Source organism: Paenibacillus faecalis (assembly GCF_900289175.1).
Taxonomy (GTDB): Bacteria; Bacillota; Bacilli; order Paenibacillales; family Paenibacillaceae; genus Paenibacillus_AQ; species Paenibacillus_AQ faecalis.
In genome coordinates this window covers 891,129-1,006,471 of record NZ_LT985747.1, presented here as the reverse complement: position 1 = coordinate 1,006,471, position 115,343 = coordinate 891,129, and the positions used below count along the sequence as shown (strand labels likewise).

The window sequence follows — 115,343 nt, the reverse complement described above, 5'->3', positions numbered from 1 at the left end:
ATCATCACACCGGACGTATCGCGGTCTAGTCGGTGAACGATAAAGATTCGCGCATTTGGATTGTCGCTGCGCACATGAGCTGTCAGCTGGCGATAAGCTGTCATTTCGTTTTCTTTGGGGGAGGCAATGGAAAGAAGACCGGCATCCTTTTCGATCACAATCACATCGTCATCTTCATGCAATATACTCAGTCCGATTAGCTCGGGTCTATCGGCGGCTTTATGCTTGCTTAGTGTGATGGTTTGTCCAGGTTTTAAGGCATGATTATACGCCGTGACAGTATGACCGTCTACTAGAACTTGTCCGCGGGCAAGAAGGGATTTGATCGAATTTCGGCTCATATTTGATATATTGTTTAGCAAAAAGGCGAGTAGTTCCGCAGGCTCTTTAACAGGATAGGTTTTCTCGGAACCCGGTTTGGAGATGTTTGCTGCATGGCCCGCTTTACGCTTACGCTCATGATGCTTACGATTGAGTTTTGATGAATCGTACGGCTTGTTGGCGCGGTACTCGCTTCTTTTTTCAGCAGAGGCTCCTGTATGTGTTCTTTCTGGTTTCAATGATCTTGGTCCCGTGGAGGGACGTTTTTTGTTAGTCATGGTTATTCTCCATCCTGAAGTAGATTTCCAGTCAACTATACCATGTTAGTGCAAGGCAATTCCATGGATCGCATTATAGAATGGTTATTGGTTGCCGATACAACCAAACCCCGGTAAACTTAAAGGTAGAGACTGTCCTGTCGCAAGAACCAAAAGGTTAGAGTTAGGAGTTTTAAAATGTTAAATAGGGAACGGAGTCATTCGGAATTGATGAATTTGAATACTGCCAGACAGTATTTGCAGAAGTATTACGGTTATCCTGACTTTCGGGAAGGACAGAAAAAAATCGTAGCGAGCCTTCTTGAGGGACAGGATACGCTTGGGATTATGCCGACTGGTGGAGGTAAATCAATCTGCTATCAGATTCCGGCATTGATGTTACCGGGAATGACCCTGGTCGTATCGCCTCTGATTTCGTTAATGAAGGATCAGGTGGATGCCCTTACAACAGCAGGCATTTCAGCTGCTTATATCAACAGTACGTTGAGCGGCAAGGAAGTGAATGAGCGGATTCGGCAGGCGAAGCGGGGAGAGCTGAAGCTGCTATATGTAGCTCCGGAGCGACTGGAGCTGGATTGGTTCAGGGATGAGATGGCACAGCTTCAAATTTCCTGTGTTGCCGTTGATGAAGCCCACTGCGTCTCCCAATGGGGACATGATTTCCGGACAAGCTATTTGTCGATTGCCCCCTTTGTAAGGGAGCTGCCCGTTCGTCCGATTTTGGCTGCTTTTACGGCTACAGCGACACCGGAAGTTATGGAAGATATGCAGCGACTTCTCAGCTTGAATGAGCCGCAGGTGTTTGTTACCGGGCTTGGCCGTGATAATTTGGAGATGTCTGTGCTCCGCGGCGAGAACAAGCGAGAGTATGTGCTGGATTATGCAGCATCACATACACATCAATCCGGTATTATCTATGCCGCAACCCGCAAGGAAGTCGATGACCTGTGCCAGCGTTTGCAGCAGCAAGGATTGGCCGCAGGACGTTATCATGCAGGGATGAACGATGCGGAGCGCGCTTCCAGCCAAGAGGCTTTTTTGTATGATGATATCCGTGTGATCGTGGCGACCAATGCGTTTGGCATGGGGATTGATAAATCCAATGTTCGCTATGTCATTCATTATAATATGCCCAAAAATATGGAGTCTTACGTTCAGGAAGCCGGTCGTGCAGGGCGTGACGGCGAGCCGAGCCAGTGCATACTGCTGTTTAGTGCGCAGGATATCATGACCCAGAAGTTTTTGATTGAACAGAACCCCCAGGACTCTGAACGAAAACACAACGAATACCGGAAGCTGCAGCAGATGATCGACTATTGTTATACAACACGCTGTCTGCGCAGCGCCATGCTGGATTATTTTGGCGAAGACCATGAGGATAAACCATGCGGGACCTGTAGCTCCTGTACGGATGATCGGGAACTGATCGATATTACGGTGGACGCCCAGAAGATTTTCTCTTGTATTCACCGGATGCGTGAACGATTTGGTGTTTCTATGGTAGCGTCCGTCCTTAAAGGCTCACGTGCCAAAAAGGTGCTGGAATACCGTTTTGACCGCCTGCCTACTTACGGTGTCATGTCCAATCGAACGGAGAAGGAAATATCAGAAATGATTCATGTCCTTATTTCCGAAGGATTTCTTGCGCTTACCGAAGGGCAGTATCCGGTTGTGAAACTTCAGAGCGGTGCAGCAGAGGTGCTTAAAGGCCAGCGAGAAGTGATGCAGCGGGTTCCGCGTCCTGCGAAGGCCGCGGCGGGACAGCGACGGAACACCAGTCGCGACTATTCACCGTCAGCTGTCAATGAGACCGTGTTCGAACAGCTGCGACTTATCCGCCGCGAGCTGGCCAGCCGTGAGCATGTGCCGTCCTATATTATTTTTAACGATGCGACCTTGCGTGAGATGAGTGTGGTTTGTCCGAAAAGCGAGGAAGAAATGCTGGGCATCAAGGGAGTTGGCGAAGTGAAGTTCCGCAAATACGGCAAGCCGTTTCTCGATTTTTTTCTAAATCAGTCCGGAGATTCGTATACAGAATATGATTATGATGAGTATGAATAAATCGAATCGATGCAATAACGATAAATAAGCGTTATCGATATGATGAAATACACGTATGGAATAAAAACCAAGCGAGGTCGTAAACCATGAAAGTCATCTTGTCTACGTTAAATGCAAAATACATTCACACGTCACTTGCCATTCGCTGCCTTAAGGCTTACAGCGAGAAGGATTTTGACATTGAGCTCACAGAGTACACCATCAAAGATCCAGTGATGAATATCGTTTCCGATCTGTTTCAACGAAAACCTGATGTTATCGGCTTTTCCTGTTATATTTGGAACATTGAAGAGACGATTAAAGTGATTGACATTATTAAAAAAGTGATGCCAGAGGTAACGATCATTTTGGGAGGACCGGAGGTTTCCTACGATACAGAGTATTGGATGCATCGGCTAAACAACGTTGATTTTATCATTATGGGCGAAGGTGAGGAGACGCTGCATCATCTCCTGAAGGAGATTGAGGGCGAGCATAAATATCATTTTGTGTACGGAGCCGCGTATCGTAAAAACGGTGAGGTCATTATTAATCCGCCGCGTCCAAAATGTGATTTGAACGAACTGCCCTCACCGCATCGTTTTGCCGAGGATATACCGCATCTGAGTAAACGTGTCGTCTATTTCGAGACAAGCCGGGGCTGTCCGTTCAGCTGCCAGTTTTGTCTCTCGAGTATTGAGGTAGGCGTTCGTTATTTCGATATCGAACGGACGAAGTCCGATCTGTTATATCTAATTGATCACGGTGCCAAGCTGATTAAATTCGTGGATCGCACGTTTAATATCAAACGTGATTATGCACTTGAAATGTTTCAGTTTTTGATTGAAAATCATCGAGGGTGTGTTTTTCAATTTGAAATTACGGCAGACATTATGCGGCCTGAGGTCCTTGAATTTTTGGCTGAAAACGCCCCGCCAGGCATCTTCCGTTTTGAGATTGGTGTTCAATCGACGAATGACCCGACGAATGTGCTTGTCAAGCGTCGCCAAAATTTTTCCAAGCTGTCTCGTACGGTCCGCATGATTAAGGAAAGCGGAAAGATCGATCAGCATTTGGATTTGATTGCAGGCCTGCCGCTCGAAGATTACGACACATTCCGGAAGACGTTTAACGATGTATTCGCACTCGAACCGGAGGAGCTCCAGCTCGGATTTTTGAAAATGCTGCGCGGTACCGGAATGCGAATCGATGCGCCTAAATACAATTACACGTATATGGATTATGCGCCTTATGAAATATTGGGCAATGATGTATTGTCGTTTTCGGATATTGTCAGGTTGAAGCGGTTGGAGGATGTGCTTGAGAAATACTGGAATGCACATCGTATGGATCATACACTGAAATATTTAATGACGCATGAATTCCCGTCTCCTTTCGACTTCTTTCAGGAGTTCGGGGATTACTGGGAAGCTCAGGGCTGGCAGAAAATTGGACATCAGCTGGAGGATCTGTTCACACGTTTGACAGCATTTCTCAAATATCGGCAAACGCCGCGTATGGAAATCATTACAGGGTTAATGAAGTTTGATTATTTCCTGGGACATAAATATAAACCTCGAAAAATCTGGTGGGATTTCGTTCAGGATAAAAATGAATGGACTGCTCAATTGAAGCAAGTTTTGAATGAGCAGGAACAATTCTCAGGCGGTTTGAACAAGCTTGAAGTCGGTGAGCGTGAGCTGCAAAAACATGCCATGATTGAAGTGCTTCCTTTCGATCTGGAAGAAGTTATACACCACGGTGGCTCCGGGATTTCAGCTAGTGGAGAGAGGGAAGATACTTCTTCCCGAACGATGCTGGTTGTGCTGTATCAGCAATCAGAGGATGGACGGCCGCTTTATTTTACAAAGGTTGTTTAAAAATCAGCTTCATCCGGCAACCTAACGGGTGAAGGGGTGATAAACATGATAGAGAGGCAAGATCCCAAGCATAATGATGAACCGACGGTTGCAGATGGGATGGAAGATCATGACGAAATGTTGCAGGAAGACGCAACGGAAGAGGAGATCGAAAAGGGTGATTTTACCGAGGTCACTCAGCTAGTTATCGATCGGACGCCGGAAGAGTAGATTTTATAGATTGAGCTAAATTACGCTAGGCTTCAACGGAGAAGGCGGAATTATTTTGGAGAAACGTTGTGGTCGGCCGAAAGAGGCTGTCCCAAGAGTAGCTCTACTCACTAGACGAGACACTCACTTGATGAGTAAATTATGCAAAAATAAAGAAATGGCGGTGCCAAGGAGGTTATCTCTGCAGCCGCCATTTCTGCTTTTTGGTCTATTGCTGCCTTCTTGAAGCAATTCTGAAAAAGCGGTAGCGGTCGCCTTTGTCCCCGATATATCTTCCTTGTAAAATGAATTCAGGATATTCGGGGGCAAGAGCGATTGGAGGACTGCTTCGTTCCGATAGCGTCATTAGAACAGACAAAGGAGCCGCCCCGGGTCAATGGGCCTTTCGGGACTGCCCTATTTTTTGTTAGATGTACATATAGAAAGGTAAAAAGCATTCATCTGTTAAAAGAGTCATGCAGAGCGATTGCTTTTTTTAATTTAAATCTATCAACGTTTATCTAGCAGAACATATGGTCATAGAAAAATTGATTCTTCAGTTCTATTGAGAATTATTTACAATTAATGTAGTTTATTCTTGTAGTGTGATATAGTTGTTTATCAAAATTTAAATCTACCAAAATGTTTAACACAATGCAAGAAAGCGCTACCAATATTTGTGGTATCATAGGTGAAAGAGTGTTTTGAAAGGAGGTGGTGTCGTTTTACGTGGGCAGGCAGAAGTCTGATTTACTATTTTTTTAGAGGAGGGATTTATAATGAAAAAGGGTTTATTTAGATTGCTAGGCAAATCGAAAATGGTTTTGCCGTTGTTGGTCGTCGCGGCGATGATCATGAGCTTTTTACCGCTTGAGGCTTCTGCAGCAGATCGGGGCCCGTGGGCACCTAATGTATCTTATACCGTAAACGACACGGTCACGTATGGTGGAAAAACGTATAAAGCTATTCAATCTCACACTTCTTTAAACGGATGGGAACCGCCTAATGTACCTGCGATGTGGCAGCTTGTTCAAGGCGGAGGAGATGGAGGCGGAGATGCTATAGCTCCTACAGCTCCAGCGAACGTGACAGTAAGCGGTGTCACCTCATCGAGTGTAACTCTATCCTGGCAGGCATCGACGGATAATGTAGGTGTGACAGGATACGATGTATACCAAGGCAACGCAGTGGCTGTATCTGTTACCGGTACGACAGCGACAATGACCGGACTTTCAGCTAACACCACATATACGTTTAAAGTCATTGCCAAGGACGCTGCTGGAAATCTTTCTCCGGCCAGCGCGACCGTAAATGCAAGAACACCGGATGGCAGCGGCGGGGGCGGTGGTGGCCAGCTGCCGAAACATATACTGACAGGATACTGGCAGAACTTTGTGAACGGCGCAACCAATTTAAAAGTAAGAGATATACCGGCTCAGTACGATATCATTGTATTGGCGTTTGCTGAGATGGACCCGGCGAATCCCGGAGCTGTCACTTTTACGGTAGATCCTGCTCTTTCCGCAGCTTTGGGCGGGTATACAGATACTGAGCTGAAATCAGACATTCAGGCTAAACGTGCTCAGGGCAAGAAGGTTATCATATCCATTGGAGGCGAATTGGGTAATATTGATCTCAATAACCCTTCACCGAATGTAACAAATTTTGTGAACAGTATGTATGGAATCATCACTGAGTTTGGCCTGGATGGGGTGGACATTGACCTGGAGCATGGTTTGCATGTCAATAATTTAACCAATGCAATCCGTCAGCTGAAGCAAAAAGTCGGCAATGACTTTGTTCTGACGATGGCTCCGCAAACGATAGACATGCAGAGTCCGAATACATCCTATATTCAGCTTTACAACAATTTGAGAGATATTACAACTGTAGTCAACGTACAGTATTATAATTCCGGATGTATGCTCGGTCTTGACGGAAAATGTTACACACAGGGCAGTGTTGATTTCCTGACGGCTCTTTCTGATTTAACGTTGCAGTGGATATCCCCATCTCAATTGGGACTAGGTGTACCGGCTACACCTTCAGCAGCAGGGGGCGGATATGTTTCCCCAACCGTCGTCAATAATGCGCTAAACTGTTTGGCTACCGGAAACAGCTGTGGAAGCTATAAACCGGTTGCTAAATACCCTGATATTCGGGGAGCCATGACATGGTCCATTAACTGGGATGGAACGACAAACTATAGTCTTGCCAATACGGTCAGACCATTTTTGAACACACTTCCTTAATATAGATGAGGTGCTATTGAAAAGAATATAAAAGAAACCTCCCTTTGGGTATATGGCGGCGGCACAAACTGCCACTTCCCCCTGGGGAGGTTTTTTTAACAATATTAACTATGAAATATGTTTACGATTCAATTTTCCTGTTTTGCTTAACTCTGCGCATTCATGAAATGCAAACTGTTTACATCCAAGGCATTTGTTATATTGAATATTTTCAAGAGCGAAGTTTATAGCTTCGCCTGTATGCTCAAAGAAACGATCTTTACCAATCATGGAGTAGCATCCGGTTTTCATCAGCAGTTTCTTAGGCTGTGATTTGATCCCGGAGACAACAACAACGACACCGCGATCCATAAGTTGCTGGATCAGCCTGGAAAAATTCGATTCTCCAGTCGCATCCATGAATGGAACTTTTCCCATTCGGAGCAAAACGACCTGAAGATTGGAGTCCTCCAAAAGTTTGCGTCCAAAGCTTTCAAAAATATGGGAGGCACCGAAGAATAAAGTGCCCTCGACCGTATAAATGCCAAGTTGCGGACAATCACGCTTTTCGGTTACCATATGCGGCTGCATTTTTTCTTTATCGGAGGTGTGATCCGGCAATACTTTATTAACTGCTAACATACCGCTCATTCGTTTGATAAATAAGATAACAGCCAAAGCCAATCCGACCTGAACGGCAATCGTTAATGTTGTGAATACCGTTAGCAGGAAAGTGACAAGCAGAATAAGCGAGTCCCCGGTGCGGGTTTTAAGCATATGTGTAAATGTTTTATATTCACTCATGTTCCAGGCTACAACCATAAGAATGGGCGCCATGCTGGCTAGAGGAATATTCGATGCATAAGGGGCGAACAGAACGACGATGAGCAAGACTACCACACCATGGATGACTCCGGATAGTGGAGATACTGCACCGCTTTTTATGTTCGTCGCTGTACGAGCAATAGCGCCTGTAGCGGGAATTCCCCCAAACAGCGGAGCGGCGATGTTGGCTACGCCCTGTCCGATAAGCTCACGATTGCTGTTATGCCGGCTGCTTGTCATTTCATCGGCTACTACAGCTGAGAGCAGGGATTCGATGCTCCCAAGCATTGCGATAATTAGAGCCGGCTGCAGCATCATCACGATGCGATCCCAGCTTAGTTCCAACGGAACGAACTCTGGGAGTCCGCTGGGAATGTTTCCGTAAGCGGTGCCGATGGTCGTTACCTTTCCAGGGAACAGCCAGACGGCGATCAAGGTGGAAACGATGATGCCGACGAGAGAAGCGGGAACTTTAGGGAAAAATTTAGGTGTAAAAATGAGTGCAGCCAGACAGATAATTGCGGTTAGCACACTGTACAGATTCAACGAGGAAATACGCAGAACGATTTCTTTCATATTGTAAAAGAAGTATTCGTGACGCTGCACGCCTTCCAGTCCGAGAAAATTAGCGATTTGTCCACTGAAAATAATAACAGCGATACCGGTCGTAAATCCAATGGTGACCGATTTCGGAATGAATCTGATCAAGGAACCCAGACGCAGAAGTCCCATAAGCACGAGGAATATTCCTGCCAGAAAGCCGGCAATCAGCAGGTTCTCATAACCGTACTGAATGACGATTCCAAGCAAAATAGGAATAAAAGCACCCGTTGGGCCGCCGATTTGAAACTTGGAGCCCCCAAACAAGGAAATCAATATACCAGCAATGATCGTAGTGTACAGCCCATACTCCGGCTTGACTCCGGAAGCTATCGCAAAAGCCATCCCCAATGGAATGGCAACGATCCCTACGATAAAACCAGAAATCAAATCCTTGCGAAAATCATTAGCCGAGTAACCATTAAAACGTTTCATCCATTTCATTTGCTTTACTCTTCTCCTCTTAATTTTTACATTACATTCTTCCTGTAACTTTAATAAGCCCCGCTGTCCGGCGGGGAATGACAATGAACTTCGTTTGTTATGTGGATGCGCCTTTGGTTAAACAGCCTTTCATTCCTACGTTTGCTTGTTAATATCCTCCAAAAGAGAAATCGACTCTACCAAATGGTTGTTAAATATTTGCCGGGCAACCCCGAGCAGATCGCTGATGAGCGGATCACGAAGGGAATAGATCACTGTTGTGCCTTCCTTTACGCTGTTAACTAGGTTCTTGGCGCGAAGCACTGCAAGCTGTTGGGATACGGCTGAGCCCTCTGACCCAAGCATCGACTGAAGTTCATTAACATTACGCTCCCCCTGGCTCAATATTTCCAGGATGCGAATTCTCATGGGATGAGCGAGCGCTTTGAAGAATTCGGCTTTAAAATGTTGAATATTTTTATCCATGGGATGTTATCTCCTTGATTTATGATATTCATATATCTGAAAATTTGAATATTTGAACCAAACGTCATGTTACCATGATAACCTGTTCTTGTAAAGGGATAAATGCCGGAGAAATGATGACATATAGCTATAAAATAAAGCCGAGAGTTATAAAAATAAGCGACCGCCATTCAAATGAATCGCGAGTCGCCTATTTACGGAAAAAATCTGCTTAAGTTTTGTTAATTACAGAACAGACCCTGCAGGAGATTCTTTATCTGCTCCAGATACATGCCGCTCAAGCCAATCCAGTATATGAGAAGCGACCTCGTCTCGGTTGATCTCGTGAAGCATTTCATGGCGACCGCCAGGATACAGACGGTATTCCAATTGCTGCACTCCGAGCTTCTGGTACAGGTTGATGAGATTACGTACACCTTTTCCATGCATCCCTACCGGGTCTTCATCGCCGGAAAAAATATATATCGGTTTGTCTTTCACCAGATTATTCAGCATGTCAGGTCTGTGGATTTGCTTCAGTAAACGGAAAAATTCCCGGAAGAATCGCGCAGAACATACCTTTCCGCAGTAGGGATCGTTTATGTAACGGTCAACTTCTTCCGGATCTCTCGACAACCAGTCGAAGGGAGTCCGGACAGGGCCAAAGCCTTTATTAAAAGGTCCAAATACGATTGCATTCATAAGTGCGCTTCGGTGAACAGGTCCTTTTATTTTGGCCTGGGCCGCAGCGAGAGCTTCACCTAGGCCGAGAAACCCTCGCGGGCCGTTGGAGCCGGAAAGGAGAAATCCGTCAAAATGCTCGCTATGTGTGCACATGATCTTTTGTGTTAGAAAAGACCCCATACTATGGCTAAGTAAAAAATGCGGCAGTTGAGGGTGTTTATCCTTAATTACGCTGGATAGAAGGATGATATCCTGTATCATTCCGTCAAATCCGTTTTCTCCTGTATCTCCGAGTGCTTCCAGACTATTGGCTGTTCTGCCATGTCCACGGTGATCATTGGCGTAAACGGCGTAACCATGTTTCGTAAGCAAGGCAGCCAGTTCCTCATACCTTGCCCCCGTTTCACACATACCATGAGCGATCTGAAGGACTGCCTTGATATTCGTATTCTCTTCAGGTAGCCATTGATACACAAAAATGTCCATTGCTTCAGTATTCAACATCGTAAATGTCTCTGATTTCATCGCTTTCCGGCACCTCCACAAAACGATTGATTTTTCAGATATACTTCAGAACAAGTCCCTTTAAGGCAAGTAAGAACGAAGGACGGTTGAATTGCCTTCTAATGTGTAAGACCCAAGGCTTGCAGGCAGCAGGAAGCATTGACCGGAAGAAAAAGTCTGAGACCCTTCATCCCATTTTATGGTTCCCTCTCCGTCACATATAACCAGAATGGTAAAGCTGTCATCGGTTGTTTTCAAACTCCATGGTCCTTCAACAATCCCTTTTTCTACGATAAAATATGGCGATCTGGCCAGTTCCAGCCATTGTCCAGGCACCGCATGGTCCGTGCTCATTGTTGTTGCACCTGATCCTTCATAAGCTGTTACATTCAAGGAGTCCTCAATGTGGAGCTCACGAGGTTTGCCGTCAAGCCCTGGACGGTTGTAATCGTATATCCGGTAAGTTGTGTCGGAATTTTGCTGGATTTCAGCTACGACAACACCAGCACAGAGGGCATGAACCGTTCCAGCCGGTATGTAGAATGAGTCACCAGCCTTAACGGGCACTGTTTGGAGAGTATCCATTACTGTGCCGTCTTCCAGCGCTTTTTTAAGAACCTCCCGGGTAACATCTTCTTTCAGCCCGTAAATGATTTTGGCATCCGGCTTAGCATCCAGCACGTACCACATTTCTGTTTTCCCCAGTTCACCTTCTGGCAAACCTTCATAATCATCTGTTGGATGCACTTGAACGGACAGGTCATCATTACAGTCCAGCAGTTTAATCAACAGCGGGAAGCGGCCGTTCACTTCAGAAAATCCTTTTTTGCCAAACCATTTGGCACCGAATTTCTCGCGGACCTGATCCAGACCGAGACCAGCCAGCTCTCCGTTAACTACAGAAGTGGTTCCGTTCGGATGGTCTGCAATCATCCAGCCTTCTCCAATATGGCCTTCTGGAATGTTTAAGCCAAATTGTTCAAGGGCACGTCCCCCCCATACTCTTTCTTTAAATTCAGGTTGAAATAAAAGTGGATACGGTTGTGTCATGTTGTTTCATCTACCTTTCATAAACGATAGTAAAGGATAGCGATTCACGCTTGGGGTGTCGGATAGAACCTTATAAAGCGTACTGCTAGGTTTCTATCATAACCGTTTCTTTCGTTCCAGTGCAATGAGATATGGCGCATCTGAACGCTGAATACCACGATACATTATAGCCTGTGCAGCGCGAGGGGGCAGAGCCGATGCCCATGCTTCCACTGCAGCGGCTTCTTGGCTACCGCCTTCATGTCCAGGATAAAGAACCACAGTTATAACACCGCCGGGCAGAAGTAAATCCAGAGCTGCTTCTAGGGCTGTCAGCGTGCTTTCGGTCTGAGTTATAACCTGTTTATCGGATTGTTCGGTCGGCAAATATCCAAGGTTGAACATAATAACAGATATTTTACCGTGATATTCGGCAGGAATGGTGCTCTTCATCAGGGAATGGCTTCCCAGGTGCAAAGATATTGGGGCCAGTGTCTCATCAGGTTCCTTTTCCAATCTTTGTCTGGTCAGGGCCAAAGCTTCTTTCTGAATATCAAAAGCGAAAACACGGCCGCGAGGGCCGGCGGTCTTGGCGAGAAACAGAGTGTCTGCACCGGTTCCAGCTGTGGCATCGATGGCGATACCTCCGGGCTGAAGCCGCTGGGCTGCCAGCTTGTGAGCAAAGCTCAAAACGGAGAGGAAGCCCATCAGGACTCCCTCCATAATTTACCCTGCCATGTATCACGCCGTTTTAACTCGGCATCAATGCCGTTCAGCACTTCCCACTTTTTCAAGCTCCACATCGGTCCGATCAACAGGTCGCGAGGAGCGTCTCCTGTTAAGCGGTGGACGACCATTTCTGGCGGCAAAAATTCAAGCGTATCTACAATCAGTTTAATATATTCATCCTTCTCCAGAAAACGTAAAAGTCCTGCTTCATACTGCTTCACCATCGGGGTTTTTCGCATAAGATGAAGCAGATGGATTTTAATGCCCTGAACGTCCATTCTGGATACAGCACGGCCGGTTTCTAGCATCATTTCATGGCTTTCTTGAGGAAGACCGTAAATAATATGGGTGCATACCCGAATATTATGTTTGCGGAGTTTTTCCACAGCCTGTAGATAGCATTCGGTATCATGAGCACGATTGATGAGCTCTGAAGTCGAATGATGGATCGTTTGCAGCCCCATTTCAATCCATAAATACGTCCGCTCATTCAGTTCGGCCAAATATTCAATAACATCGTCAGGAAGGCAGTCCGGCCGTGTGGCAATCGATAGACCGACGACACCGGGCTGCTGCAAAATCACTTCATAATATTCTCGAAGTACTTCTACAGGAGCATACGTATTAGTATAAGCTTGAAAATAACCAATATACTTCGCATTTGGCCATTTCTGATGCTGCTTGTCCCGAATTGTATTGAATTGGGTCACCAAGTCATCACGTCTGCGTCCTGCAAAATCTCCCGATCCTCTTGAACTGCAGAAGGTACAGCCTCCTGCGGCGATGGTACCGTCCCGGTTCGGACAAGTAAAGCCGGCATCCAGCATCACTTTGAATACTTTATCTTGAAACTGGCTGCGCATTTCGTAGTTCCATGTATGGAATCGTTTATCACCCCACATCAGTGGCGCGGATTCAACAGATGTCTTCATGTGTACTCCTTCTGTAATGAAATGGGATGTTTCTCATAGCAAGAATTAAATTCTTTATATATTGTAACAAAAACAAGGGGATGCCGTCATGTTCAGTAAACTTCTGCATCAACGTCTCTTGATCGTTATACATGAAATTGCTATATTTATATAAGTAATTGTTTCATTATGACAAACAACAGTTTATTAACAATGCTTGCGTGGAATTCATACTCATCTGATGGATTGTATATACTTTACTGTGAGGTGATTAGAATGAATTCAACACCAAGGAAGACATATGCTAAGGAACGTATTGCTGTGGAATTTACCCCGGATGAAGCTTTGGCCCTGACAGGAGTGGAATTTAATTTCAATCAGGAAATAAAGGCTTCAGCGCAGCGCAAGATTCGGGCTGCCTTTGAGAAGACATTTGACTTTGCAGTTGAAGAAAGGTAGACATCCACAGTTTGACTCCCGTGGAACCCCAATTCCAAATATACCGAAAAAGGAACACTTTCTTTTGTTTTTTATGCAGAAGAAAATGTTCCTTTTTCTATTCACTCTTTACTTTTGAAGGTAACTTCGTCACAATACATCAGTATAAGTTAATTATAATTAATTATAAGCATAAGTTTCGGAGGTATATCATGCGTCTACGTGGAAGAAAAGGGATCCGGGAAAGCCTCGAGCAACAGAGTGACTTGGTTATTCTGGAACCGGGACAATATAAAGGAAAATGGGCTTCCCTGTTTGGAAATGACAAGCCGATTCATGTGGAATTCGGTATGGGCAAAGGGCAGTTTATTAGCCAGATGAGCTATAGAAACCAGGACGTGAATTTTATCGGGGTCGATATGTACGATGAGTTGATCCGGCGGGCAAGTGAGAAGGGGAGAAACGCCTGGGCTGCTGACGGAGTAACGACACCGCCCAATTTAAAGCTTGCTCTCATGAATATTGAAAATGTGGAAGATGTGTTCGAATCCGGGGAGATTGAGCGAATCTATTTGAATTTTAGTGATCCTTGGCCCAAAAACAGGCACGCTCGCCGTAGGTTGACACATCCACGATTTCTGGAGAAATACAGCGCTATCCTGAATGAGCGCGGACAGATTCATTTCAAGACCGATTCTGTCACCTTGTTTGAATTTTCTCTAAATGCTTTTTCAGATTTCGGGCTTCAAATGACCAATATCTCGTTGGATCTTCATCGGGACGGATTGAATGAAGAGTTTGTCATGACGGAATATGAAACGAAGTTTGTCAATCAAGGCATAAATATTCATCGTTGTGAAGTGATTGTCGGACAAGAAGCACTGTCGGAGTACAAAAAAGAACGGCTAGAGAAGTACAGCAAGTAATAAATTCGTTTTAGGCAAACACATCGTTTTTTAATGGTTAATAAATGAACGAAGGCGCCTCCTAATCAGGAGTGCGCCTTTTCATTTTCCAGCATTTCAATGATGCTCATCGCGCTTTGCAGAGGATGGTAACGCTGTATATCTTCTAAATTGCGCGAACGCTGCAAAAGGATTTCATCATATTCATTAAGGAGCATATTCATCCATTTACCAAGCACCTCCAGGGATGAAATAGGTTCTCCCAAGCCCTGGGCCACGAAATAATGAAAATTCTCTTCTTCTTGTCCTGGCAGCGGATGGTGAAACAGCATCGGGATTCCTTTTGCCAGACCTTCTGTACAGGTCATGCCGCCTGGTTTGGTTATAAGCAAATCGGAAACTTCCATCAATTTATCGACTTCACGAGTGAAGCCGAATATCCGGATGTTCGGATGACGAAAGCGCGGGTTCTCTTCCATTTCCATTCGGGCTCTATCATTGTTCCCGAAGCAAAAGATAACCTGGATTTCTTCACGCCATCGGGTCAGGTATTCATGTACGACTTTATCATTCATAAGGCCCCAGCCGCCTCCCATAACGAGAACGGTGGGCATCTTGGCGAGATTAAATTTCTTTCGGATTTCATCCTTGCTTGGGTGCTTCCAGAAGTCCGGATGAATCGGAATACCGGTAACCTGGATTTTCGACTGGGAAACACCTCGATTCAACAGCTTGCGCTCAACTTCCGGGGTGGAGACGAAATAGCGGTCGACCTCAGGGCTGATCCATGTATCATGAGCATCGTAATCTGTTATAACCGTACATAAAGGGATGTTTGTTCCCAAGCGTTTTAAACGGGAAATAACAGCGTTTGGAATGAAATGGGTACATACGATGATGTCAGGTCGCAGCTGTTTTACAACATCTTTAACACTTGTATAAAAAATCCGGTGCAGTGCCAAGGCTGTGAAACGGCTAAAGGACTTTTTATGCCGATATACATAACCGAACAGACGCGGCCGGGACGTAAGGGTTTTGCGATAGGCCGAAATAATCAACGGAGCCATTTTAGGATTCAGAAAACTGCCGAGCTCCATGACCTTGGTCTGTATGTTCGGAGATAATTGACGCAAACTGCTGGAGAGCGCGTAAGCGGCCTGTGTATGGCCGGCGCCGAAGCCCTCAGATAACAGCAATACTCTTTTCTTAGCCACTTTTTTCACCCGTTCCTGCAGCGATTTTCAATACCCATAACATATCGGCTTTGAGAGGAGATTGCAACCGACCGGAGCAGGGTTTTCAGAAGTTAGGCTGTATTATTTAACTAATTTACAGAAACAAAAATCGCCAATACCATCCAAAATGTGCCAAACGATGCGCTTTTCTGAGAGGGAGGACTTTTGTCCCGTTATCCTTTTTTTCTGTGCAGTGAGCGGTCAAAACGGTTTTAACCGTTTCGGTTGGCTTTGAGAAAGATTAAGGATTTTGACGGAAATAAGGGTCTGAGGTCTTTTGACTTGAATAAAAGTTCTCGCTACAATGATTCAGACGAGGGGAAAAAGTTTAAAATAAACTGGACCCCTAACCAAAACTTTTTACTGTTTCATTGCGTCTAAGATTTAGTGGACAAAGTTTTTTTTAAAAAAAAGGCAGGTAGAGAAATAAAAAGCACTAAAACAGCTGAAAATAAGTCCTAATGCCGTTTGAATCGAAGCTTGCTGGTTTGGTGGGAGCATGCAAAGCTCTTTTTCGATCATCATTTGAAAATACGAGCTAATCACACTTTTGACAAATGAACTTAAAGTGTGGAAAATCGACTTTAGACGTGCGAATTGACTCTGTGACACCAGAGTCGCGATTCATTAGACAGCAGACAGTACAAAGTATGTAACAAAGTACAGTAACAAAGGGTCATGATGTAAAAAAAAGAAAAAAATAAAAGAGAGAAAAAACATCACTATTCTCGGGTTATAAAAGGGGGTTACAGAGAATTATGTTAGACGTCATCTTTGTCGCGCTCCAGGTATTTTTGGTCGCGATAGGTGTATATCAGTTTACATTCTCATTATTCGGACTGATCAAGAAAAAGAAGAAGAAGCAGTTCGAACCTACAAAGTCTTTCGCTGTAATCGTAGCGGCCCACAACGAAGAACAGGTTGTTGGGGCATTGATGGAAAACCTGAAGCAGCTTAACTATCCTAAAGATCTATACGAAGTGTTCGTTATTTGTGATAACTGTACAGACCGGACAGCTGATATTGTTCGGGAGCATGGAATGAACGCCTGTATCCGCACGAATCAAAACCTTCGCGGCAAAGGCTATGCGATTGAATGGATGCTAAAAGAACTGTGGGCAATGCCCCGTCAGTTCGACGCGGTTGTTATGTTCGATGCTGATAACCTGGCACATCCGGATTTTCTGATTGAAATGAACAATGATCTTTGCTCTGGAGCCAAGGTTATTCAGGGATATATTGATACCAAGAACCCCGAGGATTCCTGGATTACCGCTTCTTACGGTGTATCGTATTGGTACATTAACCGTCTATGGCAAATGTCACGTCATAATTTGAATATGGCGAACTTCTTGGGCGGAACCGGCATGTGTTTTGAGACGAATCTGCTGAAGGAAATGGGCTGGGGAGCAACCAGTCTCGTTGAGGATTTGGAGTTTACAATGCGCAGTGTCATGCGCGGTGTATATCCTAAGTTTAACTATGACGCCAAGGTTTTTGATGAGAAGCCGCTCACGTTTAAAGCTTCGGCTAGACAGCGTCTGCGCTGGATGCAGGGACACTTTACGGTCGCGCGTCGTTACTTTTTCCCGCTCATTTGGCGTGCTATTAAAGATCGCAGTATCGTAAAACTCGATCTGGCGCTGTATGGAATCAACGTATACATTGTTTTGCTAACGTTTGTTCTGACGGCTGTGATATGGATCGATAACTCATTCTTTAACGGTCCGAATATCGCCAACTTGTTCGGATACTTGCCATTTTGGCTGAGCTTTGCTGCAATTGCGGCGAATGTCTTTACTTTTATGATGGCTATGATTTTGGAGAAGGTAACGTTCAAGAAAGTGTATGCTTATCTTGTGCTTTTCCCGGTATATCTGCTGTCTTGGTACCCGATCACGGTCTATGCTTTCTTCACGCAAAACAACAAGGTGTGGAGCCATACAGAGCATACACGTGTCGTGCGTCTGGAAGAAGTACAGAGCAAGCAAGGCTAGGGTCTCGGGAAATTTCAAAGCTAATTTTGTTGACACATAATGAGTGACGTGTTACACTACTCTAGTGATGAACAGAATACTAATCGTTAAGCAGAAGCGCACCGCTTCTCACCTGTCCGACTGAAGTTGGCTGGTTTGATACGAAATCTACGGATGAATTAACTTCATTTATTGAGATGTGTGTCAAATAGGGATGCCGGTGATTGAAACGGTATCCCTTTATTTTTTATTTCAAGACAGGTCGCAATGATTATAATCGGAGGTGGAGGACTATCAGTAAGGAACATATGATCAATGAGGAAATTCGGGCGAAGGAAGTACGTTTGGTTGGTGCAGAAGGTGAACAAATCGGTATCAAACCGATTCGTGAAGCATTGCAAATGGCGTACGATCTCAATCTGGATCTGGTGAACGTGGCTCCTCAGGCGAAGCCGCCTGTATGTCGCATTATGGATTACGGTAAATTCCGTTACGAACAACAGAAGAAAGAGAAGGAAGCCCGCAAGAATCAGAAGATCGTTGATATTAAGGAAGTATGGTTCCGAGCTAACATTGAGGAGCATGATTACCAAACCAAGCTTCGCAATGTCGTAAAATTTCTTAAAGACGGCGACAAAGTGAAATGCTCTGTGCGTTTCCGTGGCCGTGAAATTACACATGCCAAAATTGGCCAGAAGATCTTGGAACGTGTAAAAGAAGAAGTTGCCGATCTGTGCATTGTGGAGCGCCAGCCTAAACTGGAAGGCCGCAGCATGATTATGATTTTGGCTCCTAAAGCCTAAGAGACATTTTGAGGAGGAAGTAGCATTATGCCTAAAATGAAAACACATAGCAGCCTGAAGGGCCGCTTTAAAATTACCGGTACCGGTAAAGTTAAACGTTACAAAGCTTACAAAAACCACTTGCTTTCCCACAAATCCAAGCGTGCGAAGCGCGTTCTCGGAACTAGCCCGGTTATGGCACCTGGAGATGTTAAACGTTTGAAGCAAGGTTTGTCTAACTTGAAATAGTAATCAACAATTATTGGGAGGTCTTTTAATATGGCACGAGTTAAGGGCGGATTTGTTGCTCGCCGTAGACATAAAAAAGTATTGAAACTTGCAAAAGGTTATTTCGGTTCCAAACACCGTATTTTCAGAACAGCAAATGAACAGGTTATGAAATCCCTGGTTTATGCATACCGCGATCGTCGTCAAACGAAACGTAATTTCCGCAAGCTGTGGATCGTACGTATCAATGCTGCTGCGCGCCTAAACGGCTTGTCTTACAGCAAAATGATGCACGGTTTGAAGCTGGCTGGCGTGGATATCAACCGTAAAATGCTGGCTGATCTGGCTGTAAACGACCTGAATGCATTCAATTCTTTGGCTAATGTAGCAAAAGAAAAAGTGAATGCTTAAGATATAAGACGAGAACTGTCTCAAAAGTGATTGTTTCGCTGGAGACATAATTTGTTTTGAACAAAATCATGCAATGAAACAATGGCGGTACAGAATTATAATTTCTGTATCGCCATTTTTTGTTTTAACATAGTGGAGATTATGCCGCGATGCGGCAGAAAGTATAAATTCATGGGGAACGAGCCATATTTGGTCAAGTCCCTTTTCGGGAAGTTTACCTGCAAAAATACATTTAAATCAGCCATATTTTCTCTTTTGAGTAGGTTAAGTGCAAAAACGGCTAGGCCCCCTAATTCCGGAGTCTACACCGTAAAAATAATGTTTGTCGTATGAACACTCATTTTTTCAAATTCTTACAACGTTCGATGGAACTTGGCCCGATCTTCTTCCTTCTGTTGCATCACCCAACTGCTGAATACAATGGGCGCCTTGCGTTTCAAACTGCCATGCATTCTACGGTTGTTGTAAAAATCCATGTAACGATCAACGGCGGCATACGCATCATCCATGGTCTCAAATGTTTCCTTGGTCAATAGGTCGCGCTCCATCAAACTATGGAACGACTCGATGTAGGCATTCATGTTTGGTGTCTTCGGCGGGATACGCTCATGGAGCATTCCCCAGCTTTCACAAGTATCGCCGAACAGCACACTCACAAACTGAGGACCGTTGTCGGTGCGGATCGCGGGCATCTCCTTCCCCGGTCGCCATCGACTCTCTATCGCCCGTCCTAAAGCCTGACACACATGCTTGGCCTCGCAAACGGCGCCTCTGTAGTAGGCGACAATGACGCGGTCGAACACATCGATCACGCTGAAAACGAAGAAGAAGCGGTCGCGGCCGGCAACATATCCATACTTAATGTCCGCTTGCCACAGCTGATTCGGACCGGTGACGAGTCGGTTTCGAGCCAGTCTCCTCGGGTGCTTGGACGTTGGCTTTCGCTGCTGCTGAAGGATGCCTAACTCCTTGCAGAGACGATATGCTTTTGACTTACCGAGTATCAAGTCATGCTCATTGCGCAAACACTGAGCCAGCAACTTGTAGCCGTAGATGTGCTCTTCGCCTTCCACAAGCTCCAGCAGCCACTCCTTGATCTGCTCGTCACTTACCTTGTGACCTTGCAGCGTAAGGGAGTACCCGGGACAAGGACGTCCTCTTCTGATGGTACCAGCAGTCTCTGCGGGCTGCTTCGAGCGTTTGAGGCGTTCATAGTAAGTGGATTCTGCCAGGCCTAAGATGCCCAGCACAAGGACTGCTGCATTTCCCTGCTTAATAAAGTGGTCGGCTATTTCGAATTTTTCGGATAAGCAGGGTTCTTCTTTTTTAGCAATTCACGCAGAATTTCAATTTCAAGTTCCTTTTCGCCAAGCATCTTCATCGCTTTTTCGTACTTCTCTTCCACGACCTGAAGCCGCTTCAGTTCTTGCAACTGATGATCCGCCGGTGGCAGTTCGTGAATATCTACTTGATCCCGATACGTTCGAATCCAGGTACGAATTGTTTCCGGGTGGAGGTTGTACTTTCGGGCGAGTACCCCCACTTTGATCCCGGACATGGCTTCGCGCACCACCTCGAGACGCACTTCCTCGTACAACTTGCTTGACCGTCTCATCCTGTTCATCCCCCCTAGAAATACAATAATATATTGTTGGGGTGGACTCCAATTTAATTATGGGGCCGTGGAGAAAATACATTTGATTTCGCCCTAAACAAGCTTTTTGGCGAAAAGTTTGAATTTTAACTGTATTTTTACAGTTGATTGCTCTAAAAATTGAAACACCCTCATTTTTGAATATACTTTTGCAGTTAAGCGTGACAGGCGACTTAGGTCAGTGCTGCGCCTTTGGTGATAACAACAACCTTTAACCGCGGCCGCTCATCCTCGAAAGACTTCGATAGAAGTTTTTTTGAAAAATCTAAGAAAGTATAGTTTGTCACTATCTTTTAATCTTAGATTCTTACGCGAAACGTAAGCTGTGCCCGCCAAAGATGGCAAAGACGGCAAAGCCGTTTACGGTTTGTTCAAAGCTGTAATTTTGAGCAAGCCTGTGGGTTGGTAAAGCACTGTAAAACCCCATTTTCATGCCTATATTGCTGACGCAGGGCATTAAAACAAGCAATAAGATTATTCCGGGAATAAACTGAACGGTATAAACCGAAGGAGGGATCTTATGCATAAGCCTGTCAGTAAAAATGTTGCCAAGCAATATGTGGGCAAGAACATTGTGGCGTACAAGAAGGACGGAAGTGTTGTGACGGGTAAGTTGGTTCGAATTTCCGGAAACCGTCTTATTATGCAAGAAGTAAAAGGGAAAAAGGTAAAAACAAAAGCTTTGGCACCGCTTGCGTTGTTTGATCTTCTGGCAATTGGGACATCTCCATTTGGTTTCGGTGGATTTGGATTCCCTGGTGCAGGATTTGGATTTCCGGGAGCAGGATTTGGCTTCGGCCCATTCGGCAGATTCGGGCCAGGATTTTTCTGGTAAACCACATCACAACGTCTTTTCCATTTCATAGCATTGGTTAGGAGTGACTATGCGGACGATGCGGTAGCCGAGCTTTTGGTAAAAAGAGAGGCCTTTTTGGTTTCCGATGTCGACCATGACTTTGGCTCGTTTGCACCCGCGTGACAATGCGATTTTTTCGGCATGCTTCATCAAGGAAGTGCCCAGATGCTTTCTTTGGATGGCGGGTGCGACGGCCAGCATATCAATATACAACCACTCATCATGAGGCATGAAATGGATAAAAGCGATGACGCTCCGCTTCCGATTCGGCGAAGCAACCAAAGTGATTCCACGGCTTAATCTTGCCGGGATATCTTTACGGATGGCGTCCAATTGATTATGACTTAAATGGGATAAAGGGACCAATTGCGATTCGATTAATTGCAGAATAGCCGCATCATCCCTTCCGGGTTTGCGATAGCGAATCATAAAAAAATCCTGCCTCCCTTCGCGCCGTTAGACAGATCTCGATTTATCATATGTAGCAAGGGATACATGGGTGTTTAGGGGAATGATTGGAAGAAGAATTATCAGGTAAAGAATAACAATTTTATGCAAGAAGTGAAATAAAGGTGTTGACTTCTCGAATCAATGAATCATATAATGTTTCTAAACATTTTAACGACATAGTTCAATCGGCAATGATGAGGACGAAGTTTAAAGGGCTCTTTTGCTCAGAGAGTGGATGGAATTGCTGCAACCTCCACCAAAATCCCTTTTATACGAGCTCACCTCGGAGCTGTTTTCCTGAAAAACACTTAGCCTTTCGCTTCAGCGCATTAACATAGCAGTGTCTATTAGGGGAAATCGTTTGGTTCTCGTTACGAACTGCAGATATGAAAGCTGTGGGTAAACTGGCGGCTGCTTTATATCTGCTTGAGGCTTTGCATTGGAAAATGTAAAGCAAACATGGGTGGTACCACGGAAGCTAAACCTTTCGTCCCTCACGCGGAGTAAAATCCGAATGTGAGGGGCGAAAGGTTTTTTTTAATCTAAGAAAGTGTATCTATCCAATATTTGAGAGGAGGATGACTGATGAGCGCGCAAAAAACTCCAGAAGTGCGATCTACAGAACAATTACGAGAGAAATGGATGAAACCTGATGTGATTACCGGATCGGAAATTTTGCTTCGAAGTCTTCTTTTGGAAGGTGTTGAATGTGTCTTCGGATATCCGGGAGGAGCCGTATTGTATATTTATGACGCCATGTATGGATTTGAGGATTTCAAGCATGTATTAACTCGCCATGAACAGGGAGCTATTCATGCGGCTGACGGATATGCCCGTGCAACCGGTAAAGTTGGTGTCTGCATTGCAACGTCTGGCCCGGGAGCAACGAACCTTGTGACTGGCATTGCCACAGCTTATATGGACTCGGTCCCGATGGTTGTTATAACGGGTAACGTGGCAACAAGCCTGATCGGAACAGATGCTTTCCAGGAAGCTGACATTACCGGCATCACGATGCCGATTACGAAGCACAGCTACTTGGTCCGGGATGTGGAGGACTTGCCTCGGATCATCCATGAAGCCTTTCATATCGCATCCACTGGACGCCAGGGACCTGTACTGATCGACATTCCGAAAGACGTTTCGGCGGCCAAGACATTGTTCCAACCCAATGTAGAGCTGAACCTTAGAGGGTATAATCCCCGAACAATTCCCAATCGCTTTCAACTGGATAAACTATGCCGGGCCATTGAGGAAGCGGAGCGTCCAATGATTATCGCTGGTGGTGGGGTTATTTACTCCGGGGCACATGAAGAGATTTATGAGTTTGTGAATCGGACTCAAGTTCCGATTACAACGACGCTGCTTGGGCTGGGTGCTTTCCCGAGCGGAAACGAGCTGTGGACAGGAATGCCGGGGATGCACGGTACGTACACTTCCAATCATGCTATTCAACAATGTGATCTATTGATCAACATTGGCGCCAGATTTGATGACCGGGTAACCGGCAAGCTTGACGGCTTTGCACCGAATGCAAAAGTTGTCCATATCGACATCGATCCTGCTGAAATCGGCAAGAATGTTCCAACGGATATACCTATTGTTGGCGATGTTAAGACGGTATTGAAGATGATTAATCCGGTTGTACCTACAGCAGTGAAAGCCCAAGCGTGGAGAGAACAGATCCGCAAGTGGAAAGCAGAATATCCGTTCAAGTATGCGGATTCCGATAAGGTTTTGAAGCCGCAATGGGTTATCGAAATGCTAAATGATACGACAAATGGTGAAGCGATCGTTACAACGGATGTGGGCCAACATCAAATGTGGGCAGCGCAGTACTACAAATTTAACCGGCCGCGCTCATGGATTACATCCGGCGGTCTTGGTACGATGGGCTTTGGTTTCCCTTCCGCGATCGGTGCTCAGATGGCGCATCCGGATCGCCTGGTTATCTCAATCAATGGCGACGGCGGTATGCAGATGTGTTCTCAGGAGCTTGCGATCTGTGCCATCAACAACATTCCGGTAAAAATTGTCGTGATCAACAATCAGGTGCTTGGCATGGTTCGTCAGTGGCAGGAACTGATATACGACAACCGATACAGCCACATCGACCTGTCGGGAAGTCCGGATTTCGTCAAGCTCGCTGAAGCATACGGAGTAAAAGGTCTTCGAGCTACAACGAAGGAAGAGGCGCAAAGCGCATGGGCGGAAGCGTTGGAGACGCCGGGGCCAGTACTGATCGAGTTCGTCGTAGATAAAGACGAGAATGTGTATCCGATGGTAACCCAAGGCTCAACAATCGATCAAATGCTGATGGGGGATGCGTAAGATGATGAGCATGAAACATACCATAGCCGTACTTGTAAATGATCAGCCCGGCGTTCTCCAGCGGGTCGCCGGACTGTTCGGCAGAAGAGGGTTCAACATTGAGAGCATAACGGTAGGTCAATCGGAAGAAGCAGGTTTGTCCCGGATGGTCATCGTTACGACAGGCAGTGATACGACATTGGAGCAGATTGAGAAGCAGCTGTACAAATTGATCGATGTCATTAAAGTGATTAATCTGAGTTCCAAACCGATGGTTGCCAGGGAACTGGCGCTTATAAAAGTGAAGGCCGAACCGGCAGTTCGGCCGGAAATACTCGGCGTTGTTGAAACATTCCGTGCATCGGTTGTTGACATAGGCGCGGTAAACATGATGGTGCAAGTGGTAGGCGATACAGGGAAGATCGATGCAATGATCGAATTGTTACAGCCATACGGAATCTGTGAACTTACCCGGACCGGAGCTACTGCAATGGTTAGGGGTAACGCGTAATCACTTTGGATTATTTTATACTTACTGTCAGGCAGGAGGGGCACCCGAGAAGATGAGCGGGTGTTTCAGAAGATCGGAGATAATCGGGTCGGTTGAAATACCCGCTCATTCATGAAGGGGCTTTAAATCAAAGGAGGACTAATAAAATGCCAGTAACTACTTACTATGAACAAGATGCAGATTTAAACGTACTTAAGGACAAGACGATTGCAGTAATCGGATACGGAAGCCAAGGTCATGCTCAAGCGCAAAACCTGCGCGACAGCGGAATCAAAGTTGTTATCGGCCTACGTGAAGGTAAGTCGTTCAAGAAAGCGAAAAATGACGGATTTGAAGTGCTGCCGGTAGGCGAAGCTGTAAGTCGTGCAGATGTCGTTCAAATTTTGATGCCGGACGAAACACAAGCTGCTGTATATAAAAATGAAATCGAACCAAATCTCAAAAAAGGTGCGGCCCTTATGTTTTCCCACGGGTTTAACGTACACTTCGGCCAAATCGTAGCTCCGAAGGAAAACGATGTGCTGCTTGTTGCGCCTAAATCCCCAGGTCACATGGTACGCCGTACTTATGTTGAAGGATTTGGCGTTCCGGGGCTGATCGCTGTGGAGAAAGATGCGACAGGGAAAGCGAAGGAAATCGGTCTTGCTTATGCGAAAGGGATTGGCTGTACCCGTGCAGGGGTTATCGAAACTTCATTCCGTGAAGAAACGGAAACCGATCTGTTCGGTGAACAGGCTGTATTGTGCGGCGGTGTTTCCGCTCTGATCAAAGCTGGTTTCGAAACATTGACGGAAGCAGGTTATGCCCCTGAAATGGCGTACTTCGAATGTTTGCATGAAATGAAGCTGATCGTTGACATGATTTATGAGGGTGGCCTTGCTTCCATGCGCGATTCCATCAGCAACACTGCGGAATATGGTGATTATGTAACAGGATCTCGCATTGTAACTGAAGAAACGAAGAAAGCAATGAAAGAAGTATTGTCCGACATTCAACAGGGTAAGTTCGCTCGCGACTTTATTTTGGAAAATCAATCGGGGCGTCCGTTCTTGACAGCAACGCGTCGTAATGAAGCAGAGCATCCGATCGAAGTGGTTGGGGCTGAGCTGCGTGAAATGATGCATTGGATTAGGAAATAAGGCTTATAAAGTACTAAATGAACAATCTGCCGGCGGTTAGGGATCTTTACATTCCTGCCGCCGGAGGTGTATGTATAGCTCTAAACTACAAAGGAGGTGCCAGCATGCGAAAAATTTATGTCTTTGATACAACGCTGCGGGATGGAGAGCAATCACCTGGTGTCAACTTGAATACCCGCGAGAAAGTAGAGATCGCTTACCAGCTTGAAAAACTGGGAGTCGATCGTATGGAAGCGGGTTTTCCTGCGGCTTCGCCCGGGGATCTGGCCGCTGTAAACGCTGTGGCGCGTGCTGTTAAAAATATGACGGTAATCGGTTTATCCCGTTCGCGGGAGCAGGATATCGATGCTGTTCGTGAAGCACTTCAGGGGGCACAGGAGCCATGTATTCACGTATTTCTCGCTACATCCCCGATTCACCGCAAATTCAAACTGCGGATGGAGAAAGAACAAGTATTGGAGACGGCACAAGCTGCTATACGTTATGCTAAAAAATATTTCTCCAAGGTAGAGTTTTCGCTAGAGGATGCGGGACGTACCGAACGTGACTTTATGGCTGAAATGGTAAGCATGGCTGTTCGTGAAGGCGCTAATGTGATCAATATTCCCGATACGGTCGGTTATTTGAATCCAGCGGAATACGGAGCTATCTTTAAGTATTTGAAAGAAACGGTTCCGGGTATTGAGAAGGTGCAGCTGAGCGCTCATTGTCATAACGACCTTGGCATGGCGACAGCCAATACGCTGGCAGCTATTCAAAACGGTGCGGATCAAATTGAGGGGACGATCAACGGGATCGGGGAGCGTGCAGGCAATACGGCAATTGAAGAAGTCGCGATGGCTCTTGAGACACGCCAGGATTTCTTTCAGGCTAAAACAGGGCTGAATTTGACAGAAATCGCTCGTACCAGCCGACTTGTCAGCAGACTAACGGGCATGGTTGTGCCTGGAAATAAAGCGATTGTTGGTGCGAATGCGTTTGCCCATGAATCTGGTATCCATCAGGACGGAATGCTGAAAGAAAAAACAACCTATGAAATCATGACACCGGAAACGATCGGTTTAAAAGAAAGCAAACTGGTGCTCGGAAAACATTCCGGCCGTCATGCATTCCGTGAAAAGCTGCTTGATATGGGTTATGAGCTAAGTGAAGAGCCATTGAACGAGGCCTTTGCCAAGTTTAAATTACTGGCTGATAAGAAAAAGGAGATATCCGATGAAGATCTCCTCGCGCTGCTCGAAGAGAAGCTGACCGATACGCCCGAAGTATTTAAACTGGAGACGATGTTTGTCGCTTATGGCAATGCTTCAATACCTACAGCTCGAGTTACGATTGAAACAGAGAACGGAACCATTGAAGAAGAGGCCGAAGGTAACGGTTCTGTTGACGCTATTTATAATGCGATTGATAAAGCGACCGGCGAAGAGGTTACGCTATCGGATTATTCAATCAAATCCGTATCCCGCGGTAAGGATGCACTCGGTGAGGTACATATCGTACTGTCCCAAAATGATATTGCCGCTCAAGGCCGCGGGCTCAGTACAGACATACTGGAAGCGAGTGCCCGCGCTTATGTTGATGCGGTGAACCGACTGATTGAGAAGCGTAAATCATTTGGAAAGCGTGACCGCGTCACCTTGTAACGCTGGGAGTTACTTCTTTTGTTCAATTTAATAAATCAACAGGCTTCCGGCTTTTGAGTCCGGAAGTTTTTTTGTGAAAGCCTGCATCGGCAAAAGTCCTTTATAGGAAAAACCTATAAAGTTGATAGATTCTATATCTTGGTCAAAGCCCCGCAAAGTATGTTACAACAGTAACTAAGGATAACTCGGGCGAACGTACATCATAACTAAGGAGTGACTTGCCATGACGCAAACGAAAAAAATTGCTGTAATCGCGGGGGATGGAATTGGACCAGAAGTTGTAGCCGAAGCAGAGAAGATTATGAAGCGAACGGAAGAAGTATTCGGCTATTCTTTTACGACGGAGCATGGTCTTTTCGGCGGCATAGCTATCGATCAGAAAGGGACACCTCTGCCTGAGGAGACGCTCAGCATGTGCAAAAGCGCCGATGCAGTATTGCTTGGTGCGGTCGGGGGGCCAAAGTGGGATAATAATCCGAAAGAGCTGCGCCCAGAGACTGGATTGCTCGGTATTCGTAAAGAATTGGGTCTGTTCTCAAACCTGCGGCCAGCTGTTGTTTTCGATTGCCTGAAGGATGCATCTACACTGAAACCGGAAGTTCTGAAAGGTACGGATCTTATGGTGGTGCGGGAGCTAACGGGTGGCATATATTTCGGTGAGAAATTCAGACGCGAAAGTGCAAGCGGGGAAGAAGCGGTAGATACTTGCACATACAGCACGGAGGAAGTAGAGCGCATTGTGCGGCAAGCGTTTGAAATCGCACAAAAACGGCGTAAAAAGCTTGCGTCAGTTGACAAGGCTAATGTACTTGAGACCTCTCGGCTGTGGCGCGAAACCGTAAATCGCATCGCTCCTGAATATCCCGATGTAGAGCTGGAGCATGTGCTTGTAGACAATTGTGCAATGCAGCTGCTTCGACGTCCGTCCAGCTTTGATGTTATTGTTACGGAAAATATGTTCGGCGATATATTAAGTGATGAAGCAGCCATGCTTACTGGTTCTATCGGTATGCTGGCATCAGCTTCACTGGGTGCAGGTGCGTATGGATTATATGAGCCGGTTCACGGCTCAGCTCCTGATATTGCAGGACAGGGCTTGGCCAATCCGATCGCTACGATCTTGTCTGTTGCCCTGATGTATCGTTTGACGTTTGGATATGAAGAAGGAGCAGTTGCAATTGAGCGTGCTGTAGCAGAGGTGCTGGATGCAGGACATCGCACGTCAGACATCGCTGCTGATAAGAGCAAGGCGTTAAGCACAGCTCAAATGGGAGATTTGATCGCGGCAGCTATTCGTAAATAATTGAATTCAAAACAGGACGAAGACCTTATTGCCTATGAACGGATAGGCAACAAGGTCTTTTTTAAAACTACAGATTTTTGCACAATATTCCACTGTGCGCCAGGAACTTTCACGTGATTCAAAAAATTGTTATCTATAGTAAGTTAAGGTCGAGGAATTCGTTTACGTTTGTGCAATAATGGTTGATATAATATATATATATGTAGGCCTTTTTACTTGCATCCGGGGTCAAATGACCTAATTTTTTAAGATGATGATCAATTTAAAGGAATTAGAGAGGATAAAAGAGAATAAACTATTTAAACAATTCAAACAATATCGAAAGCAGGGGAAGGTGAACGAAATGAGTTTTTGCTGCGGGGCTAGTATGTTGGGAACAAAAGGTACATTGAAGCATTATCGAACTCAGGTGCATAATGTTCCCCTGTTGTTTTGTCCGGTATGTAATCGAATAGAAGTCCATTATAAAGTGGAGAATGAATATGAGATTTTGGCTGAATATGCACATGGAGACGGTGCAGACCATGTTGATTTTCAGGACTATGTGATGGAGGATGAAGATTCCATTTTTGAAAACGTAGTCAATCGGGAATCCGAGGATGATCTTGAGATCGTTCAAAGTCAAATTGATATGTCACTTGACTTGTTGGTCGTCGCAAAGTGGATGCAGGATGAAAAGTGGCAAGGGGAGTTAAAGAGAAGGCTTGCCGCTATGAGTCAGCGTCGAATTCGGCTTCAGCAAAAAGCTTAACCCACATGTTAGCCCTCATTCCAGAGGGCTTTTCATGATGAGATAGATCCAATTTTCGCCGCATAAAGCTTCGGGAGTACCAGACAGCATCGTTGCTGATAACAAGTAACGCCTATCTCACCAAGATGTTATGCCAAGCACGAATGTGAGGAAATAAGTATACATTAAAACTTTTTCCTTGAGATCTGATTTTATTCGACAGTATCTCTGGTTGACGATTCTCTTCAAGCATGACTATCATGAAGAAAACGTCTAGAAACAGGCGACAGACAACCTTATTTTCCATAGAGATTGCATGTCTTGGTCTGTATGAAGCTTGTGTTTTGGCGATTCGTCTTTTGAGAAAAGGGGGGACCATCTTGTTAAGTGAAATCCGAGGAACAGAGTTGGAGGAGATGAATTCATTTCATCCTAATCGGCTTGTAAGAACAAAGTATGAGAATATTTTGGAAAACCTTGACAGTGGAATCATTCTTTTTGATAGCGATGGAGTTCTGGCCTTTGTGAATGTACAGATGGCCAAGTTGCTGGGGGTGTCCCGAAAATCATTGACGGGCTGCACACTTATGGAGCTTTTGCGTCATCCCCAGATCACAAGATTCAAGAGGAAGAAAATATTAAGGCTATTTCGCGAAACGATCTTTCACCGTAAAAGATTTCATGAGTTGTTGGATGAATATGGAAAGTCATGGTTGATTACGATGACATATGGTGATCAGATGGAAGGAGATTTTCTGATCAGCGTTAAGGATGTATCCGACTTCAAACAAATCGAGCAAACGGCCTATCAGAATGATAAACTGGCTATGCTGGGCAAAATTTCAGCATCCATCGCCCATGAAATCCGCAACCCGCTGACATCCATTCGAGGCTTTATCCAGCTGCTTCGACCGCACTTGATTAGCTTGGGAAAAGATGAATATGCTCGTATTATTTTGGCGGAGATCGATCGGGCTAACGACATTATATATGAATTTCTGAACTCCTCGAAGCCCTCAGCCCCGCAAACCAGGATCATTTCGGTCGCTTCCTTACTGAAGGAAGTTGTTCTGTTAACTGAAAGTGAGGCTTTGATGAAAGGCTCCCAGATTTTTTTGCATCTGGACGAGAGTGAATCTACATACGTATCGGTTGATGTAAAGCAGATAAAGCAGGTTATTTTGAACCTTATTAAAAATGCACTGGATGCCATTGAGAATGAACTGGAAGAGCATGGCAAGGGCATGATTCGAATCGGTATGCAACACAACGATAAGCAGATTAGTATAGTTATTACCGATAACGGTGGCGGAATGGATCAGAATACATTGAACCATCTGTTCAATCCGTTTTTCACTACAAAAGAGGGTGGAACAGGGTTAGGCCTATCTGTCAGTTACCGTATTATTAAAAATCACGGTGGTTCGATTGCTGTAAAAAGTGATATCGGAACGGGGACAGAATTTATATTAACGCTCCCTAAAGTTGAAAGGACAAGCTGATTTAATAACGAACACAACAGGGGTCGTCTTGTTCTTAGGAACAGACTATTCCTTTTTTAATAATATAAAGCGATAGAGAATATATATTTTATACAGATGAATGCCACAAAGTGAAAGTCCGCTTCAGCGGACTTTTTTCTTTACTTTTCGCTAGCCGTTCAAGTATGATGAAGAGAAAAACTTGGAAGAAGGGAGCTTATCTGGATGAAAAGTGTAAAGACCAAAATCGTAGATTGTACAATTCGCGATGGCGGACTCGTAAACAATTGGGATTTCAGCGTAGAATTTGTGCAAAACTTATATGCAGGCCTGAATGAGGCAGGCGTGGATTATATGGAAATCGGCTATAAAAATTCGCCCAAGCTGTTGAAGGGTGCAGATAAGTCGGGACCATGGCGCTTTCTCCGTGATGACTTCCTGCGTGAAGTGATTCCGCAAAAAGGCAGGACCAAGTTGTCGGCACTGGTTGACATCGGGCGTGTTGATGTGGATGACGTTCTTCCTCGTGAAGAGAGTATGCTGGATTTGATCCGTGTTGCCTGTTATATCAAGGACGTGGACAAGGCATTGGAGCTTATCCAGGTATTTCATGACCGGGGTTATGAAACTACGATCAATATTATGGCTTTATCCAACGTTATGGAAAATGAGCTTCTTGAAGCGTTTGAACTGATCAAGGACAGTGTAGTTGACGTTGTATACATCGTCGATTCTTACGGCAGTCTGGATCATAAAGATATAAAATATTTGGTGGATAAATTCAAGACTCATTTGCCTAACAAGCGACTTGGGGTACATACCCATAACAACATGCAGCTGGCGTTCTCGAACACTTTGATTGCAGCAGAGAACGGTGTTGAACTGCTTGATGCCTCTGTTTATGGTATGGGGCGTGCTGCCGGGAACTGTCCGACAGAGCTTCTGGTTACACATTTAAAGGGAACCAAGTATGAACTTCGTCCCGTACTGGATATCATCGAACGTTTTATGATCCCTCTTCGGGAAAAAGAAGAGTGGGGATATCTGATCCCTTACATGATTACAGGTACGCTTGATGAGCATCCCCGATCTGCGATGGCTCTGAGAGCTTCGGATGATAAAGATAAAGCGGTTGATTTCTATGATAAGCTGACAACGCCTGAAGTGACATTTGATAATTAACATGACAGAACAAGTTGTTAACACAGAATATGATCAGATATATAAATAATGAAATGGCGGTACAAGCGAGGCTTGTATTGCCATTTTTTATGTCCGCTTTTGAAGCGTACAAGCTCCTTTATCCTCAAAATTGTTCCAACAGGCAGAAGGGGAGTCGATCTTCATATGTTGCTGAACAATGTCATGGAATCGTGTTTCTGAACACATGCATACAGCAGGAGATTGATTTGTTCATGTGGAATCCATAATTTAGAAAACACATGGATATAACACAGAACGGATGGGAGGGCACGCAACATGCTGAATAATATAGAAGAACGAAGGACGATGATAACGGGTTTAGGCGCCTTTGCAACAATCCTCCTGGTTTTATTATTTCAAAATGAAGATTACAGACTTCAAGAATGGAATATGTACGCTTCTTTATATTTGACAGCTGGTATAGCCAACGCAGCTATTTGTTTTTCGATTTTTACACAAGGTTGGTTATATTTCTCCAGCCAGCTTTCCCTTCATCGACTTTATACGGGAGTATTGTTCTTGTTCGTGTTTATATTTGATTTGATCCATACCTTGGGGGCAGCTGGAATTCCTCTATTTCGCTGGACGGTATCTTTAAATGAATCTTTGTGGATGTTGGTGTTATCAAGGTATGTTGTTGCGATTGGGATTTTGGTTATATTCAGCTTCCGGGATCGTTCAGTGGGCATATGGCATAAACGCATTGTATTAATGATCAGTATGGTTATCAGTTTTGCAGCGATAGCTATATTTTATGGCTGGGCTTCACAGCCGATTTTGATGAATGAGCAAGGCTTGACAATGGTTAAAAAAGTAGCGGATACGGGTGTTCTGCTCCTTTTGCTGTTAGCTGTCGGGATTATATTGTATAAAGGGCGAAAGGAGAAACCTCCATCCCTTCTGATTATTGTCCGGGGACTCATCTTTTTTATTGCGGGCCAGATTTTGTTTGTGAAATCTTTCCACATTACTGATTTGGACCATATATTGGGGTTGTTTAGCGGTTGTATCGGCAGCTTTCTTGTTCTCCGCGGCGGTTATCGCCTTTCCATTCAAGACCCACTTGATGAGCAGCGAAAAGCAGAAGAGCATATTTGCTACCTTGCTTATCACGATGATTTAACAGGGCTGCCCAATTTGCGAAAGCTGATCCTGCGTTTAAAGACGTTGATCCAGCATGGACATGAAAATGAAGGGATGACGATCGCTGTATTGAATATAAAGCGCTTTAAGACGATAAACGAATCATTGGGGCGTGATGCAGGCGATTGTATTTTACAAATGGCATCCGAACGTATTGTACAAGAAGCGAAAGTGAAAGAAGAGGTCTACAGCATGGGGGGAGACGAATTTGCTATTATTTTCACCGAGGCCGCTTCCCCGGAACAAAAGATTAATCGAATGATGGACTTTCTGAAGCTGTTTAACGACCCCATTTTATACGAGTCAGGTGAATATCACCTGTCAATTACCGCTGGCTTTGCTATGTATCCAGAGGACGGGACTTCGGCAGATCAGCTTGTTCAGAATGCGGATACAGCTGTCCACGATACAAAAGGAGAGCACCGCATACGGCGTTATGCTCCGTCTATGAAATTGAAGGCTCAGGAACGGCTCAAAACAGAATCGGAATTACGGCGGGGATTGGAACGTGAGGAGTTTTTTCTCGAATACCAGCCGTTGGTACATTTGAAAACCGGTCAAGTTGTAGGAAGCGAAGCGCTCGTTCGCTGGAATCACCCGATGAGGGGAATTGTATATCCTGGTGAATTTATTACGATTGCTGAAGACAGCGGACTGATCGTACCGCTAGGTGAATGGGTTCTAAGGCAGGCTTGCCAACAAAATAAGCAGTGGCAGGCAGCAGGGTACAGGCCGATAAGTGTTTCGGTCAATCTTTCTTTAGGACAATTTACTCAGCCCAATCTCTCGGAACGAATTTTCACGATTTTAAGTGAAATTCAGCTTGATCCCCAATATGTAGAGCTAGAAATTACAGAATCGATGACGCTTGAAAAGGAAACAGCTCTGGACCAGCTTCATCGGTTGAAACATTTAGGAATCAAGATCAGTATCGATGATTTCGGGACAGGCTACAGCTCCTTGCATTATCTAAAAAATTTACCCATTGACCGTCTTAAAATTGATAGAAGCTTTATTAATGAAATCAAACAGGATAACAATAATGCAGCGATCGTATCGACCATTGCCACAATGGCTCATCATTTGAAATTGAAGGTTACCGCTGAAGGCGTGGAGACAGAGGAGCAGTTGATTTTTCTTAAAAATCAGCAGTGTCATGAAGCTCAGGGTTATTATTTCAGCCGCCCGGTCGGAGCATCGGATTTTGAGAAATCGTTTTTGACTCAATGAAGGTGCGGAAGGAGAGGTCTAGGGGAGGTTATACTCCCCTGAAATATTGCATTGTATGAAAGTACCAGTTGCAATTCGTTGCTGCACATGGTATATTTATTTTTGTCTTCAAGAGAGCAAGTTGTTAACGGGATGTAGCTCAGCTTGGTAGAGCACCTGGTTTGGGACCAGGGGGTCGCATGTTCAAATCGTGTCATCCCGATTGTTAATCTGCGGGTGTAGTTCAATGGTAGAACTCCAGCCTTCCAAGCTGGTAGCGTGGGTTCGATTCCCATCACCCGCTTTTTGCTTTTGTAGCACCTGAAACCCTTGTGCCGCAAGGGTTTTTTCTTTTTCCCTTTTTTCGACAAACGATTGACGACTTTCTCCCGCGGGGGCAAATTAGGGGGCAAATTTCGTCCTTTTTGGATTAAGCGCATCAAGCGGAGCAATCGCTACACGACTAATGACTTCTGTATCTATTTTCCTAACGATGCTTAATGATAGTATACTATAGAAAACATAGCCTCTGGCAGCTTGAATGCGCCAGAGGTCTTTTTCATATATCCTTCCTTTTTTCGTTTTATTACACATTCCGCTTTTAAGGTGCTCTCTTCGCTTTGCTGCATCTCGTTCTGTGCCGTCTTCCGTAAGCTTTACCGTATGCAACAATTTTGCGTAGAGCTCTGGAATCCGGCAGCAGAGAGAATGGACATGCATCGGGATACGTATTCACTTCAAATATCCACGGCTTAAGCCTCCGATCCAGGCCGATATCCACGCCAAGCTCGTTTAATTGCGGGTAGGTACGGCTTAGTCGTGTTGCAGTGACGTGAGCAAGTTTATTCATACGACGAAGTATTCTGGCTGACCGTTTTTTGTTTGCAAAGGGGGAAAGCAGCGCGGAAGGTTCGTAGATCGTGCCTCCCTGGCTTCCGTTCGTAACGGCTTTACGTGGATGGGCAAGACGGCCGAACGTGCCGGTGCATTCCCATTTTCGCTTAGGGTTGCGTTGAATCATGACACGAAAATCGAAAGGACGGCCTTTGTACTTGAGCAGACGAATTCCTTTTTGAAGCACATATTTCTTTTGTCCAAAATGTTTACGAATCGAAGAGAACATGGAGCAAAAGCTGTTAAATTTGAACACTTTCATTCCTTTTTGATAACGGTAGCCGTACTTTGTTTTCTCAACCCGGATGACGCCTTTTCCTTGGGATCCTTTATCCGGTTTTACATATATCATGCCATGCTTCTTCAGCATGCGGGATAAAAGCGATCGGTTTAAACGTTTGGTGACCGGAATATGCTTGGCTAACATTGAACTATGAAGTATCAGATTGGTTTTGTGTATTTTGCTTACGAGATTTCTTTTGGCCATGTTTGTATCCTTCCCTCCATAGATAGGCGATGGTACTTCCCAGTGTATGGTGAGGAAGGCTGGTGTGTATGGTTATATGCCTACATGTAGTGAAAATGTCTGTAACATTCAGCTTTAAGGCATTCTTATGACCGTCATGGTCCCATGGTCGAAAGAACATTGACAACTTACACTGCATACAGTGAATTGTAAAACAGGGTTATTTGCCTAATAAGAGAGGGGGTCTGGTATGATCTCGTCGGTACAACTGAATCAGATGATTGACCGGATTGGAGCGTATTGCCCCTGGTATGTTCGATGGGTAGAATCACTTGGGAAGGATCGGGTCGATGAATTGAAGCAATTGCCGCTGATGACCGCATCTGTTCTGGAGAAGTACTATTATTCTGCTGATCATCCGCCTAACCGTTTGAGTGGACTTAACGAATACCGTACCTCCGGTACGAGCTCCGGCAGGCGTAAAGTCATCTATTATTCAGAAGCGGATGAAGAAGCGTATATAAAAATCAAACTGGATGTGTTTCGTACCATTTTAGGATCGTCAAGTTATCAAACCGCTCTGGCCGATATGGGAACAGGCCATGCTGAGGCTACGGCTGTTCAGGTGTTTAGACGACTGGGCATGAAGGCTGATTCGATTCACTTCAGCTTGCCAATCGAGCAACATTTAGCTCGCTTGGAAAGCTTTCAACCGGAGGTGCTTTATACGATGCCTTCCATTTTGGATCGCATATTGCTATCGTCTGAGCATCCCGAATCGTATGGAATCCGTCATGTGATTCTAGTTGGGGAGATGGCTCCGGCCAGCTGGATCAGGCAAGCGGCAGATCGTCTTCAAATTTCTGTGGATAAGATTACGGATACGTACGGCTCGATTGAGATAGGGACATTGGCTTATTTCTCGCACCAGCATGGACGATATTTACTAACAGAGGGCCTCGTTGCTGAAGGAGTCGGAACAGAAGAGTTGCTTGATGAAGGGGGAGAGCCGCTGCCGGAACAGGAGCAAGTGCTTGTTTTAACATCAACTGTTAGGGAAGCATTCCCCGCGATTCGATATGTGACTTACGATGTAGTACGGGATTTGCGTCCAGTTATCGTGGATGGCGTAGAGCGAATGAGCTTTCAAAGTCTTGTGAAACGGATCGGACCGGATTTGAAACATGGAGAGAAAATAAGTATTTACGATATTGAAGATGTTGTAAATCAGCATTTAGGGCAGTTGAGCAGTGTTCGGGTTCATATGGAAGGAAATAGCCTTAAAGTAATTGTGTACACTCCAAATCATCCGGGAGATTCCAATGAATGCAGCAAGACAGACGGACAGCAACCTGCGTATGATACAAAGTCGATGAATCGGCTGCTGGAAACCATTTCGCAACAATTGGAGAGACGTATACCGGAGATCGGGGCGATGATTTCTTCAGGAATTCTTGGACGGATTCAGGTTATTTCCGGTAGCTTTCATGATGAAGAGCAGCGAAGCGGAGTGAAGCACAAAAAAATTTATTATGATAAAACTGAGGGATTCCAATGAAGCTTGAAGGAGGAATTGTTGACACGATAGGCGATACACCTCTCATTCGATTGTCACGATTGTTTCGCGGAGAGTCTTGTGAGGTTTACGGAAAACTGGAGAGTATGAATCCCGGCGGAAGCGCCAAGGATCGGCCTGCGCTTTATTTGCTGAAGGAAGCGATCCGCCGCGGCGATATTACGGAGCATAGCGTCATTGTGGAGTCCAGTTCAGGAAATTTGGCCATCAGTTTGGCTCAACTATGCCGTTATATGGACCTTCGTTTTATTTGTGTTGTTGACCCGCGGACAACGGAGCAGCATAAAAACATCATTCGCAGTTTCGGTGGGGAAATCGATCTTATTACGGAGCCAGATGAGATGACGGGGGAATTTCTGCCGGCCCGCATTCGCCGGGTTAAACAGCTGGTTGAACAGATTCCGAATGCTTTTTGGACGAATCAGTACGGGAGTCTGGATAACAGCCTGTCTCATACCGAGACGACGATAAGGGAAATCTACGAGCAGCTTGGTCATGTTGATTATCTGTTTTGTGGTGTCAGCTCTTGTGGTACGATTCGGGGCTGTTCCGATTTTATCAAAACCAAAGGGTATCCGACTAGAATTGTGGCGGTTGATGCTCAGGGCAGCGTAATTTTTGGAGGAGAAAAAAGCAAACGTCACCTTCCCGGACTGGGTGCAGGCATCGTTCCATGTCTTTATCAACAGGGAGTGGCGGATGAGGTGCAGTATGTTNAAACGTCACCTTCCCGGACTGGGTGCAGGCATCGTTCCATGTCTTTATCAACAGGGAGTGGCGGATGAGGTGCAGTATGTTTCGGATCGGGACTGTGTGGAGGGCTGTCGCCAGCTGATTCGCCATGAGTCTATTCTGGCAGGTGCTTCAGCCGGGGGTGTTATTTCAGCGATACTTCGGATGAAATCACATATTCCGAAAGGGGCTGTATGTGCAGCGATTTTGCCGGATCGTGGCGAACGATATATGGATACGATCTATAACGATGATTGGGTACAGCGGGAGCTTGGCTTCTGTCCCCGTCTGCCATAGGAGGAATAGTCCATGCTGTACCTGAATGACAGCCATATTCGGGAGCTGGGAATCGATTGGCATGTATTAACCGGTATTATACAGGATGTGATCCAGACTGAGGATGAAGGGGACTGTGTACATCCTTTGAAGCCATATTTGCGATTTCGAAATCCGGACAATCGGATCATCGCAATGCCGGCTTATGTTGGGGGACGCTTCAATCTGTCGGGGATCAAATGGATTGCAAGCTTTCCGAAAAATCACCTTCGCGGGCTGCCAAGGGCCCATAATACGATTATTTTAAACGTTACAGAAACGGGAATGCCGCAAGCTTGTTTAAACAGCGGACTGGTCAGTGGTCTTCGAACGGCTGCGGTTAGCGGTGTGATGCTTAAAGCGTATATGGACGCCCGGGAGCTTTCAGAGCTTCGTCTTGGGATTATCGGCTGGGGTCCAATCGGCCGGCTTCATCTGGATATGTGTGCTTCGATCCTTGGCGAACAGCTGAAGCAAATCACTTTGTACGATCTGAAAGGAATTGATCTAGCTACGGTTCCCACCGAGCTAAGAAAAATAACAGTTATAGCTGATGATTGGCGTGCCGCATATCAATCGGATATCATCGCTACTTGTACTGTATCGAAAGAGCGATACATCGATGAGGCTCCGAAGGATGGAGCGCTGCTGCTGGGCATATCTCTTCGTGATTATATCCCCGAAAGCGTTAAATCGATCAAGACGATCGTGGTTGATGACTGGAATGAGGTTTGCCGTGAAAATACAGATATAGAGCAGCTTCATCTCAAATATGGATTGCAGTCATCAGACGTCATTACGTTTACAGATGTCGTATGTCGCAGCGCACTTATTCACAGTGATCCGATAAGCCCGGTGTTTTTTAACCCTATGGGTCTGGCGATTTTTGACATAGGAGTCGCCGGTTATTACTTGAAGGAGGCTCGAAAGCTAGGCATTGGCGTGAAGCTTGATTAAGATGTAAGATGTAGACAAGACGAGAGCATTATTGTTATAATGAGACCAATTCATCTTAAAGAATGCGAGGTAACCTGTACAATGGAGTAAGACACCCTTTCTTTCAACAACTGCAGAATTGTGATGCAGGCGTTTCTCTACGGCGGTAGAGGGAAGATTTGGTGTGTCTGAACAAGATGATACGGTATACTTCGATCGTATAAATCAGCGAGATATAGGTTGACTGCTTCTTTGTGGTATCCATGGAGAGGCCTATGTTAGAAATGAACTGCCCGTTCATTGATTTTCCTGTAATCTCGTACTTTAATTTCAGATATACGTACTTTCCAATCATCCGCCGCAGACAATCGTCTGCGGTTTTTGTGATTTTCTACTTGGAAAGGATGAGGGAATATGAGCATTGTTTTAAAAGCTTCAGATATTAGCATTGAGCTGCAAGGCACCCCGCTGTTTTCAAATGTTCAATTGGAGATCGCTGAAGGCGAGCGGATAGCTCTGTTTGGCAGGAACGGTTCCGGGAAATCAACGCTTTTATCCATTCTGACAGGAGAGCGTGAACAAACAACTGGACGTGTTGAAGCCCGTTTACCGCGGGATCGCTGGGGCTGGCTCAAACAGCAGGATCAGCCGGAAGATGATATGACAGCGCTGGAGATGGTACGACGTGGAAGCAATGAAGCGTTATGGCGTCTAAAGTATGAACTGGCTGATCTGGAGATGCAGATGCAGCAGGCAGATCCGAATGATATGGAAAAGCTGCTTGAAAGATACGGTCAGCTGCTTGGGGAATATGAGACGAAAAACGGTTTTCAGTGGGAAACCGAGGTGGAGAAGTCCATGACCATGCTCGGGATTCATGCTGAGCTGTGGAATATCCCTTTCAGAGAACTGAGCGGAGGCCAGAAAACCCGCGCCCAATTAGCCGCGTTATTGGTATCCGATCCACAGCTGCTTTTGCTGGATGAGCCGACCAATCATCTGGACGGTGAGAGCCTATTATGGCTGGAACAATGGTTGCTGTCCTATAAGGGAACCGTCTTGTTTGTATCGCATGATCGTGTATTTATGGATAAGGTAGCTACAGCGATCTGTGAACTAACGTCTGAAGGCTTAAAAAGATACAAAGGCGGCTATAGCGCATATCGACAGGAGAAGGAGCGGGAACAAAGAGAGCTTGAGACGCTGCACCGGAAACAGGAGCTTGCCCGAAAAGCGCTGGAGGAATCCATTCGGAGATATCAAGAGTGGTTTCATCAAGCGCATCGTTCGGCCGGAGATCAAAATGAAGTCAAGATTACAGCGAGCTTTTATAAGGCAAAGGCAAAAAAGAACATTTCCAGGTATCATGCGAAGCAGAAGGAGCTTGAGCGTCTTGATGCTGAGAGTGTTGAGATGCCGAAGAGTGATCCCAAGCTTCATATGAAGCTGAGCGGGGAGACGTTAGGCGCAAGGACGCTTGTTCGTGTTGAGGAGATAAGCTTTGGTTACGGGGGACAGCTTCTTTTTAACAAGCTTTCCTTTCAATTGTCCCGCGGTGACCGCTTGGCGGTTCGCGGTCCGAACGGAATCGGCAAGAGTACGCTGCTCAAGCTATTGATGGGTGAAATTGAGCCGTCTGAGGGAAATGTGGTTCGGCATCCGGCGCTGAAAATCGGGTATTTCTCACAAGAGCTGGAAGGATTGAATTTCGAGTCGACCCTTCTGGACAGTTTGCTGGTACTTCCTGATATGACACAAAGCCGTGCGAGAACGCTATTAGGTTGCTTTTTGTTCAGCAGGGAGGATGTATTCAAAAAAATAGGCGATTTAAGCATGGGGGAAAAATGCAGGGCGGCTTTTCTAAAATTGTATTTTAGCGGTGCCCATCTATTGGTGCTGGACGAACCAACCAACTACCTCGATGTAGATACGAGAGAAGTGATTGAAGAGGTGCTGGTCAACTATCCCGGTGCGATTGCACTTGTATCTCATGACCGATTTCTGGTCAAGAGGCTGGCGAATCGTCTGCTTACATTGAAATCAGGGCAGGACCCGGTTTGGTTTGAAGGTAGTGTGGAGGAGGAAGAGCAGCAGCTGGCCCGAACGGATGTGATCAAGGGGGACAGTCAAAAGGAGAATCGTCGGATGGAGCTGGAGTTTCGCATTCAGGAACTTTTGGAAACTGCGCCGGAAAATAGTGAACAAGAAGCAGAGCAGCTGCAGGAAATACGAAAGCTTCGGGATGAACTGGAGCAGCTACGGCGTTAAGTTATTGATTGATTTGTTGCATGGATGATGTTGTAACAGGAGATGATAACCATGACGATAGATGAAATGGTGAAAGATATTAGCGGTAAGCTGGAAACTGTGGCCGGGGTGGTCGGTATTGTTCTTGGCGGATCAAGAGCCAGGGGGAACCATCATCCAAACTCGGACATCGACATCGGCGTTTATTACGATGAACAGGCCGGATTTCATATTGATGCAATGAATTGTATCGCTGGAAAGCTTGATGATGAGCATAGAGAAAACTTGGTGACGCCCTTAGGCGGCTGGGGGCCATGGGTAAACGCCGGGGGCTGGCTTAAAGTTCAGGGATACCATGTTGACCTGATTCTCAGAGATATACACCGAGTTTCGGATGTCATTGAAGATTGCGTATCCGGAAAAGTATCTACTTACTATCATGCCGGGCATCCACATGCGTTTTTGAATGTAATGTATATGGGTGAAATATCCATTTGTAAAGTGTTGGCAGATCCGATGGGAAAATTGCGAAATTTAAAAGCGAAAACAACACCTTACCCCAAAGCATTACAGGATGCTTTGATCAGCTATTTCAGATTTGAAGCTTCATTTTCTTTAATGCACGCAGACAGTAACGTGAACAAAAATGACGTTTCATTTGTTGCCGGATGCTGCTTTCGAACGATCTCCTGTTTGAATCAGGTGCTTTTTGCAAAGAATGAGGAATACTGTATCAATGAGAAGAAGGCGGCAGCCATAGTTGATTGTTTTCCGGTCAAACCGAAGGATTACAAGCGGCGGGTTGATACCATCATCACATTGCTTTCTTCAGAGCAAGAACGAACAAGAGAAGGTGTGGATATGCTCGGGCAGCTCGTTCGGGAAACAGAAGAGCTTGTCGATCAACGCTGAGCAAGAAAGCTTGTCAGAAGAGACAGCATTGAATATAATATAGATTATATATGTTGAAAATGTAAATGCGTTGATGGAGAAGAGTAGACAGTGCTTCTTTACAGGGAGGAGATGCCGATGATTGAGAGCGTCTCTACAGAATCAGGCTGTTGAAGTTCGCTCCGGAGCAGTTCCCTGAACGTGGCCTTCGGCTGATCAGTAGGGGTATCCGGGTTCCGACACGTTATGTCGGCTAAAGTGAGCACACTTTAATGACTGAGAACTAACTAAAGTTAGTCAGTCATGAATCAGTGTGTTAACAAGGGTGGTACCACGGTCTTTTCGTCCCTTTCGGGAGAAAAGGCCTTTTTTGTTGAGTTAAAACTATTTTGGACTTGAATGGGATAAAGAAGGGAGCATAAGAGGCCATGAAAGAAAAAATGGAAGCATTGAAGCAGGAGGCGCTGGCCCAACTGCAGGAGGTAACCGATCCGCAAAGCTTGAATGATCTGAGGGTTAAGTACTTGGGTAAAAAAGGAGCCTTGACTGAAATTTTGAGAGGCATGGGGTCTTTGAGTGCTGAAGAGCGTCCGGTGATCGGCCAGGTCGCGAATGAAGTGCGGGGAGCAATTGAAGAAGTAATCACAGGTAAGCAGGAAGAATTTCAGCGTAAAGAAACAGAAGAGCGACTACGCGCGGAGAAGGTCGATGTCACATTGCCGGGCCGCAAGCTTGCTCAAGGATCTGTTCACCCGCTCAGCCGGGTCATTCAAGATATCGAGGATATCTTTATCGGCATGGGATATCGCGTAGCAGAAGGTCCGGAGGTTGAGACGGACTATTTCAACTTTGAAGCGTTGAATCTTCCGAAAAATCATCCGGCTCGTGATATGCAGGACTCCTTCTATTTAACAGATGACCTGCTCATGCGTACACAGACATCACCGGTTCAAGCTCGCACGATGCTGGACATGAAGGGGAAAACACCTGTCAAAATCATATGCCCTGGTCGGGTGTTCCGTCGTGATGATGACGATGCAACGCACTCCTTCCAGTTCCACCAAATTGAAGGTCTTGTTATTGGAGAGCATGTCCGCATGAGTGATTTGAAGGGGACTTTACTGCAATTCGTGCACGAAATGTTTGGGGAAAACACGCAGATTCGTCTTCGTCCGAGTTTCTTCCCATTCACGGAACCAAGTGCTGAGGTCGATGTATCGTGTGTAAGATGCGATGGCAGTGGATGCCGTGTATGCAAGCATACCGGCTGGCTTGAAATTTTAGGCTGCGGAATGGTTCATCCGAAGGTGTTGGAGATGGGTGGATATGATCCGGAGAAGTACAGCGGGTTTGCGTTTGGTATGGGTGTTGAACGGATTGCAATGCTGAAATATGGTGTTGACGACATCCGTCATTTCTTTAATAACGATATATCGTTCTTGAAGCAGTTCGCACGGATATAACATCAAAACAATAGAAGGAAGTGAACGGTCATGAGAGTATCAACAGAGTGGTTGTCTGAATATATTTCCCTGGACGGTGTATCTGCTGAAGAACTGGCAGAGCGCATTACCTCTGCGGGGATCGAAATCGATGTGATTGAGGAGCGCAATCAGGGGATTCATAAAGTGGTTGTTGGATACGTAAAAAGCAAGGAGAAGCACCCTGATGCCGATAAATTGAACATTTGTATTGTGGATGCCGGACAAGAAGAAGATCTGCAAATCGTGTGCGGCGCTAAAAATGTGGATGCAGGTCAAAAGGTGCCGGTGGCCCTGGTTGGCGCAAAGCTTCCTGGCGGGTTCGATATTAAAAAGGCGAAGCTGCGCGGTGTGCTATCACAAGGGATGATTTGCTCTGCGAAAGAGCTTGGCATGAACGACAAGCTCCTCCCTAAAGAGTTGCAGGAAGGCATACTGGTGCTGCCGGAAGATACGCAGATTGGTGTACCGATTGTGAACGTGCTTGGACTTGACGATCAGGTGCTTGAACTGGATTTGACTCCGAACCGGTCTGACTGCCTCAGCATGATTGGGACTGCTTATGAAGTGAGTGCTATTTTAGGTAGAGAAATTACACTGCCCAAGCCTGAAAAAGAAATGATAGAAGTTAGCGACCAGGCATCTAAGCATATTTCGGTAGCGATTGAAGCAAAGGAGCAGTGTCCTTACTATGCAGCCCGTTATATTACGGGTGTGAAGGTCGGTACTTCGCCGCTATGGATGCAAAATCGCTTGATGGCAGCCGGCGTTCGTCCAATCAACAACATTGTGGATATTACCAACTACGTGATGCTGGAATATGGTCAGCCGCTGCATGCATTCGATGCAGATCAATTGAAAGATGGTTCTGTCCTTGTCCGTATGGCTAAAGCCGGAGAGACAATGACGACACTTGACGGTCAAAAGAGAAATCTTGAGCCGCATATGATGGTCATAACAGCTGGAGGCCAACCAGTTGCTTTGGCGGGCGTTATGGGTGGACTGGACTCCGAAGTGACAGACAACACCGTAAACATTTTTCTGGAGTCTGCAAAATTTGATAGCGGCACCGTTCGCAAAGCGTCTCGTCAGCTTGGTCTTCGTTCCGAAGCAAGCTCTCGTTTTGAGAAAGGAGTAGACCCGGCAAGAGTCATTCCGGCACTGAATCGTGCAGCTGCACTTTTGGCCAAATATGCCGGAGGTACAGTACATCAAGGGATCGTTGATGCAGGATCAGCGGTTGCAGAACCAAAAGTGATCAGGCTTTCTCTTGATAAACTAAACTTCTATTTGGGTACAGATCTGTCTCTGCTTGAAATCAAAGCGATTTTTGCCCGTTTGCAATTCGCATGTCGTGATGTGGATACATGCTTAATTGAAGTGGAGGTTCCATCGCGTCGCGGCGATATTCAGCTGGATGTTGACTTGATTGAGGAGATCGCTCGTATTTACGGTTATGATAATATTCCAACTACAGCTATTGAAGGACCGACAACGCGTGGGGCATTAACGAAATCCCAGGCTATCCGCCGTGGAATCCGTCGTCTGCTTACTCATGCAGGATGGCAGGAGGTGCTTGGATATTCATTTATCCATCCTCAGCAATCGGAAACATTTACTTCGTTAGGGAGCGGCCGAAAAGCGGTGAAGCTGGCGATGCCGATGAGCGAGGATCGCGCTGTACTCCGCACAAGCCTGATTCCCCAGCTGCTGGATATCGCTGTTTATAATATAAACCGAAAACATCCGGATCTTGCGCTGTTTGAAATTGGGAACGTATTTCATACAGATGAAGATACATTAACCAAGCAGCCGCTGGAGCGGCCTGTGTTGGGACTTCTTTTGACAGGCCAGCGCGGAAACAGACAGTGGAATGTGCAACCCGAGCCGGTTGATTTCTTTGATCTGAAAGGTGCGTTAGAAACGGTATTTGAGCTGCTCGGTTTGGAAGAAGAGCAGATCACTTATGAAGCGGATCAGCCTGAAAGCCTCCATCCTGGAAGATCTGCATCAGTATATGTACGGAACAATGGTGAAAAAGTCAAGGTTGGAACACTAGGTCAGGTTCATCCTCAGCTTCAGCAAGATAACGATCTTGAAGATACTTATGTAGCGGAGATATTGCTTGACTCGCTGTATGAGCTTGCAAATGGTCGAATCCAGTATCGCGATCTCCCACGGTTCCCGGCTATGGAGCGTGACCTGGCGATCGTGGTAGATGAAGCGGTGGAGGCAGGCTCTTTGATCGGTGTCATCCGCGAACATGCGGGCGACTTGCTTCACCATGTTCAGGTGTTTGATGTTTTCACCGGAAGCAAATTGGGTGAGGGTAAGAAGAGTGTGGCCATTTCTCTTACGTATCGTCATCAGGGACGGACATTGACTGATGAGGAAGTTGCGGCAGCTAATGAAAAGGCGATACGAGCGCTTGAACAAACTTTTGGAGCGGAATTGAGAAAATAGAAGGAATTGGGGAAAGCCGCATCGAATTACACATTCGATGCGGTTTTTTTGACAATGTAAGAATGTGAAATACATGACCAAGAACGACAAATATACATGAAAAAATACGGTCTGGCTTACTTGAAGTTCGTCTGGTGAGGCTTTCTCATATATAATAGAAAAAGTGGAAAGACCGTAAAGACATCTTAGAATTAACCCACAATTGAAGGAGGGTACAACAGTGACAACACCGGATCGTACACGTGTTACCGTAGAGATTTACGGAACTTCCTATAAACTGCTTGGCAGCAACGTTGAGTACATGAGACAGGTGGCCAATTATGTCGATGAACGAATGCGTGCGATATCGAAGGCTCATTCCCGTTTGGATACGCCGCGAATTGCCGTATTAGCTGCTGTACATATGGCGGAAGAAGCTGTCCAAATGCAGCAGTTCCAGAATGAAGTCAAATTTCTTACAGCTGAACGAAGTGAGCTTCGTTCGGAATTATCTCGTATTCAATCTTTGCAATTAGAGCAGAAGGAATCATATGAGAAGAAGAAAGAAGAGCTTGAACAGAAACTCAATGAACAGACGGCGCTTGCATCAGAGCTTGGAAAAGCGAAAGAAAGTTTAGCTGCGGAATCCAAACGCTTGAAAGAGCTTTTACACAAAGAATCTGCAAAAGTGACAGACATCCAGAAAGCGAAGGAACAGCTGGAGCAAAAAATTAGCCATGAAAGCAGTGAGCTTGAGAAACGCCATAAACAGGCTTTGGAAGATTTGAAGCGTCAGCATGAAGCTCAGATTCAGCAGCTTCAAACTAAGCATAAGCAATCCATTGAGCAGCTGGAAGAGAACCATAAGCGTTCGATCCAGCAGACAGAACAAAAGCATGCCCAATTCGTTCAGCAGCTCGAACAGAAATATAAACAGGCCGCTGAACAAAAGGACCAGCAACATAAGGCAACGGTTCAATCGATGGAGAAGAAAACTTTGGAGCAGCAGAACACAGCAAAAAGTCTAGAGTCCCGGTTGTCTGTATCGGAGAAAGAGCTTTCTATGCTTAAGAAAGAGGCGTCCAAGCTGAAAGAGAATCTTCAGCATACAAGGCAGCGGCTTGAAAGTTCAACCAAGGAACTGCATGAAGCCAAGTCAATGGTAGAGAAATTGACTGAGGAACGCGATTCATTAAAGAAAGAGGCTGTAAAGTCCAAGGAAGAAAGAAGTCGGCTTCAGCAGCTGGTGCTGGATGCGGAGCAAAACTCACGTAAGCTGCAAGATGAAATCCAGCGTTTGGAAACCGAAGTCAAGTCCTGGAGCACTCTTGCAGAACAGCGTAAAGAGGAAATTGGGGATTTGGAAATACGTATAGTTGAAGCTCTTGAAGTGACGGAAACTTTGGAAGAGGGAATGAAGACCCTTCAGGAAGAGCTGAGTGTTCTGAAAGAAGAGGCGGTACATGACGCAGCCCGGCTTCAGTCATTCGAACGGGAGCAGCGTGAGCTTCAGCTGGCAATCGAAAAGCTGGAGAAGTCTAATCAAGAGGCTTTGACCCGAGAGGAAGAGACTCAGAAACTGTATGCTATACTCGAGGAAGAATACAATACTGTGTCCAATCAGTTGGAGCAGCTGCGTAAATCGGCATCCGAACGAGAACGCCAAGAGCAGGAAGCGAGAGCATTGCTAAGGAAGGCAGAAGAAGAGTTGACAGAATGGCGCAGTAAATATGAATCATTGGCCGCTGAACAGGAACAATGGGAGCAAACGAAATCGGCTCTCGAAGAGGAAATGGATTCCTGGCGTCAGGAGGTAGCTGTGTCACGTCAGACCTGTGAACAACTGGACGATGAGAAAAAGTCTGTATCTGAACAGCTTTCCCAGCTTGGCGAGCAGTATGAAATGATCATGCATCAATACAGACTTTTGCAAGCAGAGCGTGAAATTCAGCTCGAGAAGTCTGAAAAGCTGGAGGAGGAACACCGTAAGCTTCAAGAAGAGTACTCCAAGCTGCAGGTTGAATACAATGAATGGATTGAGTTGATTGAGCAGGATCATCAATGATACTACAGACCCTGCCCTTGAGAATGCAAGGATGAAGTTCATTTGAACATGAAATAACCTCCAGAACGACAAGTGAAGTTTCTTGGATTCTGGAGGTTATTGTTGTGCTTGTATCCTTGCTTAATTCGGGATAAGTATGACTCACTCTTCGATAATAAGTTTAGAGATCATATTTGAATGGCCAGAGCCGCACATGATCGAACAGGATATTTCAAATTCTCCTGTTTTATCGGGCGTTACTACAGCGGTATCATTGTTGCTGTCGAGCTGAAGATTCAGGGCGGGGATCATCACACCATGGTTGCCCTCTTCATTTTTATAAGTGATTTTCACAGGAACCCCTTTTTTGAGTGTGTATTCGGGTTTATCAAATTGAAAGTTTGATCCGCTAATGACAAGCTCTGCTTCGGGCACGACATCTGTATCTCCGCCGGTACCATTGGCTGGAGCTGCTTCTTTATCTCCGCCGCAGGCTGCTAAAACGAGGAATAACATGGATGTTGCAATTAATGCAAGTACTTTTTTCATCATTTCCTCTCCTAACTATAAAAATTTTGTGTCAATCACCCTCTCTATGATAGCGTATAAGAAGTGTCTATGTGCAGGAAAAATTATGAAAAATTCGTGAACTTAGGAAGGAAATGAGGATTAATCCCCGCTAAATATAGAAATGCTCCTGCTCGGGCGAACAGGAGCTTTAAGAGACGACGCAGCGCTAAAATAGGACGGCGAAAGCGTTTCTTGTTATGAAGCGAAGGATTATGTTTGTTCGCTTTTGGTCTCATCGAAAGGCCATGCGATTGGAATAAACAGGTCGATGATTCCAATAACGAGTGCGGCAAGAAGAGCTCCCAGGATCGATACCCGAACATCGGGAATAATGAACTGGGCAATATAAATGACCAGCGCACTGACAAGAAAACCGACGATTCCACGTCCGAATGGGGTAACTCGTGTCCCGAACACACTTTCAATAATCCAACCCAAACCAGCAATAATCAGAGCCAGCAGCAGGGCGCTACCAAATCCGCCAACGCTGAATTGGGGGACAATCCACCCGACAAGCATGAGGACGAGCGCGGAAACGATAAATCGAACAACGTGCCCGAGAAACTGCATAGATCGTACCTCCTTATTTGCTGCATTCATGCGCAAAATTATTTTGTTCAGATGTATTGTAAGTTATGTGTGGAAGGTTTTATTGAAATACTCCTTATAAATAGCGAAAATGTAATGTCTCAGCTATAATAAAAGCAACGATTGAGAGGAGTTGTGAACTTCTTGGATGACAAGATTTTGCATACATTGGAATATCAGAAAGTATTAAATACATTGTCACAATACACCCAGACTTCGATGGGGAAAGCGAGAGCGGAACAGTTAAAGCCGTCAGTCCAACTGGAGAATGTGAAGCATTTGCTGGCAGCGACCGATCAGGCTTGTACGATTGACCGCTTGAAGGGAAGCCCTTCGTTTGGAGGCATTACCGATAATACAGATTCATTAAAGCGGGCCAGAATCGGCGGTACGCTGAATCCGCACGAATTGTTAGCTATAGCTAACACGATTAACGGATCACGGAGATTGAAGCGATTCATTACTCATATTCATGAAGATGAGTCTGTTGATATTTTGTTCAACCTTAGTGAGCTGATTTCAGAACAAAAACCGTTAGAGGATGCTATAAAGGCATGTATAGATGAGAGTGCTGAAGTGATGGACTCAGCGAGTCCAGAGCTTGCTCAAATTCGGCGTGATCTGAGAAATGGAGAGGCACGAATTCGTGAGAAACTCGACGGTATGATCCGGTCACAGTCGGTGTCCAAAATGCTTCAGGATCAGCTGATCACCATTCGGGGTGATCGCTTTGTTATTCCGGTAAAAGCTGAATACCGCTCTTATTTCGGAGGAATTGTGCACGATCAGTCCGGTTCAGGAGCAACATTATTTATTGAGCCGGAGTCGATCGTATCGATGAATAACAAGCTGCGGGAGACAAGGATGAAAGAAGAGCGCGAGATTGAAGTGATCTTGCAGAAGTTAACCGCTTTGGTCGCTGAGCAGTGCGATCTGATCCGTGACGACATCGATATTACCGGCCAGCTTGATTTTATTTTTGCTAAAGCAAGGCTGGCGCATAGTATGAAAGCTTCTTTACCACGAATGAATGATCGTGGGTATTTAAAACTTAAAAAAGCCCGACATCCACTCATTCCAACGGATAAAGTTGTTCCGACTGATGTGGAATTGGGCAACTCTTATACCTCCATCATCGTTACCGGTCCGAACACAGGCGGTAAAACGGTAACGCTGAAAACGATTGGATTGCTTAATCTAATGGCGATGTCCGGATTGTTTATCCCGGCTGAAGATGGAAGCCAGATGTGTGTATTCGATGCGATTTATGCAGACATCGGTGACGAGCAAAGTATTGAGCAAAGCCTGAGTACCTTTTCCAGTCATATGACCAATATTATCCGTATCTTGAATCATATGACTCCGAAAAGCCTGGTTCTGCTGGATGAGGTCGGCGCAGGGACCGATCCGGCAGAAGGTTCGGCGCTGGCGATAGCGATACTGGAGCATATCCATAGAATGGAATGCCGCATGATTGCGACAACGCACTATTCTGAATTGAAGGCCTACGCTTATGAGCGAAAAGGAGTCATCAATGCCAGCATGGAGTTTGACATTAATACATTGAGTCCAACCTATCGTTTATTAGTTGGTGTTCCGGGTCGAAGCAACGCTTTTGCGATCGCAGAAAGACTTGGACTTCCAGGCAAGATTCTGGATTTTGCACGTGGAGAAGTAACAGAAGAAGATCAACGTGTGGAGCATATGATTGCATCTTTGGAAGAAAACCGTCATGCAGCTGAAGTTGAGCGAAGCAAAGCAGAGAATCTTCGGAGGGAACTGGATGAGCTGCGAAGCCGGCATGAACGTGAGCTGGCTAAGCTTGAGGAGCAGCGGGATAAATATGTTGAAAAAGCTCGTCTCGATGCGAAGCAAATCGTGGACAAAGCCCGAAGAGAAGCCGAAGAAATCATCGCGGACTTGCGCAAACTCGCTCAAGAAGAGGGAGCTTCGGTTAAAGAGCATAAGCTTATTGCAGCGCGTAAACGTTTGGATGAGGCAGAGCCGGAGCAGAAGAGGAAAACGGCTGCACGGCGCAGCGCTAAGCAAGAAGACAGACGTTCGATTGAACCTGGTGATGAGGTCATGGTATATAGTCTGAATCAGAAAGGACATGTTGTAGAACTGGCCGGATCTAAAGAGGCTCTCGTTCAGCTGGGCATTTTGAAGATGAAGGTGTCGATGGATGATTTGGAACTGGTGTCTGGCTCAGCTTCCTCCAAAAAAACCCAAGCCCAGCGTCACGTTACGACATTAAAACGTACCCGGGATGAGAATATCCGCAATGAGCTCGATTTGCGCGGGGCCAACTTAGAGGAAGCGTTAATTGAAGTCGACCGATTTATGGACGAGGCTTTCCTTGGTAACCTGGGTCAAGTATCGATTATTCACGGCAAGGGAACAGGCGTTTTACGTACCGGCATCCAGGACTATTTGCGAAAGCATAGACATGTTAAATCCTATCGTCTTGGAAATTATGGAGAAGGCGGAGCGGGAGTTACGATTGTAGAGCTGAAATAGTCGTACAGATATCGAGGAGGAAATGCTGCGGCAGCGATGGCTACGTGCGGTAAAATAAAGAGATCAGCAAGGATCATCGGGCGGCTGGATTGATTGTTTTGGTTATAACCGTGTCTCTGTCTTATGTAACGGGCGCAAGCATTATGTAACCGACGATAACTTGATATGGAGGAACATGATCATGAAATATTTACCGCGAGTGTTATTCGCAGCGGCTTTGATCTTTTTTCTGTCAGGTGTTGTATATTTGATATGGAATTAATGTAAGGGATCATTTTGGATCGTTTGTATAATGAAAGGGATGAATGAGTTTATGGAGCCAACTGTATGTCCATGGTGCCACACTGAGATTGTATGGGATGAGGAGATTGGACCGGAAGAGAATTGTCCTCATTGTGAAAATGAGTTGAAGGGATATCGTACACTTAGCATCTCCCTTGATGCTGATGACGATGAAAAGGAGAATGGACAACAGGAGGAGTTGGATGAGTCTTACGGTGATTTTGAAAGCAGTGACCTATTAAATCAACCGTTTTGGGGAACTGAAGATCGCTCGGCCCCTGCTATACGTGCTTTGGACAAGTACGGAGAGGCCCATGATCTTATGGCTTATGAGGAGTCTGTAGAGCAGGTGCTCGATCATCAGGACGAGACGCCCGAATGTTTCCACTGCCGGGAATATATGATGCTGGCGGGAACACAGCGTGTAAACGGGGATAGTTATGCCCCTGCGTTCATTCCGTTCTTGAAAGGGCCGATCTTAAAGCCTCCGTTTAACTTGAATGTATATATTTGCCCAGGATGCTTTCAAGTACAGCATAGCTTGGCTGAAGATGATCGTTTGCGCTTGATCGAAGTATTGACCCAAAACAAATAGTCTAGTCTCTAAAAAAGCGGCTGCCCGAGATATCTTGGGCGGCTTTTTTGTTTTATGGCATTTCATTCGGTAAGAACAAGTTGCCAATTTCGGTTTTTGGGTTATGAACCACTTTGAGGTTGGGCAACTTAACTTAAGAGGAACAAGTCGACTGCTGAGGGGGCGGATTTATGAAGGCGCCTAAGGACCGTCAGGCGGTTCTCTTGTTGGCGGTAAACGGTATGTTTGTACTGGCCGGTGCGTTATCAGGAGCTTTTCTGAACGTATATTTATGGAAAAGCAGACAGGACTACATGATGATCGCCTGGTTTACGGTAGCTCAGCAGATAGCGCTGGGTTTGACATTTTGGATTGCCGGCAAATGGGTGAAGGAAGGCAATAAAATGAATACGTTAAGGCTTGGGATCGCCGTGGCTGGTTTGTTTTATTTGTTCATTTTGGCTACAGGGCAGAATGCTATTCATTATATTTGGCCGCTAGGCCTGCTTTTGGGAACTTCGCTTGGGTTGTTCTGGCTTGCTTTTAACGTTGTTTATTTCGAGGTTACAGAAGCGGACAATCGGGACTGGTTTAACGGCTGGGTCGGTTTGCTGGGGTCAATGACCGGGATACTAGGGCCGTGGATCTCTGGCTGGCTCATTACACTGTTAAGCGGGGAGAGAGGCTACCGGTTAATCTTCACGATGTCCATGGTGATTTTCGGGTTAACTGTACTGCTCAGTTTCTTTTTGAAAAAGAGAAAGGTCAGCGGTAAATACAACTGGACTGAAGGAATCAATCGATTGAAGGAAACGGACGGCATTTGGCGCTTGGCGATGGGCGGACTTGTTATGCAGGGAGTGCGAGAGGGGGTATTTTCTTTTCTTATCTATCTTCTTGTATATTCGGCTACAAGCCAGGAAGCACGTCTTGGTCAGTTTATGCTGATTACATCTGCAGTATCGCTGGTCAGTTACTGGGCTGCAGGAAAATGGTTCAAGCCTGATTTTCGAAGTTACGGCATGTTGGCAGGGGCCGTTATTATGCTGCTTGTCATCTTACCGCTTTTGTGGCGGGTGAACTATACGACCTTACTCATATTTGGAGTAGGCACGTCATTATTTATTCCGCTGTATATGTTACCTGCTATCGCGGTTAGTTTTGATCTGATGGGGACCAGCCGAAAAAATGCTGAGAAGCGAGTTGAGCTTGTGGTTGTAAGAGAAATTTGTTTGATGCTTGGAAGAATAGCAGGTCTCCTTATTTTTATCGCTGTGTTATCCTTCCGGCAGGACCCTTTGACCGTTACGCTGTTGTTGTTGGTACTCGGGATGTCACCTATAGGAGCTTGGGTATTCATGCGAAAACTGATGAAAAGCAAACAGACTGCCGCCTGACATAAAGCCATCATCTTGCAGATGAAGGCTTTATTGCTTTATATCGTTTGCCAAAGAGACGTTTTTTCTGGTCTAGAGGGCAGATTGCTGTTTAACGGGTAAGAGAAAACCAGCTGAGTTCAGCAGGCTCTTCTCCAGCAGCAGCTTTTGTAAGCAAATCTGCAGCTAACATGCTATATATTGTTCCGTTTCCGCCGTATCCTTCAATGAAATAGCTGTGAGGATAATGGGGATGCCGCCCAATAAGGGGGAGTCCATCTTCTGTAGAGGCGAATACACCGGACCAGCAATAAGCTGCAGAAATCGTTCCGAGATCGGGAAAGAGTGTCTGTATTTTTTCCAGAAGCTGTTCGCTTCGAACCGAAAGGTTCGTTTCGGGATATCCGGATTCATGAAGAGGCTCATCCATTCCACCGGCTATGATCCTGTTATCTTTGGTTGTTCGCATATAAACATAAGGACGGTTGGTTTCCCAAATTAAAGCACGTTCATGCCATGATGATAAATCCACTATCGGATCGGTCATAACTGCATAGGTACAATCCAGTGAAACGATGGGATCTGGCTTCCAGTCCTGGGCTTCATACCCCACTGTCCAGATTACGGTTTTGGCATGGATCGTACCGTATTTTGTTTTTGCGGTAACACCGTTAACTTTGTACTCGACGTTTTGAACACGGCTGTTCTCAAATGCGCGCAGCCCTTGGCGAGTAGCGTCCATCATCAATCCTTGCACCATTTTATATGGGTTTAATTCAGCGTCACGTCGTGTATATATAGCAGCTGATTTGGAAAAGGGAAAATGTGACTTGATCGTGTTCCTATTCCAATACTCCACCTGGAAACCATGGCGAATAAGTTTGTCATACTCGTTACGTATTTTTCCTGCATCCGCCTCTGTGCTGGCATAGTAAAGGCTGCTGCGGCGTCTGAACTCTATATCAACAGACAGATTGGCAGCCACTTGGGACAAGCGCTCAACCGCTTCACCGCACATTCTGTAAAAGCCGGTTCCTTTATGTTCTCCGAATTTTTGAATAAGTTCGGTCAAGGCCATATCGTTCATAAAATGAATGGTGCCGGTGTTGGCGGATGTACTGCCTTTGCCGATATGTCCTTTTTCAAGCAGAATCGTTTCCGATCCATGATGAGATAGAACATACGAGACGAGCGCACCACTTATCCCCCCTCCGATGACGAGCACATCACATGATAGTTCGCTCTCCAACCGGGAAAAGCTTTGAATATCCAGACCGCTCCATGGCGTATAGCCGCCGATTAATTTCACGAAAACACCTCCTTTGTATGTAGACTTTATACTGAATTCGTACACTGTTTTCAGTATGAACTTACTTTGGATATTTACACGCATGACATAGAAAAAAACAAACAAGACATACTACATATGAGTCATTAAAATGGAAGGAGGATCATATTTTATGACATCCAATAACCAGTTAAAGCCACTGACATCGAAAGAGCTCGATTATATTGTCGATTGTATTTCGAATGAAAGTTTACTCGCAAAGTACTGTGCTGCAGCGGCAGCATCTGCTCAGAACCCAGCCGTTCAGCAGGCGATGATGGGCTTCATGAACAAGCATGAAAAGCATATGGATACACTGATTCAAACGCTGCAAAGTCATCAAAATATTGCACCTTCTCAGCCACAGTAAAATTTCGACCCAACTACGAAGGAGGAAGTTCATATGCCATCCCAGAATGAGAATTCTTTTCTGCCGGAAGAAGATACACTTCATACGATCTTGAATGAGTTGAAACGTACTGTCAGTGAGTATACAACTGCAACCACTGAAGCTGCATGTCCTACTGTTCGCAGTATGTTCAGCAATTTGACTTCTGAAATGCTTACAATGCAAGGGGAAATGTATCAATTGATCGAGCAGCAGAAGCAATATGCCGCCTCTGTTCCTCACGCCTTGAAGAGCGATATAGACAGTCAGCTGCAGCAGATGCAAAACACGATTCAGCAAACCCGTCAGTTTACAGGTCAAAAAACGTCCGGTCTGGCTGTTACTTCACATACACCGAATGTGTCCGCACATCCGTCCAACGTTCATCCTACACATTAAATATGTAACTTTTTCCACGTATTTCAAAGCATACAAAAATCCGACTGTCGAATGTTTAGTCATGGCGATAGTCGGTTTTTTTTGCACATCATGCCTAAGTTATTGTAATATTAGTATTATCTCGTAACTGGAATCCGGCTTTGGCCGAATTTCTCTAAAAAAGCGCTGGAGGACTTTATATGGAAGAGCTTAGCGAATTGAAATTGAAAGTGCTTGACCTGTTGAAGGAGGACGCGAGAAGATCTCCGGCCCTTCTGGCTACTTTGCTCGGCGTAGAGGAAGAAGAAGTAAAGACTGCAATTGCGGAACTGGAACAAGACAATGTGATCGTAAAATATGCGACTGTGGTGAACTGGGAGAAGGTAGAGGAAGACAAGGTTACGGCACTTATTGAAGTGCAGATTACACCAGAACGCGGAAGAGGTTTTGAGGGGATTGCCGAGCGCATTTATTTATTCCCTCAAGTCATATCTGTATACCTGATGTCAGGAGCGTATGATCTGCTTGTTGAGGTGGAAGGCCGCAATTTGAGAGAGGTCTCCAACTTTGTATCTGAGAAATTATCTCCTATTGATTCGGTATTGTCGACCAAAACCAACTTTATTTTGAAAAAATATAAGCAAGACGGGATTATCTATGAAGAACGTCAAGAAGACAATCGTCTCCTGATCTCGCCGTAAAGGAAGAGTGTGTATGATTGTAAATGAAGAGCAACTTCCAAAAAATAGCGGAAAGTCGATGAGCTCCTATTTAGCACCGTTGGTTCGTGATATTCAGCCATCTGGCATCCGCAAGTTTTTTGATTTGGTAAGCGAAAACAAGGATATTATTACCCTTGGTGTTGGAGAGCCTGATTTTGTAACGCCATGGCATGTTCGAGAAGCATGTGTGTATTCGCTGGAACGGGGTTTTACCGGATACACATCAAACGCTGGCATGCCTGAGCTGAGAGAAGCGATTGCGAAATATCTTTATGAGAGCTTTCATACCGCTTATGATCCAAAGGATGAAATTATCGTTACGGTCGGTGGAAGCGAAGCCATTGATTTGGCATTGCGGGCGCTGATTGTTCCAGGCGATGAAATTCTTATTCCTGAACCGTGTTATATATCGTACTCGCCGATTACGTCGATTGGCGGAGGCATTGCGGTTGGCATTGAAACGACAGCGGAAAATGATTTTAAGCTGACGGCGGAGGCGCTTGAAGCGAAAATTACGCCGAAATCCAAAGTATTGATTTTGTGTTATCCTAGCAACCCGACAGGTACTACAATGACCTATGAAGACTGGCTTCCGATTGCCAAGGTTGTTGAAAAGCATGATCTGATCGTCATTTCAGATGAAATTTATGCCGAGTTGACGTATGAAGGCAAGCATGTCAGCTTCGCGTCAATTCCAGGTATGAAGGATCGTACCATCCTGGTTAGCGGCTTTTCGAAAGCATTTGCGATGACTGGCTGGAGAATGGGCTATGTATGTGCTCACCCGGAATTAACAAGTGCTATGCTAAAAATTCATCAGTACACGGTGATGTGTGCACCCGCTATGGGGCAGGTGGCGGCGCTTGAAGCCCTTACATACGGTATGGAAGAAAAGGATCGTATGATCGAGTCCTACAACCAGCGCCGAAGGCTGATTGTGAAAGGTTTATGTGATATCGGTCTGGACTGTCACGAGCCGCAAGGGGCGTTTTATGCATTTCCAAGCATTAAACGGACCGGTTTGTCGTCAGATGAATTTGCTCACCGATTGCTGAAAGAAGCCAAGGTGGCTGCTGTTCCTGGCTCTGTGTTCGGGCTTGGCGGTGAAGGTTTTATCCGCTGCTCTTATGCCACATCGATTTCGCAGCTTAATGAAGCCTTGGAACGGATCGGTAAATTTGTAGAGAAATTAACTTGAAAAAGAAGATAGTTGGTTTCACTTCCTTGAATTAACAAAAATTTTACTTTTCATTACAAATATCTATGATATAATTTGATTTTGGGAGCATTATTATCTGAAGCCAAGGAGGGATTGCTAGTGTATTGTGATTACGAGTTGTCGCCATACCGTGGCGACTTTGTAGCCGAAGGCCATGAGCACGGTGAATGGTCGATGAAGTCAGCTAAATCCACTCCGCAGGACATTTCCTTGGAAGAAGAGATTCATATGCTCCGACGGAAAATGGAACAGATTTTTTTGCAGGAACAGTCTTTTACTTCGGAGATTGTTATCGAGATCAGCAGCTTGCTCGACTTAAAGATTAATGAATATATGAAAGCCAATCCGAAGAAGAAAATATAGTGTGTGATCGTATTGAAGGAGGCCTAAAGAGGTCTCCTTTTTCGATTAGACGGACCCATATTCATCTGAACATAAAGTTATGTTATAGTGAAGCATAACCAATACCGAAAAGCTTTTTCCTGAAGGATAACATAATATTTGTGAAGACGGAGGAATAAAGGATGAAAGTATATACGAAAACCGGAGATAAAGGCAAAACATCCATTATCGGGGGACGTGTTTCTAAAGATGATCCGCGTATTGAAGCTTACGGAACAATAGATGAATTAAACAGCTTTACAGGTCAGGCGGTCTTTTTAGCGAAAGAAGCTGGATTTAAGGAGCTTTATGAACAGTTGGTGGAAATTCAACACGAGCTGTTTGACTGCGGGTCAGATCTTGCGTATGCAAAACAGGATGAGAACAAATACAAAGTAACCGCAGCGATGATAAGCAAGCTGGAGAAATGGATTGATGAGCTAGAGATGGAAAATCCACCGATTGAACGGTTTATTTTGCCAGGAGGCTCTGGTTTATCTTCAGCCCTTCATGTTTGCCGGACCGTATGCCGCCGTGCAGAACGGTTGACCGTTACGCTTTGGCGAACGTCGGAAATCAATTCTCAGGTGCGTATGTATCTGAACCGCTTGTCAGACTATTTCTTTGTGGCGGCCCGTAACGCAAATGTTCGATCGGGTGTGCCGGATGTGGAATATGTACGAAGTGGAAAGGTGTTCCGATAATATATGGGATTGTATTATCCGCCGATCGCTTACCGCGTGCCGGAAAGTGAAGATGGCATGCTTCTGAAAACCATTTTGCAAAAGAGAATGAAAGTTTCACGCAAGCTTCTATCCAGGCTCAAGCTGACCGAAAAGGGAATTATGCTGAACGGGAAAAGGGTATATATTAGTGTAAACGTTCAGGCTGGCGATCTGGTGGAAATTCGCATGGAACAGGAGAGGTCAGAGGATATTCTGCCCCAGCCTATACCATTGGATATATTATATGAGGATGAGCATCTGCTTGTTGTCAATAAAGAAGCCGGCTTGATTGTACATCCGACCCATGGCCATTATACCGATACATTGGCGAACGGCGTTGTCTACTATTGGCAGCAGCAGGGCTGGAATTATCGCTTCAGAGCCATACACCGTCTCGATCAGGAAACCTCGGGAGTTTTGGCCATCGCCAAGAATCCTTATGTCCATCAACATGTATCAGAGCAGATGATTGCAGGCACTGTTGATAAAGCATATTTGGCGCTCGTTCACGGTGTTCCTGAGCCTCTGCAAGGGGATGTTGACGGTCCAATCGACCGGGACCCACAAGACCCTCATCGCCGCATAGTGACCCCGGATGGTTACCCTTCGTTAACCCGCTATGCAGTGCGTAAGGTTTATGCTGGGGCTTCCCTTATCGGGCTGAAGCTGGAAACCGGGAGGACGCATCAAATTCGTGTGCATATGAGCAGCATTGGGTGTCCACTGGTCGGTGACAAAATGTACCGGCACCCAATCTATGCGGCAGCATCAGCGGTGGAGGAAGGAACGCCGGAGCAAGCTGAATCGCTGCCTGATGAAGCTGCTTTTTCAGCGATCGTTTCGTTGGATGAAGCGATTGAGCGTCAGGCGCTTCATGCGGAGCTTCTATCTTTTGTCCATCCGATTACAGAAGAGGTGATGACCTTTCGAGCGCCGATTCCGGAAGATATGAAGCGGTTGATCATGCGATTGGATGAGAAATCAGATGCTAACGATGAAGTAAGACGATAACCATCTAAAAGGAGAGTTGTTCCAATGAGCCAACTGATCGTATATCAATATCCAAAATGCGGCACATGCAGAAAAGCCGTGAAATGGCTGGAAAATGAAGGCCATCATCTCACACTCCGGCATATTAAAGATGAACCGCCTACACCGGAGGAGCTGTCTGAATTAGTGGAGAAAAGCGGACTTGAGCTGAAAAAGTTTTTTAATACGAGCGGTGAAGTCTATCGGCAAATGTCATTAAAGGACAAGCTTCCAGGCATGTCTGCTGAGGAACAGATCAAACTGCTGGCTTCCAACGGAATGCTGATCAAGCGTCCGATTGTATCGGATGGGACAAAGGTGACCGTAGGCTTCAAAGAAGAGATGTTTGAGGGAGCATGGAAAGCATAAATGCAGGCTTTATAATTTGATTGAATGGAGAGTTCGGAGAGAGCAAGTCTTCGGGCTCTTTTACTATTTAAAAGCAAAGTTTTAGTTTGAAATATGACATGATTGGCGAGAACGCTATAAAATAGGTAGATATGATATAATGACTAAGGCAGATTATGATATAACAAGATTTTGAACAGATAGGCAAGGAGCGATGAAATAACAGTGAATACTACGAAGCAACCATCACTGATGCTCGTGGACGGCATGGCCTTGTTGTTCCGGGCTTACTATGCTACGGCTTCCAGTGGGTATATTCGCCGCACGAAGGCAGGGATTCCGACGAATGCAATTTACGGATTTCTTCGTTATTTGTGGGATGCTATTGATACATTTCAGCCGACCCATGTGGCCTGCTGCTGGGATATGGGGTCCAAGACGTTTCGCAGTGAGCAATTTGCAGCATATAAAGGCAATCGGCCTGACGCGCCGGACGATCTGATTCCTCAGTTCTCTTTAATCCGTGAGGTTACAGAAAGCTTGAATATTCCAAACCTTGGCGTTGAAGGCTTCGAAGCTGACGATTGCATTGGCACATTGGCCCGTCGTTTTGGAAGCGATACGAATGTTATGATTTTATCTGGCGATCACGATCTTCTCCAATTGGTGAACGAGCGAACTTCGGTCATCATTATGAAGAAGGGTTACGGCAATTATATGGTTTATACACCGGAGACGCTGTATGAGGAAAAAGGTCTTCTTCCGCATCAAATCATTGATGTCAAGGGGCTGATGGGGGATACGAGTGACAATTATCCGGGCGTGCGTGGAATCGGAGAGAAAACGGCTATGAAGCTGATTCAAGAATACGATAGTATTGATGGTGTACTCGCGAATTTGGATTCTCTTACAAAAGGGGTTCGCAGTAAAATTGAAGCCGATCTGGAGATGCTGCATTTGTCCAGGTCCCTTGCCGCCATTCATTGTGAAGTGCCGGTCGACTGTGAGCTGGACCTGTGTCTTCTTGAAATAGAGGATGAGCGTATATTGCCAAAGCTTGAGGAACTTGAAATGAAGAGTTTAAGCCGTATGATGGGTGTGGCCCTGGTGCCATGAGCAGCTTGGCGGCAGATGGATCTTAATATAACCGAAGCTGAACATTTGATTTGAGAGTACCTTAATCTTTTGGATGTAGAGGGAAAAAGAATGAAACAGATCGGAAAAAGTACATGGATAGCATGGATGCTTGTTTTATCGGTCATCATAATGACGGGTTGCATGTCGGTTGAACGGCAAAATACTCATTCTTCGAAGCAATCATCAACGCAGATTGAACTCACCGTATCCGCTGCAGCTAGCTTGAAATCCGGACTTGAAGAAGCGGCAGCTCTATTCGAGAGCCGTAATCCGGATATCAAGATTCAATTTAATTTTGGAGGATCAGGATCTCTTCAACAGCAAATTGAGCAGGGGGCGCCGGTTGATCTATTCTTTTCCGCTGCCAAGGAACCGATGGAGCAGCTTGTCCAAAAAGGGTTGATTGAACGTTCTGAATCAAAGGTGATGCTTCATAATCGGCTGGTGCTGATCGTTCCGAAGGGCGACGATAGCATCCACGGGTTACAGGATCTGATAAAACCTGAGGTTCAGGTGATCGCCATCGGACAGCTCGATACCGTTCCTGCCGGAGCTTACGGAAAGGAAGTTCTAGAGGGAGAAGGGCTATGGAATAAAGTCGAGTCCAAAGCTGTGTATGCCAAGGATGTGACGCAGGTACTATCGTATGTAACATCCGGCAACGCCGATGCGGGATTTGTTTATGCCAGTGATGCTATCCAATCTTCGGATGTGAAGGTGTCGGTGGAGATCGACCCGGCTTCTCATACTTTGATTGAATATCCCGCTGCTGTAATTAAGATGGGAAAAAATCCTGAAGAGGCGAGGAAACTGCTGGATTTTTTGCAGACGGATGAGGCTCGCGACATTTTTGAAAAATACGGCTTTATCCTTCCGGAGGGATCGATTTGAGCATAGACGAAGCCTTTTGGATGCCGGTGTGGCTGTCTGTAAAAACATCACTGTGTTCCAGCATCATTACGTTTATACTGGGGACAGTGGTTGCCCGGTGGATGCATCGTGCGGTGTTCCGCGGCAAGATGCTTGTAGAAACGGTACTGATGTTGCCACTTGTTTTACCCCCTACCGTTGTAGGATTTCTCCTTCTGGTTGCTCTAGGTAGAAACAGCTGGATCGGCTCGCTGGCGGAGTGGTTGTTTAGTCAGCCGATCGTATTCAGTTGGGGAGCGGCGGTTATTGCGGCAGTCGTTGTCTCTTTTCCGCTCGTTTATCAAACGATGAAGGTCGGATTTGAGGGAGTAGATTCCGAGTTGGAGGATGCCGCACGTTCAAGCGGCGCGGGGGAATGGCAGGTGTTTCGCTGGATTACGTTTCCGCTTTCGAGAGAAGCGGCTGTAACCGCTTATATCCTAGCTTTTGCTAGAGGGCTCGGGGAATTCGGAGCAACCTGGATGGTTGCAGGAAATATACCTGGCAAGACGCAGACACTTCCGACAGCAATCTATCTAGCTGTAGGAAACGGGAATTTCCGGTTGGCTTGGGCTTGGACAGGGATTGTTATTTTGTTTTCCTGGTTTCTTCTGGTGTTGGCTGGTAACGGACGTCCAACTCGGGATGAACCGAAAAAAGCTTAATAAATATACACATTGATACATCTAGAGAGGATGAACTGACATGATACTTGGAGCGATAGAAGCTGGTGGAACAAAATTTGTATGCGGAATTGGTAAAGAGGACGGCACGGTTATTGAACGTGTAAGTTTTCCGACCACAACGCCGGAGGAAACGATGGCACAAGTGTATTCTTTTTTTGAAAATAAAGGGGTTCAAGCGATCGGCGCTGGTTTTTTTGGTCCGATTGACCCTGTAAAAGGAAGTCCTACATATGGCTGTATCACGACGACACCGAAGCCGCATTGGAGCAATTTTAATGTTGTTAAAGCACTGAAGGAGCGTTTCGACGTGCCGATCGGTTTTGATACCGATGTGAACGGTGCAGCGCTTGGAGAGCATACATGGGGTGCAGCCCAAGGTCTAAACAGCTGTTTGTACATTACGATCGGAACGGGCGTCGGTGCGGGTGCAGTAGTGGATGGACAGCTGATTCATGGTTTATCTCACCCTGAGATGGGCCATATTATAGTGCGCCGTCATCCGGATGACAAGTATGAAGGGACTTGCCCTTATCACCACGATTGTCTCGAAGGTTTAGCAGCTGGACCATCGCTAGGAAAACGCTGGGGAGTAGCCGGAGCTGAACTGACACCGGATCATCCGGCTTGGGAGATGGAAGCTTACTATCTTGCCCAGGCACTGATGAACTATGTCCTGATCCTTTCGCCTGAACGAATCGTGATGGGCGGCGGAGTGATGAAGCAGTTGCAACTGTTCCCGCTAATTCATAAAAAGCTGCAGGAAATGCTGGCTGGATATGTTTCCCATCCGAGCCTAAACCAGAACATTGCCGAATATATCGTACCGCCGAAGTTGGGCGACAATGCGGGCTTGTGCGGTGCATTGGCACTGGCCAAACTCGCTGCGGACGAGGCTGCAAAGTAATTGTTGTTGAAAATACGGCAGAAAATGCTGCCGCATAAGTGATGTACAGGCCGCTTTGGGGTATTGAACCTCGGGCGGCTTTTGTCTGCGTTTTAAGGTTATCCAGCTAATGATGAATATGCACGAACCAGCGGAGAGGACGAAGCGATTTCGAAGAAACGGCAGCGTTCGCCTTTGTCCCCGGATTTTCTCATCTAACGAACAATTCATAAAATTCGGGGGTAAGAGGGATCGTAGGAATGATCCGTACTCGGAGTGCCCTTAATTGCAACCTATGCAGCATTATTGAAAATTCTAGCATCCAACCAACTTATACTATACACTGAGTAGAAGAATGCTGAATATAAAGTGTGGTGACTTGCTATGTTCAAAATTATGTTGATTGAAGATGATATGACTTTGTTTCAGGAGATAAAAGAAAGGCTATCGCAGTGGTCTTATGACGTATACGGAGTTCAGGATTTCGGCGATATTTTGCATGAATTCACCTCCATTAAGCCGGAGCTGGTTATTATAGATATTCAATTGCCCAAATTTGACGGCTTTCATTGGTGCCGAATGATTCGTGCCCATTCCAATGTACCGATCATTTTTCTGTCATCGCGAGACCATCCGACTGATATGGTGATGTCCATGCAGCTGGGTGCAGACGATTTTGTCAAGAAGCCTTTTCACTTTGATGTGTTAATTGCTAAAATTCAAGCTACGCTTCGGCGTGTATACAATTACAACACCGAGCGGACTGACCTCAGATTCTGGCGCGGTGCAACGGTAGAGTACGTAAAAAACACCATTACCAACGAGAAAGGCTCTGTTGAACTAACTAAGAACGAAATGTTTATTCTGAAGATGCTTATTGAGCGGAAGAACCAGATCGTCAGCCGGGAAGATATTATTAAAAGCTTATGGGATCACGAGCATTTTGTAAGCGATAATACGTTGACTGTTAACGTGAACCGTCTGCGCAAAAAGCTCGAAAATATCGGATTGGACCCTTTTATTGAAACGAAGGTCGGACAAGGGTATATGGCTACGGAAGAGGCGAGTTCATATGCTTAGGAGGTATATTGTAGAGAGACGAAGCTGGATTGCGTTATTTCTGTTTCTGCAAGTGCTCATCCTTTTAATAGCTTTCGTTGATCCTTCGATTCCTTTCAAGTCCTTGCTTTATGGAGTGCTTTTATCCCTGCCGATTTTCATCTTTTTTTTCCTGGTGAGGTATCAAAAAGAAACAAAGTTTTATAAGAGTATTGAATTATGGGACCAAGTGAATGGGATTACAGCTCTTGTGGAAGCGGAGAGTCCTATTGAAAAAATCGTGGAAGAGAGCGTTATTGCTCAGAACGAACGATACCGAAATGAACTTTCCCAAAGAATGATGGAAATGGAGCAAGAGAAGGACGAAATGCTGTCCTGGATTCATGAAGTGAAAACCCCACTTACAACGATGAAGCTAATGATTGAACGTTCGAATGATGAAACGCTAAAAAAGCAACTGATGTATGAATGGCTGCGTATTCACCTCTTGCTCGATCAGCAGCTGCACCAAAAGCGCATACCTTTTATCAAAAATGACTTGTATATCGAACAATCGGAACTGGAACAGATTATTTTTAAAGAGATTAAAGAGCTGAAATCATGGTGTATGCAAAAAGGGATAGGTTTCGATGTACACCTTCAGGTGAGAGAAGTGCTGACGGATGCGAAGTGGCTCGGTTTTATCATCCGGCAGCTCTTAACCAACGCTATAAAATATAGTGAAAGTTCCGACATCATCATTGAAAGTGAGCGTAACGCCGACGGTCAAACTAGACTTGTGATCAAGGATTTTGGCCGTGGAATTGATCCGAAAGATCTGCCCCGCATATTTGAGAAAGGCTTTACCTCGACCATCCAGCATCAAGACAGTGCCGCTACCGGTATGGGGCTGTATTTAACTCAAAAGGTGGCCCACTCTTTACTGATCCGTATCGATGTGTCTTCTAATCTTGGAGCCGGCACAACATTTACATTAACGTTCCCCAAAAATAATGAGTTTGTGAATATAACAAGCATGTGACAGGATTGTCACATGCTTTTATAATTTGTTCGGCGAATCGAAGGATTTGATTTGAGAGCTGATTTATGATGAATGTAATGAAAGGTGCAATGTCTTTAATGAATTCATTGTTAATTTATAGTGGGAGTGATTACAATTGGCGATTCTGGAAACCAATAAAATTTATAAAAGCTATGGCAACAAGTTGAACAGGCAAGAGGTGCTGAAAGGCATCGACATTAGCGTTGAAAAAGGTGAGTTTGTGGGCATTATGGGGGCCTCCGGCTCCGGCAAAACGACCCTTCTTAATGTGCTTTCATCCATTGATAATGTGAGCCAGGGGAGCATCAAAATCGAGGGAAAAGAATTTACCGGCATGAAAGAAAAGGAGCTGGCTGAATTCAGAAAGCACCATTTGGGTTTTATTTTTCAGGAATATAACCTGCTTGATACTTTAACGGTTAAAGAAAACGTGCTGCTGCCGTTATCTATAAGGAACGTTTCCAAAAAAGAAGCGGATCAAAGATTTAAAAAGGTCGCGACAGAGCTTGGCATTTATGAGCTGAAAAGCAAATATCCCAATGAAATATCAGGGGGACAAAAGCAGCGGACTTCCGCAGCACGCGCTTTTATCCACGAACCGAGCATTATATTTGCGGATGAGCCGACGGGTGCGCTGGATTCCAAATCCGCCTCGGATCTGTTGAATAAACTAGGCCAATTAAATCAAAAGCTGGCGGCGACGATTGTTATGGTTACCCACGATCCGGTCGCTGCAAGCTACTGCAGCAGAGTTATTTTTATTAAAGACGGACAGATTTACACACAGCTGAACAAAGGTGAGGAAACGAGACAAGCTTTTTTCAATGACATTATAAAAACACAAGGCGTACTGGGTGGTGTTCAAAATGAGCATTAACTCTCTCATCTATCGAAATCTAAAAAAGAACATCCAAAATTATTTTCTCTATGTGTTTGCTTTAATTTTCAGTGTGGCCCTTTACTTCGCTTTTGTTACTCTTCAGTATGATCCGGCGATGGGTGCATTGAAAGGATCGGTCAAAGGATCAGCAGCTATACAGGCCGCTTCGGTCCTGCTCGTTGCGATTGTGGCGATATTTCTACTGTATGCAAACAACATTTTTATCAAGCGCAGAAGTAAGGAAATCGGGCTGTTTCAATTGATCGGAATGACCAAAGGAAAAATATTCAGCATTCTTACTCTGGAAAACTTAATGCTTTATTTTGGATCTATGCTGGTCGGTATTTTTGTAGGCTTTTTGGCTTCAAAGCTCGTTTTAATGATTTTATTTAAAATTACAGATGTAGAGACAGAAGTCGTCTTGCAATTTTCAATAGAAGCGTTAATTCAAACGGTTATTATCTTTGCTGCGGTATACGTTCTTATTATGATCATGAACTATACGTTTATTAAAAGACAGAACATTTTATCTTTGTTCCGTGTCGATTCGACGACTCAAGAGAAAGTGAAGAAGATGTCTATCCTTGAGATATTGATGGGATTGGCTGGAATTGGACTAATTTTTTATGGATACTTTACATCAACTCAATTATTTAACGGTGACTATAATAGTGATGAATTGTTTAGGGCGATGACGATCATTTTAGCTACGGTTATTATCGGGACCTATTTATTCTATAAAGGTTCGGTCAGTTTCATTTTTAATATGATCCGAAAAAGCAAAGATGGATATCTGTCATTGAACGAGGTGCTGTCCCTTTCGTCGATCATGTTTCGGATGAAGTCGAATGCTTTTTTGCTAACGATTATCACAACGGTTTCCGCTTTGGCGATTGGGCTGCTATCACTAAGTTATATTTCTTACTACTCGGCTGAAAAATCAGCTAAGCAATACGTACCCAATGACTTTGTTTTCTCTTTTAAAGAACAGAAAGATCAGTTTACAGAAGCATTGTCGGCTCAGCGTATCGATTACGATGAGGTCCATCGAAATGTGCTGCAAGTAGAGGTGGATGTTTCACATATTGTGGGTTCTAGTAAAGTGGATGGCAATAAAACCATGGTGCTTAGTGTGGTAAGTGATAAAGAGGTGGAGCATATCGATTTATCTCCCGAAGAGACCCTTTTTACAGGCGCCAATGATGTAATGGACAACATGATCGAGCTAAAGAAGACAGGGGACATTGCTCTGAAAGGCAAAGAAATTTCAATTCAGCAAAAATTAATAGATACAACTAAGGAAACGGTAATTTCCATGTATCTTAGCTTAGGATTGCCGGTGGCGATCGTGGATGATTCAATCTACCAGCAGTTGGCGGGGGATTTGAATCTGAAGATTCAGAAAGATATTTCCGATTATTTCGGTATTGATATTCAGGATGAAAACAAAATGGAGAAAGCAAACGAGATTTTTCTTGGATTGGATTTAGGTGAGGAATCACAAGCTTCGTCGCAGAGTATCCTTATGATTGAGCAGAAAGCCAATATGGGGCTGGTCATGTTTATTGTCGGTTTCTTAGGCTTGACCTTTTTGATTACCTCTGGATGTATCCTATACTTTAAGCAAATGGATGAAGCCGAAGAGGAGAGGGGCAATTACACAATCTTAAGAAAGCTTGGATTCACGCAAGGAGATTTACTGCGGGGGATTCAAGGCAAGCAGCTTTTCAATTTTGGCATACCTCTAATTGTAGGATTATCTCATAGTTATTTCGCTGTCAAATCGGGATGGTTCTTCTTCGGAACAGAGCTTTGGACTCCGATGATTATCGTTATGCTGCTATACACGGGGTTATATTCTATCTTTGGTCTGTTGTCTGTGCTTTTCTATAAAAAAGTAATTAAAGAGGCACTATAAAACACTCACCCCACAAGAAGATAGAAACAGCACTCTCTTGTGGGTGTGAAAATTAATCTGTAAAATGAGCATCTCCCAGCACTAACGTCAGAAATTGTCGCAAATCTTTTGCTTCATCTTGTTCTAGATTGAACGTTTGCTCAAGATAGCCTTCCTGTTCAAGATCATCGGCAGCCAAAATAGCCGTTCTTCCAAACTGAAGGTCGGTCACTAATTTTTTTCCATAGAAATGGTTTGTTGTCGTGACGGCCAGGTCAAAACGTTTGAGTGAGGGGCCAATAAACGTAACAAAACGGGTGGATGTGGATTCTGTACTGTCGGATAAAAAATCAAGCTGCTGCGATTTCCCGGTCATATTCGCAGTTCACTCCTTCATGTCATGTTGTTGTCCATTATACAGGAAAAGTCCGGACGACTTAATAACATTATGTTAAATTTAAATATTGACGTTGTTACAAATTATGGTATTATGATGAATAACAGTATAATGCGGAATGTAACATGGGAAGCACCTTTCTTGTCGCTGCGGCGGGAAAGGTGCTTTTTTTGCGTTATGCTGATATTTCAGTGAACGATAAAGGAGGTTATGGTGTGCAGATCGTTTTTATGAATCAGATGTCCCGGAATAATGGAGTGAGTGATGGAAGCACTGCACAGGTTTGGATTGGGGAAGAGGAAGGAATGTGGCGTTTGGGTTGGAGAGATATCGAGCCGGATGGACATGCCCTGGACGTTGATTGGTATGAGGGCGGTTCATGGCAGGAACTGTTATGTGTATACCGTCATCAGCTTGCTATGAAGCTAAGCGAGGGTTACCGACCGGTCATCGAAGGGATATTTCATGAACCTGAAATTTCTAAAGGGAAAAATTATTCAGTCTTGAAGTTGCAATGTTACAGTGAGCTGTATGGATCGGAAGAGCTGTATACGGAGCTTTGTGCATGGCGCCGAAGAAAAGCTGCCGCGGGTCGCAAAGCGCCATATTTTATAGCGAGCAACCGTGTGCTCCGCCTCATCAGTGCCTTTATGCCGCAAACCGAGGAAGAGCTGCTCCAGCTGCCGGGGATTGGTGCGAACAAGGCTGCTGAGCATGGAGCTGAATGGCTGGAGATGACATCACAGGTGGAGCGAACGACAACATTTCCACTGGATTGGGTGAATGATGAACTGAAGGAGGATGAGTTTTTGTCCTGGCTATATAAGCAGAAAGAGCATAAATATAAGCAGGAGCTGGATAACTATCGAAGAAACCGCACGATGCTGAGGGGAATAGCTGAAGGCTTGAACCTAGAGCAGCTGAGTAAGAATACGGGAATGACGCGTAGAGAACTGGTCGAGCAATTGGAGGGGCTGGAGAAGGATGGGTATGATACGGAAGCGCTTATCCGATTGGAGCTCGGGAACTTGCCGGATAAAGAACTTTCGGACATTTGGAAAGCTTTTGAGGAGTTGGGGGACACCTTTCTCAAACCGGTAATGCAGCGTGTCTATGGTGAGGAGCCGGCTGTAGAAGGCGGATTGGAGCAACTGTACGAGCGTTTGCGTCTTATTCGGATCAGGTTCCGCAGGCAGCAGCAGGTTCAAGAGAGGAACGCCGGATAAACGTAAGAAACGGGTGCACCTTCAGTAAATGGAGGAACACCCGTTTATCTTTTCATAACCAATCTTTTTTACGGAACAGATAATACATGCCAGAGCCTAGAAAAATCATAAGTCCAAGGATGGCAAAGTAAGAATATTTCCATTTCAATTCAGGCATATAATCAAAGTTCATACCGTATATACCAGTAATGACCGTCAGCGGCATGAAGATTGTCGTCATGGCGGTAAACACTCTCATAATTTCATTCGCCCGGTTCGCAATACTGGATTGATATGCTTCTCGAAGGTTACTCATCAGATCGCGGTAGGTCTCGAACGAGTCGGATATTTTGACAGCATTTTCGTAAATATCGCTAAAGTATTTTTGCAGCTGATCATCGATCAGGCGAAGGTCTTTTTTGTTGAGTGTGTTAATGACTTCTTTCTGAGGCCCAAGCACTTTTTTCAGCCATAGAATCTCGCTTCGCAGTCCGATAATTTCGTTCAGATGTGACTTTTTGGTATGCATCAATATATCTTCTTCGAGCTGATCGATGCGAGCCTCAATTCGGTCTCCTACCGAGAAATAGTTATCTGTGACCAGATCAATCAAAATGTATAGAAACTGGTCAGGTGAGTTCGTCTCCTCTTCCCATAGAAGAGGTTTTATAGTCCGGAGTTCATGGATTTTTTGCTTGGTTACTGTAATGATAAAATGTCTGCCCAAGAAAATATTTAGCGCCCGGAGGAAAATTTCCTCATCATCAAAGCGGATGCTGTTTACGACGATAAAATAGTGGTTTTCATAAATTTCAATCTTTGGTCGCTGTTCATCTTCGCTCTGAGAGTCTTCAACTGCCAGATCGTGCAGAGAGAACAGGGGCTGGAGTTCCGCCAGATCTTCAACGTCGGCATCAATCCAGTAAAATCCGTCAGCCGGGGCTGTTAATGTCGCTTCAATGTTGTCGATAGGGGTAAAAATACCCGAATTCACCAACCGGATTTTCATCTGATATCACTCCTTAATTCACTGCTTGCGCATACTAGAATAAAGGCATAGGTATCAGCATACCGGCATATTGGCAGTTCGCATCGTTAGAATGAAAAGCTTCTAAAAGAATGCATGAAAAATAACGCTGCCCGCCGCCGGTAGCTGATCTTGGTCCTATGCGATTGTGGGTCACTCCCATCCAACTTCTGGCTCGGGTCACCGTCCATTTTCATGTCACCTCTTTCACATGGCTTATTAGCACCTGTCTAGTATAACGCCGAGGTTATTACCTTTCAAGGTAATATTAAGTGTAACATACTTCCTTGAATAGAGTATGGGATAAGGAGGTGAGGTGTTACTTTTGGGAGGCCTAAGCTTCTTGACGAAAATTTATTCTTGATTTAAATTGATAATCAGTATAAACTGATGACAATTGCATACAGCGAAATCTTATCAAGAGCAGGTGGAGGGACTAGCCCAATGAAACCCGGCAACCGGCGAATTATTGCACGGTGCTAATTCTTGCAGGATATACGCGCTTTATTTTTATTTTGAAGCGCGTAATTCTGACAGATGAGAGAGGCGCATGGTATACGTGTACGTACAAATGACCTTTCTCAGTAGAGAAAGGTCATTTTTGCGTTACCTTAGCCTTCTCTAACATCTTTAATTTAATTATTTAATTATTTATTAACCTGAAGGAGGCTTAATTATGCCGATCAAAATTCCAGACACACTGCCGGCAAAGGAAGTCCTTGCCCGCGAGAACATTTTTGTAATGGATGAGAGTCATGCGTTTCATCAAGATATCCGCCCGCTTCGGATCGCCATTTTGAATTTGATGCCAACGAAGGAAACGACGGAAACACAGTTGTTGCGTCTGATCGGTAATACGCCGCTGCAGGTAGATGTTGTATTGCTTCATCCGGGCTCTCATACTTCAAAGAACACGCCGGCGGAGCATCTCGAGGCATTTTATAAAACATTTGAAGAAGTGAAGCATACTCGCTTTGACGGGATGATTATTACTGGTGCGCCTGTCGAACAATTGGAGTTTGAAGCAGTAAACTATTGGGAGGAATTGACTGAGATTTTTGAATGGAGCAAAAAAAATGTCACCTCAACCTTCCATATATGCTGGGCATCTCAAGCCGGGCTTTATTACCATTACGGTGTACCCAAGCATAGTCTTTCAGAGAAGTGTTTCGGCGTATTCTCCCATACTGTGAATGAACCGAATGTAAAGCTTCTTCGAGGCTTTGATGAATTGTTCTATGTTCCTCACTCCCGGCACACCGAGGTGCGCAGGAAAGATATCGAACGATCGGGAGAGCTCCAAATATTGGCTGAATCCGAGGAAGCTGGAATTTATCTCGTAGCCTCAAAGGACGGAAGACAGGTGTTCGTCACAGGCCATGCGGAATATGACTCCGATTCGCTTAGCTGGGAGTATGAGCGGGATATCGCCAAAGGGATGGATATCGCACCTCCTCGTCATTATTACCCGAAGGATAACCCGGCGCTCAAGCCGCTGTCTGTCTGGAAGGCTCATGCAAATTTATTATTCTCTAACTGGCTGAATTACTATGTATATCAGGAAACGCCTTACGATATCGGACCGCAAATATAGATAAGAAGGTAAAGGTTAAAGGAGGAGTGAACATGGAGAGGAAGCAGCTGAAAATCGAAAGCAGGCTAGCGCAAATCGGTTCGATGGAGGAGCAAGCAACGGGAGCTGTGAATTTCCCTATTTATCAAGCGACTGCGTTTCGTCATCCGAAATTGGGTCAAAGTACGGGGTTTGACTACATTCGTACAAAAAGTCCGACAAGACAGGTGTTGGAGGAAGCAGCGGCTGATCTCGAATCCGGTGATGCCGGGTTTGCCTGTAGCTCTGGTATGGCAGCGTTACAAACGGTGTTCGCCCTTTTTAGCCAAGGGGATCATCTTATTGTGTCGCTGGACTTATACGGAGGAACTTATCGTCTGATTGAAAAAATATTGACCAGATTCGGAATAAGCGCTACATATGTGGATACGAATGACATGGATGCGTTAGAGCAGGCCAGAGGACCACATACCAAGGCGGTGATTATCGAGACGCCGACGAATCCGCTCATGATGATCACCGATTTGGAGGCTGTTTGCAGCTGGGCCCGTCATAACGAATTGACCAGTATTGTTGACAATACCTTACTGACACCGTTCTTCCAGAGACCGCTCGAACTAGGCGCCGATATCGTTGTGCACAGCGCCACCAAATATTTGGGAGGGCACAATGATGTGCTGGCTGGACTCATCGTGACCAAGGGGAAAGAACTGTCAGAGGAAATGGCCTTCTTGCACAATTCGATTGGGGCTGTGCTCAGTCCGTCAGATTCTTACCAACTGATGCGAGGCATGAAGACACTAGCATTAAGAATGGAGCGTCATGAGAAGAATGCTGCATCGATCGCGGCGTTTCTTAAAGAGCATTCGGCCGTATCTGAAGTGTTTTACCCGGCATTTTCCGATCATCCAGGTTATGAAATTCAGATAAAGCAGGCGAGTGGAAATACGGGGATTTTCTCGTTCAAAGTTAAAGACTCACGTTATGTTGAGCCTTTATTGCGTCATATTAAGCTCATTGCTTTTGCCGAGAGTTTAGGTGGGGTTGAATCTCTGATGACCTATCCGGCCGTTCAAACCCATGCGGATATCCCGCTCGAAATTCGGCAAGCTGTCGGTGTTGACGAGCGATTGCTTCGTATTTCTGTAGGCATTGAGCATGCAGATGATCTGATTGCAGATCTGGATGCCGCGCTGAATGCAGCTGTGACTGAAGTAGAAGGAGAAGAAGGAGGAGTATAAAGATGAGTCGAGTCCCTTATCGATTTGAAACTAGACTATTGCATTTTGGAGGAGAAATTGACTCAGCTACTGGTGCATCCAGTGTTCCAATTTATCAAGCCTCCACTTTTCATCATGAGGATATCTTTCATCCGCCTGTTCATGATTACAGCAGATCCGGGAACCCGACGCGTCAAAAGCTGGAGGACTATATAGCACAGCTTGAGGGCGGTGCGCAAGGCTTTGCTTACGCATCGGGCATGGCGGCGATTTCGAGTACATTTATGCTGCTTTCAGCAGGTGATCATATCATCGTAACCGAGGATGTATACGGCGGTACCTACCGCTTGCTGACAAGTATACTAAACCGGATGGGGATGGAGTTCACATTTGTTGACATGACCGATCTGGAACAAGTAAAAGAAGCTTTACAACCGAACACAAAGGCTGTATATATGGAAACCCCTTCGAATCCAACCTTGAAAATAACGGATATTGGGGCCATTACGGCATGGGCTTTGGATCATGGACTATTAACGATCGTAGACAATACGTTTATGACGCCTTATTATCAGCGGCCGATTGAGCTAGGTGTGGATATCGTTCTTCACAGCGCTACCAAATTTCTTGGCGGTCATAGCGATGTGCTGGCAGGTCTCGCTGTTGCCAGAACAGAGAGCCTTGGAACGAAGCTGAAGCAGCTGCAAAACGGGCTTGGAACCGTGCTAGGGGCGCAGGATTCCTGGCTCCTCATGCGCGGAATGAAAACGCTTGGTGCGCGCATGACCTACAGTGAGCAGGGGGCCGCCAAGCTAGCGGCTTGGCTTACGGGACGCAGTGATATTGAAGCCGTTTACTATCCCGGACTGCTGGATCACCCGGGACGTGAAATTCATGAGAAGCAGTGCAGCGGTTACGGCGCAGTCGTGTCGTTTGATGTGGGTTCAGGTGAAAGGGCCAAGCAGGTGTTGAATGCGGTCAGTCTGCCGCTCGTTGCAGTGAGCCTGGGTGCGGTAGAGAGCATTTTATCTTATCCTGCGATGATGTCTCACGCTGCAATGGGCGAGAAGGTACGCCATGAGCGAGGAATTACCGATGGACTGCTTCGCTTTTCCGTGGGGCTGGAGGATATTGATGATTTAATTGGAGATTTGGCTCGTGCTTTGGATGTGTATAAATAACATATATTGTAGAGCGACATTCAATAAACTGGATGTCGTTTTTGCTTCCTTTTTGTGGTACGATGAAAAAGTTATGATATATCTAGACATGTGAAACCCACTGTCTTTTAGCTGTGATAAAGGAGGATCAAATATATGAGTACTGTCGATAGTATTCTAGATAAGGCACTGCGCGGTGAACGGTTGAATCTGGAGGATACCGTGACACTCTTTGATAGTGATGAGATTGAAAAAATCGGACATGCCGCCAATATTATGACCAAGCGGATGCATCCTGATCCGATTACAACATTCGTGATTGGACGTAACATCAACTATACGAATGTGTGCGATGTATATTGTCGGTTTTGTGCTTTTTATCGCAGACCGGGACATGAAGAAGGATATGTGCTTTCAGACGAGGAGATTTTTCAGAAAATCAAGGAAACCCAAGACGTTGATGGGACTGAAATCTTAATGCAGGGCGGAACAAATCCGAACCTGCCGTTTAGCTATTATACGGACTTGCTTCGAAATATTAAAAAACGTTTTCCTGATATTACGATGCATTCCTTTTCACCTGCCGAAATAGTGAAAATGATGGATGTGTCAGGCCTTAGCATGGAAGAAGTTGTACGCGAGCTGAGAGATGCAGGCTTAGACTCGTTACCTGGAGGCGGTGCCGAAATTTTGGACGACCGTATCCGACAAAAGGTGAGCAAGTTGAAAGGCAGCTGGCGTCAATGGATGGATGTCATGCAGACGGCGCATAAACTTGGAATGAACACAACAGCAACGATGGTTATCGGATTGGGAGAAACGATGGAGCAAAGAGCGCTTCACCTGCTTCGGATTCGGGATGCTCAGGATGAATGTATTCAAAATGGCTGGAACTCCAAAGGATTTCTTGCCTTTATACCGTTTACTTTCCAGCCGGATAACACCAATCTGAGACGTGAACGTGAGACCCCTGAATCTTACTTAAAGACGGTTGCAATCAGCCGCCTGGCTATCGATAATGTTCGGAATCTTCAATCCTCTTGGGTGACCATGGGACCAGAAATTGGCAAACTGTCGCTGTCATACGGATGCAATGATTTCGGAAGTACGATGATGGAGGAAAATGTGGTTTCTTCTGCAGGTGCGATATATAAAGTGAACATCGAGTCTATTCTGAAGCTGATTCGCGAGAGCGGCAACATTCCTGCCCAGCGTAATACGAAATATGATATTTTGCGTGTGTTCCATGATAACAGTACGGTAGAACGCGATTTTGTCATGCAAAACTAGAACTCATTTAAGTCATACAAGAAGCCCTGTTTATCGTTTATATTTCGAAAACAGGGCTTTTTCTTTTTCAATATCCGATGCACAGGTTCGTCTTACATATTTGCACTTCAAAGCAGGTGGGTGCTGTTAGAGTGAGCTTGCTTCTTTTTCCAAAAACGAGTTCCGTATATCCCCATTAAGGTCCCCATATACTGAAACAGGGAACCCGAAAGGAGCGATTCCATGGAACTGTTCAGCATATCGGTCAATACACGGACTGACGGTGAAAAAGAAGCTTTTTACCGTATCTTATCAAACCAGCAGAAGGTGCTACGCAAACAATGCAAGCAGCTGAAATTTTCATTCAGCGCTTCGGGAGATCGGGTTGTTTGGAAGTGCTCGGGAAAATTGCCGCTCGCATCTTGGACGGCATCGGTAGAGAAGGTGCGCTTGTTGGTTTCTGAAGCGGCCGCAGCTTACATTATGGAAGAGAAAGAACAGGAAATTGCCGCACGGATTTTGCTTTCTGACTTTGAATTTCATGATCTGGAAGAATCAGAACATGTTCTGCAATGGTATTTCATGCTGCTTGCCAAGGATGAACCTTCAGGAGACTTTTTACAGCAACGAGTGCAAAAGCTGAAAGACAGTATCTTTATGTGCCTCAAGGAGTATTCTGAATTGAACCTTGATGGTTTTATGACCTTTAGATTACAGGCGTATGAACAGGAGCTAAGGGAATTAGCGGAGTACGCGGTGGATGAGTTTATGCTGGATCAGCAGTACAAAGAGTTTGTTAATTTACTTAAATATTTTGTGTATTTTCAGGAACCGGCAATGCCTCTTGCTCATGTCATTCATAAAGGAGGAGAGGATTTTCTTCTCCTGGATGGCAGCTTAAAGCCGATTGAAAAGTTAAGGGGCGAAGGGCTCGTGATGGAACGGCTTGATCAGGAGATGGAGATTGAAGACATGATCGTCAGTACACTGATATCCGTTTCTCCTGCTCGCATGATCATCCATACGCGGGAGCCGGATCTTGCAGTTATTGTCACGCTTTCGCATATTTTTGAAGACAGGGCGGAGGTATGTATCGGATGTTCCGAATGCAGCCCTTTTCTGGGAAGCCTGGCGAATGATGACTTGACGTTCCCGGCTAAACGGGATTATAATAACTGATAAATTCACGTGAAAAGCGTTGACAAAGACATGAATCAAACAGTTTAAGACCGTTCAGAGAGAGGGAACCTCGGCTGCAATTTCCTCCGGTATGCTGTTGATTTACCCCTTTGTAGCTGCGTTGTCGAAATGAGAAAGTAGGCTTCGCCGGTTCATTGCCGTTACCCAATGCCAACGAAGGATCTTCTTAAAGCACCTTGAATGCATGACAGGGCTGTTTTGATGATTGAATTAGGGTGGAACCACGAGTATAGCACTCGTCCCTTTGCGGGACGGGTGTTTTTTATATTGTCCTGCAAACAGGTCATGAGATGAGACGTGAAAATGAATTGGAACAAGGATTTTTAGGAGGAATGTAGGATGTCTATTCGTATTAAGCTTCCGGACGGCTCTGTCCGGGAATATGCGAAAGGGAGCAGTATTGAAGATGTAGCGGCATCGATCAGCAGCGGGCTTCGAAAAAATGCCGTTGCCGGCAAACTGAACGGTCAGCTGGTGGACCTGTCGACCCCCCTTGAAGAAGGAGCTCTTATTGAAATTGTGACTCAGGATTCACCAGAAGGACTTGAGATTATGCGTCACAGTACTGCCCATTTGATGGCGCAGGCAACGAAGCGTTTGTTCGGGGCTAAAGCGGTAAAGCTTGGCGTTGGACCTGTTATTGAAGATGGCTTCTACTATGATATGGATCTCGAAGAGGCGCTGAATCCGGAAGATCTGCAAAAGATTGAGAAAGAAATGGATCGTATTATCGGTGAGAACCTTCCGATTGTACGCAAAGAAGTCAGCCGTGAAGAAGCGCTTCGCATTTTCGGTGAGCTGGAGGATCCTTACAAACTGGAGCTGATCAATGATCTGCCTGAGGACAGTGTTATCTCCATTTATGAACAGGGTGAATTCTTCGATCTTTGCCGCGGGCCACACGTGCCTTCTACCGGGAAAATCAAAGTTTTCAAGCTGATGAACGTAGCGGGTGCTTACTGGCGCGGTGACAGCAAGAATAAAATGTTGCAGCGTGTGTATGGTACTGCTTTTGTAAAAAAAGCACAGCTTGATGAGCATCTTCGTCTGCTGGAAGAAGCGAAAAAACGTGATCACCGTAAACTGGGTAAAGAGCTTGAAATGTTCACCTTCTCCCAGCTGGTCGGTCAAGGATTGCCAATCTGGTTGCCTAACGGGGCGAAGCTTCGCCGGACGCTGGAGCGTTATATTGTAGATATGGAAGAGCGCCTTGGATACCAGCACGTTTATACACCGGTTCTCGGTAACGTAGAGCTGTACAAGACGTCCGGGCATTTGGCACACTATGAGGAAGACATGTTCCCTAGAATGGTGATGGACAACGAGGAGCTGGTGCTCCGTCCGATGAACTGTCCGCACCATATGATGGTGTACAAGAGCAGTATGCACAGCTACCGCGACCTTCCGATCCGCATTGCGGAGCTCGGTATGATGCATCGCTATGAAATGTCTGGAGCACTGACGGGTCTTCACCGTGTCCGCGCGATGACATTGAACGATTCACATATTTTCTGCCGTCCGGACCAGATCAAGGAAGAATTTAAGCGTGTCATCGATCTGATCATGACTGTGTACAAGGACTTCGGTATTGATGATTACCGTTTCCGTCTGTCTTACCGCGATCCGCAAGATACCGAGAAATATTTCCCGAACGACGAAATGTGGGAAATGTCCCAGCGCATGCTGCGTGAGGTTGTGGAAAGTCTGGACATGCCGTTCTATGAAGCCGATGGGGAAGCGGCATTCTATGGTCCGAAGCTTGATGTTCAGGTTCGGACAGCGCTCGGCAAAGAAGAGACGTTGTCTACTGTTCAGCTGGACTTCCTGCTTCCGGAACGCTTTGAGCTTGAATATGTCGGCGATGACGGTCAAAAGCATCGTCCGGTCGTTATTCACCGAGGCATTCTTGGAACGATGGAACGGTTCGTTGCTTTCCTTCTGGAGAATTTTGCAGGTGCGCTGCCATTGTGGCTTTCGCCTGTACAGGTTAAGGTTATTCCGGTATCGACCGCTTTCGAAGATTATGCGAAGGAAGTGGCTGATAAGCTCAAGCTTGCCGGTGTTGCTGTAGAAGCCGACCTCCGCAATGAGAAGCTTGGCTATAAAATCCGTGAAGCGCAGCTTGAAAAAGTTCCTTACATGTTCATCGTTGGCGAGAATGAAATGAACGCCAAAGCGGTGTCTGTTCGTAAACGCGGTGAAGGCGACCTTGGTGCACAAGGTCTGGATGAAGTGATCGTTAAGCTTCAGGAGGAAATTAACAATCGTACCATTTGATATTTCTGCAAAGTTTACTATAGCATGAGATCAATCAACCTCTGTCATGTAATGTATAAACCTTTTGGAAATTGGGAAACCTCACTAGCAAGGGGGAGGTACTCAAATGAACAAATGGAAAACATGGCAGAGGTTTTTAATTTGCACATTGCTATCAGGATTGATGTATAGCTTCGTCTCGTTTGAAGCGGACGCTGTAGCGATCTTACAAATATCTTCAGACTCCTATGGAACCACTGAGCAGGTACAAACAAGCAATGAGGATGAGAAGGCAGAAGAAAGTTACTCTGTAAAGATGCCTGATTTATATGCATTCAGTGCTGTAGGCTTGGGCAATATGAGTTATTTGCTTCACTCTTCTCCGGAGAAGAGTGAGAATATCGAATCTCTGAAGAAAAAATCGCCTTCCATGCCTGTATTAGCACCTAGAGAAGATCAGGTAATTCACACGATTAAAGTAACAGCTACCGGATATACTGCCGGCTACGAATCAACAGGTAAAAGACCAGGACATCCGCAGTATGGAATTACCTATTCCGGTGTAAAGGTAAAGCGTGATAAAAATAAGGTATCGACCATTGCAGCTGACCCAAAAGTGTTTCCGCTGGGAAGCATTTTGTATATTCCGGATTATGGGTACGGAGTTGTTGCTGATACCGGGTCTGCGATTAAGGGCGAAAAGATCGATTTGTATTTTTCCACGACCAAACAGGTTTTTAAAGAATGGGGTAAAAAAGATGTCGAGGTACAGCTGATTAAGCGCGGAAACGGCAAGTGTACGGAAGAGATGCTGAACAGACTTGGTGAAGCTGTTGAAACGTACCGTTTTCTGCCTTCTTTTGTACTGGAAGAGGCTGTTTAAAGAGGAAATCAAGTTCACCGGATATAAGAATAATGACCGCCTGTCTATCACATACTATTTTCGGGGAGACGTTCCCCGAAGAGGATGATGGTATTGCTGGACAGGGAGGTGAATACTGTGGCTAAGAAAAGCAAAGTACAGGAAAACTACAAAACCCCAAATGAAAAGTTTAATGCTGAGTTTGCTGAGGAGAATAGTACTTCTGTTGCTCAAAAAGGTTCCCAGAAAGTTCAGGAGAACTACAAAACGCCAAACGAAAAGTTTGACGCTGAGTTTGCTGAGTTTGGTTCCCAAAGCACAAACAAAGCTAACCGCTAAATATCCACCTCATATTGTTTAATGCAGCCAAGACCTTCGTATATATGCGGAGGTTTTGGCTTTTTTTATAAAATAATCGGGATTTCGAAAACTTTTTAACTTATTATTCCACCCGCCTCGGTCTCCAGACCGATCCCGGTTTCATCCCGGCGCCGCTATTCCTGAAGCAGCACTTGTTGTACACTGTAATCAAAGGAATCATATGAAATGAAAAACAAGGGGATGCGGTTATGAATAGAAAAGGATGGAACCAGCTGTTTTGGGGGCTTCTTCTCATTGGAGCAGGAGTATTTTTTATGCTTCATCAGGCAGGATTTATTAATGTAAGCCTGGTACATCTCGTTTCCACATTTTGGCCTGTTATTTTGATATGGGTCGGCATACAAGGGATTGTGGGCTCACCCAGAAACGGAGGCGCCATATTGGGATCGATGATACCGTTAATCATCGGTTTGTATTTTCTGGGACGAAATCTGGACATCATTTTCTTTTCGTTTGGTGATCTGGTCAAATTTGCGCTGCCTGTTATGTTAATCGGCTACGGAATATCCGTTATCTTGAAGCCGAAGCATCAGGAACCGCCAAACCCGCCACAACCCTATAATAGGGACGATTACGAAAGTGTTGATCCGATTCCGGAAGCACCGAAAATGGAGTCCACTCTAGATGAAATGTTTGAGCAAACTTTTGGTCAAAAAAATGATCGGGAAAAACAATCCATTCCGGAGCAGAAGGAATATGTTATCCATGAACAGCCTCGTCATAGATCTCGACGCAGAGAGTATGAAGAGGGTATGGAAAGCTGGAATGATCATGGATGGCATCAAGGAAGCACAATCAATAAATCCGTCTTTATCGGTGATTTGAACTTCGGCAATGAATACTTCACACTTAAACCGACCAACACTTCGCTATTTATCGGAGATACTGTATTAGATCTAACAAAAGCTCAAATTCCTTATGGAGAGACCCGAATCAATATTTCGGCTTTCATCGGTGATGTTAAGGTGTTTGTACCAAACGATTCCGATCTCGGAGTTTATGTACAGACAAGTTCATTTATTGGAGATATGTCGGTTCTCGATCAGGAGCGCAGCGGTTTCATGAGCAGTGCCGGAATAGAAAGCCCATTTTACAGAGAGGCCGGCAAAAGGATACGTATTCATATCAGTGTCTTTATCGGCGATGTAAAAGTGAACAAGGTAGGATAACAATATGAACTTTATAAAAAATACAAAATGGGTGCTCATGCTTTACTTTTTGTTGATCGGTGCCGGGGTGGCTGTGTTTCTATATATCGCAGACCAGGCAGGCTACATGATTATTGAGGATAACCGGCTGTGGGTTTATTACACGGTCGGTATCATTCTGTTTACAGGAATTGTCGGATATATCGCTGGTCAGCGTATTCAAAGGCCGCTTGATCTGTTGCATTTGAACATGCTGCAGGTTGCCAAAGGCAATCTGGCGATTCGGCTGCCGGAAGCAGAGGATGCTTCATTTGCACGCGTATATAAAGAGTTTAATCGCATGACAGAAGCGTTAGAGAAGAAAATGAAAATTCTTCAGCGGCTTGGAGAACAGGACGTTATTGAAAAAGAAGTTGCTGCAGAAGCTGCTGTTCTGGAGGAGCGCAGGCGAATGGCTCGGGATTTACATGATACGGTCAGCCAGCAGCTTTTTGCTATTCACATGTCAGCTTCATCATTGCCGGGGGTTATGAAAAACAATCCGGAGCAGGGTGATAAAGTGCTGGAGCAGCTCATTTCGATGTCACATACCGCTCAAAAACAAATGCGAGCTTTAATCGCACAGCTGCGACCGCTTGAACTTGAAGGGAAAACATTAGAAGAAGCGCTGGAGCGCTGGTTTCCTGACTACTGCCGGAAAAACAACCTGAAAGGGATGAAGGATGTCGAGCTATGCGGCGGATTATCCGAAGCGATTGAACACCAGCTATTTCTCATTATTCAAGAAGCCATAGCTAACATTGTCAAACATGCCTGTGCAACGCTTATAAGCATGTCGCTACGAGAGGAACGTAACCGGGTTGTGCTGAGCATAAGCGACGACGGAATGGGCTTTGATGAAATGACGCAAAGACAAGGTTCGTATGGTTTGTCCACGATGCGTGAGCGGGCAGAAAAGCTGGGAGGTCAAGTCGATATCATCAGCCGGCGGGGGGCCGGAACGACCGTAAGGGTACATATACCGTTGTTTGAAAACCGGGTTGAGGATGAGGCGCAGCCTGACTCTGGTGAAAGAAGCCAGGAAGATATGAAGTCATCAGAAACCGAAAGGGGGAAAGTAAATGAGTGTAATTAAAATATTGCTTGCTGATGATCATGATATGGTTCGAATGGGCTTAAAAACATATTTGTCACTGGACCCGTCATTTGAAGTGATCGGGGAAGCTGCAAACGGGATGGAAGTGTTGGAGTTTTTAAGAAACGCTGAGGCGGGGCATCAGCCGGATCTGATATTGATGGATTTGATGATGCCAGTGATGAACGGTGCTGAAACCACAAGGGAGGCCATGAAGGAGTTTCCCGGGCAAAAGATCGTGATCCTGACGAGCTTCTTAGAGGATGATCTTGTGGTTGAATGTGTTGAAGCAGGAGCGGTCAGTTATGTTCTCAAAACGGTTTCTGCTGATGAACTTATTTATGCTTTGCAAGGTGCATATCGAGGAATGCCGGTCATGACAAAGGATGTATCTGAAGCTTTGACTCGGGGAATCCGCCAACATTTAGTTCAAGAAGATCGATCGGGGTTAACGGAGCGTGAGAAGGAAGTGCTTTTGCTTATAGCTGAGGGAAAGAGCAACAAGGAGATTGGGGAAGAGCTTCATATTAGCATTAAAACAGTCAAGACTCACGTCAGCAATCTGCTGATGAAATGTGAGCTGGAAGACAGAACTCAGCTGGCGATTTACGCGCATCGGAAAGGCTGGGTCGATGTCAACTGAAGCCTGAGATATGTTTTGCTCGTTCGTTTTTATCTTCCTTTTAATTGTTTTTAAGGTGATATTAAGGTTTATAGTACACAATAAGAACAGATCAAAAATTAACACCTAAAAACAATAAGGGTATTCTCAAATAGGAGGTAAAAATATGGACGATCAAAGAAATCGGTTTGGTCCTAACAATGAGGAACAAACCAATGAGGGTCAAGAACATCAAACGCAATCATCGGACAGCTCTTCTTATTATTATTCTTATGGTCCATTCAAGTCGATCAGTGATGGAGACGGTCAAAGAGAAGGGCAAGACGCTTACGGACAACATGGAGCGCAGGAAGTGGAAATTACAGCTCCACAGCCGGTAAAACAGGTTCCTGCTCCAAGTTATGCATCCGGAGCTTCAGGCCAAGGAAATGGGAATGGAGGAGGGAAAGGGGAATCCTTTTCAGAGAAAAACTCTGGCGGACAATGGAACTTTAATAACAGCAAGCCGAAAAGCTCTGTAAAAACCGTTCTCCTATCCTTTCTTGCAGGTATGCTTGTCATTACCGGGCTTATGTTTGCAGCGGATCGGGCAAATCTGTTTACCCCTGATACAGTAGCATCACAAGGTGCTGATTCAGGTGCTGGATCATCTGGCGGAAATAATGCTGCTACGGCAGTATCAGCTTCTTCTAATCCGGGTGATGTAACGTCTGTTGTCGATCAGGCGAGTCCTGCTGTAACACTGATTGAAACGTTTGTAAAGAGTGACGGAAGCAGTCAAGGCAATCCGTATATGAATGATCCAATATACCGCTTCTTCTTTGGTGACTTGCCGAATGGAAGAAGCAGCAGTGAAGGAAGTAGCAACGACTCTCCTCAGCTGATACAGTCTGGAATTGGGTCCGGCTTTATTTTTGACAAATCCGGTTATATTTTGACAAATGAGCATGTTATTCATGGTGCTGATGTTATTCAGGTAACTCTCCAGGATAATAAAAAGCCATACGAGGCCAAATTGCTCGGCTCAAGCTATGAGCTCGACCTGGCAGTTCTTAAGATCGAAGGAGATAAAGATTTCCCATATGTGGAACTTGGCAATTCGGAGGATTTGAAGGTTGGAGAATGGCTGGTTGCGATCGGTAACCCGAAAGGTTTTGAGCATACGGTAACAGCGGGTGTGCTTAGCTCCAAAGAGCGTAGCATTGAAATTGCCGGACAGAATGGTGAAGAGGATCGTAACTATGAGCATTTGCTTCAAACCGATGCTTCCATTAACCCAGGTAACTCAGGCGGTCCGCTCCTTAATATGAATGGTGAGGTCATTGGAATGAACGTCGCTGTAAGTGCAGAGGCGCAAGGTATAGGTTTCGCAATCCCTTCCGAGACTATTCTTGAAGTTCTGGATTATTTGAAGAACGGTCAAGAGGTACCGAAAGAACCGGTTCCTTTCATTGGAGCAACACTTGGCACACTGACCCCTCAAATAGCGCAGCAGCTTGGTACAGATGTGAAGGAAGGCACTTATGTTGACAGTGTATTATACCGCAGCCCTGCTTATGAAGCGGATCTCCGCCAGTATGATATTATTACCGGAGTGGATGGTACCAAATATGCAACGCATAACGAGCTCGTTGAATTTATTAAATCCAAGAAGGTCGGGGATAAAATTACGCTGAATGTTGTGCGTAACGGGAAGAAGCTGGACTTGCCGCTGACGATCGGTGATCGGAATGAATATCAAGCTTCCCAGAAACAGCAACAATAAAGTTTGAAACAATACAAGCGGAAGGGGATGCTCCTTCCGCTTGTGCTGTTCTCTAAGGCGTGGATATAATGGGGTTGTAGGAGAAATGATATAACAAACAGAGGAGATAATTATATGCGATCCCGAATTTTAATAGTAGACGATGATGAGAAAATCATTTCCATGTTAAGACGCGGTCTCGCCTTTGAAGGGTATGATGTTTATACCGCTTCTAATGGTGCAGAAGGCTTGAGAATGATTCTGAATGAAGAGCCGGACGTTGTTATACTCGACGTTATGATGCCGCAGGTGGATGGCTTTGAGGCGCTCCGAAGGCTTAGGGAAGGCGGGAGCAAAATACCTGTACTTATGCTTACAGCCAAAGACGAGGTTGAGAACCGGGTTAAGGGATTGGATACCGGGGCGGATGACTATCTGGTCAAGCCATTTGCTCTCGAAGAATTGCTTGCCCGTGTTCGGGCTCTGCTTCGCAGGAAAACGGATGAAGAGCTGGAGACACGGAAGATTGTATACGAGGACCTGGTTATGGATACGGATGCAAGGGAAGTCACCCGGGACGGCAAGAAATTGGAACTTACAGCCAAAGAGTTTGAGCTGCTTCATTTATTTATGATGAATCCGAAGCGGGTGCTGTCTCGTGACCTGATTATGGATAAAATCTGGGGCTATGATTATAGCGGTGAGTCGAATGTACTTGAAGTCTATATCGCGATGCTTCGGCAAAAAACGGAGGAGCATGGCGGTAAAAGATTGATTCAGACGATCCGCGGAGCGGGGTATATTTTACGGGGGGATACTTAAATATGTCTATTCGGCTGCGTCTTACAGCATGGTACTCCGGTATCCTGTTCATAACGCTGCTAGCCTTCAGCCTGGCTGTGTACGGGTTTGTTCATTTGTATACGTATGATGAATTGAAATCACGTATCCAGCAGCAATATAACAAAATCCGTCCGGTGCTTAGGATCAATGACGATGGAGGCACGAGTTTTTCGCCCGATCCTTCTTCCACCGTGCGTATGGAAGAGGCAGACCTTTATGTCCAGTCCTATACGTATCATAATCAGAAAGAATGGCGTTCCGACAACATGAAGCTTCGTGGTCTTGAATTTGATGTACCTTCCATTTCCAGGGCAGGCAAGGAAGCAGGATTTAAGATGCAAAATGTTGCAGGATATCCATTTTTAATATATCAGGACTTTGTTTATACACAGGATAACGAGGTTTACGGATGGTTACAGGTCGGAGCTTATACAGGACCCGCCGAAAGAACGCTGGCCCGGTTGAGATCCGTGCTGTTTACGGGATCTCTCGCCACACTTATCATTGCCTCGACGTTAGGTCTGTTCATGGCCCGGAAATCGATGAAGCCGATTCAGAAAGTGGCCGATGCCGCCAATCAGATTCAGAAGGGGACAGATCTTAGTTTGCGAATTGAAAATGACGGTCCGCAGGATGAGATTGGGAGTCTGATCGACACATTTAACGGCATGCTTGAGAGGACAGAAGGCTTCTATAAAGAGTTGGAGGATGCCTATGCCGCACAGCGTAGATTTGTTTCAGATGCTTCGCATGAGCTGAGAACACCTCTGACGACAATCCGAGGAAATGTGGACCTGCTCCACAAAATATGGGAGGGCTCCCCTTCTGAAAGACCGGATTTGGATGAGGAAACCTTGAAGCAAATATCGGTGGAGGCCATTGGGGATATTTCAGATGAAGCGAAACGAATGAGCCGCTTATTGTCCGATATGCTGTCACTTGCGCGTGCAGATACCGGCCAGACCTTTGAGAAGGAACCTGTAGCTCTGGAGCCTCTCCTTGAAGAAGTCGTCCGTCGGGCCAGCTTTCTTCCGCGTAAAGCCGAGTGGCATACCGGCGACTTGTCGATTCTTAACGGCGTATACGTGGAGGGCAACCGGGATTATTTACAACAGATGCTGTTCATTTTTATAGAAAATGGCTTTAAATACACACCTGAGGGCGAAGTCAGACTGGACGTGATCTTGTACAAAGGTCAGGTTGGCATCCGTTTCTCGGATACGGGAATTGGAATGAACAAAGACGAGGTTCCGTATATTTTCGATCGGTTTTACCGGGCTGATCAATCCAGAGGGGTAACGGAAGGGACCGGTCTTGGCTTATCGATTGCCAAATGGATTATCGATGTGCATGGGGGATCGGTTGAGGTCGTAACCAAAAGAGGGGAAGGCACCACGTTTATCGTCTGGCTGCCAATCATTTTTGCTCCTCCGCTGGAATAGCGTTATAATGAGAAAGATCGTCACGTAAATCAGAAAGCAGGTGAAGACCATGGAAGTGATCAAAATCTCGCCGCGCGGCTATTGCTACGGTGTTGTCGATGCAATGGTTTTGGCACGGCAGGCAGCGAAAAATTTGAATCTTCCGCGGCCTATCTATATATTAGGTATGATTGTTCATAACAGTCATGTTACGAAGTCTTTCGAGGACGAAGGGATTATTACGCTGGACGGGCCGAACCGTGTGGAAATATTGAATCAGGTGGATAAAGGGACCGTTATTTTTACAGCTCATGGCGTTTCTCCTGAAGTTCGCAAGCTGGCCAGAGATAAGGGATTGACTACGGTTGATGCTACGTGTCCTGACGTAACGAAGACCCATGATTTGATACGGGAGAAGGCTGCGGATGGGTATGTCATTATTTATATCGGCAAAAAAGGTCATCCTGAGCCTGAAGGTGCGATTGGAATTGCACCGGACCGCGTTCATTTAATCGAGAAGGAAGAAGAGATTGATTCTCTACAGGTGAAAGCTGACCGAGTGATCATAACGAACCAGACGACAATGAGCCAGTGGGACATCAAGCATATTATGAAGCGGCTGTTGGAGAAATATCCTCATGCAGAAATTCATAATGAAATCTGTCTTGCCACCCAGGTCCGGCAGGAGGCTGTGGCCGAGCAGGCCGGTCAGGCTGATTTGGTTATCGTTGTTGGTGATCCGAGAAGCAACAACTCAAACCGACTTGCTCAGGTGTCTGAGGAAATTGCAGGCGTCAAGGCATACCGGATCGGTGATGTTACTGAGCTGAAACGTGAGTGGTTTGAAGGTGTAAACAAAGTTGCTGTAACGTCGGGGGCATCGACTCCAACCCCTATCACGAAGGAAGTTATCGCGTATCTGGAGCAATATGAACATGATCAGCCCGATACGTGGGAGATTAACAGAACGGTTAATATGAGCAAGCTGCTTCCTCCGGTGAGGAAGAAGAGCCCTTCATCTTCCAACTAAAGCGTTTGGCCTAATTCGATATTTATTGATAATAACCCGAGCGGAATTTTTCGCTTCGGGTTATTTTAGTTAAAAGAAACGATTTTCATCCTGATGAAAGGGTGTTTATGTCGTTTCTTTTTCCATTTTTATGGATAAATATGAAAGCGTTTTAAAACTCGATTGATGAGTATCATTTTTCGTTGAATAGGCAAATAGTAACAGATAATTTATTCAGCTAAAATGAAGGCAACTAGATCAGTCGGGGGAGGAACAGATATGGCTCAGACATCCATTGAAAGAGAACACATCCCCAAACGGAGACAAGACAACATCCTGATCCGTTTTTTTAAACAGTGGGATATTCAATTGATGGTACTTCCAGCATTGGCGCTCATTTTTGTATTTGCTTACATACCTATGTATGGCGTATTAATGGCTTTCCAAGATTACAGTATTTTTAAGGGGATGGCGGCGAGCCCATGGGTCGGATTTAAGCACTTTCAGATGTTCTTTGAATCACCAGAATTTCTTAATGTTATGCGAAATACCATCGTCATCAGTTTAATGAAATTTTTTATCGGGTTTCCGGCTCCGATCTTGCTCGCTCTTATGTTGAACGAGGTCCGGAATATGGCTTTTAAACGGGTTGTACAAACCGTCAGCTATCTACCGCACTTTCTGTCGTGGGTTATTGTTGCGGGTTTCGCAATGTCTCTTTTGTCCACAGATAACGGAAGCATCAATATACTACTGCAAAAGTTCAACCTGATTGAAGAGCCTATCAGTTTTCTATCGATACCTGAATATTTCTGGGGAATATTGGTGACAACGGGAGTTTGGAAAGAGATCGGTTTTGGTTCCATTGTATACTTGGCTGCGATCGCTGGCGTTGATCCACATATGTATGAAGCGGCGGATATAGACGGTGCAAGTAAATTCCGACAGATCTTAACGATCACCCTTCCTACAATTATGCCGGTTGTCACAATCTTTATGATTCTTCAGATCGGAAACTTGCTCACCGCAGGTTTTGAAGATATTTTGCTCCTTGGTGTGAATCCGGTACTTCGTGACGTAGCGGATGTTATCGATACATATGTTTATCGAGTCGGTATTCAGAATTCACGATTCTCGTACGCTACTGCAGTCGGACTGTTCAAAGCCGTTATCAGCGTAGGGCTATTAACCATAGCAAACTTCGTTGCGCGTAAATCAGGTAACAGTCTATGGTAGGATTCAGGCCTCTAGTTGAAAGGAGCGAATGATCTTGGTACGTCTAAGCTTTGGAGACCGTGTAATGGTCATCATGATTTATATATTCCTCGTATTTCTGGCATTTGTAACATTTTATCCATTTTGGAACGCTGCGGTTATCTCTTTTAACGAAGGGGCTGATACATCACTTGGCGGCGTTACATTCTGGCCTAGAGAATTTACACTGGAGAACTACAAAATCGTATTTAACGATGATCGCATTATAAACGGTTTTTATGTTTCCATAATGCGGACCATTATAGGTACTATTTCATCAATCATTACGACTGCGATCTTTGCTTATGGGATGACCAAAAGAGAGCTGATTGGGCGTAAATATTACATGATTATGTGTATCGTCACGATGTACTTCAGTGGCGGATTGATTCCAAGCTTTCTTTTGATTCGCGCTTTGGGTTTGATGGATTCCTTCTGGGTATTTATTATCCCGTCTCTCGTTAGCGTCTGGAACATGATCATATTCAGAACCTTTTTTCGAGGACTTCCTGCAGGCTTGGAAGAATCGGCCAAAATTGACGGGTGTGGTAACTGGGGAGTGTTCTTCCGAATCGTGCTGCCGCTCTCAGGCCCGGTTATCGCTACGCTATCCTTGTTTACAGCAGTTAACCACTGGAACGACTGGTTTTATCCAAGCATCTATATCAACGATGAGAACCTGATGCCGATACAGACGATGCTGAAACAAATACTCAATACGAATATCGTTTCCGACCAGATTGGTAATCTGGATTCAGCGGCACAAGGACAGCTTCAAAAAATGCAGACCGTAACCTCAAAATCATTGTCCATGGCTACAATGATGGTCGCGACGGTTCCAATCATCATGGTATATCCGTTCGTCCAGAAGTATTTCGTTAAGGGTGTATTGGTAGGTTCATTGAAAGAATAGTTTGCTGACCATGATGTTAAAAGCTTACGCTTTAACATAAAACCATAGGCATTAACGAAAGGGGAAGAAAGAGAAATGAGGTTAAAAAGAAGGGCACTGACGTCATCAATGGCGGCTTTGTTGGCAGGGGCAATGCTACTTGCTGGATGTGCTGGAGGTAATGGGGGCAAAACGGCTAGTGAAGCTCCTGCGGAACCAGAGAACACAGATACTCCGAAAACAGAAAGCAAATATGTTCTAGGCGAAAACCCTTTGGATTTTACTTTCTATGGTCACTATGACTGGTATACAATGCCTCCATGGGGAGATGACGAAGCTTCAAAGTGGGTCAAGGAGAATAAGAAGGTTAATATCACAGCCATTCAATCTGGCGGTAATGCGGAACAGAAATTGAACACGATGATTGCGTCCGAGTCATTGCCTGATGTGATGTGGATGGACCGTGGACCGACTGTAGAAAAGTTGCGTTCAGAAGGCTTGCTCGTTCCTTTTGATGACTATCTCGATAAATATCCGAATTTGAAAGAATGGTTAGGAGAAGCAGGTATTAACATGCTTCGCTCGGAAGACGGCAAGTTGTATCAGTTCCCGAACTGGTATACAAGCCAGCCGAACGGTAACGCCGGTTACGTTGTCAACAAAAAGATCTATGAGGAATTGGGTTCACCGCCTCTGGAGACAACAGATGACTTGTACAATTATTTGAAAATGGTTAAAGAAAACTATCCGAACGTCGTTCCATTCGAGCCATATTTGGCTAAAGACGGACAGGGGCTAGACGTATTGTACAGTGCTTTTGGTGAAGATGTGCTTACTCGTTACATCAGTATCCGTGCTGTACCTCAAGGCGATAAATTGACTTCGATCTTTACGGACCCGGTATTCCGGGAGTCGATGCAGTATAGTTCCAAACTGTTCCGGGAGAAATTGATCTCTCAGGATGCCATGACACAAACAGCTGATCAGGTAAAAGAAAAAGTGAACACAGGCAGAGTCGCTGTATTTGCTTCATCCAGCCCGACGGAATATGCGATGAACGCTCATGCGCTCTTGACTGCGGAAGATCCAGATGCCGGTTACTTCATGATTTGGCCAATTCGCAAAGAAGGATTGGACAAAGATAAGATTTATCCGGGAACATACACTCAGCTGGGTTGGAACGTCAGCGTAATTACCAAAAATGCTAAAGACCCTGAAGCCATCTTTGCTTTCCTCGATTGGTACACAAGCCCTGAAGGACAGCGTATCCAAATGTGGGGACCAGAGGGTAAATACTGGGATGGCCTTGAAGAAGACGGATTAACACCAAAGTTTACTGAAGCTTATACAGAGGATGCAGAAGGTTTGGCTAAATTCCAGGCACTCACAACCAATATTCAGTGGACAGGTAACACAGTATACATCGACCAGGCAAAAGCTAAATACGAAAGCACATTGCCGGAAGAAAAGCGTAACTGGTCTACACGTTGGCAGCATGAAATTACATGGAAAACACAAGCGGATGCAACAGAGTTTATCAACTTGGACCCAATGCCGGATAGCGAGGAAGGAATTATTCGTCAGCGTGTCGAAGATATATACCTAGAAGCTAGAGCTAAAGCCCTCTATGCGAAAAGTGATGACGAAGTTTTAGCCATTCTGGATCAGGCGGAAGCAGATGCACAGGCTGCTGGGTACAGTAAGCTGCTTGAGTTCAAGACACAGAGATGGCAAGAGAATCTCCAAAAAATGGCGGGGAATTAATGTTTAATTCCTGAGCACTTAAGTGGGTATACTGCGGTCGCAGTATACCCTTAAGGTTTTTGAAGGGGTGAATCTTTCATGTATAAAGTACTATTAGCCGATGATGAGATTTTGGATCTAGAAGGGATGAAGCGCTTTATTCCTTGGGAGTCTTTAGGGATGTCAGTCGTAGATAGCGTGAACAACGGCTTTGCCGCATATGAGGTTTTGGAGAAAGAAGATATCGATATTTTGGTAACTGATATTCGGATGCCGAATATGACAGGGCTTGAGCTGGCTCAAAAGGCAATTGAAATACAAGAAGATATACGTGTTATATTTGTAAGCGGTTACGAAGATTTTGGATATGTGAAGCAGGCCATTGCTTTAAATGCTTGCAGTTATGTGCTGAAACCGATGGATGATCAAGAGCTGATTGAGGCTCTGCACAAAGTTCGTCGTGAACTCGATAAAAGTAAAGAGCATCAGTTGACTGAACTGGCTTATAAGCAGATGGTTCCGCTCGTTAAAAATCAATATCTGCTTCAGCTTTTGGAAAAGCCTTACGAGGCAGTCCCTTTGGAAGTCCTTAATAAAGAATATAAGTTAAACGAAATAGCATGGCCGGTATGTGTAGCGCTGCTGGAGATTGATGATGTGTCCTGGAAGCTTAATCAATTGGACGAGGCTGATCAAGAGGACGTTGTTGACCTTTTTTTCTCGCAGCTTCATCGGCTGCTTGCTGAACAAAATATTGATTATGTTTGCAAAGTATCAGATTATCGGATGGCCATGCTTTTGGATGAAAAAAATGAAAAAGCGATTGCAAGTCGTATTTTAGAACAATTAAAAGATGAGTTCCCATTTACCGTAACTGTAGGATTAAGCAGTCCTGTAAGCAGGCTGATGGACTTGCATCCGTCTTATCGCGAGGCTGTATCTGCGCTGGATCATAAGATGTTTTATGGAAAAGGCAGATGGATACCCTATGCGGATGTGCCTTCTGAAGATATAAAGGATGCGGAAAACTTATACATCCGGCTGGATTCATTGCTGAGTGCGATGACGAATTATGAACTGGTACGCATTCATGACGAACTGGAGGAACTACTGCTGCTCGCATCCAGCTTGCGATCGAAATTTACTATTCAGAACTTTGCCATGTACATTGTTTTGAAGCTGGATGATCATTTGCATAACAATAATGAGAATTTATTTAAAATATCAGGTATGGAGCTGAAAAACCTGGACATTTTACTTCAGTTTGAGACGATCGATGACATCTTTTCATGGTTGAGGAGACTTGTATTTGAAATATCGGAGCAGCTCCATAATAAGAAGCAGTCTAAAAACGGGCGTTTAATTCAAGAGATTATCGAGGACGTAAGTTCACGTCTTCATGAGAACATTACGCTTCGGGATATTGCTAATCGATTTTCCTTCTCACCCAATTATTTAGGGCTGCTCTTTAAAGAGGAAACCGGTCATAATTTTAGTGATTATGTCATTGCGATGCGAATGGAGAAGGCCAGGGACTTATTGCGAAACACCAAACTTAAAATTTATGAAATTGCATCACAAACGGGATATCAATATCTTCCTTATTTCAGTCGTCAGTTCAAGGAAACCTATGGAATGACCCCGCTGGAATACAGACGAAAATTTTCATGATTGATTAGCGATAAGCAGGGGCGTGAGCAACATGTGGTCCAAATTTAAAATAACACGGATGTCATTCGGCCATAAGTTAATGCTGTCTTACTGTATTCTTATATTGATACCGGTCATTCTCATCAGTAACGTAGCCAGTCACATCTATACAGAATCCATTAGAGAACAAGCTCGCGGCACGATTCAAGGAACGTTGCATCAGATGAAAAATAACATTGCATTTAAGATGGAGGATACGAAGCGGATATCTGACATGCTTTATTTTGACCATCATCTGGCCAGGGTGCTGCGCCATTATGAGGAAGGCTGGACGAGTTACAATTCAACGAAAAATACTCTTATACCGAAGTTTCAAACCGCAGTAGAGACATCAAACCGGGGAGTGTGGCTGTCCGTCTATCTTAAAAACGATACATTTCCCGAAGTTTATAACCTTTATGAAAATATGAATCCACTTGAAACGAACGAAAGACAATTTGATATTTACCACTATGAACGATTGATAAATAAAGAATGGTATACGAATTATCCGAAAGAGGAAGTGTACGGGAACACCATGCAATGGAGGCAGGTGGAAGACGACGAAAAGTACGGTAACATCTCCCTTCTGCGAAGAATTATCGATATTAGCGGGAAGTCATATCCCAATGATGAAATTGGATTTATGAAAATTACTGTATCTCTTAAGGATTTGTTTGATAGCATTGATTTTCAAAAAATAGGCGAAGGCACGACTATATATATTTCGGACTTGAGCAGCAATGTGATCGTATCGTCTGGACCAAACGATATTTCAGAAATTGAGGCATTAAACGAACTAAATAATGAAAATGCCCTTGTCATTCGGGACAGTCTTCCGGGGCTGAATATGGAGCTGGTAGCCATTATACCCGCACATATTTTAGAAAAGGACACGGTTAAAGTTCAAAACATGACGGTGTTGATCAGTTTGGGTTGTATTGTCATTTTCTTTTTCCTGAGTATTATCGTATCCCGTTATTTTGGCAAGAGGGTGTCCAAAATTGTAAAGGTGGTAGACTCCTTTCAGGAAGGTGAGTTTCATAAGCGTATCCATTTTAAAGGCAATGACGAGTTTACGAAAATTGCTTCTGCTCTGAATGAAATGGGGAGTAACATTGGTCAATTGATCCAGGAAGTTTATTTGGCCGACCTGCAGAAGAAAGAGGCGGAGCTGGAATCGCTTCATGCGCAAATCAACCCGCACTTTTTGTATAATACACTTTCCTCGATCAGCCGTTTGGCTAAATTCGGCAAGTTGGAGAAACTGCAGCGGATGGTTTTGGACTTGGCTAAATTTTATCGCCTTTCCCTGAATGAGGGCAGAAACGTTATCCCTGTAAAAAGTGAAGTGGAACAGGTTCAGGCTTATATCGATATTCAAAAAATCAAATATGAAAACCGGATGCAAATAGAATATGACATTGCTCCTGAGGTTGTTCGCTACGAGACAGTAAAGCTCATCCTTCAACCTTTCATTGAAAATGTATTGGAACATGCCTGGATGGGAGATTCGATTTACATTCGAATCAGCGGCAGGATAACGAATGAGGGATTGGAATTTAAAATCATTGATAACGGTGTTGGCTTTCCTCCAGGAACGATCAGGGATCTGGCAGGAGCGAACGAGCTAACGAATGCCGGCTATGGTATTAAAAATGTTGATCAGCGCATTAAGCTACATTATGGCATGCAATACGGGGTGACTTTGTTCAGCCGTCCTGGAATAGGAACGTCGGTCAGAATTATAATTCCTTTGGTAAAACGGCAAGTTTATGAGGGGCGAAATAAAACCAGCTTTCATTCATGATAGAATGGCTCCCTGTTTGTCAGGTATGAATTAAGGCTTGACGAACAGGGAAATTTTTAGTACATTTACTTCAATGCATAGAAGCTTAAAAGCAAACAAGCGCTTAAGTATGAAAGTGAATAAATAGAGTTGAGATGTGAACAAAAATATATTTAGAAAGAAGGATATAGAAATGATCGTGATTACATCTAATAAAATTCCGGAAGATCAGTTCCGTCAAATCGTTAACGAAATAGAGAAAGAAGGACTTCAGGTCCATATCTCGAAAGGGACAGATCATACTGTTATCGGCCTCATCGGAAGTGTTGATCCGAAGCTCTCGGAGCATCTTCGCCAAATGAAAGGTGTACAGAATGTCGTTAAAATCTCTAAATCTTACAAGCTCGCAAGCCGGGATTTCCATCCGGAAAACACGGTGATTAATATTAAAGGTGTGAAGATCGGTGGCGATAACCTGGTCGTTATGGGGGGGCCTTGTGCAGTAGAATCGGCGGAGCAGATTGATGAAATTGGAAGACTGGTCAAGGCTGCAGGCGGCCAGGTGCTTCGGGGCGGGGCATTTAAGCCTCGTACCGGACCTTACAGCTTCCAAGGCATTGGCGTTGAAGGGCTTATTATGATGGCTGAAGCTGGGGAGAAACATGGACTGCTTACCATTACAGAAGTGATGACACCGGAATATGTAGATATCTGTGCGGAATACGCTGATATTTTGCAGGTTGGAACCCGAAATATGCAAAACTTTGATTTGTTGCGGAAGTTGGGGACTTGCGGCAAGCCGGTTTTATTAAAACGTGGTTTCAGCTCGACTTACGATGAATTCCTTAATGCGGCTGAATACATTCTTGCTGGTGGAAATCCAAATGTTATGCTGTGCGAGCGTGGAATCCGAACATTTGAGACGTACACCCGCAACACCCTTGACTTGTCTGCGATCCCTGTTTTGCAGCAGTTAAGTCATCTGCCTGTTATTTCCGACCCAAGTCATGGAACAGGCAGACGTGAGCTTGTTGAACCGATGTCCAAAGCTTCGGTTGCAGCTGGCGCAGACGGGCTAATCATTGAAATGCATACGGACCCGGATCATTCCATGACAGGGGATGGGGTTCAATCGCTGTTCCCGGACCAGTTCGCTCAGTTGCTGAAAGACCTGGAGAAGCTTGCTCCGATCGTCGGAAAAACTTTTAATACGGTAAAGGCACCTACTGTCGACTTCCAAAGGGTTTGATCATACAGGACTTGAAATTGTACAAGGTCACAAAGTTTAAGCAAAACGTCTTTCTTCAAGAAAGGCGTTTTTTTGGTTGAAAAAAGTTATCTAGCCATACTTTAGCATTTTAGATGGGTTGAGCCGAAACGTAATTATGGCATATTCAAAATGCCGAAGCTGATGCACATGTAAAGTTATATTAAAATATATGTAAGGTTTTATAACATTAATTTGAAAAATACCTGACATGAGTATTGACGTTACATATTACAGCAGAATATAATGACAAAAAAGAAAGTGAAATTTAAGGAACGTTATCGTGTGAAAACATCTTTAATGTTCGGAAATAGGAGGAAGAGACATGTCGGTAGAGAGTGTAATGCAGATGATTCAAGCAAATAGCGTTGAATGGGTTGATTTTCGGTTTGTAGATTTGTCAGGACGGGCGCATCATATTACATTACCGGCATCAGAAGTAGATGAGGAAACGTTTGTGAATGGGGTGGCCTTTGACGGTTCTTCCATTGTAGGTTTCCGCGGCATTGAAGAATCGGATATGGTGATGATCCCGGACCCGGAATCATGTTACATCGATCCCTTTACTGCACATCCTACACTGAATATTATGAGCAATATTTATACACCGGATGGTGAAGCATATGATCGGGACCCCCGCGGGATTGCAGAACGGGCTGAGCAATTTTTGCAGGACAGCGGCATAGGTACCGCTGCGTTTTTTGCTCCGGAATCTGAGTTTTTTCTGTTTGACGATGTTCGTTATGAAAGTTCGATGAATCGTTCCAGTTATGTCGTTGAGTCCGGGGAAGCGGCATGGAACACCAATCGGAAGGAAGAAGGCGGTAATCTCGGATTCAAGATCGGTGTTAAAGGTGGTTACGTGCCTGTGGCTCCAGTTGACACTCATCAGGATATCCGCAGCGAAATGTGCCGTTTGCTAAACGAAGCTGGACTTCGGGTAGAGCGCCATCATCATGAGGTAGCAACCGCAGGTCAGGCGGAGATCAACTTCCGTTTTGATACATTGAAGAAAACAGCAGACAATCTGCTGATCTATAAATACATTGTTCATAATACCGCACGTCAATATGGAAAAACCGCTACATTTATGCCGAAGCCCCTCTTTGGTGATAACGGAAGCGGGATGCATGTCCATCAGTCTATTTTTAATGGAGACACTCCACTTTTCTATGAAAAAGGGGCTTATGCCAATCTTAGTGAGACCGCAATGCATTATATCGGCGGCATTCTGTATCATGCTCCGGCTCTTATTGCACTAACGAACCCAAGTACGAATTCTTTCAAACGTCTAGTACCCGGTTATGAAGCTCCTGTAAATCTGGTATTCTCGAAAGGTAACCGTTCAGCGGCGATTCGGATTCCGGTTGCAGCGGTCACACCTAAAGGTTGCCGAATTGAGTTCCGTACGCCGGATTCAACAGCGAATCCGTATCTGGCCTTCTCTGCGATGCTGATGGCTGGTCTGGACGGTATTAAACGGAAGATTGATCCAGTCACGCTCGGATACGGACCGTTTGACAAAAACATTTACGAACTGTCTGATGCGGAGAAGAGGGAGATCCGCAGCGTGCCGGGAACGCTGGATGAAGCACTGGATGCCCTGCAGGCGGATTATGAGTTTTTAACAGAAGGCGGCGTATTTACGAAGGAGTTTCTTGACAACTTCATCGAGTTGAAACGGAGTGAAGCCAAAGCTGTATCGATTCGCGTGCATCCGCATGAATATTCGCTCTATTACGATATTTAATGAAGCAAGAAAGATGCCCTGTGGGTAAAACTGGTCAAGCCCCATTTTTGTAGACATTGAAAAAAGCCCTAAGCTACAAGCTTGCTCCGATACTGTATCGGTGTCAACTTGTTTAGCTTCCTTTGAAGCCTCATGGTTATAAAAGTGTATAAATTCTTCTATTCTCTGTTGTGCCTCATCGAGAGAACGAATATGATAAGGATAGAGCGTTTCTGCTTTAAGATGTGAGAAGAAGCTCTCCATAGCGGCGTTGTCTAAACAATTGCCGCGCCTGGACATGCTGATTTGGGCGTTAACCGTAGACAGCATGTCGTGATACACATGAGACGTGTACTGGAAGCCTTGATCGCTGTGAACGATCAATCCGGCTAACTTGCCAGTCGCGTCTTTTTGCATGTCAAATGCGGCTTTAAACGTCTCCAAGACCAATTCGTTGTCGTTGCGTCTGCTTATGTGATGAGCAACAATCTCTTTGGTACACAAATCTTTAATAGCTGACAGATATAATCGCTCCTCCCCAACACATACTGCGTCACATCCGTTACCCACTTTTGGTTTGGTCTGTCTGCTGTAAAATCGCGTTTAAGCAAATTATCCGCTACACGACCCTCGGCCTCAGCTGCTTGGTATGCACTTCGGTAGTTACGCTTCCTTCAAATCACAGCTTTCAGCCCAAGCTCTTGCATCAGGCGAAGCACCTTCTTGTGATTCACCTTTTTACCGTACTGGACTTCTAATTCATCTTCTATTCTCCGGTATCCATATGTTCCATTTCTCTGCTTGTAAATCGCTTTAATGAGTTCTTTTATCTCTTGATTTTTATCCTGACTCTGCCTGCTTAGATAACGATAATATCCACTTCTTGAAACAGCTAACAGACGGCAGAGCCCCGTTACGGGATAATGTTCTGCGGCTAAATAGATGATTTGATATTTGCCTTGCACACCTCCTGTATCCAGATTTCCAAGCACTTTTTTAAGACTTCATTCTCCCTTTCGAGTTCCAAGTGGCGAAGGTTTACAAACTCTGTTTTTCATGATTTTGTAGGTAGCTTCAGCGACGGCGTTGTCATATGGACAGCCTTTCATACTGAATGAGCAGCCAATTTAAACGCCTTCAAAAGCTCATCCATCTTTTGATTCTTAAACTCGCTGCAAGGTCGGTATGGAACCATTGAATCTGACGCAGATCACCCTTAACCGTCGCAAAGGCGCGAGAAATCAAAGCAGCGTCTTTGTTCGGACCTACACTATGACCAATAATTTCTCGATTAAATAGATCCATCAGCACACAGATGTAATGCCATTGGTTCTGGACTTTTACATACGTTAGGTCGCTGACAACGAAGCGTTTAGGCTCCGATTGCTCAAACTCCCGATCCAGGATATTCGCCGTTGTTGCTTCGTTACATGCCGTTTTATGGGGCTTGTATTGAGCTAATGTGTACGTGGAGACCAGGCCTTGCTGTTTCATAATCCGACCAATTCGCCGTCTGGACACAGTGAGTCCGCGTTCATGGAGCTTCACTTTGATCTTACGTGTACCGTAGGCTTTCCGATTCTTGTGGAAAATCTCCACCACGGCTTTGGTGACCTCATCTTCATTTGGTCGTTCTTTGGCTTCATAATAGAATGAACTTCTTGCGATTTGCAGGACGTCACACATTGCTGATACCGAGTATTTATCACGGTTGTTCTGAATGATAGCTACTTTCGTCCCATGATCAGCGCGGCTTGCTTTAAAATGTCATTCTCCATTTTGAGGCGTTGGTTCTCTTTTCGTAAGGCGATGAGTTCATTTTCTTCCGCAGAGCGATTGTCCTTCTCCGAGAACGAACCTGATGTTTGAGATTGTTTAATCCAACGATCTAAGGATGAGGTTGTGAGCCATATTTCTCTAAAATTGCAGCTCTCGATTTTCCATTCTCATAAAGCTCTACCATTTGATTCTTGAATTCTGCTGTAAATGTCCGTCGTTCTCTTGGCATTGTAGATCCGCTCCTTTATCTTATCTGCTTATTCTACTAGCCCTTATTTTTTCTGTCCAACTAAGTGTAGACGATCCATACAGGTCATCAAACTAACCTTTTGGAATATGTTTTATTAAAAATAAATTGTTTAAGTATATAAGAGTTTATATTAATAAGGGGGTATAAAAAGTGTTGAAGAAAATAATGTCTACAAGTCTAGTGGTAATAATGTTCTTTTTCCTGGGAATTAATGGAATTGAAGCTCGAGAGTCTGACCTATTAAGTAATGGAATTAGTGAGAATGAATTATTTAATCAAAGAGCGGTTTTCGGACTCCCAACTAATTCATTACAAAAAAGTGAATCTGGAGAAATGCGTGTCTCTCAAAAGTACGGATTCTACTTGACAGAAACTGAAGAACTAGCTCTCGATGAGCGTTTTAAAAAGCAAGATGAATACATTCCTAAGTTAAAAGAGGAAATTACATCAACTCCAGATTTAAAGGAAGGTTACTTAGGAATGTACATAGATCAAACAGAGGGTGGAGTTGTTTATATTGGATTTAAAAAAGATATGCAGGGCTTACAGACAAAACAAACGAGAGATTCGCAAGTAAAGGAATTGCAGAATGCAACAAACAACGAACTAACGTTGAAGATATATGAGGCAACATACTCAGAACAAGAGCTGGACGAAGCTACTAATACAATATCTCAAAATGTTCAACAATTAAAAGAAGACGGTGTACCGATAGAATATGTTAATCTGGATTTTATAAATCAGAAGATAGTTATTGGAATTGACGGTGAAGTTGATCAACAATATGTTTCAAAAATTTCTAAATTAGTCTCTATAGATCCAGCAGTTATTGAATTGAAAAAGATAAGTCCTAATTATTCGACTTACGAGGAAGAGCGTTATTTCACTTATCCTAGAATTCATGCAGGATTAGTCATTGATATAAACCCTAATACTACAGGAAATTGTTCAGTTGGTTTCTCTGCAATTGATTCTTCCTCAAATCCTTATATAGTCACTGCTGAACATTGCTGGCCAAAGCAGGTAGGGACAGGAATATATCAAGGTTCAAATTATATTGGTGTGCTTAGTAGTAAGAAGCATTACGGGAACGAAGTAGATGCCGTAGCAGTAAGAGTAACTTCAAATGACATATTAAGCAGTAAAGTCTACGGTGAGGCGCAGAGGTTCACGGGAGTTCAGGTTGCAGGGGATGATGTTCTAGGCGAGAGAGTGTGTAAGGCCGGGATGTGGGGTAACAGATGTGGAACTTTGCAAAGTAAGAATCACAGTGCATACTGGGGGCATGATAATCCGTATGGAAAAACTTGGTTCACCAGTTTACGGGTTGCAAATTATCTTTCTAGTGGGGGCGATAGTGGCGGTACAATATGGAATGATAAAACAGGAACCCTAAAAGGAGTTCACAAAGGAAGTTATGAAAATGAGGAAGGTACAACACTTAGAGTTTATAGCCATGTTACCCATGTTCAGAATCGATTGGGGGTCACACCTGTAACATGGTTACCAAATTAAATACAATTTCGTAAAAAGCTGAAACTTTTTTTGAATTCATTACGTCGAACTTAATAAGGGGGGAGGAGATTATGAAAAACTTACTAAGTTCGCTTTCCATTGCTTGTCTATCGTTTCTCATTCTGGTGGGATGTAATAACGATGTCCAAAATATTGGAGGTGATAGCAATGGGAAAGATGACAAGCAGATTGAAAAAGAAATGACTTCAATGGACTCTTTTAAGGCGTCTATAATTAAAAAAGATGACACATCCATTACTGTTTCATCCACTGACAATGATGAAAATATAGAGCAATTTTATAGACTTGGAACAAGTCGAATTGATCACACTGCTGAAGTTGGAGATAAGGTTATAGTATGGACTACTGGTAGATACGAGGATTCTAGAATAAGACAAGGTGTGGCAACAAAAATTGTAGTTGTAGAATAAGTTCTATGATCTACGAAGCCATTGGTCCAGAATATTGTTGTTCAATAAATTGCGAATCCTCTTTAATTGTCCCATGGCTTGGCGCGAGAACTGAGAAAGCATTTAATTGAGCTCTTAACCGAAAGTTAACGACAAATATTTTGAAGGAACCAATGGGACTGGGGGATGACGAAAGGTAAGCTTAGGATCATTGGACATCGCATTAATAATACACCCCTACCAGCGAGTTTGGTCAAGCCCCCTTCTTGTAGACAGTAGAAAAAGCCCTAGGCTGTAAACTGGCGTCGGTATTCAACCGGCGTCAGCTTATTTAATTTCCTCTGTGCTCGTTCTTCGTTGTAAAAACGAATGTATTCCTCCATTCGTCTTTGTGCTTCCTCGATACTTCGGATATTATAGGGATAGAGAGCTTCCACTTTCGAAGAAGCTTTCTATTGAGGCGTTGTCATAACAATTGCCTCGACGTGACATGCTGATTTGGGCGCCAACCATTGGCAGCATGTTGTGATAGGCATGGGACGTGTACTGGCACCCCAGGTCACTGTGAACGATCAATCCGGGTATTGTGCCAGTCACGTCTGCATGTGCTTCAAATGCCTTTCTAAATGTTTCTAACACTTGTGGATTATCATTATGATTACTGATGTGATAAGATACGATTTCACCGTTCCTAAGATTCTTTATAGCAGATAAGTATCCGATCATCGAATACACAGTATTGTGTAACATCAGTGACCCACTTTTGATTTGGAGCATCAGCATGGAAATCCCGTTGTAGTAAATTCTCAGCTACTCTCCCGTTGGATACGGTTGCTTCATAGCTTGTTCGATGGGTATATTTCTGCCTTATAATGGCTTTGATTCCTAACTCTTGCATAAGCCGTAGAACTTTCTTATGATTGACGATAAGGTTATATTGACGATAAAACTCATCTTGAATACGCCGGTAACCTACAGTCTTGTTACGTTGCTCATAGATTTGAAAGAATGGTAAGCTTTAGTTCTTTATCCGGATCTGTAGTACCGTGCTTCAAATAGGCGTAGTAACCATTTCTACTTATATTCAAATAAGAGCATAGCTCTTTAACGCTTTGCTGCTCCTTCATTTCATCAACGACGTAGTATCTGTCTTGGACACCTCCCGATTCAAGATGTGTAACCACTTTTTTAGAACATCTACCTCCAATTGTAATCGTCGAATCAAGCGCTCCTGCTCTGTCTCTGTCCGAAATGGCTCTTCACGCTTATCTTTGAAACTTTCCTGTCCATTCTCGCGATACTTTCTCATCCATTTCTTCACACGATCCTTGTCGTGTATCTCCAAGTGCTCTATGATCTTCCTGTAGCTTCATCCTTCTTCCACATGTAACCGAATAGCTTCAATCTTTATAGATTCTGGATAATGTTTGAACTTTTGCCCTTTGATTGCCATGAAAATGCACCCCTTATAATTCATTGGATTTACCTAAGGGTTTTTCCAATGTCTACTATAAGGGCTGCACTTTAACTTAAAACCCAGGGTTTTTTTATCGTATCCGGTATGGAGCAAGTCCTGCCTTTGGTTATTTGTGACTTTTATTAGAGAAAAAAGCACTTGCGCATACTTCCTTATTGTTGCTATGATAAGCGATAATATTTAGTTAGATAAAGAAAGGGTGGAGAGTCGTTTGAGCAAGAGAGCATACAATTTTAACGCAGGACCGGCCGCATTGCCGCTGGAAGTGCTGAAGCGGGCACAGGCGGAGTTTGTTGATTTCAGAGGGACCGGCATGTCCATCATGGAAATGTCTCACCGGGGAGCTGTTTATGAGTCGGTACATAATGAGGCGCAGGAACGGTTTTTGGCTTTGCTGGGCAATCCGGAAGGTTATAAGGTATTGTTCTTGCAAGGTGGAGCTAGCACGCAGTTTGCTATGATTCCGATGAACTTTCTTGGTCAGGGACAGCAGGCTAACTATGTCATGACAGGAAGCTGGGCGACCAAGGCGTATAAAGAAGCGAAGTTGATCGGCGAAACACATATTGCTGCTTCCACGGAAGAGGACAATTACATGTCCATTCCGAAGCTGAGCGATATTTCGTTATCTGACAATCCGGCCTATTTGCATATAACCTCCAATGAAACGATTGGAGGAACCCAGTATAAGGAGTTCCCTGATACCGCTTCAGTGCCGCTGATTTGTGATATGTCCAGTGATATTTTAAGTCGGCCGTTTGACATCAATCAATTCGGAATGATCTATGCTGGAGCCCAGAAAAATCTGGGGCCATCCGGGGTAACGGTTGTCATTGCTAAAGAAGGGCTAATAGCAGATTCGCCTAAGCATCTTCCAACTATGCTGCGTTACAACACGCATGTAAGCAATAACTCCTTGTACAATACACCTCCATCTTTCGGCATTTATATGATAAATGAGGTGCTCAAGTGGATTGAAGAGCAGGGCGGCTTGGAAGGTATGCATAATTATAATCGTAAAAAGGCGTCGCTTCTCTATAACATGATCGATGGAAGTGAAGGCTTCTATCGCGGTTGTGCGGATGAAGCCAGCCGTTCTGACATGAACGTTACGTTCCGCCTGGCTTCGGAGGAACTGGAGAAGGAGTTCATTAAAGCTTCCGAGCAAGAAGGATTTGTGGGTCTGAAGGGCCATCGCAGCGTCGGAGGATTGCGCGCATCCATTTATAACGCAGCTCCTTTGGAAAGCTGTCAAGCACTCGTTGATTTCATGAAACATTTTAAGCAAACTCGCGGATAATAACACACGATGGACCTTCCGTTATGGCGGAAGGTTCTTTTATGTGATTGCGTTGAAATATATTTTTTCAGTTATAATAGAAGAAAACAGATGAAAAGGGTGGAACTTGACGACTATGGCATTACACATCGTACTCGTAGAGCCGGAAATACCGGCCAATACAGGAAATATCGCCAGAACTTGCGCGGCAACCGGGATACATTTACACCTGGTTCGACCGCTCGGTTTCAATACAGATGACAAAACTTTAAAGCGTGCGGGCCTTGATTATTGGTACGCTGTTCATATCGAGTATCATGATTCGTTTGAAGAACTTAAGGAGCAGTATCCGGAGGGACGATTTTTCTACGCATCGACTAAAGCGGATAAACGCTATACTGATATTGCTTTTCAGGACGGCGATTTTCTCGTATTTGGAAAAGAAACGAAAGGACTTCCACCCGAACTGCTGGCTGCAAACGCTGACAACTGTATCCGCATGCCCATGACCGACAAGGTCCGTTCGCTGAACCTTTCGAATTCAGCAGCCATCATCGCATATGAGGCGCTTCGTCAGCTGGATTTTCCGGGAATGGACTAGTTGGAAGGGTAGACGATGCTGCTTGGTGAAGTGCAGGAGTAATTCTTAAAACTATATATTTTGCGAGACGCCCCCAAGGAAATATGAATAGAGCTTGGGGGCGTTTTTTTTGCTGTTTGAAGCGAAAATTGTCGAACGATAGAGACGTTTAGCCTATCATAAAAACCTTAGTTTTTTCCGATGTTAGTAAGTATCAGTTTGATTTCTCAATCTGAGTTAAAGAATGTAAACGCCTTTTACGATATGAAGAGCAAACAAGGAGTTTTTATCAATGAAAGTATTGAAAATCAGTTATCCGACTTCTTTATCGAAAATTAGTAATAAGGAAAATGATAATATTGATGTATTCGTTGAACTAGAGGATGGTTCCCATATAACTGTTGTAGTATCGACACCACTTAATCTACTTGAGCAAATGAATAAAGATAATATTAACTATACTCCTGCTCCCCAACCAGAAATCATTGTTAGGTCTTTAACAGAAGAGAATATTACAAAAGCGATAGAGGATTATGCTAGAGAAGATGCTTTTTGGCTTAAGTTATTATATGCTGCCAGTGTTGATAAAGATGCAATTGATATGGATAGAATTCAGTCACATCTAATTGAAATAAAAAGATCTAATGATTAACTAATTGGTGAATGAATTGATGAGTGAGGGTTTGTTATGAATAAGATGTAGTGAAACCGGTTAAAAACTGACTTTGATAATGATCTAACTGGCTTTTTCATGACATGTTCAATTAATCGGTTAAGGACTTTAGCAATGATAGTTATGGCCAGTCTGGGGTGACTGATCACCGAGGTAATACATATCCGTATAGATGCTTCAAAAGAGGCGGGGTATAAATGAAAATGAAAATTTTAGTATTAGCAATAATACCTCTATTAGTTGTTTTAATTCTTACATTACCATGGTTGCTCATATATATCGGAAATCTATTTGTACCTACTCCCCTAGAACCAGAGATTGTATATGGAGAATTTCCATTCCGGTTGGAGTATGAAATCAATGGGCGCAGGGAAGTTATTCAAGACACTTTAATATGTGAATACAAAGGTGTTGGAACAGATGAAGGTCGAGGGAAATATAGGGGATGGGAACAAAGATTAGCTAGCGGAAATGATAGAATAACGTTGCTTAAAGTAGATGATTCACTGGAAATATATTATCCTCCTGGTAGTGCTAATTATTATATGGATGACTTGGGGGAGAATGAAACATTTACTCATATAATCCCAGATGCCGCCTTTATTGTAACGGATGGCAATATAACTAGAAGCGGAACTGTCAGTGCAGACAATTTACTGGAGATTTACAATATTAAATTGATCAGTTGGGATTATACAGGGCCTATTTCTAATTCTTTTTCTAGAACCAAGTAAAGATAGTGAGTCCCATAAAAACCGTGCAGAATTATTCCACATGTGAGTATAAGGCTCCATGTGGTTTTTTAACAATTAAAGAGAGATCAATCATTTAATAACAAGAGTTCATAGCTCATTTCATTCAGGCACGTAAAAAGAAAGCATCCAAAGATGTATGTATAAAAACAGAGAAGATACTACGACGAAAAAGGACGAGTTAGAGAAGATATAGATTATGAACACTCAAATGGAGACAACAGCCACGAATTCCCCCATAGACATACTTGGGATTTGGAGTAGTGGTTCTCCAAAAAGAAGCAAATAAAGCATCACTTTTCCTTGTTAGGAGGTTAGGAGAAATTGCTTAACATTCATGATAATGAAATTGTATCCTATGAAGTTGATTTCCAAAAATCTAGAATTAAATTACACACAGTTGGTGATACACAAGTAACTATTGAGTTTATTGATGTTTTAACTCATATGTTTGAGACACAGCTACAGGGGAGTATTATTCTTGATATTAGCACATTTGAAGTAAGCCGAATTCTTTTAGATAACAAGGAACTATTGGAGAAACAGAAAAATTACGGGTGGCCCATGTATTATGAAACAGTCGAGGATTTACTGGAATATCTACAAAATGAAAAGTATAACTATTATGTAATTTTATCTTCATATGGTCTTAATGGATGGGTAATTTCTAAGGAATTTAAAATTTATGGATGAGATTCGTAGTTACCGTCAGCAAGCAAGGGAATTACGTGAACAGGCGGCAGTGATACAGCAATCAGGGCTTACAGTTTTACAGGTTAGAGTGAAGATAACTTCCAGGACAGACATACATCGGCATGCTTGGATTGCCAAGGAGCAGGAAAGCGCCTTTGTAGAGATGGTTGTCGCCATGAGCGAGAGCCAGCAGAAGAAGTAGTGGGGAGTGGCAATCAAAGAGCGGGATAAGCTGACTAGAAGGGAAAGCGAACTGCAAACGATTCAGCGAAAGCTTTATGAGGATAATGCTTTAGGGAAAATCACGGATGAGCAGTATGTGGTGTTGTCACGACATTTTACAACAGAGCAAGCCCAATTGAAGGATCGGCTCAAACAGCTCGAAGAACAGCTTAAACAAGCAGAAAGCAAGCGGGAAAACACGACTCGATTTTGGAACTGGTACGAGAGTACACCGATATGAAGGAATTAACGAAACCGATATTGAATGAACTAATTGACAAGGTTATTATATTTGATGCCGAGAAGGTGGGCGGCAAGCGTATGCAACGCATTGATATTTACTACCGATTTGTCGGTCTAATTTCGTAAACAGTATGCTGTTCAAAATTTCACCAAGATACAAAAATGAGGTGTAGTTATGAGAATGCTGATATCACCACAGAGTATTTTGATTTCACTTTTTTTATTGGGTCTAACTTTTACAATGATTAATAGTTAAGACACACGATGACGCATTCTTGAGTGATATTGGCAAAATAATTAACGATAGAACAGTATCGTTTGTAGATAAAGGGGACTTTGAAAAAAGATGGTGAAGTTTTAAATATTTATAGGGGCAAGGGGATGACAGTTGCTATGCTACTAAATCAAATGGAGAGTTTGTTACTCTACTAGAATCAGGGAAGGGTATGGACTTAAACATTCAGTTTGTCCCTTAATGAAGGAGAGATTATATGCTCGAAGAATTTGTTGATATCTTCAAGAGTGGCTCAATCCAAGATATATATTTGCTTGGTTTTGCAGATATTGAAGATGGAGTAGCGGATTTTTGCCCAGATAAGCATTACTATTATTTCGAAGTAGGCAAGAAGTATATTGAATTTGAATCAATTAACCAATACTCAAAACTAAGTGTGAGGATAGTTGATTCGATTCAATATCAGTTTGAAATTGATGAGGATATGTTGCCATGCAAGGCGTCGGTAAGTCAAATAATATTGACTGACTCAATGTCTGCCAAAAATACTGTTAAGAGTTTCGTTATTAACGGTATGGAGTTTAATGACAATAAACGAATTGTCTGCATTAGCCTTCAGTTGAACTTGGATAATGGACAAGAATTGTTTATTGATCCATCTTTTTATTATGGTATAAACATCGGTGGGGGAGAACAACGGAAGTTTTGGATTGAGAACCTTACCGATGGCATAAAGCCTGACGAAATAATAATCGAAATTTAAATTTGCTAAAGGCCTTGAGAATAAACCCCAAGGCCTTTCTTTTATCCCCAGCCAGCACCGATTTAGTCGGGTGAACCAGAGGAAACAACCGAAACAGTTCCGGACGTGATTCGTTATTCAGGGGAATACTGGGATGAAACGACAGGGCTGCAGTATTTACGTGCACGTTGGTACGATCCGGGGACGGCGCGGTTTATGGGCGAGGATACGTATGAGGGAGAGATGGGGAATCCATTAAGTCAGAATCTTTATACGTATGTGCATAATAATCCGCTGAGGTATATTGATCCGAGTGGGCATCTCCCAGCCGAGCCATATAATGCTCAGGAACTTAGAGGCTTACTGAAGGAAGCCAGAGTGAAGACTAATTTCAATAGAAAAAATAAAAACTATCAAGTATACAAGGATTTCATATGGGATCGATACGATTTTGTATCCATCGGGTAAGAATCGGTATATTATACGATTTGTTAACGGGAACGAGTCCCTATGATAATAGTGAAGGCATTGCATCTTGGGGGTAGAGATCAGTTAGTAAGTGCGTACATTGAAGCAAAAGAGGCAGAGTATATCGCTTATTTTGCTCTAGGAATGGTAGCCAGCTTAGGTGGAAAGAATGATGGTACAAATAAAGTTAAGGGAATGCCCGCTATTGTTCAGTCTCGAATTAATATAAGTAATAATGGATGGAAACATTAATAGATAGGCATTTTTCTAACAAGAACGCTTCGCAGTTTACAATTACACAAGGTGAATTACGTTTATTGTTATCAAGTAAAACTATTGTAAAATCTCCTGTTATTAGAAGTATGGATAGTGCTGACGGTGTTAGATATTTAAGAGAAGTTACTTTGAATAAGCCTATCGGACTTGATAAATTCAATGATTTCAAACCGACTTCCACAATGACAATCCTGACTGACAAGCATGGAAATTTAATCACGGCAACACCCGGAGTAATAAAATAACATAAAAAGGGAGGGGAAACCGTGAAACTAATTGGGAGTAAATTGGAACAAGAACTAAAGGAGCAACTTATTAAATCCAATCAATCACTATTTAAGAGTGAAGAAAAAAGAAGATTACTTGAAGTGATAAGAAGTTCATTTTCGGAAATGAAAGCAACGTACATTGTTAACTGGATACCTGAACAGGGTGAGGATATATATAAGATACTAATTAATGATAATATTATCGCAGAGATTGAGTTAGATCGTTATAGCGATGAAGTTGAACCTATTGTTGAATTTGAAGATGTTCCCCATTACTTGCAAGGGCTCAGTAAACATAATCAAATTAAATTAGCGGTTGCTCTTGATTTAGCAAAGCAAGAATTGAAGAATATGAAGTGACACCAAAGTTCTAAATGTATAATTAGGTGGTAAAACAATTCATAAATAGGTGATTGGAGATATGTTTATTCGACTATATGTAAATGCAAAGGGTGAACCTGAAGCACGTTCAGTTTTAGATAAAGTTCTTGAAATATTTGATCCTGTACTACAAAACAAGGAAATTCAGAAGGTAGAACCATATTGGAAGATAGATGGAGTATATGTTGTAGAAATGACAATGTTAATTCTAGAAGGTAAAACCGAAGTGGAAATAAATGGAATTTTGGAAAGCATTGCAGACAAGTGGATACGATTTGGAAGTCCTACAAATGAACTTCTAGCCTTTGATACTACTGAAAATTGTAATTTTTTGTTAGAAGGGCTTAAAATGATAAATATTCATTTTGAGTAATACAGAAGCCTTGGGAGATAAGTTACGAATTAAAAAGTACGTACAACAATTGTAAATTGTATGTCTTATTTAATGTAATGTACTTAATCAGGAGAAAAAATGAAACCATCAGAATTTGTTAAAGCATATACTCTTTTTGATAGCCTTGTGGAGGATTTGGAATATGATGAAGTCAAGAAGCAGTTAAGGATGGCTTTAGAATTGTGTCAGTGGAAGCAGTCCTTTTATGTTGAAACAGAAGCCGAAATGCAGCTTGGAATATTAATTTTCTCTGGTGTAAGATTTTACAAAACTGAACCTCGATTATTTAATTTAGATAGTAGTGAAATTTTAGAGGTTGTTTTACTCCCATATGAGGGAGAAGATGAGTATATTAAAATAGTCCTTAATGGTTTGGATGATGTAGTTGTACTTAAAAATACTTGATAACTTTCAAAGCTCTTTCCCACTTAAGTTCAAATTGGGAAAGAGAGAGGAGTATTACTTTGAATATAAGGGGCAAATGCACGATAAGTTTTATAAACAGTACGCTAACTAATGAAGAAATAAACAACTTATTAAAATTGTCTGCAACAAAAATTGTTAATAAGGGCCAGATTATAAGTAAAGCTCTAAAAAAAAGTGCTGAGTCAGACAAATGGATATATGAAGAAGAAGTGATAGGAGGAGAGGAACCTTCTCAAACATTAAACAGACTTCTAAATCGGCTAGAGAAGGACAAAATGAAATATATTATAAAATCCTGTACTGATGCTGTTATTGGACTATACCTTAACTCTGATTACGGACAATTGGGTTTGGAATTGTCGACAGAAAACATTGAAATATTGTCTAAGTTAAATATACGATTAGAAATTCATATTTTTTCATTTGGTATGGTATAGTAATAAATAAGTGAAGATAATAAAAAAGTAAGCGCTACGAACCACAAGAGAGAGTTCTTTCTTTGTGGTTTGTCTTGTTTAAGAGAAAGTATGTCGGCATGTGTTTTTACTTTGATCTATGTTGATCCAAGTGGAAAGGCCTGGAATGGGTGAAAAAAAAGTGTGCTAAGACAGCAGCTGATTTTATAACATGGATGACTTGCGCACTTTATTTGATCCTGTATCATGAGTCCATTCTCTTCTGCAGAGCGATTGTCCTTCTCCGAGAACGAGTCTGATTTTTGAAATTGCTTAAACCAACGACCCAAAGATGAGGCTGTGAGGACATATTCCTTTACAATTGCTGATTTGGTTCCGAAACCGGTAGTTCTATTAGAACTGATATAAATAGACTTATAAGACATGATCAAAAAAGGTTGTGATATCATGGATAGTAAAAAAGACAAAAGCTATAACCTATACGGAATGGGTTTAGAGAGTTTTCAACATAAAGAATTTGAAAAAGCACTAGAATACTTTAAACGGTCATTAAAATTAAATGAACACTCTAGAACATACGCAAGAATATACGAGTGTTTGATTAATCTAGGAAAGTTTAGGGAAGCAAGACCATATATTGAGACTGCGTACAATATGAATAAAAATCACGATAAAGTAGCAATGCAGTATGTTGCTGAACTTGTTAAAGAAGAGAAAATAAGCGAAGCAGTAGCAATTTTAGAAGGTATTTTGGAAAGAAACTCGACTTATAATCCTGCAAAAAAATTACTAGATAAAATAAAAACAAAAAACAAAATTATTTATTAGAGCCTTAAGAGTTAAACCTTCTAAGGCTTTTTTAAAGAGGGGTTAGTTCGATTGGACTCTAGATATGACCTTCATTAAATGTATCGGGGGTTGGTTTTTCTGGATATTAAAGTGATATCGGAAAAAGAAAAGGAAGCATTAATTAGTATTTGCGAAATTATCATTAAGAGAGTTATGCTTCTCAAACTTCTTTTTTGATCATTCTAGCACTATCATCATTGGAAACTATGAATTAAGTTTTCCGATTTACTGTTTGCACGAGTTATCAATGAAAAGTTATGAGAGGGTAGCAACTGAAATTGGATTATTAATCAGAAAGTAAGATGAATATCAAAAGTTACATTTTATGAACCTTGAAGTGAGTCATACTATTTCAAGGTTTCTTTTTGCGTGGGGATACCCAGTGCTGAATAAAGGCCTAGCTGATAACCTGCATCATAAGAAGTTTGCACAAGGTCAACCGTCCCATCGATCAAACGCCGGAATGTATTTTTTCTTTGTATTATTTATCAATAGTTCTTGCTTCTCAATTTGCTAATT

Annotated in this window: 111 protein-coding genes, 2 tRNA genes, 3 pseudogenes, 1 riboswitch and 1 other annotated feature (1 of these 118 only partly in view); of the genes and pseudogenes, 92 read left to right on the top strand and 24 right to left on the bottom strand. The window is 44.3% G+C overall.

The genetic code is table 11. The annotated features are described in order from the left end of the window. A protein-coding gene (locus C8268_RS04915) for an RluA family pseudouridine synthase (protein WP_106766648.1) crosses the window boundary here: on the bottom strand, positions 1-599 show its 5' portion. It extends 469 nt beyond the left edge of the window; only the first 599 of its 1,068 coding nucleotides appear in the window; its start codon is at positions 597-599; its stop codon lies off the left edge, out of view. A gap of 177 nt (positions 600-776) precedes the next feature. Here C8268_RS04915 and recQ point away from each other — a divergent pair, with 177 nt between their 5' ends. The 4 genes from recQ (at position 777) to C8268_RS04900 (ending at position 6,960) form a co-directional block, all read left to right on the top strand. Then, a complete protein-coding gene (recQ, locus tag C8268_RS04910; protein WP_106766647.1) occupies positions 777-2,660 on the top strand; it encodes a DNA helicase RecQ in 1,884 nt (627 codons plus the stop codon). A gap of 86 nt (positions 2,661-2,746) precedes the next feature. Further along, complete coding sequence (locus C8268_RS04905) at positions 2,747-4,519, top strand: B12-binding domain-containing radical SAM protein (protein ID WP_106766646.1); 1,773 nt, start codon at positions 2,747-2,749, stop codon at positions 4,517-4,519. Between the two features lie 45 nt (positions 4,520-4,564). Then, a complete protein-coding gene (locus C8268_RS22895; protein ID WP_199794811.1) occupies positions 4,565-4,729 on the top strand; it encodes a hypothetical protein in 165 nt (54 codons plus the stop codon). Positions 4,730-5,487: 758 nt separating this feature from the next. Beyond that, the gene (locus tag C8268_RS04900; RefSeq protein ID WP_106766645.1) at positions 5,488-6,960 is read left to right on the top strand and encodes a chitinase; all 1,473 of its coding nucleotides are present in this window, start codon (positions 5,488-5,490) and stop codon (positions 6,958-6,960) included. A 108-nt stretch (positions 6,961-7,068) separates the two neighbouring features. Here the strand turns inward: C8268_RS04900 and C8268_RS04895 are convergent, their stop codons facing one another. The 6 genes from C8268_RS04895 to mnmL all read right to left on the bottom strand — a co-directional run bounded on the left by C8268_RS04895 (position 7,069) and on the right by mnmL (position 13,130). Continuing rightward, entirely contained in the window at positions 7,069-8,808 is a 1,740-nt protein-coding gene (locus tag C8268_RS04895; RefSeq protein ID WP_106766644.1) for a SulP family inorganic anion transporter, read from the bottom strand. Positions 8,809-8,943: 135 nt separating this feature from the next. Continuing rightward, positions 8,944-9,273, bottom strand: coding sequence for an ArsR/SmtB family transcription factor (locus C8268_RS04890; protein WP_106766643.1), 330 nt, complete (start codon positions 9,271-9,273; stop codon positions 8,944-8,946). Between the two features lie 225 nt (positions 9,274-9,498). Further along, positions 9,499-10,461: an alpha/beta hydrolase gene (locus C8268_RS04885; RefSeq protein WP_106766642.1), complete on the bottom strand. Its 963-nt coding sequence runs from the start codon at positions 10,459-10,461 to the stop codon at positions 9,499-9,501. Between the two features lie 60 nt (positions 10,462-10,521). Next, a complete protein-coding gene (locus tag C8268_RS04880) occupies positions 10,522-11,490 on the bottom strand; it encodes a type I phosphomannose isomerase catalytic subunit (protein WP_106766641.1) in 969 nt (322 codons plus the stop codon). A gap of 96 nt (positions 11,491-11,586) precedes the next feature. After that, on the bottom strand, positions 11,587-12,177 hold the full coding sequence (gene mnmM / locus C8268_RS04875; protein ID WP_106766640.1) for a tRNA 5-(aminomethyl)-2-thiouridylate-methyltransferase MnmM: 591 nt from the start codon (positions 12,175-12,177) through the stop codon (positions 11,587-11,589). After that, complete coding sequence (gene mnmL / locus C8268_RS04870; protein ID WP_106766639.1) at positions 12,177-13,130, bottom strand: tRNA modification radical SAM protein MnmL/YtqA; 954 nt, start codon at positions 13,128-13,130, stop codon at positions 12,177-12,179. Before mnmL ends, mnmM begins: the two co-directional genes overlap by 1 nt. Positions 13,131-13,385: 255 nt before the next feature. Here mnmL and C8268_RS04865 point away from each other — a divergent pair, with 255 nt between their 5' ends. Both C8268_RS04865 and trmB read left to right on the top strand, forming a co-directional pair. Next, positions 13,386-13,568, top strand: coding sequence for a hypothetical protein (locus tag C8268_RS04865; RefSeq protein ID WP_106766638.1), 183 nt, complete (start codon positions 13,386-13,388; stop codon positions 13,566-13,568). Positions 13,569-13,759: 191 nt separating this feature from the next. Next, on the top strand, positions 13,760-14,473 hold the full coding sequence (trmB, locus tag C8268_RS04860; protein WP_106766637.1) for a tRNA (guanosine(46)-N7)-methyltransferase TrmB: 714 nt from the start codon (positions 13,760-13,762) through the stop codon (positions 14,471-14,473). Positions 14,474-14,538: 65 nt separating this feature from the next. Here the strand turns inward: trmB and C8268_RS04855 are convergent, their stop codons facing one another. Continuing rightward, positions 14,539-15,666 (bottom strand): MGDG synthase family glycosyltransferase, encoded by a 1,128-nt coding sequence (locus C8268_RS04855; protein WP_106766636.1) that lies wholly within the window; start codon positions 15,664-15,666, stop codon positions 14,539-14,541. Between the two features lie 779 nt (positions 15,667-16,445). On the opposite strand from C8268_RS04855, the gene C8268_RS04850 reads away from it, so the two are divergent. From C8268_RS04850 to rplT, 4 genes are all read left to right on the top strand, one after another. Beyond that, positions 16,446-17,684, top strand: coding sequence for a glycosyltransferase family 2 protein (locus tag C8268_RS04850; RefSeq protein ID WP_106766635.1), 1,239 nt, complete (start codon positions 16,446-16,448; stop codon positions 17,682-17,684). 287 nt (positions 17,685-17,971) lie between these two features. Next, a complete protein-coding gene (gene infC / locus C8268_RS04845) occupies positions 17,972-18,466 on the top strand; it encodes a translation initiation factor IF-3 (protein ID WP_106766634.1) in 495 nt (164 codons plus the stop codon). A 27-nt stretch (positions 18,467-18,493) separates the two neighbouring features. Next, positions 18,494-18,694 carry a 50S ribosomal protein L35 gene (gene rpmI / locus C8268_RS04840; RefSeq protein ID WP_106766633.1) on the top strand — a complete coding sequence of 67 codons (201 nt, stop codon included), beginning with the start codon at positions 18,494-18,496 and terminating at the stop codon, positions 18,692-18,694. 30 nt (positions 18,695-18,724) lie between these two features. Then, positions 18,725-19,084: a 50S ribosomal protein L20 gene (gene rplT / locus C8268_RS04835; RefSeq protein ID WP_106766632.1), complete on the top strand. Its 360-nt coding sequence runs from the start codon at positions 18,725-18,727 to the stop codon at positions 19,082-19,084. Positions 19,085-19,437: 353 nt separating this feature from the next. On the opposite strand, the gene C8268_RS04830 is transcribed toward rplT, so the two are convergent. Beyond that, the gene (locus tag C8268_RS04830) at positions 19,438-20,334 is read right to left on the bottom strand and encodes an IS3 family transposase (protein WP_158702677.1); all 897 of its coding nucleotides are present in this window, start codon (positions 20,332-20,334) and stop codon (positions 19,438-19,440) included. 38 nt (positions 20,335-20,372) lie between these two features. Beyond that, on the bottom strand, positions 20,373-20,699 hold the full coding sequence (locus C8268_RS04825) for a helix-turn-helix domain-containing protein (RefSeq protein ID WP_158702676.1): 327 nt from the start codon (positions 20,697-20,699) through the stop codon (positions 20,373-20,375). A gap of 559 nt (positions 20,700-21,258) precedes the next feature. On the opposite strand from C8268_RS04825, the gene C8268_RS04820 reads away from it, so the two are divergent. After that, positions 21,259-21,573, top strand: a complete 315-nt coding sequence (locus tag C8268_RS04820; protein ID WP_106766629.1) for a hypothetical protein — start codon at positions 21,259-21,261, stop codon at positions 21,571-21,573. A 6-nt stretch (positions 21,574-21,579) separates the two neighbouring features. On the opposite strand, the gene C8268_RS04815 is transcribed toward C8268_RS04820, so the two are convergent. Continuing rightward, a complete protein-coding gene (locus C8268_RS04815) occupies positions 21,580-22,023 on the bottom strand; it encodes a GNAT family N-acetyltransferase (protein WP_106766628.1) in 444 nt (147 codons plus the stop codon). Between the two features lie 606 nt (positions 22,024-22,629). Between C8268_RS04815 and ilvB the strand changes: the two genes are divergently transcribed. The 11 genes from ilvB to C8268_RS04760 all read left to right on the top strand — a co-directional run bounded on the left by ilvB (position 22,630) and on the right by C8268_RS04760 (position 35,020). After that, on the top strand, positions 22,630-24,375 hold the full coding sequence (gene ilvB / locus C8268_RS04810) for a biosynthetic-type acetolactate synthase large subunit (protein WP_106766627.1): 1,746 nt from the start codon (positions 22,630-22,632) through the stop codon (positions 24,373-24,375). A 4-nt stretch (positions 24,376-24,379) separates the two neighbouring features. Beyond that, positions 24,380-24,865, top strand: coding sequence for an acetolactate synthase small subunit (gene ilvN, locus C8268_RS04805; RefSeq protein ID WP_106769838.1), 486 nt, complete (start codon positions 24,380-24,382; stop codon positions 24,863-24,865). 146 nt (positions 24,866-25,011) lie between these two features. After that, positions 25,012-26,004 carry a ketol-acid reductoisomerase gene (ilvC, locus tag C8268_RS04800; protein WP_106766626.1) on the top strand — a complete coding sequence of 331 codons (993 nt, stop codon included), beginning with the start codon at positions 25,012-25,014 and terminating at the stop codon, positions 26,002-26,004. A 104-nt stretch (positions 26,005-26,108) separates the two neighbouring features. Continuing rightward, a complete protein-coding gene (locus tag C8268_RS04795) occupies positions 26,109-27,647 on the top strand; it encodes a 2-isopropylmalate synthase (protein WP_106766625.1) in 1,539 nt (512 codons plus the stop codon). Positions 27,648-27,870: 223 nt separating this feature from the next. Then, positions 27,871-28,950, top strand: coding sequence for a 3-isopropylmalate dehydrogenase (gene leuB / locus C8268_RS04790; protein WP_106766624.1), 1,080 nt, complete (start codon positions 27,871-27,873; stop codon positions 28,948-28,950). 343 nt (positions 28,951-29,293) lie between these two features. Next, positions 29,294-29,701 carry a hypothetical protein gene (locus tag C8268_RS04785; protein WP_106766623.1) on the top strand — a complete coding sequence of 136 codons (408 nt, stop codon included), beginning with the start codon at positions 29,294-29,296 and terminating at the stop codon, positions 29,699-29,701. 395 nt (positions 29,702-30,096) lie between these two features. Beyond that, complete coding sequence (locus C8268_RS04780; RefSeq protein ID WP_199794920.1) at positions 30,097-31,182, top strand: ATP-binding protein; 1,086 nt, start codon at positions 30,097-30,099, stop codon at positions 31,180-31,182. Positions 31,183-31,386: 204 nt separating this feature from the next. After that, positions 31,387-32,343 (top strand): aldolase catalytic domain-containing protein, encoded by a 957-nt coding sequence (locus C8268_RS04775; RefSeq protein ID WP_106766621.1) that lies wholly within the window; start codon positions 31,387-31,389, stop codon positions 32,341-32,343. A gap of 297 nt (positions 32,344-32,640) precedes the next feature. Continuing rightward, positions 32,641-34,737 carry a putative bifunctional diguanylate cyclase/phosphodiesterase gene (locus C8268_RS04770; protein ID WP_234032671.1) on the top strand — a complete coding sequence of 699 codons (2,097 nt, stop codon included), beginning with the start codon at positions 32,641-32,643 and terminating at the stop codon, positions 34,735-34,737. A 128-nt stretch (positions 34,738-34,865) separates the two neighbouring features. Continuing rightward, positions 34,866-34,939, top strand: a tRNA-Pro gene (locus C8268_RS04765). Positions 34,940-34,949: 10 nt separating this feature from the next. Next, a tRNA-Gly gene (locus C8268_RS04760) sits at positions 34,950-35,020 on the top strand. Positions 35,021-35,317: 297 nt separating this feature from the next. On the opposite strand, the gene C8268_RS04755 is transcribed toward C8268_RS04760, so the two are convergent. Continuing rightward, complete coding sequence (locus tag C8268_RS04755; protein ID WP_106766620.1) at positions 35,318-36,097, bottom strand: YheC/YheD family protein; 780 nt, start codon at positions 36,095-36,097, stop codon at positions 35,318-35,320. Between the two features lie 229 nt (positions 36,098-36,326). On the opposite strand from C8268_RS04755, the gene C8268_RS04750 reads away from it, so the two are divergent. The 9 genes from C8268_RS04750 to C8268_RS04715 all read left to right on the top strand — a co-directional run bounded on the left by C8268_RS04750 (position 36,327) and on the right by C8268_RS04715 (position 48,761). Then, the gene (locus C8268_RS04750; protein WP_234032670.1) at positions 36,327-37,634 is read left to right on the top strand and encodes a phenylacetate--CoA ligase family protein; all 1,308 of its coding nucleotides are present in this window, start codon (positions 36,327-36,329) and stop codon (positions 37,632-37,634) included. After that, the gene (locus C8268_RS23080; protein ID WP_272939319.1) at positions 37,631-38,437 is read left to right on the top strand and encodes a pyridoxal-phosphate dependent enzyme; all 807 of its coding nucleotides are present in this window, start codon (positions 37,631-37,633) and stop codon (positions 38,435-38,437) included. Before C8268_RS04750 ends, C8268_RS23080 begins: the two co-directional genes overlap by 4 nt. 1 nt (position 38,438) lies before the next feature. Continuing rightward, positions 38,439-38,681 (top strand): PALP domain-containing protein, encoded by a 243-nt coding sequence (locus tag C8268_RS23070; RefSeq protein WP_234033006.1) that lies wholly within the window; start codon positions 38,439-38,441, stop codon positions 38,679-38,681. Positions 38,682-38,693: 12 nt separating this feature from the next. Continuing rightward, the gene (locus tag C8268_RS04740) at positions 38,694-39,656 is read left to right on the top strand and encodes a 2,3-diaminopropionate biosynthesis protein SbnB (RefSeq protein ID WP_106766619.1); all 963 of its coding nucleotides are present in this window, start codon (positions 38,694-38,696) and stop codon (positions 39,654-39,656) included. Between the two features lie 393 nt (positions 39,657-40,049). Next, the gene (gene abc-f, locus C8268_RS04735; protein ID WP_106766618.1) at positions 40,050-41,903 is read left to right on the top strand and encodes a ribosomal protection-like ABC-F family protein; all 1,854 of its coding nucleotides are present in this window, start codon (positions 40,050-40,052) and stop codon (positions 41,901-41,903) included. Positions 41,904-41,954: 51 nt separating this feature from the next. Beyond that, complete coding sequence (locus C8268_RS04730; protein ID WP_106766617.1) at positions 41,955-42,794, top strand: nucleotidyltransferase domain-containing protein; 840 nt, start codon at positions 41,955-41,957, stop codon at positions 42,792-42,794. Between the two features lie 61 nt (positions 42,795-42,855). Then, positions 42,856-43,126: a binding site (T-box leader), on the top strand. Between the two features lie 75 nt (positions 43,127-43,201). Continuing rightward, the gene (gene pheS, locus C8268_RS04725) at positions 43,202-44,236 is read left to right on the top strand and encodes a phenylalanine--tRNA ligase subunit alpha (RefSeq protein ID WP_106766616.1); all 1,035 of its coding nucleotides are present in this window, start codon (positions 43,202-43,204) and stop codon (positions 44,234-44,236) included. A gap of 30 nt (positions 44,237-44,266) precedes the next feature. Next, a complete protein-coding gene (pheT, locus tag C8268_RS04720) occupies positions 44,267-46,717 on the top strand; it encodes a phenylalanine--tRNA ligase subunit beta (RefSeq protein WP_106766615.1) in 2,451 nt (816 codons plus the stop codon). Between the two features lie 220 nt (positions 46,718-46,937). After that, positions 46,938-48,761: a cell division protein ZapA gene (locus C8268_RS04715; RefSeq protein WP_106766614.1), complete on the top strand. Its 1,824-nt coding sequence runs from the start codon at positions 46,938-46,940 to the stop codon at positions 48,759-48,761. Between the two features lie 141 nt (positions 48,762-48,902). Here C8268_RS04715 and C8268_RS04710 read toward each other — a convergent pair whose 3' ends face one another. Beyond that, positions 48,903-49,292 carry a cytochrome C oxidase subunit II gene (locus C8268_RS04710; protein WP_337441779.1) on the bottom strand — a complete coding sequence of 130 codons (390 nt, stop codon included), beginning with the start codon at positions 49,290-49,292 and terminating at the stop codon, positions 48,903-48,905. Between the two features lie 228 nt (positions 49,293-49,520). Next, complete coding sequence (locus tag C8268_RS04705) at positions 49,521-49,880, bottom strand: phage holin family protein (protein ID WP_106766612.1); 360 nt, start codon at positions 49,878-49,880, stop codon at positions 49,521-49,523. Between the two features lie 162 nt (positions 49,881-50,042). Here C8268_RS04705 and C8268_RS04700 point away from each other — a divergent pair, with 162 nt between their 5' ends. The 3 genes from C8268_RS04700 (at position 50,043) to C8268_RS04690 (ending at position 54,671) form a co-directional block, all read left to right on the top strand. After that, positions 50,043-52,418, top strand: a complete 2,376-nt coding sequence (locus C8268_RS04700) for an endonuclease MutS2 (protein WP_106766611.1) — start codon at positions 50,043-50,045, stop codon at positions 52,416-52,418. A 313-nt stretch (positions 52,419-52,731) separates the two neighbouring features. Continuing rightward, entirely contained in the window at positions 52,732-53,295 is a 564-nt protein-coding gene (locus C8268_RS04695) for a hypothetical protein (protein ID WP_106769835.1), read from the top strand. A gap of 170 nt (positions 53,296-53,465) precedes the next feature. Further along, positions 53,466-54,671: an MFS transporter gene (locus tag C8268_RS04690; RefSeq protein WP_106766610.1), complete on the top strand. Its 1,206-nt coding sequence runs from the start codon at positions 53,466-53,468 to the stop codon at positions 54,669-54,671. A gap of 91 nt (positions 54,672-54,762) precedes the next feature. On the opposite strand, the gene C8268_RS04685 is transcribed toward C8268_RS04690, so the two are convergent. After that, entirely contained in the window at positions 54,763-55,959 is a 1,197-nt protein-coding gene (locus C8268_RS04685) for an NAD(P)/FAD-dependent oxidoreductase (RefSeq protein WP_106766609.1), read from the bottom strand. A 151-nt stretch (positions 55,960-56,110) separates the two neighbouring features. Here C8268_RS04685 and C8268_RS04680 point away from each other — a divergent pair, with 151 nt between their 5' ends. From C8268_RS04680 to C8268_RS04605, 16 genes are all read left to right on the top strand, one after another. Continuing rightward, complete coding sequence (locus tag C8268_RS04680) at positions 56,111-56,347, top strand: hypothetical protein (protein WP_106766608.1); 237 nt, start codon at positions 56,111-56,113, stop codon at positions 56,345-56,347. 33 nt (positions 56,348-56,380) lie between these two features. Beyond that, positions 56,381-56,764 carry a spore coat protein gene (locus C8268_RS04675; RefSeq protein WP_106766607.1) on the top strand — a complete coding sequence of 128 codons (384 nt, stop codon included), beginning with the start codon at positions 56,381-56,383 and terminating at the stop codon, positions 56,762-56,764. Between the two features lie 179 nt (positions 56,765-56,943). Beyond that, entirely contained in the window at positions 56,944-57,444 is a 501-nt protein-coding gene (locus tag C8268_RS04670) for an Lrp/AsnC family transcriptional regulator (protein ID WP_106766606.1), read from the top strand. 13 nt (positions 57,445-57,457) lie between these two features. Continuing rightward, a complete protein-coding gene (locus tag C8268_RS04665) occupies positions 57,458-58,663 on the top strand; it encodes an aminotransferase class I/II-fold pyridoxal phosphate-dependent enzyme (RefSeq protein ID WP_106766605.1) in 1,206 nt (401 codons plus the stop codon). Between the two features lie 120 nt (positions 58,664-58,783). Next, a complete protein-coding gene (locus C8268_RS04660; protein ID WP_106766604.1) occupies positions 58,784-59,047 on the top strand; it encodes an aspartyl-phosphate phosphatase Spo0E family protein in 264 nt (87 codons plus the stop codon). Positions 59,048-59,208: 161 nt separating this feature from the next. After that, a complete protein-coding gene (locus C8268_RS04655; RefSeq protein WP_106766603.1) occupies positions 59,209-59,769 on the top strand; it encodes a cob(I)yrinic acid a,c-diamide adenosyltransferase in 561 nt (186 codons plus the stop codon). Between the two features lie 3 nt (positions 59,770-59,772). Beyond that, the gene (locus tag C8268_RS04650) at positions 59,773-60,801 is read left to right on the top strand and encodes an RluA family pseudouridine synthase (RefSeq protein WP_106766602.1); all 1,029 of its coding nucleotides are present in this window, start codon (positions 59,773-59,775) and stop codon (positions 60,799-60,801) included. Between the two features lie 24 nt (positions 60,802-60,825). Next, complete coding sequence (locus tag C8268_RS04645; RefSeq protein ID WP_106766601.1) at positions 60,826-61,188, top strand: arsenate reductase family protein; 363 nt, start codon at positions 60,826-60,828, stop codon at positions 61,186-61,188. 231 nt (positions 61,189-61,419) lie between these two features. Further along, positions 61,420-62,283: a 5'-3' exonuclease gene (locus C8268_RS04640; protein ID WP_199794918.1), complete on the top strand. Its 864-nt coding sequence runs from the start codon at positions 61,420-61,422 to the stop codon at positions 62,281-62,283. A gap of 90 nt (positions 62,284-62,373) precedes the next feature. Then, positions 62,374-63,195: a molybdate ABC transporter substrate-binding protein gene (gene modA, locus C8268_RS04635; protein WP_106766599.1), complete on the top strand. Its 822-nt coding sequence runs from the start codon at positions 62,374-62,376 to the stop codon at positions 63,193-63,195. 20 nt (positions 63,196-63,215) lie between these two features. After that, the gene (modB, locus tag C8268_RS04630; RefSeq protein WP_420094269.1) at positions 63,216-63,878 is read left to right on the top strand and encodes a molybdate ABC transporter permease subunit; all 663 of its coding nucleotides are present in this window, start codon (positions 63,216-63,218) and stop codon (positions 63,876-63,878) included. 40 nt (positions 63,879-63,918) lie between these two features. Further along, the gene (locus C8268_RS04625; protein ID WP_106766597.1) at positions 63,919-64,803 is read left to right on the top strand and encodes an ROK family protein; all 885 of its coding nucleotides are present in this window, start codon (positions 63,919-63,921) and stop codon (positions 64,801-64,803) included. A gap of 363 nt (positions 64,804-65,166) precedes the next feature. Then, positions 65,167-65,862, top strand: coding sequence for a response regulator transcription factor (locus C8268_RS04620; protein ID WP_106766596.1), 696 nt, complete (start codon positions 65,167-65,169; stop codon positions 65,860-65,862). Further along, positions 65,855-66,862 (top strand): sensor histidine kinase, encoded by a 1,008-nt coding sequence (locus C8268_RS04615; RefSeq protein ID WP_106766595.1) that lies wholly within the window; start codon positions 65,855-65,857, stop codon positions 66,860-66,862. The genes C8268_RS04620 and C8268_RS04615 overlap by 8 nt, the downstream gene beginning before the upstream one ends. Positions 66,863-66,998: 136 nt before the next feature. Next, positions 66,999-67,760, top strand: a complete 762-nt coding sequence (locus C8268_RS04610; protein WP_106766594.1) for an ABC transporter ATP-binding protein — start codon at positions 66,999-67,001, stop codon at positions 67,758-67,760. Beyond that, positions 67,750-69,681, top strand: a complete 1,932-nt coding sequence (locus tag C8268_RS04605) for an ABC transporter permease (protein WP_106766593.1) — start codon at positions 67,750-67,752, stop codon at positions 69,679-69,681. The genes C8268_RS04610 and C8268_RS04605 overlap by 11 nt, the downstream gene beginning before the upstream one ends. Positions 69,682-69,733: 52 nt before the next feature. Here C8268_RS04605 and C8268_RS04600 read toward each other — a convergent pair whose 3' ends face one another. After that, positions 69,734-70,036, bottom strand: coding sequence for a DUF3055 domain-containing protein (locus tag C8268_RS04600; RefSeq protein WP_106766592.1), 303 nt, complete (start codon positions 70,034-70,036; stop codon positions 69,734-69,736). Positions 70,037-70,272: 236 nt separating this feature from the next. Here C8268_RS04600 and C8268_RS04595 point away from each other — a divergent pair, with 236 nt between their 5' ends. Continuing rightward, positions 70,273-71,283, top strand: coding sequence for an HRDC domain-containing protein (locus C8268_RS04595; RefSeq protein ID WP_106769834.1), 1,011 nt, complete (start codon positions 70,273-70,275; stop codon positions 71,281-71,283). Between the two features lie 52 nt (positions 71,284-71,335). Here the strand turns inward: C8268_RS04595 and corA are convergent, their stop codons facing one another. Continuing rightward, the gene (gene corA, locus C8268_RS04590) at positions 71,336-72,271 is read right to left on the bottom strand and encodes a magnesium/cobalt transporter CorA (RefSeq protein ID WP_106766591.1); all 936 of its coding nucleotides are present in this window, start codon (positions 72,269-72,271) and stop codon (positions 71,336-71,338) included. Positions 72,272-72,700: 429 nt separating this feature from the next. Continuing rightward, positions 72,701-72,833, top strand: a riboswitch (SAM riboswitch). A gap of 132 nt (positions 72,834-72,965) precedes the next feature. On the opposite strand from corA, the gene metA reads away from it, so the two are divergent. The 22 genes from metA to glnA all read left to right on the top strand — a co-directional run bounded on the left by metA (position 72,966) and on the right by glnA (position 100,516). Next, on the top strand, positions 72,966-73,883 hold the full coding sequence (metA, locus tag C8268_RS04585; RefSeq protein WP_106766590.1) for a homoserine O-acetyltransferase MetA: 918 nt from the start codon (positions 72,966-72,968) through the stop codon (positions 73,881-73,883). A gap of 32 nt (positions 73,884-73,915) precedes the next feature. Further along, complete coding sequence (locus C8268_RS04580; RefSeq protein ID WP_106766589.1) at positions 73,916-75,103, top strand: PLP-dependent transferase; 1,188 nt, start codon at positions 73,916-73,918, stop codon at positions 75,101-75,103. A gap of 2 nt (positions 75,104-75,105) precedes the next feature. Next, complete coding sequence (locus C8268_RS04575) at positions 75,106-76,263, top strand: trans-sulfuration enzyme family protein (protein WP_106766588.1); 1,158 nt, start codon at positions 75,106-75,108, stop codon at positions 76,261-76,263. Positions 76,264-76,398: 135 nt separating this feature from the next. Then, positions 76,399-77,532, top strand: coding sequence for a cyclic dehypoxanthinyl futalosine synthase (mqnC, locus tag C8268_RS04570; RefSeq protein ID WP_106766587.1), 1,134 nt, complete (start codon positions 76,399-76,401; stop codon positions 77,530-77,532). A 222-nt stretch (positions 77,533-77,754) separates the two neighbouring features. Continuing rightward, a complete protein-coding gene (locus C8268_RS04565) occupies positions 77,755-78,690 on the top strand; it encodes a putative sporulation protein YtxC (RefSeq protein WP_106766586.1) in 936 nt (311 codons plus the stop codon). Positions 78,691-79,050: 360 nt separating this feature from the next. Continuing rightward, positions 79,051-80,988, top strand: a complete 1,938-nt coding sequence (gene thrS, locus C8268_RS04560; protein ID WP_106766585.1) for a threonine--tRNA ligase — start codon at positions 79,051-79,053, stop codon at positions 80,986-80,988. 337 nt (positions 80,989-81,325) lie between these two features. After that, the gene (locus tag C8268_RS04555; RefSeq protein WP_420094268.1) at positions 81,326-81,850 is read left to right on the top strand and encodes a 3D domain-containing protein; all 525 of its coding nucleotides are present in this window, start codon (positions 81,326-81,328) and stop codon (positions 81,848-81,850) included. A 117-nt stretch (positions 81,851-81,967) separates the two neighbouring features. After that, the gene (locus C8268_RS04550; RefSeq protein WP_106766583.1) at positions 81,968-82,168 is read left to right on the top strand and encodes a hypothetical protein; all 201 of its coding nucleotides are present in this window, start codon (positions 81,968-81,970) and stop codon (positions 82,166-82,168) included. Positions 82,169-82,398: 230 nt separating this feature from the next. Then, entirely contained in the window at positions 82,399-83,379 is a 981-nt protein-coding gene (gene liaF, locus C8268_RS04545; protein ID WP_106766582.1) for a cell wall-active antibiotics response protein LiaF, read from the top strand. A 4-nt stretch (positions 83,380-83,383) separates the two neighbouring features. After that, a complete protein-coding gene (locus C8268_RS04540) occupies positions 83,384-84,493 on the top strand; it encodes a sensor histidine kinase (RefSeq protein WP_106766581.1) in 1,110 nt (369 codons plus the stop codon). Beyond that, positions 84,480-85,136 carry a response regulator gene (locus C8268_RS04535; RefSeq protein WP_106766580.1) on the top strand — a complete coding sequence of 219 codons (657 nt, stop codon included), beginning with the start codon at positions 84,480-84,482 and terminating at the stop codon, positions 85,134-85,136. The genes C8268_RS04540 and C8268_RS04535 overlap by 14 nt, the downstream gene beginning before the upstream one ends. 145 nt (positions 85,137-85,281) lie before the next feature. Continuing rightward, entirely contained in the window at positions 85,282-86,880 is a 1,599-nt protein-coding gene (locus C8268_RS04530) for a S1C family serine protease (protein WP_106766579.1), read from the top strand. Positions 86,881-86,994: 114 nt separating this feature from the next. After that, a complete protein-coding gene (locus C8268_RS04525) occupies positions 86,995-87,681 on the top strand; it encodes a response regulator transcription factor (protein ID WP_106766578.1) in 687 nt (228 codons plus the stop codon). Between the two features lie 2 nt (positions 87,682-87,683). Further along, the gene (locus tag C8268_RS04520; protein WP_106766577.1) at positions 87,684-89,144 is read left to right on the top strand and encodes a sensor histidine kinase; all 1,461 of its coding nucleotides are present in this window, start codon (positions 87,684-87,686) and stop codon (positions 89,142-89,144) included. Positions 89,145-89,193: 49 nt separating this feature from the next. Next, entirely contained in the window at positions 89,194-90,153 is a 960-nt protein-coding gene (locus C8268_RS04515; protein ID WP_106766576.1) for a 4-hydroxy-3-methylbut-2-enyl diphosphate reductase, read from the top strand. Positions 90,154-90,411: 258 nt separating this feature from the next. Then, on the top strand, positions 90,412-91,368 hold the full coding sequence (locus C8268_RS04510; protein WP_106766575.1) for an ABC transporter permease: 957 nt from the start codon (positions 90,412-90,414) through the stop codon (positions 91,366-91,368). Between the two features lie 34 nt (positions 91,369-91,402). Continuing rightward, positions 91,403-92,299, top strand: a complete 897-nt coding sequence (locus tag C8268_RS04505) for a carbohydrate ABC transporter permease (protein WP_106766574.1) — start codon at positions 91,403-91,405, stop codon at positions 92,297-92,299. Positions 92,300-92,374: 75 nt separating this feature from the next. Further along, positions 92,375-94,042: an extracellular solute-binding protein gene (locus C8268_RS04500; protein ID WP_106766573.1), complete on the top strand. Its 1,668-nt coding sequence runs from the start codon at positions 92,375-92,377 to the stop codon at positions 94,040-94,042. Between the two features lie 78 nt (positions 94,043-94,120). Beyond that, entirely contained in the window at positions 94,121-95,692 is a 1,572-nt protein-coding gene (locus C8268_RS04495) for a response regulator (protein WP_106766572.1), read from the top strand. Between the two features lie 31 nt (positions 95,693-95,723). Next, positions 95,724-97,520, top strand: a complete 1,797-nt coding sequence (locus C8268_RS04490) for a sensor histidine kinase (RefSeq protein WP_106766571.1) — start codon at positions 95,724-95,726, stop codon at positions 97,518-97,520. A gap of 172 nt (positions 97,521-97,692) precedes the next feature. Further along, positions 97,693-98,748 (top strand): 3-deoxy-7-phosphoheptulonate synthase, encoded by a 1,056-nt coding sequence (aroF, locus tag C8268_RS04485; protein ID WP_106766570.1) that lies wholly within the window; start codon positions 97,693-97,695, stop codon positions 98,746-98,748. A 343-nt stretch (positions 98,749-99,091) separates the two neighbouring features. Beyond that, positions 99,092-100,516, top strand: a complete 1,425-nt coding sequence (gene glnA, locus C8268_RS04480; protein ID WP_106766569.1) for a type I glutamate--ammonia ligase — start codon at positions 99,092-99,094, stop codon at positions 100,514-100,516. 180 nt (positions 100,517-100,696) lie between these two features. Here the strand turns inward: glnA and C8268_RS23490 are convergent. From C8268_RS23490 to C8268_RS23065, 3 genes and pseudogenes are all read right to left on the bottom strand, one after another. Continuing rightward, a pseudogene (locus C8268_RS23490) lies at positions 100,697-101,065 on the bottom strand (transposase); the annotation flags it as partial. A 104-nt stretch (positions 101,066-101,169) separates the two neighbouring features. After that, entirely contained in the window at positions 101,170-101,460 is a 291-nt protein-coding gene (locus tag C8268_RS04470) for an IS3 family transposase (protein ID WP_158702675.1), read from the bottom strand. An 87-nt stretch (positions 101,461-101,547) separates the two neighbouring features. Continuing rightward, positions 101,548-102,503 (bottom strand): annotated as a pseudogene (locus tag C8268_RS23065) (IS3 family transposase); the annotation flags it as partial. Positions 102,504-102,674: 171 nt separating this feature from the next. On the opposite strand from C8268_RS23065, the gene C8268_RS04460 reads away from it, so the two are divergent. After that, complete coding sequence (locus tag C8268_RS04460; RefSeq protein ID WP_106766565.1) at positions 102,675-104,039, top strand: S1 family peptidase; 1,365 nt, start codon at positions 102,675-102,677, stop codon at positions 104,037-104,039. Between the two features lie 71 nt (positions 104,040-104,110). Beyond that, positions 104,111-104,470 (top strand): hypothetical protein, encoded by a 360-nt coding sequence (locus tag C8268_RS04455; protein WP_106766564.1) that lies wholly within the window; start codon positions 104,111-104,113, stop codon positions 104,468-104,470. 266 nt (positions 104,471-104,736) lie between these two features. Here the strand turns inward: C8268_RS04455 and C8268_RS23485 are convergent, their stop codons facing one another. From C8268_RS23485 to C8268_RS04435, 4 genes are all read right to left on the bottom strand, one after another. Continuing rightward, positions 104,737-104,832 carry an IS3 family transposase gene (locus C8268_RS23485; RefSeq protein WP_420094233.1) on the bottom strand — a complete coding sequence of 32 codons (96 nt, stop codon included), beginning with the start codon at positions 104,830-104,832 and terminating at the stop codon, positions 104,737-104,739. A gap of 31 nt (positions 104,833-104,863) precedes the next feature. Beyond that, entirely contained in the window at positions 104,864-105,199 is a 336-nt protein-coding gene (locus tag C8268_RS04445; protein ID WP_158702673.1) for a DDE-type integrase/transposase/recombinase, read from the bottom strand. Beyond that, entirely contained in the window at positions 105,141-105,449 is a 309-nt protein-coding gene (locus C8268_RS23480; RefSeq protein ID WP_106766561.1) for an IS3 family transposase, read from the bottom strand. Before C8268_RS23480 ends, C8268_RS04445 begins: the two co-directional genes overlap by 59 nt. 123 nt (positions 105,450-105,572) lie before the next feature. Beyond that, positions 105,573-105,794, bottom strand: coding sequence for a hypothetical protein (locus C8268_RS04435; protein WP_234032669.1), 222 nt, complete (start codon positions 105,792-105,794; stop codon positions 105,573-105,575). 343 nt (positions 105,795-106,137) lie between these two features. Here C8268_RS04435 and serC point away from each other — a divergent pair, with 343 nt between their 5' ends. The 17 genes and pseudogenes from serC (at position 106,138) to C8268_RS04360 (ending at position 114,803) form a co-directional block, all read left to right on the top strand. Then, positions 106,138-107,226, top strand: a complete 1,089-nt coding sequence (gene serC / locus C8268_RS04430) for a 3-phosphoserine/phosphohydroxythreonine transaminase (protein ID WP_106766560.1) — start codon at positions 106,138-106,140, stop codon at positions 107,224-107,226. A gap of 115 nt (positions 107,227-107,341) precedes the next feature. After that, positions 107,342-107,806, top strand: coding sequence for a tRNA (uridine(34)/cytosine(34)/5-carboxymethylaminomethyluridine(34)-2'-O)-methyltransferase TrmL (gene trmL, locus C8268_RS04425; RefSeq protein ID WP_106766559.1), 465 nt, complete (start codon positions 107,342-107,344; stop codon positions 107,804-107,806). A gap of 271 nt (positions 107,807-108,077) precedes the next feature. Beyond that, positions 108,078-108,437 (top strand): hypothetical protein, encoded by a 360-nt coding sequence (locus C8268_RS04420; RefSeq protein ID WP_106766558.1) that lies wholly within the window; start codon positions 108,078-108,080, stop codon positions 108,435-108,437. A 218-nt stretch (positions 108,438-108,655) separates the two neighbouring features. After that, positions 108,656-109,192, top strand: a complete 537-nt coding sequence (locus tag C8268_RS04415) for a hypothetical protein (RefSeq protein ID WP_106766557.1) — start codon at positions 108,656-108,658, stop codon at positions 109,190-109,192. A 342-nt stretch (positions 109,193-109,534) separates the two neighbouring features. Then, positions 109,535-109,903, top strand: coding sequence for a hypothetical protein (locus C8268_RS04410; protein ID WP_106766556.1), 369 nt, complete (start codon positions 109,535-109,537; stop codon positions 109,901-109,903). After that, positions 109,896-110,105 (top strand): hypothetical protein, encoded by a 210-nt coding sequence (locus C8268_RS22890; protein WP_199794810.1) that lies wholly within the window; start codon positions 109,896-109,898, stop codon positions 110,103-110,105. Before C8268_RS04410 ends, C8268_RS22890 begins: the two co-directional genes overlap by 8 nt. 6 nt (positions 110,106-110,111) lie before the next feature. After that, positions 110,112-110,366 carry a hypothetical protein gene (locus C8268_RS22885; RefSeq protein WP_199794809.1) on the top strand — a complete coding sequence of 85 codons (255 nt, stop codon included), beginning with the start codon at positions 110,112-110,114 and terminating at the stop codon, positions 110,364-110,366. Beyond that, positions 110,363-110,494, top strand: a complete 132-nt coding sequence (locus C8268_RS22880; RefSeq protein WP_234032668.1) for a DUF4368 domain-containing protein — start codon at positions 110,363-110,365, stop codon at positions 110,492-110,494. Before C8268_RS22885 ends, C8268_RS22880 begins: the two co-directional genes overlap by 4 nt. 365 nt (positions 110,495-110,859) lie before the next feature. Beyond that, positions 110,860-111,366 carry a hypothetical protein gene (locus C8268_RS04400; RefSeq protein WP_106766555.1) on the top strand — a complete coding sequence of 169 codons (507 nt, stop codon included), beginning with the start codon at positions 110,860-110,862 and terminating at the stop codon, positions 111,364-111,366. A gap of 93 nt (positions 111,367-111,459) precedes the next feature. Beyond that, positions 111,460-111,813 (top strand): annotated as a pseudogene (locus C8268_RS04395) (RHS repeat-associated core domain-containing protein); the annotation flags it as partial. A gap of 42 nt (positions 111,814-111,855) precedes the next feature. Further along, positions 111,856-112,065: a hypothetical protein gene (locus tag C8268_RS04390; protein WP_106766553.1), complete on the top strand. Its 210-nt coding sequence runs from the start codon at positions 111,856-111,858 to the stop codon at positions 112,063-112,065. After that, positions 112,053-112,334 carry an adhesin gene (locus tag C8268_RS04385; RefSeq protein ID WP_106766552.1) on the top strand — a complete coding sequence of 94 codons (282 nt, stop codon included), beginning with the start codon at positions 112,053-112,055 and terminating at the stop codon, positions 112,332-112,334. The genes C8268_RS04390 and C8268_RS04385 overlap by 13 nt, the downstream gene beginning before the upstream one ends. Before the next feature lie 21 nt (positions 112,335-112,355). Further along, on the top strand, positions 112,356-112,718 hold the full coding sequence (locus C8268_RS04380; protein ID WP_106766551.1) for a hypothetical protein: 363 nt from the start codon (positions 112,356-112,358) through the stop codon (positions 112,716-112,718). Between the two features lie 61 nt (positions 112,719-112,779). Then, complete coding sequence (locus tag C8268_RS04375) at positions 112,780-113,112, top strand: hypothetical protein (protein WP_106766550.1); 333 nt, start codon at positions 112,780-112,782, stop codon at positions 113,110-113,112. Between the two features lie 99 nt (positions 113,113-113,211). Continuing rightward, the gene (locus tag C8268_RS04370) at positions 113,212-113,538 is read left to right on the top strand and encodes a hypothetical protein (RefSeq protein WP_106766549.1); all 327 of its coding nucleotides are present in this window, start codon (positions 113,212-113,214) and stop codon (positions 113,536-113,538) included. 59 nt (positions 113,539-113,597) lie between these two features. After that, the gene (locus tag C8268_RS04365; protein ID WP_106766548.1) at positions 113,598-113,996 is read left to right on the top strand and encodes a DUF4279 domain-containing protein; all 399 of its coding nucleotides are present in this window, start codon (positions 113,598-113,600) and stop codon (positions 113,994-113,996) included. A gap of 426 nt (positions 113,997-114,422) precedes the next feature. Then, the gene (locus C8268_RS04360) at positions 114,423-114,803 is read left to right on the top strand and encodes a tetratricopeptide repeat protein (protein WP_106766547.1); all 381 of its coding nucleotides are present in this window, start codon (positions 114,423-114,425) and stop codon (positions 114,801-114,803) included. Positions 114,804-115,343 lie beyond the last annotated feature (540 nt).

Bases quoted from the DNA above. Each gene is read 5' to 3' on its own strand.
- C8268_RS04815 (WP_106766628.1), bottom strand. From the start codon at position 22,023: ATGATTCGCTATCGCAAACCCGGAAGGGATGATGCGGCTATTCTGCAA.
- C8268_RS22880 (WP_234032668.1), top strand. From the start codon at position 110,363: ATGAAGGAATTAACGAAACCGATATTGAATGAACTAATTGACAAGGTT.
- C8268_RS04890 (WP_106766643.1), bottom strand. From the start codon at position 9,273: ATGGATAAAAATATTCAACATTTTAAAGCCGAATTCTTCAAAGCGCTC.
- C8268_RS04390 (WP_106766553.1), top strand. From the start codon at position 111,856: ATGATAATAGTGAAGGCATTGCATCTTGGGGGTAGAGATCAGTTAGTA.
- mnmM (WP_106766640.1), bottom strand. From the start codon at position 12,177: ATGGGCTTCCTCTCCGTTTTGAGCTTTGCTCACAAGCTGGCAGCCCAG.
- C8268_RS04670 (WP_106766606.1), top strand. From the start codon at position 56,944: ATGGAAGAGCTTAGCGAATTGAAATTGAAAGTGCTTGACCTGTTGAAG.
- C8268_RS04825 (WP_158702676.1), bottom strand. From the start codon at position 20,699: ATGAGACGGTCAAGCAAGTTGTACGAGGAAGTGCGTCTCGAGGTGGTG.
- rplT (WP_106766632.1), top strand. From the start codon at position 18,725: ATGGCACGAGTTAAGGGCGGATTTGTTGCTCGCCGTAGACATAAAAAA.
- liaF (WP_106766582.1), top strand. From the start codon at position 82,399: ATGAATAGAAAAGGATGGAACCAGCTGTTTTGGGGGCTTCTTCTCATT.
- C8268_RS04415 (WP_106766557.1), top strand. From the start codon at position 108,656: ATGAAAATGAAAATTTTAGTATTAGCAATAATACCTCTATTAGTTGTT.
- C8268_RS04360 (WP_106766547.1), top strand. From the start codon at position 114,423: ATGGATAGTAAAAAAGACAAAAGCTATAACCTATACGGAATGGGTTTA.
- C8268_RS04730 (WP_106766617.1), top strand. From the start codon at position 41,955: ATGACGATAGATGAAATGGTGAAAGATATTAGCGGTAAGCTGGAAACT.
- C8268_RS04690 (WP_106766610.1), top strand. From the start codon at position 53,466: ATGAAGGCGCCTAAGGACCGTCAGGCGGTTCTCTTGTTGGCGGTAAAC.
- C8268_RS04850 (WP_106766635.1), top strand. From the start codon at position 16,446: ATGTTAGACGTCATCTTTGTCGCGCTCCAGGTATTTTTGGTCGCGATA.
- C8268_RS04575 (WP_106766588.1), top strand. From the start codon at position 75,106: ATGAGTCGAGTCCCTTATCGATTTGAAACTAGACTATTGCATTTTGGA.
- metA (WP_106766590.1), top strand. From the start codon at position 72,966: ATGCCGATCAAAATTCCAGACACACTGCCGGCAAAGGAAGTCCTTGCC.
- C8268_RS04710 (WP_337441779.1), bottom strand. From the start codon at position 49,292: ATGATGAAAAAAGTACTTGCATTAATTGCAACATCCATGTTATTCCTC.
- ilvB (WP_106766627.1), top strand. From the start codon at position 22,630: ATGAGCGCGCAAAAAACTCCAGAAGTGCGATCTACAGAACAATTACGA.
- C8268_RS04705 (WP_106766612.1), bottom strand. From the start codon at position 49,880: ATGCAGTTTCTCGGGCACGTTGTTCGATTTATCGTTTCCGCGCTCGTC.
- recQ (WP_106766647.1), top strand. From the start codon at position 777: ATGTTAAATAGGGAACGGAGTCATTCGGAATTGATGAATTTGAATACT.
- C8268_RS04495 (WP_106766572.1), top strand. From the start codon at position 94,121: ATGTATAAAGTACTATTAGCCGATGATGAGATTTTGGATCTAGAAGGG.
- C8268_RS04885 (WP_106766642.1), bottom strand. From the start codon at position 10,461: ATGAAATCAGAGACATTTACGATGTTGAATACTGAAGCAATGGACATT.
- C8268_RS04645 (WP_106766601.1), top strand. From the start codon at position 60,826: ATGAGCCAACTGATCGTATATCAATATCCAAAATGCGGCACATGCAGA.
- trmB (WP_106766637.1), top strand. From the start codon at position 13,760: ATGCGTCTACGTGGAAGAAAAGGGATCCGGGAAAGCCTCGAGCAACAG.
- C8268_RS04555 (WP_420094268.1), top strand. From the start codon at position 81,326: ATGAGTTATTTGCTTCACTCTTCTCCGGAGAAGAGTGAGAATATCGAA.
- C8268_RS04655 (WP_106766603.1), top strand. From the start codon at position 59,209: ATGAAAGTATATACGAAAACCGGAGATAAAGGCAAAACATCCATTATC.
- mqnC (WP_106766587.1), top strand. From the start codon at position 76,399: ATGAGTACTGTCGATAGTATTCTAGATAAGGCACTGCGCGGTGAACGG.
- C8268_RS04605 (WP_106766593.1), top strand. From the start codon at position 67,750: ATGAGCATTAACTCTCTCATCTATCGAAATCTAAAAAAGAACATCCAA.
- C8268_RS04640 (WP_199794918.1), top strand. From the start codon at position 61,420: ATGCTCGTGGACGGCATGGCCTTGTTGTTCCGGGCTTACTATGCTACG.
- C8268_RS04580 (WP_106766589.1), top strand. From the start codon at position 73,916: ATGGAGAGGAAGCAGCTGAAAATCGAAAGCAGGCTAGCGCAAATCGGT.
- C8268_RS04385 (WP_106766552.1), top strand. From the start codon at position 112,053: ATGGAAACATTAATAGATAGGCATTTTTCTAACAAGAACGCTTCGCAG.
- C8268_RS04420 (WP_106766558.1), top strand. From the start codon at position 108,078: ATGAAAGTATTGAAAATCAGTTATCCGACTTCTTTATCGAAAATTAGT.
- C8268_RS04455 (WP_106766564.1), top strand. From the start codon at position 104,111: ATGAAAAACTTACTAAGTTCGCTTTCCATTGCTTGTCTATCGTTTCTC.
- trmL (WP_106766559.1), top strand. From the start codon at position 107,342: ATGGCATTACACATCGTACTCGTAGAGCCGGAAATACCGGCCAATACA.
- C8268_RS04675 (WP_106766607.1), top strand. From the start codon at position 56,381: ATGCCATCCCAGAATGAGAATTCTTTTCTGCCGGAAGAAGATACACTT.
- C8268_RS04750 (WP_234032670.1), top strand. From the start codon at position 36,327: ATGATCTCGTCGGTACAACTGAATCAGATGATTGACCGGATTGGAGCG.
- C8268_RS04370 (WP_106766549.1), top strand. From the start codon at position 113,212: ATGAAACCATCAGAATTTGTTAAAGCATATACTCTTTTTGATAGCCTT.
- C8268_RS04540 (WP_106766581.1), top strand. From the start codon at position 83,384: ATGAACTTTATAAAAAATACAAAATGGGTGCTCATGCTTTACTTTTTG.
- C8268_RS04775 (WP_106766621.1), top strand. From the start codon at position 31,387: ATGAAAAGTGTAAAGACCAAAATCGTAGATTGTACAATTCGCGATGGC.
- corA (WP_106766591.1), bottom strand. From the start codon at position 72,271: ATGAAAATCCGGTTGGTGAATTCGGGTATTTTTACCCCTATCGACAAC.
- aroF (WP_106766570.1), top strand. From the start codon at position 97,693: ATGATCGTGATTACATCTAATAAAATTCCGGAAGATCAGTTCCGTCAA.
- pheT (WP_106766615.1), top strand. From the start codon at position 44,267: ATGAGAGTATCAACAGAGTGGTTGTCTGAATATATTTCCCTGGACGGT.
- C8268_RS22890 (WP_199794810.1), top strand. From the start codon at position 109,896: ATGGATGAGATTCGTAGTTACCGTCAGCAAGCAAGGGAATTACGTGAA.
- C8268_RS04625 (WP_106766597.1), top strand. From the start codon at position 63,919: ATGATACTTGGAGCGATAGAAGCTGGTGGAACAAAATTTGTATGCGGA.
- infC (WP_106766634.1), top strand. From the start codon at position 17,972: ATGATCAATGAGGAAATTCGGGCGAAGGAAGTACGTTTGGTTGGTGCA.
- C8268_RS04740 (WP_106766619.1), top strand. From the start codon at position 38,694: ATGCTGTACCTGAATGACAGCCATATTCGGGAGCTGGGAATCGATTGG.
- C8268_RS04785 (WP_106766623.1), top strand. From the start codon at position 29,294: ATGAGTTTTTGCTGCGGGGCTAGTATGTTGGGAACAAAAGGTACATTG.
- C8268_RS04865 (WP_106766638.1), top strand. From the start codon at position 13,386: ATGAATTCAACACCAAGGAAGACATATGCTAAGGAACGTATTGCTGTG.
- C8268_RS04880 (WP_106766641.1), bottom strand. From the start codon at position 11,490: ATGACACAACCGTATCCACTTTTATTTCAACCTGAATTTAAAGAAAGA.
- C8268_RS04400 (WP_106766555.1), top strand. From the start codon at position 110,860: ATGCTCGAAGAATTTGTTGATATCTTCAAGAGTGGCTCAATCCAAGAT.
- C8268_RS04515 (WP_106766576.1), top strand. From the start codon at position 89,194: ATGGAAGTGATCAAAATCTCGCCGCGCGGCTATTGCTACGGTGTTGTC.
- C8268_RS04755 (WP_106766620.1), bottom strand. From the start codon at position 36,097: ATGGCCAAAAGAAATCTCGTAAGCAAAATACACAAAACCAATCTGATA.
- glnA (WP_106766569.1), top strand. From the start codon at position 99,092: ATGTCGGTAGAGAGTGTAATGCAGATGATTCAAGCAAATAGCGTTGAA.
- C8268_RS04375 (WP_106766550.1), top strand. From the start codon at position 112,780: ATGTTTATTCGACTATATGTAAATGCAAAGGGTGAACCTGAAGCACGT.
- C8268_RS04795 (WP_106766625.1), top strand. From the start codon at position 26,109: ATGCGAAAAATTTATGTCTTTGATACAACGCTGCGGGATGGAGAGCAA.
- C8268_RS04665 (WP_106766605.1), top strand. From the start codon at position 57,458: ATGATTGTAAATGAAGAGCAACTTCCAAAAAATAGCGGAAAGTCGATG.
- leuB (WP_106766624.1), top strand. From the start codon at position 27,871: ATGACGCAAACGAAAAAAATTGCTGTAATCGCGGGGGATGGAATTGGA.
- C8268_RS04780 (WP_199794920.1), top strand. From the start codon at position 30,097: ATGAATTCATTTCATCCTAATCGGCTTGTAAGAACAAAGTATGAGAAT.
- C8268_RS04895 (WP_106766644.1), bottom strand. From the start codon at position 8,808: ATGAAATGGATGAAACGTTTTAATGGTTACTCGGCTAATGATTTTCGC.
- C8268_RS04445 (WP_158702673.1), bottom strand. From the start codon at position 105,199: ATGTTACACAATACTGTGTATTCGATGATCGGATACTTATCTGCTATA.
- C8268_RS04650 (WP_106766602.1), top strand. From the start codon at position 59,773: ATGGGATTGTATTATCCGCCGATCGCTTACCGCGTGCCGGAAAGTGAA.
- thrS (WP_106766585.1), top strand. From the start codon at position 79,051: ATGTCTATTCGTATTAAGCTTCCGGACGGCTCTGTCCGGGAATATGCG.
- C8268_RS04520 (WP_106766577.1), top strand. From the start codon at position 87,684: ATGTCTATTCGGCTGCGTCTTACAGCATGGTACTCCGGTATCCTGTTC.
- C8268_RS23485 (WP_420094233.1), bottom strand. From the start codon at position 104,832: ATGGAGGAATACATTCGTTTTTACAACGAAGAACGAGCACAGAGGAAA.
- C8268_RS04905 (WP_106766646.1), top strand. From the start codon at position 2,747: ATGAAAGTCATCTTGTCTACGTTAAATGCAAAATACATTCACACGTCA.
- ilvN (WP_106769838.1), top strand. From the start codon at position 24,380: ATGAGCATGAAACATACCATAGCCGTACTTGTAAATGATCAGCCCGGC.
- C8268_RS04695 (WP_106769835.1), top strand. From the start codon at position 52,732: ATGGAGCCAACTGTATGTCCATGGTGCCACACTGAGATTGTATGGGAT.
- C8268_RS04490 (WP_106766571.1), top strand. From the start codon at position 95,724: ATGTGGTCCAAATTTAAAATAACACGGATGTCATTCGGCCATAAGTTA.
- rpmI (WP_106766633.1), top strand. From the start codon at position 18,494: ATGCCTAAAATGAAAACACATAGCAGCCTGAAGGGCCGCTTTAAAATT.
- C8268_RS04615 (WP_106766595.1), top strand. From the start codon at position 65,855: ATGCTTAGGAGGTATATTGTAGAGAGACGAAGCTGGATTGCGTTATTT.
- C8268_RS04525 (WP_106766578.1), top strand. From the start codon at position 86,995: ATGCGATCCCGAATTTTAATAGTAGACGATGATGAGAAAATCATTTCC.
- pheS (WP_106766616.1), top strand. From the start codon at position 43,202: ATGAAAGAAAAAATGGAAGCATTGAAGCAGGAGGCGCTGGCCCAACTG.
- C8268_RS04600 (WP_106766592.1), bottom strand. From the start codon at position 70,036: ATGACCGGGAAATCGCAGCAGCTTGATTTTTTATCCGACAGTACAGAA.
- C8268_RS04530 (WP_106766579.1), top strand. From the start codon at position 85,282: ATGGACGATCAAAGAAATCGGTTTGGTCCTAACAATGAGGAACAAACC.
- C8268_RS04820 (WP_106766629.1), top strand. From the start codon at position 21,259: ATGCATAAGCCTGTCAGTAAAAATGTTGCCAAGCAATATGTGGGCAAG.
- C8268_RS04900 (WP_106766645.1), top strand. From the start codon at position 5,488: ATGAAAAAGGGTTTATTTAGATTGCTAGGCAAATCGAAAATGGTTTTG.
- mnmL (WP_106766639.1), bottom strand. From the start codon at position 13,130: ATGAAGACATCTGTTGAATCCGCGCCACTGATGTGGGGTGATAAACGA.
- modA (WP_106766599.1), top strand. From the start codon at position 62,374: ATGAAACAGATCGGAAAAAGTACATGGATAGCATGGATGCTTGTTTTA.
- C8268_RS04500 (WP_106766573.1), top strand. From the start codon at position 92,375: ATGAGGTTAAAAAGAAGGGCACTGACGTCATCAATGGCGGCTTTGTTG.
- C8268_RS04510 (WP_106766575.1), top strand. From the start codon at position 90,412: ATGGCTCAGACATCCATTGAAAGAGAACACATCCCCAAACGGAGACAA.
- abc-f (WP_106766618.1), top strand. From the start codon at position 40,050: ATGAGCATTGTTTTAAAAGCTTCAGATATTAGCATTGAGCTGCAAGGC.
- C8268_RS22895 (WP_199794811.1), top strand. From the start codon at position 4,565: ATGATAGAGAGGCAAGATCCCAAGCATAATGATGAACCGACGGTTGCA.
- C8268_RS04535 (WP_106766580.1), top strand. From the start codon at position 84,480: ATGAGTGTAATTAAAATATTGCTTGCTGATGATCATGATATGGTTCGA.
- ilvC (WP_106766626.1), top strand. From the start codon at position 25,012: ATGCCAGTAACTACTTACTATGAACAAGATGCAGATTTAAACGTACTT.
- modB (WP_420094269.1), top strand. From the start codon at position 63,216: ATGCCGGTGTGGCTGTCTGTAAAAACATCACTGTGTTCCAGCATCATT.
- C8268_RS04770 (WP_234032671.1), top strand. From the start codon at position 32,641: ATGCTGAATAATATAGAAGAACGAAGGACGATGATAACGGGTTTAGGC.
- C8268_RS04620 (WP_106766596.1), top strand. From the start codon at position 65,167: ATGTTCAAAATTATGTTGATTGAAGATGATATGACTTTGTTTCAGGAG.
- C8268_RS04680 (WP_106766608.1), top strand. From the start codon at position 56,111: ATGACATCCAATAACCAGTTAAAGCCACTGACATCGAAAGAGCTCGAT.
- C8268_RS04565 (WP_106766586.1), top strand. From the start codon at position 77,755: ATGGAACTGTTCAGCATATCGGTCAATACACGGACTGACGGTGAAAAA.